The 115,343-nt window shown below is 54.2% G+C and carries 100 protein-coding genes and 1 other RNA gene (2 of these 101 cut by a window edge); 94 read left to right on the top strand and 7 right to left on the bottom strand.

Features of this window, described 5'->3' with window-relative positions:
• The 34 genes from J2Z70_RS09745 to rnpB all read left to right on the top strand — a co-directional run.
• Positions 1-385: the end of a sensor histidine kinase gene (locus tag J2Z70_RS09745; RefSeq protein WP_209872112.1), read on the top strand. 1,370 nt of this gene lie to the left of the window's left edge; only the last 385 of its 1,755 coding nucleotides appear in the window; its start codon lies off the left edge, out of view; the stop codon is at positions 383-385.
• A 9-nt stretch (positions 386-394) separates the two neighbouring features.
• Complete coding sequence (locus J2Z70_RS09740; RefSeq protein WP_209872108.1) at positions 395-2,002, top strand: response regulator; 1,608 nt, start codon at positions 395-397, stop codon at positions 2,000-2,002.
• Between the two features lie 145 nt (positions 2,003-2,147).
• Positions 2,148-3,566, top strand: a complete 1,419-nt coding sequence (locus J2Z70_RS09735; RefSeq protein ID WP_209872105.1) for an ABC transporter substrate-binding protein — start codon at positions 2,148-2,150, stop codon at positions 3,564-3,566.
• Positions 3,567-3,644: 78 nt separating this feature from the next.
• A complete protein-coding gene (locus J2Z70_RS09730; RefSeq protein ID WP_209872101.1) occupies positions 3,645-3,980 on the top strand; it encodes a cupin domain-containing protein in 336 nt (111 codons plus the stop codon).
• Complete coding sequence (locus J2Z70_RS09725) at positions 3,977-6,013, top strand: alginate lyase family protein (RefSeq protein WP_209872098.1); 2,037 nt, start codon at positions 3,977-3,979, stop codon at positions 6,011-6,013. Before J2Z70_RS09730 ends, J2Z70_RS09725 begins: the two co-directional genes overlap by 4 nt.
• A 257-nt stretch (positions 6,014-6,270) precedes the next feature.
• Positions 6,271-9,831 carry a helicase-exonuclease AddAB subunit AddB gene (gene addB, locus J2Z70_RS09720; protein ID WP_209872096.1) on the top strand — a complete coding sequence of 1,187 codons (3,561 nt, stop codon included), beginning with the start codon at positions 6,271-6,273 and terminating at the stop codon, positions 9,829-9,831.
• Positions 9,828-13,985: a UvrD-helicase domain-containing protein gene (locus J2Z70_RS09715; RefSeq protein ID WP_209872094.1), complete on the top strand. Its 4,158-nt coding sequence runs from the start codon at positions 9,828-9,830 to the stop codon at positions 13,983-13,985. The genes addB and J2Z70_RS09715 overlap by 4 nt, the downstream gene beginning before the upstream one ends.
• Positions 13,986-14,710: 725 nt before the next feature.
• Entirely contained in the window at positions 14,711-15,892 is a 1,182-nt protein-coding gene (locus tag J2Z70_RS09710) for an exonuclease SbcCD subunit D (protein WP_209872090.1), read from the top strand.
• Between the two features lies 1 nt (position 15,893).
• On the top strand, positions 15,894-19,589 hold the full coding sequence (locus J2Z70_RS09705) for an AAA family ATPase (protein ID WP_209872088.1): 3,696 nt from the start codon (positions 15,894-15,896) through the stop codon (positions 19,587-19,589).
• A gap of 776 nt (positions 19,590-20,365) precedes the next feature.
• Entirely contained in the window at positions 20,366-20,725 is a 360-nt protein-coding gene (locus J2Z70_RS09700; protein WP_076075810.1) for a histidine triad nucleotide-binding protein, read from the top strand.
• A 142-nt stretch (positions 20,726-20,867) separates the two neighbouring features.
• Entirely contained in the window at positions 20,868-21,041 is a 174-nt protein-coding gene (gene rpsU / locus J2Z70_RS09695) for a 30S ribosomal protein S21 (protein WP_005547957.1), read from the top strand.
• A gap of 15 nt (positions 21,042-21,056) precedes the next feature.
• Complete coding sequence (locus tag J2Z70_RS09690) at positions 21,057-21,500, top strand: GatB/YqeY domain-containing protein (RefSeq protein ID WP_036724349.1); 444 nt, start codon at positions 21,057-21,059, stop codon at positions 21,498-21,500.
• Between the two features lie 201 nt (positions 21,501-21,701).
• Positions 21,702-23,039, top strand: coding sequence for an NfeD family protein (locus J2Z70_RS09685; RefSeq protein WP_245368136.1), 1,338 nt, complete (start codon positions 21,702-21,704; stop codon positions 23,037-23,039).
• A 36-nt stretch (positions 23,040-23,075) separates the two neighbouring features.
• Positions 23,076-24,077, top strand: coding sequence for a flotillin-like protein FloA (floA, locus tag J2Z70_RS09680; protein ID WP_209872081.1), 1,002 nt, complete (start codon positions 23,076-23,078; stop codon positions 24,075-24,077).
• 15 nt (positions 24,078-24,092) lie between these two features.
• Positions 24,093-24,689 (top strand): hypothetical protein, encoded by a 597-nt coding sequence (locus J2Z70_RS09675; protein ID WP_209872078.1) that lies wholly within the window; start codon positions 24,093-24,095, stop codon positions 24,687-24,689.
• A 181-nt stretch (positions 24,690-24,870) separates the two neighbouring features.
• A complete protein-coding gene (gene yqfC, locus J2Z70_RS09670) occupies positions 24,871-25,164 on the top strand; it encodes a sporulation protein YqfC (protein WP_209872075.1) in 294 nt (97 codons plus the stop codon).
• A complete protein-coding gene (yqfD, locus tag J2Z70_RS09665) occupies positions 25,161-26,342 on the top strand; it encodes a sporulation protein YqfD (RefSeq protein WP_209872073.1) in 1,182 nt (393 codons plus the stop codon). The genes yqfC and yqfD overlap by 4 nt, the downstream gene beginning before the upstream one ends.
• Positions 26,343-26,357: 15 nt before the next feature.
• Positions 26,358-27,329 carry a PhoH family protein gene (locus tag J2Z70_RS09660; RefSeq protein ID WP_036690294.1) on the top strand — a complete coding sequence of 324 codons (972 nt, stop codon included), beginning with the start codon at positions 26,358-26,360 and terminating at the stop codon, positions 27,327-27,329.
• A gap of 17 nt (positions 27,330-27,346) precedes the next feature.
• A complete protein-coding gene (locus J2Z70_RS09655; protein WP_209872071.1) occupies positions 27,347-29,626 on the top strand; it encodes an HD family phosphohydrolase in 2,280 nt (759 codons plus the stop codon).
• Positions 29,598-30,098, top strand: a complete 501-nt coding sequence (gene ybeY / locus J2Z70_RS09650) for an rRNA maturation RNase YbeY (protein ID WP_209872069.1) — start codon at positions 29,598-29,600, stop codon at positions 30,096-30,098. Before J2Z70_RS09655 ends, ybeY begins: the two co-directional genes overlap by 29 nt.
• On the top strand, positions 30,098-30,493 hold the full coding sequence (locus J2Z70_RS09645) for a diacylglycerol kinase family protein (protein ID WP_036724339.1): 396 nt from the start codon (positions 30,098-30,100) through the stop codon (positions 30,491-30,493). The genes ybeY and J2Z70_RS09645 overlap by 1 nt, the downstream gene beginning before the upstream one ends.
• A 312-nt stretch (positions 30,494-30,805) precedes the next feature.
• Entirely contained in the window at positions 30,806-31,225 is a 420-nt protein-coding gene (locus J2Z70_RS09640; RefSeq protein ID WP_076075831.1) for a cytidine deaminase, read from the top strand.
• Between the two features lie 893 nt (positions 31,226-32,118).
• Complete coding sequence (era, locus tag J2Z70_RS09635; protein WP_036724337.1) at positions 32,119-33,009, top strand: GTPase Era; 891 nt, start codon at positions 32,119-32,121, stop codon at positions 33,007-33,009.
• Between the two features lie 110 nt (positions 33,010-33,119).
• On the top strand, positions 33,120-33,263 hold the full coding sequence (locus tag J2Z70_RS09630; protein WP_076075837.1) for a YqzL family protein: 144 nt from the start codon (positions 33,120-33,122) through the stop codon (positions 33,261-33,263).
• A gap of 36 nt (positions 33,264-33,299) precedes the next feature.
• Positions 33,300-34,055, top strand: coding sequence for a DNA repair protein RecO (gene recO / locus J2Z70_RS09625; RefSeq protein ID WP_209872067.1), 756 nt, complete (start codon positions 33,300-33,302; stop codon positions 34,053-34,055).
• A 446-nt stretch (positions 34,056-34,501) separates the two neighbouring features.
• The gene (gene glyQ, locus J2Z70_RS09620) at positions 34,502-35,389 is read left to right on the top strand and encodes a glycine--tRNA ligase subunit alpha (RefSeq protein ID WP_036724333.1); all 888 of its coding nucleotides are present in this window, start codon (positions 34,502-34,504) and stop codon (positions 35,387-35,389) included.
• The gene (gene glyS, locus J2Z70_RS09615; protein WP_209872064.1) at positions 35,382-37,463 is read left to right on the top strand and encodes a glycine--tRNA ligase subunit beta; all 2,082 of its coding nucleotides are present in this window, start codon (positions 35,382-35,384) and stop codon (positions 37,461-37,463) included. Before glyQ ends, glyS begins: the two co-directional genes overlap by 8 nt.
• 175 nt (positions 37,464-37,638) lie before the next feature.
• Positions 37,639-38,118 (top strand): YaiI/YqxD family protein, encoded by a 480-nt coding sequence (locus J2Z70_RS09610; protein WP_339311088.1) that lies wholly within the window; start codon positions 37,639-37,641, stop codon positions 38,116-38,118.
• A 24-nt stretch (positions 38,119-38,142) separates the two neighbouring features.
• Entirely contained in the window at positions 38,143-39,978 is a 1,836-nt protein-coding gene (gene dnaG, locus J2Z70_RS09605) for a DNA primase (protein WP_245368119.1), read from the top strand.
• A 40-nt stretch (positions 39,979-40,018) separates the two neighbouring features.
• Positions 40,019-41,152: an RNA polymerase sigma factor RpoD gene (gene rpoD / locus J2Z70_RS09600; RefSeq protein WP_036690273.1), complete on the top strand. Its 1,134-nt coding sequence runs from the start codon at positions 40,019-40,021 to the stop codon at positions 41,150-41,152.
• Positions 41,153-41,199: 47 nt separating this feature from the next.
• Positions 41,200-42,117, top strand: a complete 918-nt coding sequence (locus tag J2Z70_RS09595; RefSeq protein WP_209872058.1) for a hypothetical protein — start codon at positions 41,200-41,202, stop codon at positions 42,115-42,117.
• On the top strand, positions 42,114-42,893 hold the full coding sequence (locus tag J2Z70_RS09590) for a tRNA (adenine(22)-N(1))-methyltransferase (RefSeq protein WP_209872054.1): 780 nt from the start codon (positions 42,114-42,116) through the stop codon (positions 42,891-42,893). Before J2Z70_RS09595 ends, J2Z70_RS09590 begins: the two co-directional genes overlap by 4 nt.
• Positions 42,869-43,984, top strand: coding sequence for a Nif3-like dinuclear metal center hexameric protein (locus tag J2Z70_RS09585; protein ID WP_209872051.1), 1,116 nt, complete (start codon positions 42,869-42,871; stop codon positions 43,982-43,984). Before J2Z70_RS09590 ends, J2Z70_RS09585 begins: the two co-directional genes overlap by 25 nt.
• 63 nt (positions 43,985-44,047) lie before the next feature.
• Positions 44,048-44,463, top strand: an RNA gene (gene rnpB / locus J2Z70_RS09580) — RNase P RNA component class A.
• Between the two features lie 153 nt (positions 44,464-44,616).
• On the opposite strand, the gene J2Z70_RS09575 is transcribed toward rnpB, so the two are convergent.
• A complete protein-coding gene (locus tag J2Z70_RS09575; RefSeq protein WP_209872048.1) occupies positions 44,617-45,831 on the bottom strand; it encodes an aminotransferase-like domain-containing protein in 1,215 nt (404 codons plus the stop codon).
• A gap of 96 nt (positions 45,832-45,927) precedes the next feature.
• Here J2Z70_RS09575 and pdxR point away from each other — a divergent pair, with 96 nt between their 5' ends.
• Positions 45,928-47,361 carry a MocR-like pyridoxine biosynthesis transcription factor PdxR gene (pdxR, locus tag J2Z70_RS09570; RefSeq protein WP_209872045.1) on the top strand — a complete coding sequence of 478 codons (1,434 nt, stop codon included), beginning with the start codon at positions 45,928-45,930 and terminating at the stop codon, positions 47,359-47,361.
• 17 nt (positions 47,362-47,378) lie between these two features.
• On the opposite strand, the gene J2Z70_RS09565 is transcribed toward pdxR, so the two are convergent.
• A complete protein-coding gene (locus tag J2Z70_RS09565) occupies positions 47,379-49,250 on the bottom strand; it encodes a S8 family peptidase (protein WP_209872042.1) in 1,872 nt (623 codons plus the stop codon).
• 287 nt (positions 49,251-49,537) lie between these two features.
• Between J2Z70_RS09565 and J2Z70_RS09560 the strand changes: the two genes are divergently transcribed.
• From J2Z70_RS09560 to thiI, 6 genes are all read left to right on the top strand, one after another.
• Positions 49,538-50,035 carry a YpuI family protein gene (locus J2Z70_RS09560; RefSeq protein WP_036724316.1) on the top strand — a complete coding sequence of 166 codons (498 nt, stop codon included), beginning with the start codon at positions 49,538-49,540 and terminating at the stop codon, positions 50,033-50,035.
• Positions 50,036-50,283: 248 nt separating this feature from the next.
• Positions 50,284-50,505 (top strand): DUF1540 domain-containing protein, encoded by a 222-nt coding sequence (locus J2Z70_RS09555; protein WP_209872039.1) that lies wholly within the window; start codon positions 50,284-50,286, stop codon positions 50,503-50,505.
• A gap of 13 nt (positions 50,506-50,518) precedes the next feature.
• Complete coding sequence (locus tag J2Z70_RS09550) at positions 50,519-50,929, top strand: hypothetical protein (protein ID WP_209872036.1); 411 nt, start codon at positions 50,519-50,521, stop codon at positions 50,927-50,929.
• A 218-nt stretch (positions 50,930-51,147) separates the two neighbouring features.
• Complete coding sequence (locus J2Z70_RS09545) at positions 51,148-51,795, top strand: lytic transglycosylase domain-containing protein (RefSeq protein WP_425355107.1); 648 nt, start codon at positions 51,148-51,150, stop codon at positions 51,793-51,795.
• Between the two features lie 114 nt (positions 51,796-51,909).
• Positions 51,910-53,061: a cysteine desulfurase family protein gene (locus tag J2Z70_RS09540; RefSeq protein ID WP_209872030.1), complete on the top strand. Its 1,152-nt coding sequence runs from the start codon at positions 51,910-51,912 to the stop codon at positions 53,059-53,061.
• A 57-nt stretch (positions 53,062-53,118) separates the two neighbouring features.
• On the top strand, positions 53,119-54,360 hold the full coding sequence (gene thiI, locus J2Z70_RS09535; protein ID WP_036724391.1) for a tRNA uracil 4-sulfurtransferase ThiI: 1,242 nt from the start codon (positions 53,119-53,121) through the stop codon (positions 54,358-54,360).
• Here the strand turns inward: thiI and J2Z70_RS09530 are convergent.
• The gene (locus J2Z70_RS09530) at positions 54,342-55,031 is read right to left on the bottom strand and encodes a TerC family protein (protein WP_209872026.1); all 690 of its coding nucleotides are present in this window, start codon (positions 55,029-55,031) and stop codon (positions 54,342-54,344) included. The two genes, thiI and J2Z70_RS09530, sit on opposite strands and share 19 nt — an antisense overlap.
• Before the next feature lie 183 nt (positions 55,032-55,214).
• Here J2Z70_RS09530 and J2Z70_RS09525 point away from each other — a divergent pair, with 183 nt between their 5' ends.
• From J2Z70_RS09525 to J2Z70_RS09500, 6 genes are all read left to right on the top strand, one after another.
• Positions 55,215-55,874 (top strand): TerC family protein, encoded by a 660-nt coding sequence (locus tag J2Z70_RS09525; RefSeq protein ID WP_209872023.1) that lies wholly within the window; start codon positions 55,215-55,217, stop codon positions 55,872-55,874.
• Between the two features lie 212 nt (positions 55,875-56,086).
• Positions 56,087-56,599: a hypothetical protein gene (locus tag J2Z70_RS09520; protein ID WP_076075875.1), complete on the top strand. Its 513-nt coding sequence runs from the start codon at positions 56,087-56,089 to the stop codon at positions 56,597-56,599.
• A 255-nt stretch (positions 56,600-56,854) separates the two neighbouring features.
• The gene (gene typA, locus J2Z70_RS09515) at positions 56,855-58,699 is read left to right on the top strand and encodes a translational GTPase TypA (RefSeq protein ID WP_036724305.1); all 1,845 of its coding nucleotides are present in this window, start codon (positions 56,855-56,857) and stop codon (positions 58,697-58,699) included.
• Positions 58,700-58,850: 151 nt separating this feature from the next.
• Positions 58,851-59,147, top strand: a complete 297-nt coding sequence (locus J2Z70_RS09510) for a YlaH-like family protein (protein WP_036724304.1) — start codon at positions 58,851-58,853, stop codon at positions 59,145-59,147.
• Between the two features lie 87 nt (positions 59,148-59,234).
• A complete protein-coding gene (locus J2Z70_RS09505; protein WP_209872020.1) occupies positions 59,235-60,338 on the top strand; it encodes an LCP family protein in 1,104 nt (367 codons plus the stop codon).
• Between the two features lie 100 nt (positions 60,339-60,438).
• On the top strand, positions 60,439-60,891 hold the full coding sequence (locus J2Z70_RS09500) for a pyridoxamine 5'-phosphate oxidase family protein (protein ID WP_036690242.1): 453 nt from the start codon (positions 60,439-60,441) through the stop codon (positions 60,889-60,891).
• A 34-nt stretch (positions 60,892-60,925) separates the two neighbouring features.
• Here J2Z70_RS09500 and J2Z70_RS09495 read toward each other — a convergent pair whose 3' ends face one another.
• Entirely contained in the window at positions 60,926-61,501 is a 576-nt protein-coding gene (locus J2Z70_RS09495; RefSeq protein ID WP_209872017.1) for a YhcN/YlaJ family sporulation lipoprotein, read from the bottom strand.
• 106 nt (positions 61,502-61,607) lie between these two features.
• Here J2Z70_RS09495 and J2Z70_RS09490 point away from each other — a divergent pair, with 106 nt between their 5' ends.
• Entirely contained in the window at positions 61,608-62,939 is a 1,332-nt protein-coding gene (locus J2Z70_RS09490; RefSeq protein WP_036724299.1) for a PhoH family protein, read from the top strand.
• A 391-nt stretch (positions 62,940-63,330) separates the two neighbouring features.
• Positions 63,331-64,563, top strand: a complete 1,233-nt coding sequence (locus tag J2Z70_RS09485; RefSeq protein ID WP_209872014.1) for an extracellular solute-binding protein — start codon at positions 63,331-63,333, stop codon at positions 64,561-64,563.
• On the opposite strand, the gene J2Z70_RS09480 is transcribed toward J2Z70_RS09485, so the two are convergent.
• Positions 64,555-65,691: a hypothetical protein gene (locus J2Z70_RS09480; protein WP_209872010.1), complete on the bottom strand. Its 1,137-nt coding sequence runs from the start codon at positions 65,689-65,691 to the stop codon at positions 64,555-64,557. The genes J2Z70_RS09485 and J2Z70_RS09480 overlap by 9 nt on opposite strands.
• Positions 65,692-65,864: 173 nt before the next feature.
• Entirely contained in the window at positions 65,865-66,101 is a 237-nt protein-coding gene (locus tag J2Z70_RS09475) for a DUF2626 family protein (RefSeq protein ID WP_036724295.1), read from the bottom strand.
• Positions 66,102-66,447: 346 nt separating this feature from the next.
• Here J2Z70_RS09475 and J2Z70_RS09470 point away from each other — a divergent pair, with 346 nt between their 5' ends.
• The 36 genes from J2Z70_RS09470 to J2Z70_RS09295 all read left to right on the top strand — a co-directional run bounded on the left by J2Z70_RS09470 (position 66,448) and on the right by J2Z70_RS09295 (position 104,710).
• Positions 66,448-67,095, top strand: coding sequence for an RsfA family transcriptional regulator (locus J2Z70_RS09470; RefSeq protein ID WP_036724294.1), 648 nt, complete (start codon positions 66,448-66,450; stop codon positions 67,093-67,095).
• Between the two features lie 137 nt (positions 67,096-67,232).
• Positions 67,233-68,213 (top strand): ketopantoate reductase family protein, encoded by a 981-nt coding sequence (locus tag J2Z70_RS09465; protein WP_209872007.1) that lies wholly within the window; start codon positions 67,233-67,235, stop codon positions 68,211-68,213.
• Between the two features lie 33 nt (positions 68,214-68,246).
• A complete protein-coding gene (locus tag J2Z70_RS09460) occupies positions 68,247-68,606 on the top strand; it encodes a DUF3397 domain-containing protein (protein ID WP_305954367.1) in 360 nt (119 codons plus the stop codon).
• Positions 68,607-68,756: 150 nt separating this feature from the next.
• Positions 68,757-70,475 carry a peptide ABC transporter substrate-binding protein gene (locus J2Z70_RS09455; RefSeq protein WP_209872005.1) on the top strand — a complete coding sequence of 573 codons (1,719 nt, stop codon included), beginning with the start codon at positions 68,757-68,759 and terminating at the stop codon, positions 70,473-70,475.
• A 225-nt stretch (positions 70,476-70,700) separates the two neighbouring features.
• Entirely contained in the window at positions 70,701-71,633 is a 933-nt protein-coding gene (locus tag J2Z70_RS09450; RefSeq protein WP_036724388.1) for an ABC transporter permease, read from the top strand.
• A gap of 3 nt (positions 71,634-71,636) precedes the next feature.
• Positions 71,637-72,584, top strand: a complete 948-nt coding sequence (locus tag J2Z70_RS09445) for an ABC transporter permease (RefSeq protein ID WP_036724290.1) — start codon at positions 71,637-71,639, stop codon at positions 72,582-72,584.
• Positions 72,585-72,926: 342 nt separating this feature from the next.
• Positions 72,927-73,151: a hypothetical protein gene (locus tag J2Z70_RS09440; RefSeq protein ID WP_209872000.1), complete on the top strand. Its 225-nt coding sequence runs from the start codon at positions 72,927-72,929 to the stop codon at positions 73,149-73,151.
• Positions 73,152-73,159: 8 nt separating this feature from the next.
• Complete coding sequence (locus J2Z70_RS09435; RefSeq protein WP_036724386.1) at positions 73,160-74,080, top strand: ABC transporter ATP-binding protein; 921 nt, start codon at positions 73,160-73,162, stop codon at positions 74,078-74,080.
• A 193-nt stretch (positions 74,081-74,273) separates the two neighbouring features.
• Entirely contained in the window at positions 74,274-75,905 is a 1,632-nt protein-coding gene (gene bshC, locus J2Z70_RS09430) for a bacillithiol biosynthesis cysteine-adding enzyme BshC (protein ID WP_209871997.1), read from the top strand.
• Between the two features lie 25 nt (positions 75,906-75,930).
• Entirely contained in the window at positions 75,931-77,202 is a 1,272-nt protein-coding gene (locus tag J2Z70_RS09425) for an adenosylhomocysteinase (RefSeq protein ID WP_209871994.1), read from the top strand.
• A 209-nt stretch (positions 77,203-77,411) separates the two neighbouring features.
• Positions 77,412-77,849 carry a division/cell wall cluster transcriptional repressor MraZ gene (gene mraZ / locus J2Z70_RS09420; protein WP_036724286.1) on the top strand — a complete coding sequence of 146 codons (438 nt, stop codon included), beginning with the start codon at positions 77,412-77,414 and terminating at the stop codon, positions 77,847-77,849.
• A 39-nt stretch (positions 77,850-77,888) separates the two neighbouring features.
• A complete protein-coding gene (gene rsmH, locus J2Z70_RS09415; RefSeq protein WP_209871990.1) occupies positions 77,889-78,842 on the top strand; it encodes a 16S rRNA (cytosine(1402)-N(4))-methyltransferase RsmH in 954 nt (317 codons plus the stop codon).
• A gap of 23 nt (positions 78,843-78,865) precedes the next feature.
• Positions 78,866-79,264: a hypothetical protein gene (locus J2Z70_RS09410; protein WP_209871987.1), complete on the top strand. Its 399-nt coding sequence runs from the start codon at positions 78,866-78,868 to the stop codon at positions 79,262-79,264.
• Between the two features lie 42 nt (positions 79,265-79,306).
• Positions 79,307-81,538, top strand: a complete 2,232-nt coding sequence (locus tag J2Z70_RS09405; RefSeq protein ID WP_209871984.1) for a penicillin-binding transpeptidase domain-containing protein — start codon at positions 79,307-79,309, stop codon at positions 81,536-81,538.
• A gap of 90 nt (positions 81,539-81,628) precedes the next feature.
• Entirely contained in the window at positions 81,629-83,557 is a 1,929-nt protein-coding gene (locus J2Z70_RS09400) for a stage V sporulation protein D (protein ID WP_036724385.1), read from the top strand.
• A gap of 247 nt (positions 83,558-83,804) precedes the next feature.
• Complete coding sequence (locus J2Z70_RS09395; protein ID WP_209871982.1) at positions 83,805-85,292, top strand: UDP-N-acetylmuramoyl-L-alanyl-D-glutamate--2,6-diaminopimelate ligase; 1,488 nt, start codon at positions 83,805-83,807, stop codon at positions 85,290-85,292.
• Positions 85,289-86,701 (top strand): UDP-N-acetylmuramoyl-tripeptide--D-alanyl-D-alanine ligase, encoded by a 1,413-nt coding sequence (locus tag J2Z70_RS09390; protein ID WP_209871979.1) that lies wholly within the window; start codon positions 85,289-85,291, stop codon positions 86,699-86,701. Before J2Z70_RS09395 ends, J2Z70_RS09390 begins: the two co-directional genes overlap by 4 nt.
• A 15-nt stretch (positions 86,702-86,716) precedes the next feature.
• Positions 86,717-87,682 (top strand): phospho-N-acetylmuramoyl-pentapeptide-transferase, encoded by a 966-nt coding sequence (mraY, locus tag J2Z70_RS09385; RefSeq protein ID WP_036724278.1) that lies wholly within the window; start codon positions 86,717-86,719, stop codon positions 87,680-87,682.
• A 3-nt stretch (positions 87,683-87,685) separates the two neighbouring features.
• On the top strand, positions 87,686-89,107 hold the full coding sequence (murD, locus tag J2Z70_RS09380) for a UDP-N-acetylmuramoyl-L-alanine--D-glutamate ligase (RefSeq protein WP_209871976.1): 1,422 nt from the start codon (positions 87,686-87,688) through the stop codon (positions 89,105-89,107).
• 49 nt (positions 89,108-89,156) lie between these two features.
• Positions 89,157-90,254 carry a stage V sporulation protein E gene (gene spoVE, locus J2Z70_RS09375; protein ID WP_036724276.1) on the top strand — a complete coding sequence of 366 codons (1,098 nt, stop codon included), beginning with the start codon at positions 89,157-89,159 and terminating at the stop codon, positions 90,252-90,254.
• Between the two features lie 5 nt (positions 90,255-90,259).
• Complete coding sequence (gene murG, locus J2Z70_RS09370; RefSeq protein ID WP_209871973.1) at positions 90,260-91,375, top strand: undecaprenyldiphospho-muramoylpentapeptide beta-N-acetylglucosaminyltransferase; 1,116 nt, start codon at positions 90,260-90,262, stop codon at positions 91,373-91,375.
• Between the two features lie 185 nt (positions 91,376-91,560).
• Complete coding sequence (gene murA / locus J2Z70_RS09365; RefSeq protein ID WP_036724272.1) at positions 91,561-92,844, top strand: UDP-N-acetylglucosamine 1-carboxyvinyltransferase; 1,284 nt, start codon at positions 91,561-91,563, stop codon at positions 92,842-92,844.
• A 65-nt stretch (positions 92,845-92,909) separates the two neighbouring features.
• Positions 92,910-93,674: a cell division protein FtsQ/DivIB gene (locus tag J2Z70_RS09360; RefSeq protein WP_209871943.1), complete on the top strand. Its 765-nt coding sequence runs from the start codon at positions 92,910-92,912 to the stop codon at positions 93,672-93,674.
• A 367-nt stretch (positions 93,675-94,041) separates the two neighbouring features.
• Positions 94,042-95,304: a cell division protein FtsA gene (gene ftsA, locus J2Z70_RS09355; RefSeq protein WP_036690197.1), complete on the top strand. Its 1,263-nt coding sequence runs from the start codon at positions 94,042-94,044 to the stop codon at positions 95,302-95,304.
• Between the two features lie 63 nt (positions 95,305-95,367).
• Positions 95,368-96,489, top strand: a complete 1,122-nt coding sequence (gene ftsZ, locus J2Z70_RS09350) for a cell division protein FtsZ (RefSeq protein ID WP_209871940.1) — start codon at positions 95,368-95,370, stop codon at positions 96,487-96,489.
• A gap of 125 nt (positions 96,490-96,614) precedes the next feature.
• Entirely contained in the window at positions 96,615-97,478 is an 864-nt protein-coding gene (locus J2Z70_RS09345) for an Rpn family recombination-promoting nuclease/putative transposase (RefSeq protein ID WP_209871937.1), read from the top strand.
• A 310-nt stretch (positions 97,479-97,788) separates the two neighbouring features.
• A complete protein-coding gene (spoIIGA, locus tag J2Z70_RS09340) occupies positions 97,789-98,745 on the top strand; it encodes a sigma-E processing peptidase SpoIIGA (protein WP_209871934.1) in 957 nt (318 codons plus the stop codon).
• A 19-nt stretch (positions 98,746-98,764) separates the two neighbouring features.
• Positions 98,765-99,487 carry an RNA polymerase sporulation sigma factor SigE gene (gene sigE / locus J2Z70_RS09335; protein WP_036690190.1) on the top strand — a complete coding sequence of 241 codons (723 nt, stop codon included), beginning with the start codon at positions 98,765-98,767 and terminating at the stop codon, positions 99,485-99,487.
• A gap of 78 nt (positions 99,488-99,565) precedes the next feature.
• Entirely contained in the window at positions 99,566-100,348 is a 783-nt protein-coding gene (sigG, locus tag J2Z70_RS09330) for an RNA polymerase sporulation sigma factor SigG (RefSeq protein WP_036690188.1), read from the top strand.
• Between the two features lie 166 nt (positions 100,349-100,514).
• The gene (locus J2Z70_RS09325) at positions 100,515-100,859 is read left to right on the top strand and encodes a YlmC/YmxH family sporulation protein (RefSeq protein WP_209871931.1); all 345 of its coding nucleotides are present in this window, start codon (positions 100,515-100,517) and stop codon (positions 100,857-100,859) included.
• Positions 100,860-101,028: 169 nt separating this feature from the next.
• The gene (gene pgeF / locus J2Z70_RS09320) at positions 101,029-101,886 is read left to right on the top strand and encodes a peptidoglycan editing factor PgeF (protein ID WP_209871927.1); all 858 of its coding nucleotides are present in this window, start codon (positions 101,029-101,031) and stop codon (positions 101,884-101,886) included.
• 4 nt (positions 101,887-101,890) lie between these two features.
• Positions 101,891-102,586 carry a YggS family pyridoxal phosphate-dependent enzyme gene (locus J2Z70_RS09315; protein ID WP_209871924.1) on the top strand — a complete coding sequence of 232 codons (696 nt, stop codon included), beginning with the start codon at positions 101,891-101,893 and terminating at the stop codon, positions 102,584-102,586.
• Positions 102,586-103,029, top strand: a complete 444-nt coding sequence (locus J2Z70_RS09310; RefSeq protein WP_036690181.1) for a cell division protein SepF — start codon at positions 102,586-102,588, stop codon at positions 103,027-103,029. The genes J2Z70_RS09315 and J2Z70_RS09310 overlap by 1 nt, the downstream gene beginning before the upstream one ends.
• Before the next feature lie 7 nt (positions 103,030-103,036).
• A complete protein-coding gene (locus tag J2Z70_RS09305) occupies positions 103,037-103,306 on the top strand; it encodes a YggT family protein (protein ID WP_036724260.1) in 270 nt (89 codons plus the stop codon).
• 4 nt (positions 103,307-103,310) lie between these two features.
• Complete coding sequence (locus J2Z70_RS09300) at positions 103,311-104,093, top strand: YlmH family RNA-binding protein (protein WP_209871921.1); 783 nt, start codon at positions 103,311-103,313, stop codon at positions 104,091-104,093.
• 131 nt (positions 104,094-104,224) lie between these two features.
• The gene (locus tag J2Z70_RS09295) at positions 104,225-104,710 is read left to right on the top strand and encodes a DivIVA domain-containing protein (protein ID WP_036690176.1); all 486 of its coding nucleotides are present in this window, start codon (positions 104,225-104,227) and stop codon (positions 104,708-104,710) included.
• 94 nt (positions 104,711-104,804) lie between these two features.
• Here the strand turns inward: J2Z70_RS09295 and J2Z70_RS09290 are convergent, their stop codons facing one another.
• Positions 104,805-105,242 (bottom strand): hypothetical protein, encoded by a 438-nt coding sequence (locus J2Z70_RS09290; RefSeq protein ID WP_209871918.1) that lies wholly within the window; start codon positions 105,240-105,242, stop codon positions 104,805-104,807.
• A 287-nt stretch (positions 105,243-105,529) separates the two neighbouring features.
• Between J2Z70_RS09290 and J2Z70_RS09285 the strand changes: the two genes are divergently transcribed.
• The 9 genes from J2Z70_RS09285 to J2Z70_RS09245 all read left to right on the top strand — a co-directional run.
• Positions 105,530-106,330: a CgeB family protein gene (locus J2Z70_RS09285; protein ID WP_209871915.1), complete on the top strand. Its 801-nt coding sequence runs from the start codon at positions 105,530-105,532 to the stop codon at positions 106,328-106,330.
• A 178-nt stretch (positions 106,331-106,508) separates the two neighbouring features.
• Positions 106,509-107,285 (top strand): glycosyltransferase family 2 protein, encoded by a 777-nt coding sequence (locus tag J2Z70_RS09280; RefSeq protein ID WP_209871912.1) that lies wholly within the window; start codon positions 106,509-106,511, stop codon positions 107,283-107,285.
• 39 nt (positions 107,286-107,324) lie between these two features.
• Complete coding sequence (locus J2Z70_RS09275; RefSeq protein WP_209871910.1) at positions 107,325-108,749, top strand: CDP-glycerol glycerophosphotransferase family protein; 1,425 nt, start codon at positions 107,325-107,327, stop codon at positions 108,747-108,749.
• A gap of 17 nt (positions 108,750-108,766) precedes the next feature.
• Positions 108,767-109,774 (top strand): SDR family NAD(P)-dependent oxidoreductase, encoded by a 1,008-nt coding sequence (locus tag J2Z70_RS09270; protein WP_209871907.1) that lies wholly within the window; start codon positions 108,767-108,769, stop codon positions 109,772-109,774.
• An 11-nt stretch (positions 109,775-109,785) separates the two neighbouring features.
• Positions 109,786-110,751: a dTDP-glucose 4,6-dehydratase gene (locus J2Z70_RS09265; RefSeq protein WP_209871904.1), complete on the top strand. Its 966-nt coding sequence runs from the start codon at positions 109,786-109,788 to the stop codon at positions 110,749-110,751.
• Positions 110,748-111,944, top strand: a complete 1,197-nt coding sequence (gene pseC / locus J2Z70_RS09260) for a UDP-4-amino-4,6-dideoxy-N-acetyl-beta-L-altrosamine transaminase (RefSeq protein ID WP_209871901.1) — start codon at positions 110,748-110,750, stop codon at positions 111,942-111,944. Before J2Z70_RS09265 ends, pseC begins: the two co-directional genes overlap by 4 nt.
• Complete coding sequence (locus J2Z70_RS09255; protein ID WP_342593004.1) at positions 111,941-113,737, top strand: N-acetylneuraminate synthase family protein; 1,797 nt, start codon at positions 111,941-111,943, stop codon at positions 113,735-113,737. The genes pseC and J2Z70_RS09255 overlap by 4 nt, the downstream gene beginning before the upstream one ends.
• A 23-nt stretch (positions 113,738-113,760) precedes the next feature.
• Complete coding sequence (locus J2Z70_RS09250) at positions 113,761-114,672, top strand: aldo/keto reductase (RefSeq protein WP_209871898.1); 912 nt, start codon at positions 113,761-113,763, stop codon at positions 114,670-114,672.
• Positions 114,673-114,676: 4 nt separating this feature from the next.
• Positions 114,677-115,343 carry the 5' portion of an SDR family NAD(P)-dependent oxidoreductase gene (locus J2Z70_RS09245; protein WP_209871895.1) on the top strand. The gene runs 128 nt beyond the window's last position, so 667 of the gene's 795 nt are visible here — the first part of the coding sequence; its start codon is at positions 114,677-114,679; the stop codon falls past the right edge of the window.

The raw sequence follows: 115,343 nt of genomic DNA, 5'->3' as shown, positions 1-115,343 counted from the left end.
GTGCTATGAGAATCTGTTCACCTATACGATAGAGGTGGAGGATGACGCCTATCTGTCCGTCAGGATGTTGAAGATTCTGCTTCAGCCACTGGTGGAAAATTCAATTCTGCATGGCTTCCGCGACAAAGCGGAGCTAGGCAGAATTGAGATCCGCATCTACCGCGCTGCCGGATTCCTGATCCTGCGGGTCACGGACAACGGCTGCGGCATGGATGCCGCTCAGCTTGCGAATGCGGTGAACGGCACCGAAGCGGAGCGCAGGGGATATGCTTTGTCCAACCTGCGCAGCAGGCTCAGCCTGCACTACGGAGAATCTGCATCGATTGCCTTCAGCAGCATTCCCGATATTGCCACAACTGTAACCGTCACGATACCGATCCTTTAGGAGGCTGCCATGAACCCGTTGACCCTGTGCGTAATGGATGATATTCAGACTGTCGTCAAAGGAATTGCTTCAACGATCCCGTGGGCGGATCATGGAATGGAGGTGGCGGGGACCGCCGGCAATGGTGAGCAGGGCTGGGAGCTGCTGCTGGAGAAGGACCCCGACATCGTTATCAGCGATATCCGCATGCCGAAGCTCAGTGGTCTTGAGCTGATGAGACGGGCTGCCGAAGCGAAGCTGCGGGCCAAATTCATATTCATCAGCGGGTATTCGGATTTCAGCTATGCGCAGGAGGCGATCAAGCTGGGCGCCTCCGACTATTTGCTGAAGCCGTTCACCCAGCCGGAGATTGTGGCCGCTGTGCTGAAGGTGAAGCAGACTATTGAAGAAGAGCGGGCGAGAGCAGAGCAGATACAGCAAATGGAGCAGAAGATGATGGCCAGCCATGCGCAACTGCGCCAGGATTATCTCACCGCTCTGCTGCGCCAGGAGAACCATATCAGCCTGAGTGACAGCCGCTGGCAGGAGCTTGGCATCGACCTGGACGCCGGCAATCTGCTGGTGATGGCTATTGAGCTGGACTGTTATACCGAATACGGGTACACCCTGCATCTGGATGACAGTGAGATCATTCCTTTTGCGATCAAGAACATACTGGACGAGACGTTGAAAATGCACACGCACGGCGTTGTGCTGCGCGAGAGCAGACAGCGGCTGGCCGCGATCTTTAATCCGCCGGAGGCCATGGATACGGTGGAGCTGCTGGAGCTGTGCCGTGAGAATGTGGAGAAATACAGCAAGAATACCGTTTCGATCGGCCTTGGCACAGCGGCACGGGGACCGCGTGAGATCCGGGCCTCCTTCGTGCATGCGGCCAAAGCGCTGGCCTACCGTTTTTACAGTGAGGGGAATTGTATCTTCCGCTTCACAGAGCTGGACCCGGAGAACCGCGCAGCCCCGGACTATCCTGAGGAGAAGGTGAAGGAGCTGCTGTACGCGCTCAAATCCGGTAATGAAGAAGGCTGTCATGAGATTATCGGCGAGATCTTCCGGCAGTGGAACATCTCCGGCAGATATCCTGATCCGCTATCGATGGTCCGTCTGTTGTCCGGGCTGACCTTCGCTATGTACCGGGCGTTCTGTGATGAAATCACGGAAGAGGAGCGCATACAGCTGGAGGCTGACTTGACGGCGCTGGAGGAGAACCGTTCTTTAACCTTTGGCGGGTGGAAAAGCTATATCAATCACTTCGCCAGCATGGGCTGCGAATTCGTCGATAGCAAGCAGTTCCGTGATGTAACGCAGTCCATTAACCGGGCCAGAGAATATATACGGCTGCATCTGGAGGAGAATCTGACCCTGAACAGCTGCGCGCAGGCCGTCCATCTGAGTCCGAGCTATTTCGCAGGCGCCTTCAAGAAGGAGACAGGCATGACGCTGATTCAGTATATTACCAAGCTGCGGATGGAGCGGGCGAAGGAGCTGCTGATTGCCGGGGCGCAGGTGCAGGAGATTTCCCTGATGCTCGGCTATGAGGACCGCCCTTATTTCAGCGGCCTGTTCAAAAAATACTGCGGACTTACGCCCACAGCGTTCCGGCAGAAATACCTGAAATAAGCAGGAGACGAAGGAACAGGGACAAGCATTTTTTCCCCCTTACAAAGTTAGAATGTCCCTCACCCCACTGAAAGCGGAACCATTATGATTACGTTAACAGATAGCCGATTGCAGGCTGTCAGGACAAGCACAAGGGGGCATAACGATGGATAAAAAATGGGTTGTTGCAACAATGAGTACAGTGCTGGCACTCAGTCTGGCCGGCTGCGCTGCCGACAGCAATAAGGAGCCCGCGGCAAGTAACAGCAAACCGGCGGACACCAAGGGAGATAACGGGGCAGCAAGCGGCGGCAAAACCAAAATCCTCTACTGGACACCCGACCGTCACGACGCCGATTTCATGAAATCCAAGATTGATGAGTTCAACAAGACGAATAAGGATAACATCGAAGTGGAAATGACCGTGATGGGGGACAACTATCCGCAGGCGGTAGATATCGCTTTTGCCAGTAAGCAGGCTCCTGATGTGCTTCAGATCAACGACTTCCAGACCTATTACAAAAAAGGCTACATGGCCCCGATCAATGACTATATGAGCAGCGAGATGAAGGAGACCTTCAAGGACAGCCTGCTGGAGAACAAGAATACCGTGGACGGCAAGACCTATACCCTGCCCAACACCGGACAGATCTGGAGACTGATCTATAATAAAGATATCTTCAAGCAAGCGGGCATTGAGAATCCGCCGAAAACACTGGACGAGATGGTTGCTGCCGCCAAAAAGATTACCGAAACCGGCAAAAAGGACGGCATATACGGCTTCGCCAGCCCGTTCAAGAGCTCAAGCGGCTTCTGGCGTGCATCCAATACCGTAGCGGGCGCGAGCAACAATACCGGCATTGACGGCTACAATTACAAGACCGGCCAATTCGACTTCAGTATGTACAAGGATATTGCGCTGGCGCTGCGTCAGATGAACGAAGACGGCAGCATGCTGCCGGGCGTAGAGAGCCTGGATATCGATCCGCTGCGTGCGCAGTTCGCCCAAGGCAAAATCGGCATGTACATTAACCACTCGGCAGAGCCCGGCGTCTACAAAGACCAGTTCCCGACTACCGCTAATTGGGCTGCCGTTGCTGTACCGACAACAGATGGAACAATCAAAGGCGCATCACAGATTATCGGCGGTTCTTACATCGGCATCAGCGCGGACAGCACGCATAAGGAAGCAGCGTGGAAGTTCATGGAGTATGTGTACAGCGACAGCCTGCAGAGCGAGTATTATGAAAAAGGCTACGGCATCTCCCTGATCCCTACAGTCATCAGCTCCGGCAAAAAACCAAGCATTCCCGGCATTGAAGGCTTCCTGCCGAAGCGTTATGACGCGATTTATCCGGCGAACCCGCTGACCATTACAGAAGGGTCACTGGAAGGCAGCAAATGGAGCGATGCGTTCTCGGCATTCGTCTTCACCGGCGGCGATGTGGACAGCATTATCAAAGACCTGGATACCCGGTATAATGTCTCATTAGAGAAAGCAAGAGCCTCCGGCGCAACGGATATTGTGGCCGATCCAAGCTTTGACGCATCGAAGCTGCAGGGTAAATTATCCACCGAGGAATAAGAGGTAAGGTTCAGGTGGCGGCCGATGCATGATCAATTCGGCCGCTTTCTTGCATATTGAGAGAGGAGCAGATCCGAAATGATTATAGAGAATAGCCAAGCCGCAAAGACGGTTCTGAATGAGAGCAGTTCCCGTACCCTGCTGGCAAGAGGCGGATCACTGATGATGGTGGAGGTTACCTTCGCCAAAGGCGGCATCGGCGAGATTCATTCCCATGATGCGCATGAGCAGATCAGCTATATAGTGAAGGGCAGCTTTGAGGTCAAGGTCGGGGAGGAGACGCGTATTCTGAAGGCGGGCGACAGCTTCTATGCCGGCTACAATATTCCGCATGGTGTGAAGGCGCTGGAGGATTCCGTGATTCTGGATGTGTTCAATCCGTTTCGTGAGGACTTCCTGGAGAAGCAGGAATGAAGGATTATTATCTGAACGCATCTGAGCTGCGCAGCGCTGCCGCTTATTATGTCCGTCATTTCCCCAACGAGGCGCAGAACTCGGTCCGGATTGCCGAGCATGCCGTGGACAATGAATTCATTATTCCTTATACCGGTGATCTGAGCCGCTGGATTCCGCTGGGCAAGCCGGTGGTAGACTGGCTGCATAATCCTACGAACGACCCCGAATTCACCTGGGGCATCAACCGCCACTGGCATATGCTGGATCTGGGCAAGGCCTATCTGATGAATGGCAAGCCGGAATACGTTACGGCCTTTATGCAGCATTTCCGCAGCTGGCGCGAGCAGAACCCGGTTCCTGTGATCCCGTCGTATGAGGAAGCGGTATTTTTCCAGAAGCTAGGTCCATGGCGTCTGCTGGAGACCGGCCTGCGGGTGCAGTCCTGGATATCTGCGTACAAATATATGGAGGATAGCCCGCTGCTGGATGGACACTTCCGCAGTGAGCTGCTGGAGGGGCTTGCGGAGCATGCTGAATATCTGACCCGCTACCTGGGCAGCACGGAGATCAATCATGCGATTATGCATATGCAGGGCCTCTATATGATTGCTGTCTTCCATCACGGGCATCCGCGCGCACCGTATTGGCGGCAGCTGGCAGGGGAGCGCCTGGAGCTGTGCCTTTTGCATCAGGTCGGGCCGGAAGGGATTCAGATTGAGCTGACCACCCATTATCATGATGCGGCCATTGAGATGTTCGGAACGCCTTATCTGCTGGGCGCGTTATCCGGCCACCCGTTCTCCGCCTGGTACGGCGGGCAGCTCCGCAAGATGGCCGCGTTCACCGAAGCGCTGGTCCGCCCGGATCACCAGTCCACCGGGATCGGCGATTCCGACTGGATCAGCAGCGGCCGGCAGCGGCTGACGCTGCTGGGCGCCATTCTGAAGGATGATGCACTGGTCGGACGCGGCACGGGCAATGCAGAATGCCTCTGGCTGCTGGGAGCCGAGGCGTATGAGCGGTGTGTGCAGCTTCAGGCGGAGTCTGCGCCTTCGGTGAGCAGCGTGGCTTTTGTGCAGACCGGGTATTATGTGATGCGGGACCCGCAGCAGTATCTGTTCTTCGATGCCGCAGAGATGGGCGGAGCGCACGGTCATGCCGATGCGCTGAATCTGGAGTGGATGTGGAACGGGCAATTGCTCTTCACCGATACCGGGAGGTACACCTATGAGGAAGGGGAATGGCGCCGTTATTTCAAAAGCACCCGGGCACACAACACTATTACCATAGACGGGTTGGATCAGACGCCGTATATCTCTACCCAGCAATGGGGCGAGCCTGTGGCTAAGGCCAGCACGTTCCGCTGGGAGAGCAACAGCCGTTACCACTTCATTGATGCCGCGCATGACGGATACATCCGTCTTCCCGGTCCGGTAATGCACCGGCGCTGGGTGCTGCTGGGCGTGGAGGTGCCGCTGCTGCTGATTGCCGACTGGCTGGAGGCGGATGGCGAGCATGAGCTGAAGCAGCGGTTCCATCTGCACCCGGAGGCGGTGCTGGAGCTGTCTTCCGGAGCCGGAGCGGCTGGAGAGGCTGGAGAGGCAGTGGGCGGAGAAGCTGAAGTTGAAGCTGAAACAGCCTTTATTGGAACCGGAGGAGACGCAGCTGGAGGATTTGCCGTCGCCGCACGGACTGCAGCAACCGTGGTCTATCCCGGCTCTACAGTGAAGCTGAATATGAGCTGGATGACCAGCGGCCTGAAGGATGAACAGTTCACGGTGAATAAGGAGCAGGGCTGGGTATCGGAGGTCTACGGCTCCAAATCGGAGATTCCGGTAATCGAGGGCCGGGCGGCTTGGGCCGGTAAGGCTGGAATTCTGACCCTGTGTCTGCCCGGCGATGCGGCAGACGGCAGCGGTCCGCTGCACGTGAGCACCTGCGTGGTGGATGCGGAGCGGCGGCGGGTCGAGCTGTCCTATGTATACGGAGATGCGATCGGCACCATTGTAATCGGCCCGGACACCCTGGGCTGGACGGAGCGGAGGGAATAAGGGTCTTGTGCTTCACTTGGGAGGAGTTGCAGCAGTAACTGTTAGCCTTGAACCTAATTTACATGCATTTATTCAGACTCTTCCGCCCGCCGTTTGCGCGGCTCCGGGAGAGTCTTCTTTATTTCTGCAATTGCAAACAATGGCAAACGTACGTTCTGGAGCGTGCGGTGGAGGTATGCTATACTATTGAGACGAGAAGTTTCATAGATTCTGGTATTGCATTGAGTGCCAGGGTTCAACGGAAGGAGTCTGCTGAAATGACGGTTAACTTCATCATCGGCCGCTCGGGCAGCGGCAAGACGACTACAATATGGGAGCGGGTATCCTCCAGGCTGAAGGCAGAGCCGCTGGGGGCCCCGATCATTATACTTGTTCCCGAGCAGGGATCGTTCGGAGCGGAACGGGGACTGCTGGCGGCGGGCGGCGTGAAGGGGAGTCTGCGTGCCCAGACGCTCAGCTTCTCGCGGCTTGCCTACCGGGTGAAGCAGGAGACCGGTGGCAGCGCAAGTCTGCCTATCAGTGAAGAAGGCAAGAAGATGCTGATCTACAAGATTATCAGCAAGCGCAAGGAGGAGCTGAAGCTGTTCGGGGCTTCCTCGGACCGGCCGGGATTTGTGGAGCGGCTCAGCAGCCTGCATACGGAGCTTAAGCGCTGCTGTCTTGGAGCCGGAGACCTGGAGGAGCAGATCGGCAGAATGCGGGATGCCACGCTGGGCAGCCCTATTCTGGCCGGGAAGCTGGATGATCTGCATCTCGTCTTCAGCGAGCTGGACCAGGAGATGTCACAGCTCTATATAGATGAAGAGGACAGACTGGCCGAACTGGCTGAGCATATTGCAGACTCTGCCTATATCCGCGGCGCCGAGATCTGGGTGGATGGCTTCCACGGCTTCAGCAACCAGGAACTCATCGTCTTGCGTGAGCTGATGCAGTACGCGGACACAATGACCATTGCGCTCACACTGGACCGGATCTATCCGCCGGGCGTTGCCCCGCACGAGCTGGAGTTGTTCCATCCGGCGGCGGTTACTTACATTAAGCTCCGGGGAATAGCGGAGGAGATGGGACTTATCGTATGGGATGAGCTGCTGGCTCCGCCCGTCCTGCCAAGGTTCAAGGACGCTCCCGTACTCGCGCATCTGGAGCGCGGATTACAGCGCCGGCAACCCTGGACGGGACCGGCTGAACAGGTGAAGGAAGCCATCAGCATCCGGGCTGGGGCTTCACGCCGCACCGAGGTGGAGGGCGTGCTGCGCGAGATGCAGGCCCTGGCTAGAGAATCGGGGGCTAAATATGGGGAAATGGCGGTATTCATGCGCAATATGGCTGATTATGAGCCGCTGATTGCCCCGTTATTTCAGGACTTCGGCGTTCCGTTCTTCCTGGACCAGAAGCAGAGTGAGCTGCATCATCCGCTGGTGGAATTCATCCGCTCCGCTCTCGATGTCGTCCGCCGCCGCTGGCGTTATGAAGATGTGTTCCGCTGCGTGAAGACAGAGCTGCTGCTCCCGCTGGACGGAAACATTACCCGTGCCCATATGGATGAGCTGGAGAACTATGTGCTGGCCTGCGGCATTCACGGCTATCGCTGGACGGACGGGCGCTCCTGGAAGGGGATTCCGCGCCTCTCCCTGGAGGGCAGTGAGGCTGTAGATGAAGCCATGCTATCCAGAATGGAAGCCTGCCGGAGTGCGATTACAGGACCGCTGCAGGCATTTGAGCAGAGAATCAAAGCCAGCCGCAGCGGTCTGGAGCTATGCCGGGCGGTATATCTGCTGCTGGAGGATACGGAAGCGGCACGGAAGCTCGAAGGGATGGGAGCGGAGTCTCTGAAGCAAGGCCGCCCGGAAGCTGCCCGGGAGCATAGCCAGCTCTGGGGCGCTGTTCTGGGTCTGCTGGACCAGATTGCCGAGATGATGGGCAAGGAACGGATAGAATTCAGCCTGTTCGCCGGGGTGCTGGAGACCGGGCTGGCTGAGCTTAAAATGGGGCTCGTCCCGCCCGCACTTGACCAGGTGCTGGTAGGTACGATGGACCGTACCCGGGTGTCGGGAGTGAAGTACGCCTTCCTGCTCGGTTTCAACGAAGGAGTGGTTCCGGCACAGTTCAAGGAAGACGGCATTCTGTCCGAAGGGGAACGGCTTATGCTGGAGAAGTCCGGTATGGAGCTTGCGCCGGGCTCATCCCGGAAGCTGCTGGATGAACGTTTCCTGATCTACAATGCGCTTACGACGGCCAGCAGGAAGCTGTGGATCAGCTATGCTGTAGCTGATGATGAGGGCAAAGCGCTGCTGCCTTCGGAGGTCTTCCGCCAGCTGCAGGGAATGTTCCCGCAGCAGTTAGATGAACAATTCCTCTCCGGCTTCCCGCAGAGCGGCAATGATGACGACGCTGCCCATATGGACTTCATCGGCCATCCTGAGCAGACACTGCGCATGCTGCTGCTTCAGCTCCGCCAGTGGCGTCAAGGGGCAGAGATACCCGGTATGTGGTGGGAGGTCTATAACTGGTTTGCGGCGGAGCAGGGCGCAGACAAGCCTGCGGGCGAACAGGCAGCGGAATACCGCCAGGCGGATCTGTCCATGAAGCTTAAGCTGGAGCGGCTGCTCGGCTCGCTGTTCTACCGCAATGAAGGTATACGGCTGAAGAAGGAGACCAGCCTGCGCCTGTATGGCGGCTCTACGCTGCGCGGCAGCGTGTCACGGATGGAGCGGTTCGTTGCCTGCTCCTTCTCCCATTTCGCTTCCTACGGACTGAGGCTGAAGGAGCGCCAGCTCTACAAGCTCCAAGCCCCGGATATCGGGCAGCTCTTCCATGCGGCCCTCAGTGAGATGGCGAAGCGGCTGCAGGAGCAAGGCCGCAGCTGGGGCAGCATGACTGCGGAGGAATGCCGCACGGAGGCGGGGAAGACCGTAGACAAGCTGTCTCCACTGTTACAGGGAGAGATTCTGATAAGCAGCAAGCGCTACGGCTATATCTCGCGCAAGCTGAAGAATATTGTCGGCCGCGCTTCGGTCATCCTCGGGGAGCATTCGCGGCGCGGGAGCTTCGAGCCGGTCGGGCTGGAGCTGGATTTCGGTCCCGGACAGGAGCTGCCTCCGCTGAGAATTACACTGCCGAACGGCTGTGTTATGGAGGTGGTCGGCCGGATTGACCGGGTGGATAAGGCTGAAGGAGAGCAGGGGATTCTGCTGCGGGTTATCGACTACAAATCAAGCCAGAAGGATCTTAAGCTGCATGAGGTCTACTATGGATTGTCGTTGCAGATGTTAACTTACCTTGATGTGCTGCTGACCTATTCCGAGCAATGGCTCGGCCAGGCAGCATTGCCTGCCGGGGCGCTCTATTTCCACGTTCATGATCCGCTCCTGACCTCAGCCAACGGAATGAACCGGGAGCAGGCGGAGCAGGAGCTGATGAAGCGTTTCAAGATGAAGGGCCTGCTGACCGCCGACCGTGAGGTAGTGTCGCTGATGGATACCACACTAGACAAAGGGTATTCCTCTATTGTTCCGGTAGCGCTGAAGAGTGACGGCAGCTTCTACAGCAGCGCATCTGTAGCTACCCCAGAGCAATGGGGGCAGCTGCGGTCCTCGGTGCGCAGCACGATCTCTGAGATCGGGACCAGCATTACAGAGGGGGATGTGGCGATACAGCCATACCGCATCCATCAGGAGACGGCCTGCACCTTCTGCTCCTTCCGTCCCGTCTGCCAGTTCGATGAGGCGGTGGAGGGCAATAGTTATAACATCTTAAGTAAGCCGGGCAAAGAAGTGATTTGGGATCTGCTGTCCCGCAAAGGAGGAGAGAAGCTGTGAGCACAAGACCTGTACCCGATACGAAGCCGGAGGGCAGTCTGTGGAGTGACGACCAGTGGCGTGCCATTGCCGAGAGCGGCAGCGATATTCTCGTGGCGGCGGCAGCCGGTTCCGGCAAAACGGCGGTTCTCGTCGAGCGGATTATCCGCAAAATCAGCAATGAGGAAGCGGGCTTCAGCGTGGACCGGCTGCTGGTGGCAACCTTCACCAAGGCTGCCGCCTCCGAGATGCGGCAGCGTATCCGGGAAGCGCTTGAGCGCAAGCTGGAGGAGGACAGTGAAGGCAGGAACGAATATCTGCGCCGCCAGCTTGCTCTCCTGGGCAGAGCCTCCATCACCACCCTCCATTCCTTCTGTCTTGAAGTCATCCGCCGGTATTACCAGATGATTCCGATCGATCCCGGCTTCCGTATCCTGAATGAGCATGAGGCGGAGATGATGCGCCAGGAGCTGCTGGAAGAGCTGCTGGAAGAGAAATACGGCGAGGTTGCCGGGGACGGCGAAGATACCTTGTTCGTACAGCTCGCAGACTGGTTCAGCGGTGAACGGAGTGATGATGCGGTGCACTCGCTGATTCAGCGGCTGCATGATTTCGCGCGCAGCCATCCCTGGCCTGCGCAGTGGCTGCGGGATACCGCAGCCGACTTTGCGCTGCCGGATGCCGAGGCTCTGAGCCATACGGCTTGGGTGCAGAGCATTCTTGCCGAAGCCCGGCTTACGCTGAAGGGGGCGATCAGCCAGCTGGAGCAGGGGCATGAGATTGCGCTTCAGCCCGGCGGTCCGGCGCCTTACGCGGATAATCTTGCTGCCGATCTGGAAATGGCGCAGGGCCTGCTGGACGCGGTGGACTCGCAGCCCTGGGCCGGATTGTATGATATCTTCATGGAGATCTCCTTCGGGAAGCTGAAGCCATGCAAGAAGGATGCCACTGATCCGCTGCTTCAGGAGAGCGTGAAGACGATCCGGGATCAGGTGAAGAAGAGCCTGCTCGAGCTGCAAAAATCCTTGTTCGGCCGTCCGGCGGAATCCTTCCTGGGTGAACTTCATACGGCGGCTCCGCTGATGCAGGAGCTGGCGGAGACGGTAATCACGTTCGGCGAGCGCTATCGGCTGGAGAAGGCTGGCCGGGGCTTGGTGGACTTCAGTGATCTGGAGCATTACTGCCTGCAAATTCTGCGCCATCCGGACTCGCAGCCGGGGCATTCGCTGCCGTCGGATGCGGCGATGGAGTACCGCAGCCAGTTCGACGAAGTGCTGCTGGATGAATACCAGGACACCAACAGTGTACAGGAGGAGATTGTCCGGCTGATCTCCCGGGAATCCCCCGGCAACCGCTTCATGGTCGGGGATATGAAGCAGAGTATATACCGGTTCCGCTTAGCGGAGCCGGGCCTGTTCCTGGACAAATACCGAAGGTTCAGTAATGATCCATCATATGGAGACAAGCCAGATGGCCGGGCGGAGGCTGATCCTGGACAGGAGGAACGGGGAGATGGCCTCGTCATCGATCTGGCCCGCAATTTCCGCAGCAGGCTGGAAGTGGTGAATGCGGTGAATATGGTCTTCCGGCAGATCATGGACAGCAATGTCGCAGAGATCAGTTATGATGAGCGGGCAGAGCTGGTGTATGGAGCGAACTTCCCGGGAGCTGCGGAGAAAGGGCCGGACACTTATTTTGCACCGGAGCTGCTGCTGATTGACAAAGGAGGCTCAGCCCAGGGACCGGCGGATGAAGCGGCAGAGGGCGATGAGCTGCCGCTTCTGGAGCTGGAGGCTGCCGAGAGTGAGACTGCACAGCTGGAAGCACGGGCTATTGCCCGGCGTATCTCGCAGATGACGGGAATGACCGGCGGTGAGCCGCTGCTGATCTATGATAAAGGACTGCGGATTATGCGCCCCGTCGTATACGGCGACATTGTCATTCTGCTGCGTTCGGCCCGGGTATGGACGCCGCTGATGATTGAGGAGCTGCGGGCTGAAGGTATTCCGGCATACGGGGACCAGAACAAGGGGTATTTTCAGGCTACCGAGGTAGAGATTGCCCTCTCCCTGCTGCAGATTGTCGATAATCCCCGCCAGGACATTCCCCTGGCCGGAGTGCTGCGCTCACCGGTAGTGAATCTTCGCGAGGAAGAGCTGGCGAAGGTGCGGCTGTGCAGTAGAGGGACGTTCTACGATGCGCTGGTTGCGGCTTCTGAAGCAGGGGAGGCACTGAGGGACAATCCGCCGGATCTGTTCTGGGAGGCCGCGCTGCTGGCGGGGCAGGGGGCCGGTACCGGTGACACAGCCGGAGAGACAGCCGCTGCGTCAGAGCTTACGCCATCGTCTGGAAATGAGAGTGTACAGGAAGATATGGCTGGCGGAACCGATGCTTCTGCGGCGCTGCGGGATATTCCGCTTACGCTGCAGCGTAAGCTTAAGTCCTTCCTGGATAGGCTGAAGAACTGGAGGAATGCTGCCCGGCAAGGAAGCTTAAGCGAGCTGATCTGGAGGATCTACCGGGAGAGCGGGTATCTGGAGTGGGTCGGAGGGCTTCCCGGAGGCTTTCAGCGCCAGAACAATCTGAAGGCGCTGTATGACCGGGCTGTTCAATTCGAGAACGAGACCTCGGCCAGAGGGTTGTTCCGCTTCCTGGTATTCATCTCACGGCTGAGAGAGAACGGCGGCGATCTGGGGGTTGCCGGAGGAAGCAGTGAAGAGGCCGGGGGCGTCAGAATTATGACGATCCACAAATCCAAGGGTCTGGAGTTCCCAGTTGTCTTCCTGGCAGGTATGGCCAAAATGTTCAACCGTCAGGACCTGCATTCCCCGTTCCTGATGCATAAGGAGCTAGGCTTCGGGCCGCGTTTCGTGGAGCGGGAGACCCGGGTCAGCTACCCGACGCTGCCCTATCTGGCGATTAACCGCCGTTCGCGGCTGGAGCTGCTCGCTGAGGAGATGCGCGTGCTCTATGTCGGACTGACCCGTCCGCGCGACAAAATGATTCTGGTCGGCACGGTCAGGGATCTGCCGCGCGCGGTATCCGGCTGGGCCGCGATGCAGGGCCGCGAAGAGCTGTTGTTGGCGGATCACCTGCTGGCCCGGGGCCGCAGCTATCTGGACTGGGTGGGACCGGCGCTGATCCGCCACCCTGCCGCTGCTATTCTGCGCAAGCTGGCAGTCAGCGAGGGACCGGTATCCACGGTGCTGCATGGCGATGAGTCGAACTGGAGCATTACGGTGACTGGTGCAGCGGAGCTTAGCCCTGGCGCTTTTCTTGCCGGGGACGGCGATCAGGACAAAAACGAACAACGCCGGGTGATGCTGGAGGCGCTCCGCAGGGGCAGGGCGGTGTCAACACCTGAGACCCCGGCAGCTGCGCAGATTGCAGAGAGACTGGGCTGGACTTACCGGTATGCGGCAGCGTCAAGCATCCCTGCTAAGACCTCGGTTACCGAGCTCAAGGGATTATTATCGATGCAGGAGCAGCCGTCTTACGACCAGCTGGAGGAGCGGAAGCTCCCGGGTGGACCGGACGAACGGAGTGAACGCGGGTATAGGGACAGCCTGCATCTCCAGCGGCCGAAATTCATGGAGCAGCGGGGACTTACCCCTGCCGAGCGCGGAACGGCTTACCATACGGTGATGCAGCATATTCCTCTGGATGAGCCGGTAGACCGGTCTGTGCTGGAGGCTACGCTTGCGCGTCTTGAAAGGCTTGCTATCCTTAGCAAGGAACAGGCGGATGCGGTGGTGCTGGAGGAAGTTGAGCAGTTCTGCCGGAGTGAGCTGGGACACAGACTGTTCCATTCTGCCTGGAAGACCAGAGAGCAGCCCTTCAGTTACACGATGCCAGCCGGTGAAGCCTACCGGGGGCTTGACTATCTGGACGAAGCGGCTGCCGGACTTGCGGATGAACGCGGTGGCGGTGATTTTGCAGAGACGGTACTGATTCAAGGGGTGATTGACTGCCTGTTCCGGGAAGAGGGGCGGCTGATTCTGCTGGATTACAAAACAGATCATATCCCTCCGCATGGAGACGGGCTTACACAGCTGTCGGACAAATACCGTTTCCAGCTGGAGCTGTACAGCAAGGCGCTGCTGGATATTCTGGGCGAGCCGGTCAGCGAGATATGGCTGTACTTTTTCGACGGCGGACATGCTGTGAGATTGTGATTGGCGGGGAAGGGTTGCGGTAGCTGCAGCGGATGAGGATGAGGCGGATCTAGGGTGCTACGCGGTATTTTAGACTAATACATGCTTGCGGTCTGAAGTGCGTTGGCTGTCGACTGAAATGATATTTATGGATAAGAGTTCTATGAATGATTCGTAGAGTGGCTTTGCTGGCTGAATGTGGCTGAAGGATCGCCGGGAAGAGCAAGAGTGTATCTAATCTCATCGGTTAAAGGCTGGATGTATGCTATAAGCCGAATGCAACCGGCTGGAACAGCGACATATGGCCCGAATGTATCTAAAAAACAACATACATGGTGCTTGCACGCAGGTGAATGGTCCGAATATATGCGAAAAACAACATACATGGTGCTCGCGTGCAGGCATATGAACCGAATGTATATGAAAAACAGTATACATGGTGCTCGTATGCAGGTGAATGGTCCGAATATATGCGAAAAACAGCATACATTGTACTTGCGCGCAGGCGTATGAACCGAATGTATGTGAAAAACAGCATACATGGTGCTCGCGTGCAGGCATATGAACCGAATGTATATGAAAAACAGTATACATGGTGCTCGTATGCAGGTGAATGGTCCGAATATATGCGAAAAACAGCATACATTGTACTTGCGCGCAGGCGTATGAACCGAATGTATGTGAAAAACAGCATACATTCTTTGAATCTATAATTGCCGCAGACAGGCGGGGAAAAGAGGGCGGAAATGCGCATATTGCATACGGGAGACTGGCATCTGGGGCGGACGCTGGAGGGCCGAAGCCGGCAGAAGGAGCAGGAGCAGTTCGTGGATGAGCTGGTGGAGATTGCCGATTCCTCCGGGGCGGATCTGATTCTGATGGCGGGGGATGTCTATGATTCGGTCAATCCTCCGGCTGCGGCGGAGCAGCTGTTCTATGACGCGGCGGCCAGACTGACGGCAGGCGGACGTCCGCTGGTGGTGATTTCGGGCAATCACGACCAGCCGGAGCGCGTAGCTTCCGTGTCCCCGCTTGTCCGCAGACAGGGGATTACGCTCGTCGGAATGCCGACTTCGGAACCGGTCACGGTGCATGCGGCCAGAACCGGCGAGGTTGCCAAAATCGCTGCGCTCCCTTACCCCTCCGAAGCCCGGCTGGGCGAACTGCTTGCCGGTGACAGCGGAGAGGCTGAGCTGAGGCTGGCTTACAGCGCCCGGGTGGGGCGGCTGATGAACCTGCTCGGGCGGGAATTCTCCCCGCAGACCGTCAATCTGGCGATGAGCCATATCTATGTGCTAGGCGGCGTGGAGAGTGACTCTGAACGGCCGATTCAGGTCGGCGGCGCTTATACCGTTGATCCTTCGGCACTCTCTTGCGGCGCGCAATATACGGCACTTGGACATCTTCACCGCGCCCAGCGGGTCAAAGGCGACGGGATGATCCGCTACAGTGGCTCTCCGCTGGCTTACAGCTTCTCTGAAGCAGGTCAGGCCAAGTCGGTGGCGATGATTGATGTGGCACCGGGCGGGGAGCCTGTGTTCGAGGAAATCTATCTCTCCTGCGGGCGGCCGCTGGTGAACTGGAGATCTGCGGGCGGATTGCAGGAGGTCTACGGCTGGCTGGATGAGGGCAGGGATGAAGGAGCATTCATTGATCTGGAGCTGCGCTTAACCGAGGCCATGTCCATGAATGATATCCAGCGGCTGCGCAAGTCACGGGAAGGCATCGTCCATATCCGGCCAATCTATCCGCAGATGGAGCAGGAGCTGGAAGAGATGTCCCGCTCCCGCATGCCGGTACAGGAGCTGTTCCGCAGGTTCTATCAGCGCCAGACCGGCGGTGCGGAGCCGGATGACAGCCTGATTGAGCTGTTCCTGGAGCTGGCGGAAGAAGAGCGGCATGAAGCTGCGGAAGGGGAGGAGAACTGATTTGAAGCCGATATTGTTGAAATTATCCGGGTTGCAGAGTTACCGGGCGGAGCAGGAGATTGATTTTGCCAGTCTTACTGAGACGGGGCTGTTCGGGATCTTCGGTCCGACGGGCAGCGGCAAATCCAGTCTGCTGGACGCGATTACACTGGCGATGTACGGCAAAGTGGAGCGCGCCGTGAACGGAACCCAAGGGATTATGAACCATTCCGAGGACCAGCTCAGCGTGGCCTTCACCTTCGAGCTGAACTCCTCTTCCGGGACGCGTCGCTACCGTGTGGAACGGAAGTTCAAACGCACCGGGGAGCAGTCGGTCAGCAATACGATCAGCCGGTTCATCGAGGTCAAGGCGGACGGCGATCTTGTGATGGCCGACAAGCTGGCGGACGTTACGCGCTGTGTCGAAGAGCACATCGGGCTGAAGATGGACGACTTCACCCGGGCCGTTGTGCTGCCGCAGGGCAAATTCGCCGAGTTCCTGTCGCTGCGGGGCGTGGACCGCAGGCAGATGCTCCAGCGTCTGTTCCATCTGGAACAGTACGGCGACGGGCTGGCACTGAAGCTGAGCCGCCGCGTCAAGGAGAACGAGGCGGCACTGCGCGCTCTGGAGGCAGAGCAGCAGGGGCTGGGCAGCGCGGGCAAGGCAGATGTGGAAGCGGCCGCCGTCCGTGTGCAGGAGGCGATCCGTCATGCGGCGGATTGCCGGGGGCGGCTCACGGAGGCTGCGGAGCGCGCCGAGCGCTTCGCCCGCATCCGCGAGCTGCAGGAGGAACGGGCCCGCCGCGAGTCGCAGCGGCAGGCTCTGCTGGCCCAGGAGGAGCAGATCCTCCTCCTGGAGCAGAAGCTCGGCAAGGCGGACGAAGCCGAGCGTAGATTGCCCGCGCTGAAGGCTTGGCGCAGCGCGGAGGAGGCCTGGAAGGCCCGGGCGGCACGCGCCGGGGGCCTTGAGGCCTTGGCCGCCGCCGCCGTGCAGGAGGCGGCAGCCGGGGCGGAAGCGGAAGCAGCGGCCCAGGCCGCGCTGTCCGCAGGCGAGCCGGCCCTCCGCGAGGAGGAGGGCCGGTACCGGCGCGCGCTGGAGCTTGAGGCCGAGCTCGGCGCGCTGCACAGCGAGCGGGCGGCGCTGCAGGTGCGCCGCGAGGAAGCCGCCCGGTCCTTAGCCGCCGGGCGGGAGAGCCTGGCCCGGGAGCGTGAGCTTTTGGCCCGCGGCCAAAAGAAACAGCACGAGCTGCAGCAGAGCCTGCAGCCGCTGGCGGTCCGCTCCCAGGAGCGGCAGTCTCTGCAGGAAGCCATGCAGAGACTGCAGGGACTGCGTTCTGCCGAGGCCCAGCGGGAATCGGCAGAACGTGAGCGCCAGAGCCGCGCGGCGGTGCTCGCAGCGGCGGAAGTGCGGCTGGCCGCTGCCGGGTCCCGGCGGCAGGCGCTGGATGCCGGGCGCGGGGAACTGCTGGCCGCCGCCGCCCTGCACCAGGAAGAGCTGCGGACGGCCGAAGGGGCAGCGGGAGACGCTGCCGGCCGCCTGGAGGGGCACATCAGCGCGCTGGAGGCTGCGCTGAAGGAGCAGGAGGTTCACCGGCTCTCGCAGGCACTCGCCGGTGAACTCCAGGAAGGGGTTCCCTGCCCGGTATGCGGCAGCGAGCATCACCCCTCCCCTGCGCTTGTTCAGAAGCAGGGGGACCCTGGGGAGCTGGACAATAGGCTCCGCCATGTCCGCGCTCAGGCCCGGCAGGCGCTGGAGACGCGCCATCTGCTGCGCAGCCTGCTGGAGCAGGACAGCTCGTGGCTCGCTGGGCTAGCGGGAGCCGCGTCCGAAGAGGCGCTGCACCAGTCCGCCGCTGGCGCCGCCGGGGCAGAGGCGGCTGCGGACAAGACGGCAAGCATTACTTCCTACGACGCCGCACCCGCACCCAAGCTCTCAAGCAGTTCCGGTTCGGATGCCGGATCTCTCACTCTCAGCAATTCCGAGTCCCACGCCGCTTCAGATTCCTTAAACACTTCGGAGTCTCTTGAGGCTTCCAAGTTCCCAAGCAGTTCCGGCTCTTATACAGCATCTGACTCTCTGGACAGTTCCGGCTTCCACGCCGAACCTGATTCTTTAAGCACCCCGGCCTTGGAGTCTCACGACTCCATGGTAACCGCGCAGCTTCCGGATGAACAAGCCTTGTCCGCGCTGGATGGCCGGTTGTCCACCTTGAATGATCAGCTGGCCGCACTGCGAGGACGCTCCGCAGAGCTGCGCCGCGCGGCTTCGGACTGGCAGCGTTCCCTGCAGGAGCTGGAGCAGGTGTATCACAAGGAAGCGGCAGGTGCCGAAGCGGAGAAGACCTGGCTGCAGGGACTGTCTGCCAAGGCAGAGGAGCTGGCTGCTTCAGCCGGCAAGCTAAGGGAGGAATGGAGCCGTCTCTTCCCGGAGCTTGCCCCGGAGGAAGCGGAGAGAACGTATCAGGAGATGCTCAGCAAGGATGAACGCGCCGAGGAGATCCGCAGCCGGCTGGAGATCAGCGTCAAGTTCCTGGACGAGAAAAGCCTCGCCGTGCAGACGCTGAACGAGCAGCTGGCCGGGCTGGACAAGGAGCTGGCGCAGTGGGATGCGCAGCTTGAAGGCAAAGAGGCGCTTGCCCGCGATAAAGAGCAGCGCCTTCGCGAAGGGACCGGCGGCCGGCCTGCCGGGGAACTGCTGGCCGGGTGTGAACGCAGATTGCTGGAGCTGCAGACTGCGATGGAACGCAGCCGGCAGGAACACCGCCGGGCAGCGGACAAGGCGCAACAGCAGACCCGTGAAGCTGCGGTAGCCCGCCAGGCGGCAGAATCGGCGCAGGAGCATTATACCGCCGCCGCCGCCCAGTGGGAGGAGAGTCTGCAGTCTTCGCCGTTCGCCTCGGCCGCAGAAGTGGAGGCCTCATCGCTGGAGACCGGAGAACGGGCACAGGCCGCCGAGCGTGTGAAGTCCTACCGCGAAGAAGAGGCGGAGTGCCTGCTGCAGCTGCGGAGTATTGAAGAGAAGCTGGCTGGAGCTGTGCTCAGCAGCGAAGAATGGCAGGAGAGCCAGGAAACGCTGCTGAGGTGCAAAGAGGAGGACGAAGCCTCGCTTCAGGCCCGTGCACGGGCAGAACGGGATCTAGAGGATCTGCAGCAGCGCCATATCCGCTGGGTAGAGCTGGAGGACAAGCGGGCCGGACATGCGGCGATGCAGGAGCGTCTATCCAAGCTGCAGACCGTACTGCGCGGCAACGCCTTTGTGGAGTATATTGCAGAGGAGCAGTTGATGCAGGTATGCCAGGCTGCGTCACAGCGTCTGCGGTTCCTGAGCAAGCAGCGTTATGCATTGGAGGTGGATTCAGGCGGGGGCTTCGTCATCCGGGATGACGGGAACGGCGGTGTTAGACGTCCTGTGTCCACGTTATCCGGGGGAGAGACCTTCCTGACCTCCCTGTCGCTGGCGCTTGCCCTGTCAGCCCAGATTCAGCTGCGCGGACAATACCCGCTGCAATTCTTTTTCCTGGATGAGGGCTTTGGCACCCTGGACCCGGATCTGCTCGACACCGTCATCACTTCACTGGAGAGACTGCATAATGACCAATTGTCTGTGGGCATCATCAGCCATGTTCCTGAGCTTCGGGCCCGCCTGCCGCGCAAGCTGATTGTGGTTCCTGCAGAGCAGGGCGGCGGGGGTTCAACCATTCTTTTGGAAAAAATGTGAAAGACGGGGTTGGTTGTGATGAGAATCACAGATACACCTCCAACCCCCTGTTATAATACAGCTAAGCCGACATTATTTGAAACACCTCGGCGGACGTATGACAGGGAATGAACTCCTTCTCATACGTCCGCCGCCGAAGCAGCTTATATGAGCTGTGAAGGGTGTTTCTTTTTTTTGTCTTTTTTTGGGTTCATGCTCAAAACTAGCAACGCTCCTACCCCAAGGAGGGAGCACCCTCCTTTAAGGCAATCGAACAAAATGTATGCGGAAAACCAAACACATTATGCCACAGCAAGGGTAAGAGGGCCAATTGTGCTAATGGAGGTACGCCCGGACCAAATGTACACGATAAACCGAATTTATTGTGCCGCCACCCTGTTATAATACAGTCTGCCCTACCTACACCCCCTGTTATGGTGATACTCCACTCCCTGCCCCTGATACTTAACCCTCTATTAACATGACACTTCCATCCATGCTCCAAACATCTGATTTCGCCAGAAAATAGCCTTCCGCCTTTCGTAATTGCTCAACATCCTGTATGATTAGTTCCATAAATTGAAATTTGTCGCGAAGCCGATCAGGCCGGAAGCCCGATGATCTTCAGGCGTGTGCGCCCCGCAGAGCTCTAGCTGTATTGACGGATCCTTGCCTGTGAGTAGCGGGTGGCCGTTATACGAATAAGAGTTAGGTTCGTGTCTGTTATCTCAGCCTCTGCTGCGGAAAGTGCCGGATGCAAGCTTCTGCATTACAAATTTTTTGGGAGGAAGCGTGGTATGGAAACTGTATTCAGCAAAATTATCGAAGGTGTAATCCCGTCCAAAAAGGTGTTCGAGAATGAGCGGATTCTGGCGTTCCACGATATTGAGCCTGCCGCCCCTGTGCATGTGCTGATTATCCCGAAGAAATACATCGCTTCTATGAACGAGGTTACGCCTGAGGATCTGCCGCTGATTGGCGAGATTCATGCCGTAGCACAGCAGCTTGCCGCAGAGCTCGGAATTGCCGATACCGGCTACCGGCTGATTAATAATTGCGGTCCGGACAGCGGGATGGCAGTGCCGCATCTGCATTATCATCTGCTGGGTGGAGCCAAGCTTGGTGCCCTTACGGGGAACTCCAGTTCTCATGCCTAAGTAAGCAATGCAACTATGTACAGCCCGGCTAAAAAAAGAATAACGCGAAGGTTGACACCTTATTTAGGTTTGACCTATAATGAAAGGTGATGAACCGTGTTGTTATGCTCTTGGACGGTCTGGTCGGAGGGAGGGAAAACTGGTGTCTGAAACGAAAGTTCGCAAAAACGAGACAATTGATGCTGCACTTCGTCGCTTTAAACGTTCCATTGCTAAGGATGGTGTCTTGGCTGAGGTGAAGAAACGCAAGCATTATGAGAAGCCAAGCGTAAAGCGCAAGAAGAAGTCTGAGGCTGCTCGTAAGAGAAAGTTTTAGGAGGATTACCCACGCATGAATCTTAGCGAACGATTAAACGAAGATATGAAGCAAGCGATGAAGAGTAAGGACAAGTTCACACTCTCCACCATTCGAATGGTTCGTTCTACAATAAAGTATCTTGAAATAGATTTGAAGAGAACATTAGACGACAACGAAGTGCTTGATATCCTTAGTCGTGAGATCAAACAGCGCAAAGATGCCCTCCAAGAATTTGAAGCAGCGGGTCGCGATGAGCTTGCCGCGAGTACTAAGGCAGAAATCGAGATTATCATTAAATATCTTCCCGAGCAGCTTACCGAAGAAGAAATTAAAGTAATTGTACAACAGACCATCCAGGAAACCGGTGCTTCTTCGAAAAGTGAAATGGGTAAGGTGATGAGCGCACTGATGCCTAAGGTCAAAGGTCGCGCCGATGGTAAACTTGTGAACCAGGCGGTTCAACAGTTTCTGCAATAATATAACGCTAGCACCCCTTTTATAAGGGGTGTTTTTCATTATGTGGAGCTTTTTGGATAGACCTGCGTATAAGGTATACTAAGAATTATATGCAGACTTACATAAAATGATAAGCTGAGAATGCAAATGGTTCACGTACAAAAGGGGGGCGCAGGCTTGAATAAGTTACGCACCATCATATTTTCCTGTATCGCGGCCTTAATGGTTCTTCTGTTCCTGCCATTGGCGGGGACGGTTCAGGCGGATAATGAAGCGGTCCGCGCACCGGGAGCAGCCTCAGGTACAGTGGTCAACGGACCCGTCTTCATTATTCCGGTGGATCAGGAGATTGAGCGGGGTCTGCAGAGCTTTCTGGAACGGGGCTTTCAGGAAGCGGCGAATTACGGCGCAGTTCTGATTGTTCTGGAGATCGATACACCTGGAGGACGGGTGGATTCCGCCGAACGAATCGGCACCCTGGTCAGAGACAGCAAGATTCCGGTAGTAGCCTATATCAAAGGCAATGCCGCTTCCGCAGGCAGCTACATCGCGCTGAGCGCGGACGCCATTATCATGAAGCCGGGCAGCATGATCGGAGCCGCTTCGCTGGTGGACATGAACGGGAAGAGCGTGGAAGACTCCAAGATGGTATCCTATTGGAAATCCAAAATGATCGGGGCTGCCTCGCTGAACGGGCGTGATCCTGAAGTGGCGGCCGGCATGATGGATGTCCATCTGGTAGTTAACCGCCCGGAGCTGGGCGTGAACAAGCAAGCGGGCGAGATTATCGCTCTGAGCAGCAATGAAGCACTTCAGGCTGGTTACGCCGACCGGATTGCTGGAACAGAGCAGGAGGCGATTACCTGGCTGGGCTACTCGACAGACGACATTTTTCGCGTTGAGCATACCGGTGCGGAGAAAATGTCGCAATTTCTGACTCATCCGGTAGTCATGACGATTCTGCTCTTTGTGGGCATCGCCGGTGTGTTCATCGAGCTGCTGGTGCCCGGCTTTGGAGTGCCCGGAATTGTCGGTACGTTGGCATTTGCCCTCTACTTCTTCGGCAACTATGTGGCCGGCTTCGCCGGGGCGGAGACGCTGCTGCTGTTCATTCTGGGACTGGTGATGCTGATTCTGGAGCTGTTCGTGCCGAGCTTCGGTATTCTGGGAATCCTCGGGTCCATCAGTCTGGTAGCGGGTGTTGTAAGGGCTGCTTACAGCTTTACACATGCGCTGTTCAGCCTGGGCATTGCTTTTTCCGCAGCAGCGGTGGTCATCGTGATTGTAGCCGTAGTCTTCAAGGAGCGGGGCATCTGGAACCGGTTCATCCTTCAGGATAGCCTTACCAGAGAGAAGGGATTCGTGCCTGTCCCGGAGAAGCTGCGTCTGATCGGGGCCTCCGGCATCAGTGTTACCCCGCTGCGTCCGGCCGGAACCGCCACCTTTGGCGGCGAACGGATAGATGTGGTGACAGAAGGCGGGTTCATCGAGGCGCAGACGGCCGTGTCCGTGGTGAAGGTTGAGGGCGGCCGTGTGGTAGTGAAGGAAGCTGCGAAATAATTTTTGTCTATCAAAATATCGGAGGTAGGTAAGCGTATGTTAGAAGCATCTATGATTACTTTTTTGCTGATCGCGGTAGCCGTGATTATTGTACTAAGCGTCTTCTTCAGCTTCTTCCCGGTAATGCTGTGGGTATCTGCCTGGGCCTCCGGGGTCAAAATCAGCATTATCACGCTGGTAGCGATGCGTCTGCGCCGGGTAACGCCGAGCCGGATTGTCAACCCGCTCATTAAGGCGACCAAGGCCGGGCTGGGGCTGAATATCAATCAGCTGGAGAGCCATTATCTGGCCGGAGGGAATGTGGACCGGGTAGTGAACGCGCTGATTGCCGCCCAGAGAGCGGATATTCCGCTGGAATTCACACGTGCCGCCGCCATCGATCTGGCCGGACGCGATGTGCTGCTGGCGGTTCAGATGAGCGTTAACCCGCGTGTCATTGAGACGCCGATTGTTGCGGCTGTAGCCAAGAACGGGATTGAAGTCAAGGTCAAGGCACGGGTAACGGTGCGGGCCAATATCGACCGGCTGGTCGGGGGTGCGGGCGAAGAGACGATTATTGCCCGTGTCGGCGAGGGGATTGTAACCACAGTCGGCTCCAGTAATTCGCATAAGGATGTGCTTGAGAATCCGGATTCCATCTCCCGGACCGTATTATCCAAGGGTCTGGACTCAGGGACTGCCTTTGAAATTCTGTCCATTGATATTGCGGATGTGGATGTAGGCAAGAACATTGGTGCGTACCTGCAGACCGAGCAGGCGGAAGCGGATAAGCGCATCGCCCAGGCGAAGGCTGAAGAACGCCGGGCCATGGCGGTTGCCCATGAGCAGGAGATGAAGGCCCGCGTGGTTGAGATGAAGGCGCTGGTCGTTGAATCTGAATCTCAGGTTCCGCTGGCGATGGCCGAAGCCCTGCGCTCCGGCAAGCTTGGTGTGATGGATTATATGAATCTTAAAAACATCGAGGCAGATACGCAGATGCGCGGTTCCCTCGGCAAACTAAACGATGGGGACGACAGCAGCCGTCCGCCCCACAAATAAAGGGATGTGAGCCCCATGAGCGGCGTGATCTATTTCCTGGTGCTGGCGGCCATAGCGATCATCACCAATCTGAACAAACAGAAGGGCAAAGACAAACAGGCCCCGCGCGGGGGGATGCCTACCTTTGGCGGTGGCGGAAGAGATATCGGCAATCCGCTGCCCCGCCGCCGGAAGGCCGGACACGTTGAACAGCGAGGCAGCGGATTTCCGGCGCCTGCCGGGACAAGGACGGCCCCAAACCAGCCTGCCCCGCCGCCGGATGCTCAGGAGGCCCCGCCTTCGCCAGCATGGGCTGAGGCTGGGCAGCCGGCTCCCGGTGATGAGACAGGCGAAGGTGTGTCTCTGGAACAGGCCGATGACCTGGACAGCGTGGAGGCCCGCACAGAACGCATGCAGCAAGAGCTGGAGAAGCTGAAGGCTGCCTTCGACGGAATGGCGGCTGCGGTCCCGTCTGCGGGCTCCGACGCAGGCGGGGAGGACGCAGATGCAGCATCGCCGGCATATGCTGTCCATCCGCTCACAGGCGACCCTGACACGCTGCGCAGCGGTCTGGTATGGGCGGAGGTGCTGGGTCCGCCCCGCGCCCGCCAGCCGCATTCCACGCGGCGCTAAGACCTTGCCTCCGCCTCCCGAGCAACATGTAATACTGCACATAAGCCTGAATCCCTTCCGGTTAAGGAATGGATTCAGGCTTTTTTGCTGTTTTCCCTGGCAGAAGGGTGTGAGTTCTTCTCATAAACGGCCGCCCCGCCGCATAAGGTGTACAGAAGGCAGGAAGGGGGAGCGTCTACTTATGACCCGTATCGGCCGCAGGCTGCGGGGATGGACAAACGGGATACTGGATCTTCCGCAGGATGTGCTGCAGGAGATGCCCCGGATCACCCTGATCGGCAATAAGGAGCTGTATATTGAGAACCACCGCGGCGTGCTGCACTTCTCTTCGGAGCAGCTCAGGCTGGCATTAACCCAAGGGGTGCTGGAGATTTCCGGTGAAGGACTGGTCATCCGCAATATTCTGGGCCAGGAGCTTGCCGTCATTGGAGTAATCGGTGAAATCAGATATAAGGAAAGTGGGGAGAATCCATGAAAGAACCGCCTCTGTCATCACTGCGGGGGTTCGTTACACTGCATGTGAGCGGACCGCAGGTGGAGAAATTCATTAATGCTGTAACTGGAGCGGGCATCATCATCTGGGATGTGAGGCCTGCCGGGGACGGCGCTTCTTTGAATCTGCTGCTGGATGACTTTTTCCGGCTTCGCCCGCTCCTCAAAAAGACAGGCTGCCGTATGCATGTTACTGCCAGGCACGGACTTCCGTTTCGCCTCGCGCGCTTGTGGAGACGGAAGTTTTTTGCCGCAGGTATACTGATCTTTGGTGTAGGCCTGCTGCTGCTCTCCTCGATGATCTGGAGCGTCAAGGTGGAAGGGAATACTCGCATTCCGACCGAGGACATCCTGGAAGCCGCACGCAAGGAGGGCGTCTATCCGTTTCAGTGGATTTGGCGCATGCAGGAGTCGGACGAGCTGTCCCGGGAGCTGACCACCCTGGTTCCGGGCTTAACTTGGGCCGGGTTCCACCGGAACGGGACGAGCATTACTATACAGGTCGTCGAAGCTGACCGCCCGGATAACAAACCGCTGCTCAGCCAGCGCCATCTCATCAGCCGGACCGATGCGGTGGTGACCGAAATCTATGCGGAGCAGGGCAGACCGGTGGTCAGCCGGAATTCGCGGGTTAAAAAAGGGGACATCCTCATCTCAGGTGCGCTGGGTGACGAGGAGAATACAGAGTTCGTTGTCGCCAAAGGCATGGTTAAAGGCCTTGTATGGCATGAATATAATCTGGAGGTACCGCTCAAAAGAACGGGCAGTGCATATACAGGAGAACGCAAGGACCGCACCTATCTCGTTCTTGGCAAATGGGCGATTCAGCTGTGGGGCTACGGGGACTCCGGGTTTGCGAAGTCACGTACGCTTTCAGAGCCGGACATGCTGTCGTGGCGCTCTTTTCAGCTGCCTCTGGGCTTGATGACCGAGAAGGAACTGGAGATTAAATACACCACTGAAGCGCTTACTTCGGAGGCTGCGCGTGCAGAAGGGCTGACGCGGGCCAAGAGCGATATTTTCGCGCGTTACGGCGCTGATAGCGTCATCAAAAGTCAAAAAATTTTGCATGAGAAGAAAGAGAATGGTAAAGTTTATATGAAAGTGCTGTTTGAGGTGGAAGAGAGAATCGCGGAAGAGCTTCCGATAGTAAACAATTGAGGAGAATGAGGCTACTTGTCAGAACAGACTGCAAGCATTCAAATATCTTTGCACAATGCGGGAGAAGCGCAATCCCTGTTCGGCCCGCAGGATGGATTCCTGAAAATCATCGAGAAAGAAATTCCGGCAGTTATTAATTCACGCGAGGCCGAAATTACGATTCGCGGTACGGAGCGGGAAGTGGACATGCTGGGCCAGCTCTTCAACGTGCTGCTGTCACTCGTACGCGGGGGTTATATATTGAGCGAACGCGATGTGCAGTACGCCGTGGAGCTGGCGAAGGATTTCCGTGCCGACCAGCTGCTGGACCTGTTCAAGGGCGAGATCACGACAACATTCCGCGGCAAGCCGATCCGTGTCAAAACGATTGGTCAGAAGCATTATGTAAGCACCATCAAAAAGCGCGATATCGTCTTCGGCATCGGCCCGGCGGGCACCGGCAAGACCTATCTGGCTGTGGTCCTCGCGGTGACGGCGCTGAAGGAAGGCTCGGTCAAGCGGATTGTGCTTACGCGTCCGGCTGTAGAGGCCGGGGAGAACCTGGGCTTCCTCCCGGGAGATTTGCAGGAGAAGGTAGATCCGTATCTGCGGCCGCTCTACGACGCCTTGTACGACGTTATGGGGCCTGATCAGGTGGCGAAGGCGCTGGAGCGCGGGCTGATCGAGATTGCACCGCTTGCCTATATGCGCGGACGTACGCTGGAGGATGCTTTTATCATCCTTGATGAAGCGCAGAATACCACACCCGAACAAATGAAAATGTTCCTCACCCGTCTGGGCTTCGGCTCCAAGATGGTCATCACGGGCGATGTGACCCAGATCGATTTGCCGCGCGGCAAGAAGTCAGGGCTGATCGAAGCCAAAACGATTCTTTCCGGTATTGAGGAGCTTGGCTTTGTCTACTTCGCTGAGCAGGACGTTGTCCGTCATTCCCTTGTGCAGAAAATTATCGTTGCCTATGACCGCTCTGCCGAAAACCTCCAATAAAAAAGGGGATTGTCTTCATGGCCTCAAAGCAACCATCGAAATTAAGCGGATTTGTATACAGCAGCAGCGGATGGAAGTATAGCGCGGTGTCGCGCTATGCTCTTTTCCTGTTACTCGCGGTTGTTTTCTACCTCAGCCTGTCCTCTGATCTGCTGCCCAAAAGGTATGATATCAAAGAGGGAACCCGCAGTGCCAAGGAGATTACAGCGCCCAAGCAAATCCTGGACACCAACGCCAAGCTCAAGGCCCAGGAGACTGCTGCAGAGAATGTGACCAACCGTTATGCCATTATTCCTATCCGGGCGGAGAATCTAGTAACTCTGCTGCTGGACCGGATCGGCGGGCTGAATCAGGATGATACGATTTCACAGAGTGAGAAGACGGAGATTTACCGGGAAGAGATTCCGCGGCGGGCCAATGATTTTATCCTTAATTTTGTGGCTGCCAGCCAAAAGGCCGGGACTTACTCCGAGCATCTGCTGAATGAAATGCAGTCTGTCATCAAGGACCAGGCCTACGTCATTCCGGAAGAGACCTATATCAAGATTCCGCGCTTGACTCAGCAGGATATCATCGAAATGAAGCCGGTGGCCCGGGATATTGTCACGAAGCTCATGAATGACCAGATTACCGACGCCCAGAGCGCGCGCGCCAAAGTGGCCGAGCAGGTCAGTGTCAGTTCACTGGGTCAGCGGACCGCCCGTGAGGTGGTGCAGGAGCTGGTACGGCTGGTGATCACCGCCAACAAATTCTATGACGAGGATGCGACCAAAGAAGCGAAGGTGCAGGCCCGTCAGAATACACCGGATGTATTCATCGAGCAGGGGGATGTGCTGGTCGCCAAGAATCAGGAGATTACCCCTGAGCTGTATAAGCTGCTGGATGAGAACGGGCTGCTCAGCAAAGAGATTAATTACTGGCCGCAGCTCGGCTTGCTGCTGCTCTCTGCACTGCTGTCCTTTGGCCTGATGACCTTCATCCGCTACAATGGCGGAGCCTCAGGCTTCAAATACAATAACTCCCAGCTGCTTATGCTGGTGCTGGTCTTTATCATTACCATCGTTATGATGAAGCTGACGGCCTTCCTGCAAACGGATGTGAGGACATATATAGGATATCTGGCACCTGTGGCTCTCGGCGCGATGCTGATCTCCATGCTGCTGGACATGACCTTAGCTTATTTCTGTTCCATTCTGTTCAGCATTCTGGCCAGTATCCTGCTGAATGTCCAGCAGAATACGATATTTGATTTCACCTTCGGCTTCTTTGCCCTAATCGTGAGTTATGTTGCCATCTTCTCGACGCACCGCGCCGGACAGCGCTCAACGCTGCTCAAGGGTGGTATTATGGTGTCTCTGCTCGGCTGCCTGACCGTAGCCATACTGACCATGCTGAGCGGCGGCGTATGGAACGAGACGAATACGTTATATGCTCTGGGCTTCTCCTTTGCCGGGGGGCTGCTTACTGCAGTGCTGGTCATCGGATTGATGCCGTTCTTCGAGGTAACGTTCGGCATTCTGTCGGCCCTGAAGCTCGTAGAGCTGTCTAACCCGAACCATCCGCTGCTGCGCAAGCTGCTTACAGAGACGCCGGGAACCTATCACCATAGCGTGATGGTAGGCAATCTGTCCGAGGCTGCGGCTGAAGCGATTGGTGCGGATGGCCTGCTGTGCCGGGTCGGCTCGTATTATCATGACATTGGCAAGACGAAGCGGCCGTTCTATTTCATAGAGAACCAGAACAATATGGAGAATCCGCATGATACGATTGAGCCGAAGCTGAGTAAGTCGATCATTGTGGCCCACGCCCGGGACGGGGTGGAGATGCAGAAGGAATACAAGCTGCCGAAGCCGATCCGCGATATTGCCGAGCAGCATCATGGCACGACGTTCCTGCATTATTTTTATCATAAGGCATTGAAGCTTGCAGAGGACAAGGGTGTAGAGCCGGACTTCACGGAGGAGGATTTCCGTTATCCCGGCCCGAAGGCGCAGTCGAAGGAATCCGCGGTTGTCGGGATCGCGGACAGTGTGGAGGCTGCAGTCCGTTCACTCCGCAAGCCAACCGTGGTGCAGGTCGAGACCATGATTGAGAAAATTATCAAAAGCCGGCTGGATGACCATCAGTTCGATGAATGCGACCTGACGCTCAAGGAGCTGGATATTATTTCACGGACACTGAAAGAGACGGTAATGGGCATATTCCATTCCCGGATTGAATACCCCGAGGATGTGCGCAAGCCCAAAAAAGAGGAAGGGGCCATCAAAAATGAGCCTGAGCGTCGTTTGGAACAATGAACAGGATGAACATGAAATTAACGGCGATCTGATCGAACTGCTGGAGCGGCTTCTGCAGACAGCAGGGGAAGCGGAAGGGATTGACTCGGGGGAAGTGGATCTGACCTTCGTCAATAACGAACGTATTCATGAGCTGAATCTCGAGTACCGCGGCATTGACCGTCCGACGGATGTGCTCTCCTTCGCGATGAATGAAGCCGGAGAAGATGAGCTGGAGATCCGGTACGGCCTGGCAGATGAGGACGAAGAGCTGGAGGAAGTGCCGAATGTGCTTGGGGATATTATCATCTCGGTTACCCGGGCGCAGGAGCAGGCTGAGGAATACGGCCATTCGCTGGAGCGGGAGCTGGGCTTCCTGTTCGTGCACGGGTTCCTGCATTTGCTGGGCTACGATCATCAGGAGCCGGAGGCTGAGGCCGAAATGATGTCCAAGCAGGAGAAGGCTCTGGCTCAGGTCGGGTTGACACGCTAATGGTCAAGAATACGGCGGTGGGCCACAAAAAATTCTGGCACTCCTTTCGCTTCGCCGCACACGGCATTGCGGCAGCATTCCGGTCGGAGCTGAACATGAAGGTGCATAGCGGCCTTGCGGTTATCGTTGTGATTGCCGCAGCTGTTTTCAGGCTTCCTTTGTCAAGCTGGATGCTGCTGCTGCTGGCCATTACGCTGGTGCTGACAGCCGAGCTGCTGAACACGGCAATTGAAGCAACGATTGATCTGGTTTCGCCTGAGGTCCACCCCTTGGCCAAGAAGGCCAAAGATACCGCCGCAGGCGCTGTGCTGCTTACGGCGGTGTTTGCCGTGATTGCCGGAATCTATGTTTTTTATCATCCCGTGATGGACTGGATCACAGGTATTATGTCATAATCAGTTTACAACTTCAGGTGGTGGAAGAGGCGGACCCGCTTTGCGCGCTCCGTCATCTTTAATTAGGATAATATTTTCGGGCCATGCTCCCAAAACTAAGGTTATGCTTACGAAGCGAGTTTTATTTCGAAGAAGATTCGATGAAGAGAGTGCTCAATAAAACTAGGATTATGCTTACGAAGTGAGTTTTGTACGAAGACTAATCGAAGAAGCGTATGCTTACAAAACTTAAGCATATGCTTACGAAGCGAGTTTTATTTCGATGGAGATTCAATGTAGTGGATGCTCAATAAAACTTTCAGGAGGACAATTATGGATTATGCGCTACTTCTTCAGGAAGCGATCAAGGCAAGAGCCAATGCATATATACCGTATTCCCGCTTCGGGGTAGGGGCAGCCCTTCTGGATCAGGACGGCAAGGTCCACCACGGCTGCAATATCGAGAATGCCGCTTACGGTCCCACCAACTGCGGCGAGCGGACGGCCATGTTCCGCGCCATTGCGGACGGCCATAAGCCCGGTACCTTCAAAGCTATCGCAGTCGTGGCGGACACAGACGGCCCCGTATCGCCTTGCGGCGTCTGCCGCCAGGTGATGGTCGAGCTATGCGGCCCCGATATGCCAGTCATTCTCGGCAACCTGAAGGGCGATATTATGGAGACTACGGTCCGTGACCTGCTCCCCGGCGCCTTCGGTCCTGCGGATCTTACGCAGGGGCAGGCTCCGGAGTAAACGGCAAGCTTGTAAAGACGGTTGCTGTACGGTAGCAGGATCGTAAATGCATACCGTATGAGCCGGCTTTAAGTGTATATGGTACAACTATATTTCCGTGAGGATAGGTGAAATAAGGTTTAAGTGTAAAATGTACAACTAAATTCATGGTATATTGCCAAAAGTGCCTTTGCTGAGGAAAATAGATGTACAAATTACATCTAAACTGCAAAAACCTCTGATTTTGAGCAGAATAAGTGTACAAAATACAACTAAGCTTTTTGGTGAGGGTTCGGGGTTCAAGTAACCTTTTGCGCCGCAGTCAAGCGTGTTCCCGCAGGGAACGAAAAGCGCTCCTGCTCCACAGCTCCCTGTCTCGCGCCGCATGCTGGTCACCGCCAATCAACCGCGCCGCAGTCAAGCGTGTTCCCGCAGGGAACGAACAGCGCTTATGCTCCGTAGTTAACTGTATATTGTACAACTAACTTTTCACTATTCCCGCCAAAAGTTGATTTAAGTGTAAATCGTACAACTATAATCATCGGATATCGCCGAAAGTGACTTTGATGAGGAACATAGATGTATAAATTACAACTAAACTCTAATAACCTCTGTTTTGGAGCAGAATAAGTGTACAAAATACAATTAAGGTATTAGTTAGTTGTTAAAGTAACCAGTTTCTTTTTGCGCGCCGCAGTCAAGCGTGTTCCCGCAGGGAACGAAAAGCGCTCCTGCTCCAGAGTCTCTTACCGCGCCAACCGCTGTGCCCAAGCCAGTTCCGGGTGTCCAGAGGGCCGGGGCCCTTGGGGTCCCCCTTGGCGAAGGGGGATTTAGGGGGATCGAAAATCTTTTAAGGGTGAACGCTTTTGACCGAATTGCTTTTGACCAAGTTGTAAGATAAATAGGAGGATCATATGAAATTCAAATCAGGGTTTGTCGCCATTATCGGCAGACCAAACGTAGGCAAATCAACACTCATGAACCAGGTAATCGGCCAGAAGATTGCCATTATGTCGGACAAGCCGCAGACCACCCGCAACAAAATTCACGGGGTATACACGGCAAATAACTCACAGATCGTATTCCTGGACACACCGGGTATCCATAAAAGACAATCCAAGCTGGGTGATTACATGAATCAGACGGCGATGAGCACTTTGCATGAAGTGGAAGCGGTATTGTTCCTCGTGGATGCCTCTGAGGGTATGGGCGGCGGCGACCGTTTTATCGCGGAACAGCTTGGCAGCATTAAGACCCCGGTCATTCTGGTCATGAACAAGATTGACAAGATTGAGCCGGAAGCGCTGCTGCCGATGATTACGGAATACAACAAGCTGCATGAGTTCGCCGAAATCGTACCAATTTCTGCCAAGATGGGCAATAACGTCAACACGCTGCTGGAGCAGGTGCAGAAATACCTGCCGGAAGGTCCGCAGTATTACCCGGACGACCAGATTACCGATCACCCCGAGCAGTTCGTCTGCGCGGAGCTGATCCGCGAGAAGATTCTGCATCTGACCCGTGAAGAAGTACCGCATTCCATTGCAGTGGCGATTGAGGATATGAGCGTGGAACCGAATGGGGTTGTGCATATTTCTGCGGTTATTTTTGTCGAGCGCGATTCCCAGAAGGGGATCATTATCGGTAAGCAGGGGGCGCTGCTGAAGGAAGTCGGACGCCGTGCGCGGACGGATATTGAGAACCTGCTGGGCTCGAAGATTTTCCTGGAATTATGGGTGAAGGTGAAAAAAGACTGGCGTAATCAGGACCGCGTACTGCGGGATTTGGGCTTCCATAAAGAATGATCACCTCTCGCGCAGCCTCTACTTGGCAGGAATTGCACGGATAGATCCTGGGGCATCGCACATCCTACATCTGAAGAGACATCGTGTTTCCGAAGAAAGGATGAATACGAATGCGGAATTTTTCGTGGAAGTATTTTGCAATGACTGGAGATCTCGATGCGTATTTGCTGTACAGGGAAGCTGGGGATTCGCCCGAGGGCAGCGGACCGCTGCCGGCGGAGGAAGAGATGGCCATCGATGAAGAAGCACAATAAGGACTGGTTGCTTGCCGAGTGGTTGGGGGAAGAGGCATGCTATACAGGGTGGAAGGGATCGTCATCCGCAGCATGGACTACGGTGAAGGGAACGCCATTATTACGCTTTGCACCGAGAACGCCGGTAAAGTAGGGGTTCTGGTGCGGGGCGCCAAGAAGGTCAAAAGCCGTCATGCTGCCCTGATCCAGTTGTTCACAACAGGTGAGTTCGTGTTCTTCCGCAACAACGGCGGACTGGGAACACTTAATGCCGGAGAGATCACGAAGTCCCATCATCCGCTGCGCGAGGATCTGGTCAAGGCGGCGTATGCATCCTATGCCTGCGAGCTGCTGGACCGGGTGCTGCATGATGAAGAGACAGGCAGCTTCTGGTACCGCCAGCTGACCGCCTGCCTGAATGCACTGGAAGAAGACAAAGAGCCTGGCATTATTAATAATGTATTTGAAATGAAGGTGCTGCAGGCTGCCGGTTATGGGCCACAGCTCGATGCCTGCATCGTCTGCGGCAAGGACAAGCCGGATGAGGAGCTCAGAATCAGTCCGCGTCTGGGGGGAGTCCTCTGCCGAAGCTGCCGGCATAACGATCCTCCGGCCATGGAGATTTCCCCGCGTGCCTTGAAGCTGCTGCGGATCTTTGCGGCGCTGGATCTGACCAGGCTGGGGAATGTGGATGTGAAGCCGGAGACCCGTGCGGAGCTGAAGACCGTCATGCGGGGATTCATGGATATGCAGCTGGGGCTCAGACTGAAGTCCCAGAGCTTCCTGGACCAGCTCGACAAATACAATATTTGACGAATCGCAAATTATCCGTTACTATAAGTTCAGTTTCTTTTATAAGATTGCCGTGTTTGCTCCAGAACTGGAGAGAGTGCGTGGATCGGGAAAGTAGTGGGCGATATTGTCGCAGCAGCGAGCCGGGGGTAGTGGAAGCCTGGCGGGACGACGTTCATGAACAGGGCACCCGGGAGTACGGAAACGGCAGCATCAAAAGTGGATTTCGTGATTTTTGCGTAATCAAGTAGGGTGGAACCGCGGGAGAACATATTTGAGCTCTCGTCCCTATGTCTGTTCATCAGGCATGGGGGCGGGAGCTTTTTGGCTTGTGGCTGTGCGGGAGATCCTTCTTCCATCACACACCGCAGGTACATAGAAGCTGGTGCTGCCTCCATCGCGCAGCAGCAAGAGCCAGTCATAAGCAAGAGGCAGTACACACTTGTAAAGCGAAGGAGCCGGTAGTTATGAACTTTCAGCAGATGATTCTGACCCTGCAGCAATTCTGGGCCGCCCAGAACTGTATTCTCGTCCAGCCGTATGATACGGAAAAAGGGGCGGGCACGATGAACCCTATGACTTTTTTACGTTCCCTGGGTCCGGAGCCGTGGAAGGTTGCTTATGTGGAGCCTTCACGCCGTCCGTCCGACGGCCGTTACGGGGAGAACCCGAACCGCCTGTATCAGCATCACCAGTTCCAGGTGATCATCAAGCCGTCCCCGGACAATATTCAGGAGCTGTACCTGGATAGCCTGAAGGCACTGGGCGTAGATCCCCTGCTGCATGATGTGCGGTTTGTTGAAGACAACTGGGAGAATCCGTCTCTGGGCTGTGCGGGTCTCGGCTGGGAAGTGTGGCTGGACGGTATGGAAATTACCCAGTTCACGTACTTCCAGCAGGTTGGCGGAATTGAAGCAAGTCCGGTAGCGGTGGAGATCACTTACGGGATGGAGCGTCTGGCCTCCTATATTCAGGATAAGGAAAATGTATTTGACCTGGAATGGGTAGACGGCATGACGTACGGAGATGTGTTCCATCAGCCGGAGGTTGAGCATTCCACCTACACCTTTGAAGTCTCGGACGTCAAAATGCTGTTCACCCTGTTCAACACCTACGAAGAGGAAGCCCGCAGGGCGATGGAGAACCATTTAGTTTTCCCGGCGTATGATTACGTGCTGAAATGCTCGCATACCTTCAACCTGCTGGATGCGCGCGGCGCAATCAGCGTAACGGAACGCACAGGCTTCATTACGAGAGTACGCAATTTGGCCCGTACTGTAGCGGCGACATATCTGGAGGAACGCGAGAAGCTGGGCTTCCCGCTGCTGAAGAAAGAAGGTGCTGACCATGTCTAAGGATATTCTGTTCGAGATCGGTCTGGAGGAAATCCCTGCACGCTTTATCCGCGCGGCGATGGAGCAACTGAAGGACAGAACGGCGAAATGGCTGGAGGCCTCACGGATCAGTCATCAGGGCGTCAGTGCATATGCAACACCGCGCCGCCTTGCCGTACTGGTGAAGGATGCCGCAGAGCGCCAAGAGGATGTAAGCGAAGAGGTCAAAGGCCCGTCACGCAAAATCGCACTGGATGCAAGCGGCGAATGGAGCAAGGCTGCATTAGGCTTTGCCCGCAGTCAGGGCGCCTCGCCGGAGCAGTTCACGTTCAAGGAACTGGCAGGCGTGGAATACATCTATGTGACCAAGAACAGCACCGGCATCGAGACAGCCTCCTTGCTCTCCGAAGGCCTGGCTGGCATTGTCAACAGCATGACCTTCCCGAAAAACATGCGCTGGGGCGCTTATGATTTCAAGTTCGTCCGTCCGATCCGCTGGATGGTCGCACTCTTCGGCCAGGAGATTATTGATCTGGAGATCACCGGTGTCAAAGCAGGCAATGTGAGTCGCGGCCATCGCTTCCTCGGTGAAGAAGCTGTGATCGCAGAGCCTGCTGCATACGTTGAAGCACTGCGCAGCCAGCATGTGATGGTGGATGTGAAGGAGCGCGAAGAGCTGATTCTAAGCGGTATTCATAAGCTTGCGGAAGAGAAGAGCTGGAAGATTGCGATCAAGGAGGATCTGCTGGAAGAGGTCCTGTTCCTGGTAGAGACGCCGACTGTGCTGTTCGGCACCTTTGATCCGGCCTTCCTGAATATTCCGCAGGAGGTGCTGATCACCTCAATGCGTGAGCATCAGCGTTATTTCCCGGTGTTTGGTGAAGACGGTAAGCTGTTGCCGTTCTTCGTAACAGTACGTAACGGGAATGCGGTATCGCTGGATGTCATCGCCAAGGGGAACGAGAAGGTGCTGCGCGCGCGCTTGTCGGATGCCAAATTCTTTTATGAAGAAGACCAGAAGCTGCAGATTAACGATGCTCTGGCCAAGCTGGAGAATATCGTCTACCATGAAGAGCTGGGCAGTGTAGGTGACAAAGTGCGCCGTATCCGTGCCATCGCTGACCGCTTGGCGGTGAAGCTTGAGCTGTCTTCAGAGGCTGCTGCGGAAGTGAGCCGTACAGCGGATATTTGCAAATTCGATCTGGTAACCCAGATGGTAGGTGAATTCCCTGAGCTGCAGGGTACGATGGGTGAGGATTATGCCCGCAAGGCCGGGGAAGCAGAACAGGTGTCCAAAGCGGTCTTCGAGCATTATCAGCCGCGCTTCGCCGGAGATGCTGTTCCTTCTACACAGGCAGGTCTTGTAGTCAGCCTTGCTGATAAAATCGATACGATTGTCGGCTGCTTCTCGATCGGAATTATACCAACCGGCTCCCAGGACCCTTATGCCCTGCGCCGTCAGGCGGCAGGAATTGTCCAGATCGTATTGGAGCATCAGCTGAGCCTAAGCCTGCAGGAGATTTTTGCAGCGGCACTGGAAGTTCATGAAAGTTTCCGTACAGAGAAACATTTCACCCCTGAACTGCGTATAACTCTGTACGAGTTCTTCGGTCTGCGCGTCAAACGCCTGCTGGCCGACAACAATGTACGTTATGATGTTGTAGATGCAGCGCTTGCGGCAGGATTCGATGATATCGTTGATGTAGTAAGCAGAAGTCTGGCTTTGATGAATGCAGTAACCGATCAGGCTGATTTCAAAATTACTGTGGATTCACTGACCCGTGTCAGCAATCTGGCCGCCAAAGCTCCGGAGAGTGCAGTTATCGACCCGGCCCTGCTTAAGGAAGAAGCGGAACAGAAGCTGTACTCGACTTGGCAGAGTATTCATGAGCCTTACCGCGCAGCCCTTGCTTCCAGACATGCCGCTGAGGCCCTGCAGATTCTGTCGGGACTTGAAGCAGCCGTTACCGGATTCTTCGATTCGGTTATGGTTATGGCCGAAGACGAAGCCGTCCGCTCGAACCGTCTCGCACTGCTGGCCGGCATTTATACCGACTCCAAGCTGTTTGCTGATTTCGGCAAGCTGGTGTGGTAATTCAGGCAGGTTTTAAGTAATGTTTGTGATTTTATGGTATAGATCGAGGGTTTAGGGTATAAATATACGGAACGGTGCCAATGCGTAAGTTGACATTCGTTCCGTATTTATGCTTTACCAAAGAAGGATTTTTGAACGGTTGAGCGTAATATATATTACACAGGAATTTGGTGAGGTGAGCTTGGGAACTTCCCGGCTAAGAAAGATTGTTGTGGACGGGGATGCTTGTCCGGTTAAGCAGGAGATTATTACCGTGGCGCGCGTGTTCGGGCTTCCGGTGCTGATGGTCTCCTCCTATGATCATGTGCTGCGGGCGGAAGAAGGCGTTACAGTGGTTCAGGTGGACCGCGGGGCAGACAGTGCCGACCTCTATATCGCCAATCATATCTCTGCAGGAGATATCGTAATTACGCAGGATTATGGACTGGCGGCGCTGGCGCTGGGCAAACGCTGCCTTGCACTTTCGAACCGGGGCCAGGAATATGAGAATTCTACCATGGATTTTATGCTGGAGAGCAGGCATGCCAAGGCGGTTGAACGCAGGCGCGGCCACTATTCCAAGGGTCCCAAAGCGATTACCGCAGAGGAAAAAAATCTTTTTCAACATAAACTGACAAAACTTTTAACAATTTTGCAGGAGAATGTCCAGCTATAGCGAATTATATTTAACTGTTAAGAGATGAAGGTGGTTGAAGTGGCTAGCGGACATGGTCCTATTCCCGAAGAAGTTATCGAGAACGTGCTGGCGCGGCATGATATTGTCGATACAGTCAGCAAGGTTGTCCATTTGTCCAAGCAGGGTAAATATTTATGGGGCCTCTGCCCGTTCCATTCGGAGAAGTCCCCTTCCTTCACTGTCACCCCTGACCGGGGAGTCTTTCATTGCTTTGGCTGCGGTATGGGCGGAAATGCCATCAAATTCAGGATGGAAATCGAAGGATTATCCTTCCCCGAAGCAGTCAGAATCATGGCGGAAGAGAGTGATATCCCTGTTCCTGAGGGGAGAGGCGGGGCGCTTGCTGCCCCCGATCCTGAGCGGGACCGGCTGATTCAAGCGTATGAATTATCGGCGAAGTTTTATCATTTTTTGCTGAAAAACACGGAATACGGCACTGCCGCCATGGATTACTTAAGAACCCGGGGTTTCAGCGACAAAATGATTGACCAATTCCAGATCGGCTACGCGCCGGACCGCTGGGATACGCTGCTGCAGTTTCTGGAGAAGCGCAGCTTCGATCTCGCTGAGATGGAGAAGGGCGGACTATTGTCTGCCAGAGGGGAAGGCAAAGGGTATCTGGACCGCTTCCGCGGCCGGGTTATTTTTCCGATTGCGAACCGCATGGGCAAGACGATCGCCTTTGCCGGACGTATTCTCGGGGAGGGTCAGCCGAAGTACCTGAACTCTCCCGAGAGCCGGTTATTTAACAAAAGCCGCATTCTGTACAATCTGCACCAGTCCAAAGCATCCATCCGCAAAACGCGGCAAATCGTCCTGTTCGAGGGATACGGTGATGTCATTTCGGCTTGGGAGGCAGGTGTACAGAACGGGGTAGCCACGATGGGAACCTCGCTCACCGAGGGTCACGTGGGCTTGATGAAAAGCCTTGGAGATGAGATTGTGCTTGCCTATGATGGAGATAAGGCTGGACAAGCTGCCGCCCTTAAGGCCATTCCTATCCTGGAAGCCAGTGGTTTGCGGGTCAAGGTAGCCCTGCTTCCAAGCGGCCTCGACCCGGATGAATTCATCTCCCGGCATGGCGGGGACAGATTCAGGGAACAGGTGATTGACTCTGCCGTGTCATCCATCAAATTTAAGCTTATATATCTGAAAAAAAACCATATACTCCTAGAGGAAGACGGCAAAATTGCCTATGTCAAGGAGGCTCTGGAGATTATCGCCGGGCTCCCTTCTTCAACGGAGCGGGAGGTGTACCTGCGGGAAATCGCCTCCGAGCTTGAGCTGTCCTACGACAGTCTGAAGCAGGATTGTAATTTACTTCGGGCCTCCATGCAAAAAAACAACCCCGAAGGGGATAATAACGATAATAGGTGGAATAATGGTAGGCATAAAAAAGGGCAAGTGCAGACACCTACCTTACTGCCTGCTTACCATGTTGCGGAACGGCGCCTGTTATCATTCATGATTCAAGATCCCGAAGCGGCGGCCTATGTGGGTGAACGGCTCGGAGAAGAGTTCAATATTGATGATCATGCGGCAATCGCTGCTTATCTATATGCTTATTATGCGCAAGGCAAACCACCCGGCATCAGCCGGTTTCTATCATCGCTTCAGGACGACCGTCTGGAGAAGACCGCAACGGCCATCTCCATGATGGATACCCCTCCAGACTGGAATACCCAGGTTCTGGACGATTGTATTCGTGAAGTGCGGAAGTATCCTCTGCAGCGCAAAATTGAACCCAAGCGTGAAGAGATGATTCAGGCGGAGAAATCCGGTGACTTTTTGCGTGCAGCACAAATAGCAAGTGAAATTTTAGCCCTAGAGAGACAATGAGCTGTTGACAGGATGTACCTAGGGAGGAGGGAGTCGAATTATGGCGAACGATCAGCACACTGAACTGGAAGCGGAATTTACTCTGGATCAGGTTAAGGATCAGCTTATTGATCACGGGAAGAAAAGATCATCACTTAATTACAAAGATATCATGGAGAAATTGTCGCCATTCGATCAAGACCCCGAGCAGATGGAGGAATTCTACGAGCAGCTGAGCGATCTGGGGATCGAGGTTGTCAATGAGAACGATGAAGAGGTGAACAGCCTCCGTCCAAGCGAAGACAATGAGGACAAAGAAGGAGACGACTTCAGCTTTGACGATGATCTGTCGCTGCCTCCGGGGATCAAGATCAACGATCCCGTCCGGATGTATCTGAAGGAAATCGGCCGCGTGCCGCTGTTATCGGCTGACGATGAAGTGGAACTGGCGATGCGGATCAAGAATGGTGATGAGGAAGCGAAGCGGAGACTGGCAGAAGCGAATCTGCGGCTCGTGGTCAGTATCGCCAAGCGTTATGTCGGACGCGGCATGCTGTTCCTGGATCTGATTCAGGAAGGCAACATGGGTCTGATCAAGGCCGTTGAGAAGTTTGACCATAACAAAGGCTTCAAATTCAGTACTTATGCAACCTGGTGGATTCGTCAGGCGATTACGCGTGCAATTGCTGACCAGGCGCGTACGATCCGTATTCCGGTGCATATGGTTGAAACCATCAACAAGCTGATCCGGGTCTCCCGCCAATTGCTGCAGGAGCTGGGACGCGAGCCGTCGCCTGAAGAGATTGCAGCGGAGATGGAGCTTACCGTTGAGAAGGTTAGAGAGATCATGAAGATTGCCCAGGAGCCGGTATCGCTGGAGACACCGATTGGTGAGGAAGATGATTCGCATCTGGGAGATTTCATTGAGGACCAGGAGGCGCTGGCGCCTGCGGATGCAGCGGCATATGAGCTGCTGAAGGAACAGCTGGAGGATGTGCTGGACACGCTGACTGAGCGTGAAGAGAATGTGCTCCGTCTGCGCTTCGGACTGGATGACGGACGGACGAGAACACTTGAGGAAGTGGGCAAGGTGTTCGGCGTAACCCGCGAGCGGATTCGCCAGATCGAAGCCAAAGCGCTTCGTAAGCTGCGTCACCCCAGCCGCAGTAAGCGGCTGAAGGATTTCCTCGAATAGACCTTACAACCGGGACCTTCTGCTGCACGGTGGCAGGAGGTCCTATTATGTTGTCAAGGCGATTCACCAATGCTGGAGCCCCGCTGTGTGCGGGAGCTTATAATGAAAGTGAAGGCAAGTTCTGGAAAGAGGGATGCCGGTTGAACCTGGAGAAACGTGATACTATATTAAGAGAAATTCAATACTGGAGAAGAAGCAAGCTGTTGCCCGAGCAATATTGTGACTTCCTGACTAACCTGTATGATGATCAGGCAGAGGTGAAGGACAGCAATCCGGTATCGTTACGGAATCTCCAGCAGGGAAGCATCAAAATTTGGCTGTTTGGTTTTGGAATTATTTCCTTGATTTTCTTGATTAGTCTTTATTTTAGCGTTTTTCCCTGGCCTTTGCAACTTGCTACAGCGCTCAGCGTCCTAATTATTTGTTATGGATATTCAGCGATTTACCTGAACCGCAACAAGACAATCAGTCTGATGCTGGCGGGAATCGGCAGCATTTTAACGCTGGGATTCGGACTGTGGCTGATTGAGCTGCATAAGCTGGATGCTGATTTTTGGACACCGCTGCTGATTGCGGCCTGCGGGCTGCTGTGGTGTGTGCTTGGTTTTTTTCTGCGCATCGGACTGCTTCATTTCTGCGGATATGCCTTCTGGGCCCTGCTCTATGCAGGATTCTTCGGACATGTCCGGCCGGACGCCTCTCTTCTGGAGCTGGAGCTGCTCTGGCTTCCGCTGTGTGTGCTTATGATCTGGATGAGCTGGTTGATGTATCACAAGGTTAGCGGGGTCTCTGGGGTGTACCTGGGGGCGGGTGCTGCCCTCTGGCTGATGCCGGAGGTGGATGCGCTATGGCTCAGAGCGGGATTCCCGGAATGGACCTCGCTGATATTAATACTGAAGATTGCAGTGGGCCTTGCGCTGCTGTTCCTCTTCAGAAAAAAATGGATAACGTGGGTGGCCTCATGAACAACGTAAAATTATCTGACCGGCTTCAGCTGCTGCTGGAGCAGGTCCCTGCGGGCAGCAGACTTGCCGATATCGGCTCAGATCATGCCCTGCTGCCTGTTGCCGCTGTGAAGAGCGGCCGGGTGCCTTCAGCTATTGCCGGAGAAGTAAATCCGGGACCCTATGAAGCGGCGCTTCGTGGTGTTGCGGAAGCAGGACTCGGTGCAAAGATCGCTGTACGGCGCGGTGACGGGCTGGAGGTGCTGGAGCCGGGGGAAGCGGACTGCATTACCATTGCCGGGATGGGCGGCTCGCTGATCGCGGCCATTCTGGACCGCGGGCAGAAGCTCGGCAAGCTGGCCGGAGTGAAGACGCTCGCGCTGCAGCCCAATGTAGGCGAGGATATTCTGCGCCGCTGGCTGCTGGCTAACAGCTGGGCGCTGGTCTCGGAGCATATTTTGGAGGAAGACGGCAAAATCTATGAGATCCTGACCGCGGTTCCTGAGGGCGCTGAAGCGGCGGGGACAAATGAACAGTTGTACAGCGGACGTCTGCTTGCCGGAGGGAAGGTAGCCCTTGATCAGGCGCTGCTGCTGGAGATGGGACCGCTGCTGCTGCAATCGCCGAATGAAGTATTCGCTGCCAAATGGCAGGGTGAAATCTCCAAGCTGGAGAGCATCCTGGCCTCGCTCGCACGTTCGGAGCTGGAAGCGGCTGAGGAGAAGCGCAGCAGAATCAAGCTTCAGATTAAACGGATTGCGGAGGTGCTGGAATGTTTGCCAAAGGACAGACCGTAATTGGATACATGGAGCAGCTTGCTCCGAAGCATTTGGCTGAGGAATGGGATAATGTCGGGCTTCAGGTCGGCAGTCTCCAGAAGGAAATCACCGGGGTGCTGGTGGCGCTGGATGTTAATGAGAGCATTGTGGACGAAGCGATTGCCAAGGGCTGTAATCTGATTATTGCCCATCATGCGGTGATTTTCCGGCCGATCAAAGGGATTCTGACGGATACCCCGGCAGGCCGCTTATATGAGAAGCTGATTAAAAACGACATTGCCGTGTATATCAGCCATACGAATCTGGATGTGGCCGAAGGCGGAATGAACGACTGGATGGCCGAGGCGCTGGGCATTGAGAACGGTGCACCGATCAAGGATATTCATACCGAGCAGCTGTCCAAGCTGGTTGTATTCGTGCCGAAGGATCATCACCAGAAGGTGCTGGATGCCATCCTGAACGCCGGAGCGGGCTGGATCGGCAATTACAGCCATTGCAGCTTCAATATCGAAGGCTATGGCACCTTCATTCCGCAGGAGGGCACGGACCCGTACCTCGGCACGCCTGGCAAGCTGGAGCGGGCTGAGGAGGTCCGTATCGAGACGATTGTGCCGCATACGATCCGTAACAAGGTGGTACAGGCCATGCTGAAGGCTCATCCGTATGAAGAGGTGGCTTATGATCTGTATTCCATGGACCTCAAGGGACGCAGCCTTGGACTTGGAAGAGTAGGGAAGCTTAAGGAGCCAACAACGCTTGGTGAGTTCATTGATACGGTCAAACGCGGGCTGGATGTGGAGAGCGTGCGGGTAGTTGGAGATCTGGACCGCAAGGTCCGCAAGGCGGCAGTCATGGGCGGGTCCGGTGCCAAGTACTACAGCAGCGCTATCTTCAAGGGAGCGGATGTGCTGGTGACCGGCGATATCGATTACCATACCGCACAGGATGCGCACCTCGCGGGAATCGCCCTGATCGATCCGGGCCATAATGCGGAGAAGATCATGAAGGTGAAGGTAGCGGAGTTTCTGGCCGGTAAGCTGACGGAGCATAAGTACGGTACGGCGGTGCATGCCTCGCAGCCGGATACCGAGCCTTTTATATTCCTGTAGGCTGTTATTATTTACACTTGTGCGCTGGGCGGCATATCTGTATAATATACAATGTTGTTTCGGAAAGTTTGACAGACAATCGCCGGTATGCGTGAGAGCGTATGCGGGAGGAAAGTCCGGGCTCCACAAGGCAGGGTGCTGGATAACGTCCAGTCGGCGCGAGCTGAAGGATAGTGCCACAGAAATGGACCGCCGATGGCCGCTTTCGGGCGGCACAGGCAAGGATGGAACCGAGGTGTAAGAGACCCCGAGGAACGCTGGTGACTTCGTTCCTGGTAAACCCCATCTGGAGCAAGACCTAATGAGACGCAGCGTCTTCTTCACGGAAGCCGCAGCCTTCGCCTGAGGCGTGTCTAGGTTGGTCGCTGGAGCTGTGCAGTAATGTATGGCCTAGATAGATGATTGTCGCTTATGGTGGGAGGGTAGTTCCCGGCTGAACCACAACGAGCACAGAACCCGGCTTACGGCAAACTTTCCTAACTGACAACTTTAACAAGACTTTGCACTAATCACACTATATGAACAATAAGACGGCGGCCTCCTGATGGGGGCCGCCTTTTCTTGAGAAAATGTTGGGTTATCCGGAGCATTGAACGAGAGTATGGATACTTCAAGGCTGCCGGCGGATGGAGTTACAGAGGAAGCAGGCGTTCCTCATACCGGGAGAGCGCGGTGGTCAATCGCTGCACCGCGAGCGGCAGCAGCTCCGGCCGGGTATGGGTGAAATTCAGGCGCATCGTGTTCTTCATGGGCTGCTCCGAATAGAAGACTTCCCCCGGAACGAAGGCAACCCCTTGCTCCACAGCAAGCGGCAGCAGCTCGGCGGTATGTATCCGGGCAGGCAGGCTTAGCCACAGGAACATGCCGCCGCGCGGCTCCAGGAAGGATGTATCCTGCCAGTTCTCTGAAGCCAGCTCTGCTGATAGCAGCTTCATCCGTGACTTGTATTCCCGGGAGACCAGCCGGATATGGCCTTCAAGGTCGAAGGACAGCAGCAGCTCATGCAGGGCGCGCTGATCGATGGTGCTGGAGTGCAAATCGGCGGCTTGCTTGGCTCTGGCGATCACTCTGACCAGCCCGGCGGGGCCAATGATCCAGCCTGTCCGCAGTCCCGGAGCTACGATCTTGGAGAAGGTACCTGTATAGACTACGCAGGTATCCCCTCCCAGATTCCTGTCGATGGCTGCGAGGGTTGGCGGATACGCTTCCGGGGATTCATCGAACCTAATCTCTCCGTACGGATTATCCTCTAGCATCAGCACGCCGTATTTCCGGCATAGCTCCACCACTTGTTCACGGCGTACCTTGCTCCAGGTTGCGCCTGACGGGTTGTTGAAGGTGGGGACGGCATACAACAGCTTAGGGCGGTGCACTCGAAGCTGCTCTTCGAGATGCTCCGGCAGCAGCCCTTCCTCATCGCTCTTTACAACCTGGATGTCTGCTCGGTAAGAGCCCAGTACCTGCAAGGCGGCAAGATAGGTCGGTGCCTCTACAAGTACGGTGTCTCCCGGATCGAGCAGAATTCTGCAGAGCAGATCTATGGCCTGCTGGGAGCCGGTAGTGAGGATCATTTCCTCGGAGGAGACAGGGATGCCCTGTTGTCCCAGTCTGGCGGCGATCTGTTCGCGCAGCGGAAGATAGCCTTCTGTCAGTCCGTATTGCAGCGCAGAACTGTCGCCTGTCAGCACGCGGCTGTAAGCATCCCGGATCGCTTCTGCCGGGAACAGCTCCTCGGCAGGCAGCCCGCCGGCAAGCGAGATGATGTCCTTGCCCTGTGTGATTTTAAGGATATCGCGGACTGCGGAGGACCCCAGGTGGTTCGTCATATCCGCGTAGTTGATCTTCATATTCATGCTCCCTGCTATTCTGAATTTTGTAGTATCATAACGGTATAGCGGTATAACAGTAAAGCGATAAATATAACAGTTGGGAGGAGACAGGCCATGCATATTGATTTACTCCGCAGCGGTGACAAATCGCTGCCCCGGCAGATCAGTGAGACGATCGCGCAGCGGATCACCTCGGGACTGCTCCAGCCGGGCACGCGGCTGCCGTCCGTTAGAGGTCTGTCATCCTCCTTGAAGGTAAGCCAGGTAACGGTAAGCAAGGCTTATGCTGACCTGGAGCAGCGCGGACATATTCTGTGCAGCCAGGGTAAGGGCTGCTATGTGGCAGAACGGGACCGGAGCAGGCAAGGGCCAGAGGCAAGGTGGCAGGACGGTTATGATGACTATCTGCCACGGGCCCAGCTCTGGCGTAACTTCGATTATTCTGAGGTGGACTATCCCTTTCATCTGGCCTCCATTCACAGCAGCCTGCTTCCGCTCGGGCCGATTGGCACGACCATGGCTGCACTTGTGAAGGAGCAGCCTGAGCTGATGGCCACCTATGGTAATTTCCAGGGTGACCCGGAGCTGCGCGAGGTGATGCGCAGGCACCTGCAGAGCCGGGGAATCCAGCTGGGCGCCAGTGATTTGATGATCACCAGCGGTGCACAGCAGGGGATCGATCTGGTCGCCCGGACCTTTGTCGGTCCGGGGGATACGGTGTATCTGGAGGCGCCCAGCTATACGGGGGCGATTGATGTTTTTGCCGGGCGGGGGGCTGAGATGATCTTCGTTCCGATGGACGGGGAGGGCATGCGGGTGGACCGGCTTACAGCGATGTGTGACCGGAGGCCGCCTAAGCTCATCTATACCAATCCGACCTTCCAGAATCCGAGCGGGGTCACGATGAGCATGCCAAGAAGACAGCGTCTGCTGGAGCTTGCCCGCAGCTACCGCTGTCTCATTGTGGAGGATGATCCGTTCAGTGACCTGTATTTCCATCAGCCGCCCCCGGCGTCCATTAAATCGCTGGATACCGCCGGGCATGTAGTCTACATGAAGAGCTTCAGCAAAGTCCTCGCCCCCGGCTGCCGGATCGCCTGTGTCGCCGCTGAGGGCAATATTCTCTCCCGGCTGATCGCCGCCAAGTCGGCCAGTGATCTGGGCAGTCCGCTGCTGACCCAGCGGGCAGTGCTGCCCTTCATCGAGCGCCAGTATGACGAGTACGCAGCGAAGCTGCGGTCAGCATTGCGTGCCCGCCAGGAGGCGGCAGCGAGGCTGCTGAAGCAGAATGCTCCGGCCGGGGTAACCTGGCAGCTGCCGGAGGGCGGGCTGAATCTGTGGCTGCAGCTGCCGGAATCCCCCGGGATTGAGCAGCTGCATGCTCTGGCCGAGCAGGAAGGGATCTCCTTCCTGCCGGGCGATGTCTGCTATGCCGGGGATATCCCCTCCAGGCATATCCGGCTGAGCTATTCGCAGCTGACGCAGGAGGGGATGGAGCGCGGACTCCGCCGGTTCCTGCTGCTGCTGGAACGGCATCTGCGCTCTTAACCGCTAACGGCCGCAGCTTATTGTATAGAATCGAGCTGTTTGCCGACCTGCTGCGGGAACAGCTGGAGCGGAACCTGGCCTCCTCCTGCCGCCTGCAGGGTACGGTAGATATCCACCTGGCCCCAGCCGTAATACTTATCATGGCCGGCGGTGCCCAGATCGATGGCATTAGAGGTCAAGAGCGCGGTCACTTCCTTGTTCGTCAGCGCAGGGTTCAAGGAGCGCACCAGTCCGGCCAGCGCCGCTACATGGGGACTGGCCATCGAGGTGCCGGATAACGCCGCATACTGATTATCGGGATAGGTGCTGGCAATGCTCTCCCCGGGTGCAGCCACATCGATGTAATCCCCGTAATTGGAGAAGGAAGCACGCTCTCCCGCCGCATTCGTTGCGGCGACTGCAATCACCTCCTCATAGGCTGCGGGATATCCCGGCCGCTCCGTATTGTCATTGCCGGAAGCGGAGACAATCACTACATCCCGGTCATAGGCATACTTAATCGCATCATGCAGAAACTGCGAGTCGGCATAGTTGCCCAGGCTGAGATTAATCACCTTGGCCCCCTGGTCTGCCGCCCAGATAATGCCCTCGGCTACCGAATAGGTGGTGCCCGCTCCGGAATTATCCAGCGCTTTTACCGGAAGGATCTTATTGTACCAGCTGATGCCGGCGACCCCTTCTTCATTATTGGTTAACGCTCCAATGATGCCGGCCACATGAGTGCCATGTCCAACATCGTCATCCGGCGTGCTGCCGCTGGTAATCGCATTGTAGCCCTTGAGCAGCTGCCCCTTCAGATCCGGGTGGTTCGCTTGAACACCGGTATCCACAACGGCGATTACGATCTCCTTGCTGCCCTTGGACAGATTCCAGCCCTGCGGGGTTTCAATCGCCGGCAGATTCCACTGGTAAGTTGAGAAGAGCAGGTCGTTAGGGGTAATCACATTAGCTCCCGTATTTTCACTGACCGTATCATTGGTTAAGTACATATAGTGAGGCTCTGCGTACAGCGGATGCCACTTATTGGCGAAGTAAGTCTTGAGCTGGGAGTAACTCATCTTGTCTGACCGGAAAATATAAGCATACCCCAGCTTGCGCGGCTCCTTGCAGCGGATATCGGCGGCAATGGTCTGAAGCTGTGCGGCCGTGGGATGTCCGTTCGGGAAGCGGACGACGATCTCATTCTCGTAGTAATGGCTGGCATTTTCATTGTCATGTCCAGTCTTGACCGTGATGTCCTTCAAGGTATCGGCATGGACGGATTCTACCCGGTACTTGCCTTCCTTCGGGTACGGAATGAGCCGCAGATTCTTCAGCTGATGCAGCGCAACGCGGTCCAGAATCTTTTGGTTAATCAGAGCGATGACAGCCACTTGTCCCTCCCGGTTTCGCTGGGCTACGAAATAATACTTTTTGTCGCCGATAATGAACGAGGGGGATTCATAGGATTGGTGGCCTTTAATCGCAGCTTTGGCGGTGTTCAGATAATGAAGCAGCTGCTTATTCTCCTGATCGGTTCCTTCCGGCAGTGAAGATTTGAAGGTGGTTGTCTTACGGGTGTTGAAATCAACCATCATCAGCATGGTAATATGCCCGTGCCCCTGCTGAAGGCTCTCGGCATATGCTGAGATAGCTTCAGGGGAAGCATGATGCATATCGGCCAGCAGGGTGCTCAGATGTCTGTGCACATCGACTCGGTTCAATTTGTCAGTAGCCGCTACATCCTGCACAAGGGTGGTTTTCTTGATCACTTTTTCCTGAGAGGGATTAGGCACAGACGCTTGCCGAAGGGTACCGCCGCTGCCTTCCGGCCGTAGGGCGAAGGTGAGCAGCAGTACGGTCAGCGCGGCAGTGACTATACCGGCGACGGTTAGATTTTTACGTGACATGATTTCCGCTCCTTCCTTGTCGTTTCATATACCTGTTAGGGTTCGGAGCTGAAGCTGGTTTTATTCATCTTACGAAAAGGCTACCGCCGTCCTTGGTTTTATGTTAATATCAAAAAGAAAGCGCCTTCCGGGGCTTGTACTTTTCTTTTTAGAAGAAGGATTCTTTTCCGGTATCCGTACGGTGGAGGCTTAGGAGATTTTGTGATACTATCAAGAGAGTACAACTGCAATGTCTAAGTGTCATTAACAACTACTAATGCAAGGAACAATAAGGGGGAGCAACCGCCATGTCAGCAGTAAGTGTGCAGAAATTGTGTGAATCGACGAGAGAGAAGCTTAAATCCGTTATCGACAAAATGGAACTGTTCCTGAATGAGCATGCGCTTCCGCAGCTTGTTACCGAAGAGGATGAAGAAACGCTGCATTTCTATCGGGGGTTCTTGTCCGATCTCCGCCATCTGCTGGTGTTCTCGGAAATGTCTTATGAGAAGCTTGGGCTTGCATTGCGCCGCGCTACCTTCGATGAACCTTTCGCGCAAAAAGCGCTATATAATGTATATCATCTAGGAGTTAATAACTTCTTCTATCCTAAGAATGAGAGTTATTCGGAGGATGGACGTTACGCCTATACCGGGCAGGATGCGATCCGTTTCCGTAAGAAGCCTGTGCGTCCGGCACGCGATATCATTATGGAGATCACCAAGGTCTATGAAGAATTGCGTGATGATCTGACTTATTATGAGAATGATTATTTGACAGAGAAGCGGATGCAGAATCAGGTGTAATCCATTGTCTGGTCTATCATCTTATTTCTGTAAAAGACTGTCCCAACTGCCGATATGGCTGCTTGGGGCGGTCTTTTTTTGTAAATATAAGCATTTATGTGTTTCACGCAATAAATCAATTTCTCGCCGAAACGGTACCGTCCTTTAAAAGGACGGCAAAGCCGTTTCCACTTGTGTGTTCAGGTGAGCAGCCTTCAGCCGCATAGCCGATTTCACCAGCGGGCATAATACATGACGAGGTGATCATTATGACAAACGCTAAACCGCTTGTGAAGTGTAGTGTAAGCAACTGTCATTTTTGGGGAGAACAGAACCTGTGCCATGCCGAGGAAATTGTCATTGAGATCGATCAGCATGCAGGCAGCCGTTACATGGAGGAATACGCAGAGGAGCTGACGGCGGGTAATCATCATGATCATGCCGGAACCTCGTCCGCAACCTGTTGTCTGACGTTCAAGCCGAACGCCTGAGAAGGAGGCCCTTATGGATAATCCGAATGATGAACCCAAAGTGGACCGTTCCGCCCGCCGAAAGGTTATCCTGCGCCCGCGCAGCAGAGTCGATTACCCCCGCCGGGACCGAAGCCACAATGAGGAGTACGCCGCCGAGCTCAGTCCGCTCCCCTCGCAGCTTCAGAACACTATGGAACGGAGCGGCGAAGCTCAGCCGACAACAGGCCGTGTAAGGGAGGGAGAGGACAGGAGTATTGGCTATATCGGCCTGGGCTTCGGTGTAGTATCCTTATTCATCTGGTCCATTATATTGGGGCCAATCGCCGCTGTTCTGGGGTATTATGCGTATGCCAGAGGACAAAAATCAGCCGGGGCCTGGTCGATGGGGCTGGGGATTGTATCCACTTTAAGCTATTTTGTCTTAATTCCTTTTGCCCGTTAGCGCCGGCTGAATCTGCACATCCGATTTTCAAAACAGGCTATCAGACCTAACTATGCAGGTCTGAGGTCTGTTTTTTCGCTTAGGCATATAGTAATTGCTGTGAATAAATAGTAAAGTTCAAATATAAGACTTCGCGTGAAAGAGGGAATGAATGCATGTCAATCAATGCCGCTGCGCCAAGCGGCCAGTTGAAATGGGTAGACCTGAGAAGCTCAAGCATGAAGCGTGAGGATACCAAATCGAACCCCGGAGTGACCGGTGCCTCGGCAGCGGCGTTCACTGCAATGCTTCAGCAGGCAGCCGGGACGTCTCAAGCCACTGACAGCAGCAATAAAAGCACATACGTTGCTCTTGCAGGTAGCTCTTCGATGGATAATCTGCTCTGGCAGCAGCTTGGGGAAGCAGCAGGGGCGAATAGCGGCATTTCCGGGGAAATAACGCAGACTGTGCCGACGGATTATGAACAGCTGATTCAGACTGCCAGCGCGAAATATGGCGTTCCGGTTGATCTGATCAAGGCGGTTATTGATACGGAATCCTCCTTCAATCCGAATGTTGTATCTTCTGCCGGTGCCAAGGGACTGATGCAGTTAATGGACGGAACGGCTAACGGACTGGGTGTCTCCGATCCCTTCGATCCTGCCCAGAGCATTGACGGCGGCGTACGATACCTCTCATACCAGCTTAAGCGGTATGACGGACAGGAGAAGATGGCGCTGGCCGCCTATAATGCCGGACCGGGCCGGGTGAACAAGCTTGGAGTCAGCAGCGATGCTGAGCTTATGGCGAATCTCTCCGGGCTTCCGAAGGAGACACAGGCCTACATTGCCAAAATAGAACGCGCCCGCGCGCAATTCGCGGTATAATATAAGGATCAAACGGAATCTGCCCCCTGCTTCTTTTGGGAGGCAGACCGTTTGATCCTTTTTGCAACATATAAGCAGTTATGAATTCTGATCAACAAAGGAGAACGCAGATATATGCTGTATTGGGATTATGCCGCTGCTGCCCCTCCCTATGAGGAGGTTGTGCAGACGCTGGAGCAGGTGATGAGGAAGCACTTCGCCAACCCCTCTTCCCTGCACCGGGCGGGAGAAGAGGCGGACAAGCTGATCAAGCGGGCGCGCGAGGTGTGCGCAGCTGCGCTTGATGTGTTGCCGCAGGAAATTATATTCACCTCGGGTGCTACCGAGAGCAACAATCTGGCGGTCAAAGGAGCTGCGCTGCAGTATCAGAGCAGAGGGCGGCATATTGTGACCACGGAGCTGGAGCACCCTTCGGTCTACGAGAGCTGTCTTCAGCTGCAGAAGTTGGGCTGGGAGGTTACCTTCGTAGCCCCTGACCCTCAGGGGGTGGTCGAACCCTCGCGGATTGCCGCTGCGGTCCGGCCGGATACGGTGCTGGTCAGTGTGATGCATGTTAATAATGAGATCGGCACGGTACAGCCGCTGCGTGAGATAGGACAACTGGTCAAGGCGGTGAACCGCCGGACGCTCTTCCATGTAGACGGCGTGCAGGGCTACGGGAAGCTTGAGGCTTCACTGAAGGACTGGCAGGCAGATCTGTACAGCCTGTCCGCGCATAAATTACGCGGGCCGCGCGGGACGGGAATTCTCTATGTCAGAGAAGGCGTCACGCTGTTTCCCTTGTTGACTGGCGGTTCCCAGGAACAGGGCAAGCGCGCCGGGACAGAGAATGTGCCGAATATCGTAGCTTCAGCCAAGGCCATGCGGATGAGCGGAGAACAGCGGGAGGCCTTCAGCGCCCGGATTCGTCCGCTCAAGGCGCAGCTGGAGAATTATATAGCAGGGATACCGGAGCTTGTACTGAACAGCATGGAGGACGGGGCGCCGCATATTGTCCACTTCTCTTACCCCGGCATGAAGGGGGAGGTCTTGGCCCGCAGGCTTGAAGAGCTCGGGATGGCGGTCGCCACACGCTCCGCCTGTTCCTCGCGACTGGCCGAGCCGAGCCGGATTCTGCTGTCCATGGGCAGGGATACCGCTGCTGCGCTTGGCGGCATACGGATCAGCCTGGGGGACAGTCATACGCAGCAGGATGTGAGCCGGCTGGAGCAGGCGCTGCTGGCAGCCGTTCAATCCTTGAAGATTGCAGAAGGAGGCATGAAATAACCAATGACAACAACAGAGACAGGTAGCGGAGCACAGAATGGCGGATACGGAAGCAGCATGGACTATGCCGATATGCTCCTGCTGCGCTTCGGGGAGTTCATTCTGAAAGGGAAGAACCGCAGCCGGTTTGAGAAGACCGTACTGCGGCATGTGAAGGAGATGGTGAAGCCGTATCCGAACGTGAAGCTGACCCGGGAATTCGGGCGGATCTACGTCGAATTGAACGGTGAACCGGCAGGAGAATTAACAGAGGCGCTCGTAAAAGTATTCGGGATCGCCTCGATTAGCCCGGTAAAGGTCTCCCGGCCGGAATTCGAGGATATTCTTGCGGCCAGCCGGACCTTCCTCCACCTTATTGCTCCGGCGGCGGGAACCAGCTTCAAGGTTAGCGCTCGCCGGGTGTGGAAGGACTTCCCTTACGGCTCTATAGAGATGAATAAGCTTATAGCTACACCGCTGCTCCAGGGTTATCCGGGGCTGCTGGTAGATGTGAAGTCTCCCGATCTGGAGCTGAAGATTGAGATTCGAGAAGGTCATACTCTTATTTTCTGTGAGAATATTGCCGGAGTCGGCGGCTTCCCGCTGGGAACGAACGGTAAGGCTATGCTGCTGCTCTCCGGCGGGATCGACAGTCCGGTTGCGGGCTGGTCATCCATGCGCAGGGGGCTGGAGGTAGAGTGCGTCCACTTTTACAGCTATCCTTATACGAGCGAGCTTGCCCGCCAGAAGGTTGTAGATTTGACCCGTATCTTGTCACGTTATGCTGGTGTGATCAAGCTGCATCTGGTTCCGTTTACGGAGGTGCAGACCTCTTTTACCGGAATCGGGCAGGATAATCTGATTATTACACTCATGCGCCGGGCTATGCTGCGGATTGCTACCGCCCTTGCGGAGAAGGAGGGGGCGCTTGCGCTGATTACCGGCGATAGTCTGGGCCAGGTGGCCAGCCAGACCCTGCCAAGTATGAATGTGATCGGGCGTGCAACGGCTCTGCCGCTGCTGCGTCCGCTGGTGATGATGGACAAGAGTGAGATTGTGCAGCTCTCCAAGACCATCGGTACGTATGACTTGTCCATCCTGCCATACGAGGATTGCTGTACATTGTTCGTGCCCAAATCACCGACGACGAATCCGAATCTGCGGATTGTAGACAAGATTGAAGCGACGCTGCCGGGCTATCAGGCCTTACTCGATACGGCGGTTGCCGGAACCGAGACCGTACTCATTACACCTTATGGCAACGAGAAGCCGGAGGACTTGGTACCGGCGCAGGCAGGCCTTCAGGAAGAATGGTTCTGAACAGCGAGTTGTGTCCGGCGGCGCTTCCAGTGTCCCGCAGCCAGAATACCGGCAATGACTGCGGCGATGAACAGAACATGCAGCAGCGGATGTGCTTTGAAGTAAGGGGCAATGACCTTCTCGCCGGAAATCATGCTGGAGGCTGTGAAGCCGAGTACGCCTGACCCGAGATAGATAATCCATGGATATCTGTTGATCAACCGGATAAACAGGGTACTTCCCCAGACCACAATAGGCACACTGATCAGTAGTCCCAGTACGACCAGCGTAATATTATGATTCGCTGCACCGGCAACAGCAATGACGTTGTCCAGTCCCATGGCTGCGTCGGCTATAATAATTGTCCTAACAGCCGCCCACAGCGTTCCGCCGGCCTGAATATCCGTCTCTGCACTGCCGCCGGACAGCAGCTTATAAGCAATAAGGATCAGCAGCAGCCCGCCGATTGCCAGCAGCCATGGAATCTTTAGCAGCCACACCACAAGAATCGTGGCGATGATCCGCAAGATTACCGCTCCGCCTGTGCCAAGAAGAATTGCCTGCTTCTGCCGTTGTCCTTGCAGGTTCCGCGCGGCCAGGCCGATGACGATGGCATTGTCGCCCGCCAGAATAAGATCAAGGAACACGATATTCAGCAGAGATAATATGAAATCCGCAGCGGATGTATTCATCCCGGGTCACTCCTATAGGTTTGGTGGCTTGCATTCCCCTTGCGGCCATTCCGGCCGGAGACTATAGATATACGCTGCAATCCGGCCTTACATGCGCAGTTTCTAAAATAGCGGGACAAGAAGCATAGCTTGTCGCCCCCCGGCATACATGTAGATACATGGAGTTCAGGGAGGCTGAGGTGGATGGATTCATTATTGCTGCTTGGTGAAATTCTAATGATTAATCTGGTGCTCAGCGGAGACAATGCCATGGTCATTGCGATGGCCAGCAAGAATCTGCCGGAGAAGCACAGGAAGCTGGCAGTCTGGTGGGGGGCCGCTGGAGCAGTCGCGCTGCGCTGTATCCTGACCTTCGCCGCAGTGCTGCTGCTCAAGATTCCGTATATTGAAGCCGGAGGGGCCATGCTGCTGCTCTGGATTTCCTTCAAGCTGCTGCTCGAGGACGAGGAAGAGCTGAGAATTGAGGGAAGCCCTAGCGTATGGAAATCGGTGCGCACCATCCTGCTGGCGGACTTCATCATGAGCCTGGATAATGTACTGGCGATTGCCGGGCTGGCCAAAGGGGATCTGGCACTGATTGTAATCGGGATTGCGATCAGCATTCCGATTGTCGTCTGGGGGAGCGGCATCATCGTGGGCTGGCTGCACCGCTTCCCGGTGCTGATTTTCATCGGTGCTTATATTCTGGCGTATACCGCCGGGAACATGCTGCTGCAGGATGCCAAATTTGGCCCGGTGATTTCGTTCCTGCTGCCGACGCTTCATACCATACTGCCAATGCTGCTGGGCATTATTGTGGTTGTCACGGGCATGCTGAAGCACAGGAAAGTATCCGCAGGCTGATAACCGGCAATAATAAGGCTGTACCAAAAGCTGGAAGGCTTTGGTGCAGCCTTATTTCTTTTTTTTCGAGAACGCCCCGCCGGGATGTGTGAAGAATGATGGTGTTTTATGCGTTTATCAGATAAAATAAAGGGAAACCTGTCGCCGGATTTGTCTGCTGAAGGGGCACCGACCGGTGAAAAGACACGAAATTTTGAAGGGATAGGTGAAAGATGTCTTCCAAAAATGACATGAAACTGGGTGTGTTCATCGCCGCCGCCGGCCTCGTGATTCTGCTGGGCAAGCTGGGGGTGTTCGGTTTTCTGGGACGGGCCTTATGGCCGCTCATCATTCTGGTTCCGGGCCTGTTCCTACATGTGCTCTTTTTCACCCGCCGCGCTTCTGCATCTGTACTCATTCCTGCGGGCATACTATCGGTGTATGGCTTGCTCTTCGGCTTATGCAATACCTGGGGCTGGGACCTCATGAGATACTTATGGCCTGTTCTTCTGCTGGGGATCGCAGTGGGACTGTACGAATATTCGCTATATGCTTCAGGCAGAACCGGAGGGTTAACTACAGCCGCTGTGATCCTTGGATTGCTTAGTGTAGTGCTGGTTATCTTCACCCTGCTGGGTACTGGTGCGCTCTATCTGCTGGGCGCTGTGCTGGTGGCTGCGGGCCTGTGGCTGATGCTGGGAAGAGGCAGACCGGGAAGCCGTAAGAAGTGGAACGGTGGCTGGTAGAACAGATCGTCTACACGCCCTGATAGGACAATTCAAGACCGCTGAGCCGGACATGAGGCAAAATTAGAAAATTTAAGCGGACTTGGCAACGTTTTTTTTCAGAAAAAGACTTGCTTTTCATAGTACTTTCACTATAAAATTAAGGAATGTTGGAGCGTCGGCTTTCTGCCTGGCGCTTCTTTTGTGAGACTGCCGTGACATGCTAAGAATTTAAACAGTTTTAATTTGATAAATGAGAGGATTTGGATACAAATCATGCATTCAAGAAAAGATATCCGTAACATTGCGATCATTGCCCACGTTGACCATGGTAAAACAACACTCGTCGATCAGCTTCTCCAGCAGTCCGGGATTTTCAGCGCGCACGAGCACGTTCAAGAACGCGCCATGGACTCTAACGATATCGAACGGGAACGTGGAATTACAATCCTAGCTAAAAATACAGCAATCACTTATAAAGAGTTCCTGATTAACATCGTAGATACACCTGGACACGCTGACTTCGGCGGCGAAGTAGAACGGATCATGAAGATGGTTGACGGCGTACTGCTCGTTGTTGACGCTTATGAAGGCTGCATGCCGCAGACCAAATTCGTACTCCGCAAGGCGCTGGAACAGCACCTGACCCCAATCGTAGTCGTGAACAAGATTGACCGTCCGGCTGCACGTCCGAAGGAAGTTATTGATGAAGTGCTGGACTTGTTCATTGAGCTTGAAGCCAGTGACGATCAGCTTGAATTCCCTGTAGTCTATGCTTCTGCGCTTAACGGCACATCGAGCATGAATGCTGAGAAGCAGGATGAGACCATGCTTTCACTATACGAAACCATCGTTGAGCATATCCCGGCTCCAACCGAGAAGGTTGAGGAACCGCTGCAGTTCCTGGTAACTCTGATGGACTACAACGAATACCTGGGCCGTATCGCCATTGGCCGCGTGAACCGCGGTGTAATCAAGCAAGGCCAGTCCGTTACAGTCATCATGCGTGACGGCAAGAGCAAGACTGCCCGTATCGAGAAGCTGTTCGGCTTCCAGGGTCTGAAGCGTGTGGAGACAGAAGAAGCCGGCGCAGGCGACATCGTGGCTATTGCCGGTATCAAGGATATCAACATCGGTGAGACGATTGCTGATCCGCAGCACCCTGAAGCATTGCCTGTTCTTAAGATTGACGAGCCAACGATGCAAATGACGTTCCTTGTGAATAACAGTCCGTTTGCCGGTAAAGAAGGTAAATGGGTAACTTCCCGTAAGCTTCGTGAGCGTCTATTCAAAGAACTGGAAACGGATGTGAGCTTGCGTGTAGATGAAACAGACAGTCCTGATGCGTTTATCGTTTCTGGACGCGGTGAGCTTCACCTTGGTATTCTGATCGAGAATATGCGTCGTGAAGGTTATGAGATGCAAGTGTCTAAACCACAAGTAATCATTAAAGACATCGATGGTGTCAGATCCGAGCCGCTTGAGCGCCTCATGATTGACATTCCGGAAGAAAGCATGGGCTCCGTTATGGAAAGTCTGGGCAGCCGTAAAGCCGAGATGGTCAACATGATCAACCACGGTACCGGCCAAGTCCGTCTGGAATTCCTGATTCCGGCACGCGGCCTGATCGGCTATAACACACATTTCCTGACGCTGACACGCGGCTACGGTGTAATGAACCATGCCTTCGACAGCTATGCTCCACTGGTTGGCGGCCAAGTTGGCGGACGTCATCAGGGTGTGCTTGTAGCAAGTGAAAGTGGCACAACAACCCAATACGGAATCGTGGGTGTTGAGGATCGTGGTATTCTCTTCCTGGATGCAGGTACAGAAATTTATGAAGGTATGATTGTTGGCGAGCATACCCGTGATAACGATATTATCGTTAACATTTGTAAAGAAAAAGCACTTACCAACATGCGTACCTCAGGCAAAGATGATACTGTTAAAATGAAGACTCCACGTACCTTCTCTTTGGAAGGCGCGCTTGAATACTTGAATGATGATGAATATTGTGAGATCACTCCTAAATCTGTACGTCTGCGCAAAAAGATCCTGAATAAGGGCGAGCGCGAGCGTGTAGAGAAGCAGCGTAAGGCGGCGCAAGCCAGCCAAGCGTAAGCTGATAACAATGAAGCCGCCGGATTATTCCGGCGGCTTTTCTCATTTTACAGGCGTGGATCTTTCAAATTGCAGGGATTAATAGCAGTATAAAACGGCTTCGGGTGATATAATGTAAGCGTAACTTATGATCCGGAAGGAGTGACGGGCTATGCAAAGCTGGTTCGCTGAGCATCCAGTTATCGCTTACATTGTCATTTTTATCTTACTCACTTATGTGTATAACCGAGTATTCCGCGTCAATCAGAAGCTGCCGATCGGCAAAGAGATCGTACTGTATGTGATGATGGCGGCAGGCTCAGGCATGCTTCTTATCTTCCAGCATGACAAGCTGCCGATCATCCAGTGCCTGCTGGTAGCGGTCGGGCTGATGCTGCTTGTGCGGGTCCGCTACCTGGTCGAGGCCCGGCAGAAGCGGAAGGCTGCAGCGGCTGCAAAACGGCAGTAGGCGCAACTTTTGATGACAGGGCTCGTCTAAGTTATTACGAAGTTATCTACTTCAACTCCAGTTGAATGAAAAGGAACTAAAAGGATTATGAATACAAGCAAGGGCAATTTGCCACCCAGAAGGAACAGCCAGCAAGGAAGCACCACTACTAACCGGCAGCAGCCGAGGTCTGCTGCTTCAGCTACAACTGCAAAGAAAAAAGCGCGGAAACCGAAAAAGCGCGGATTCTTCGCCCGGCTGATGAGGGTGCTGCTCATCATTCTCCTGATTGCTGTTATAGCAGCATTGGGTTACGCAGGATATTTGTACTGGAAGGTGGACCACGGAGGATTCGGCGTGGACCAGCCGGTTGCGGCAGGACAATCCGCCTCGGAGAAGCCGCTGACAATGCTGCTGCTTGGAACGGACAACCGTCCGAAGCACCCGTCCAACCTGACGGATGTGATCATGGTCGCGGCCTTGAACCCGGAGACCAAATCGGCTACGGTGGTCTCATTACCCCGTGATACATATGTCGAGCTTGGCGGATACAAGAAGACGAAGATCAATGCCTTTTACTCCCGCTTCAAGAGCAAGGAGAAGACCTCCGGGACTCTGGCCGAGGATGAGATGAAGAAGATGATGGGCAAATATCTGGACATTAAGGTCGATTACGCAACCGTACTGGATTTCCAGGGCTTCCGGGATATTGTGGATGAGTTCGGCGGCGTAGACGTTAATATTAGTGCCAATATGTGTTACACGGACAGTGTGGACGGCACCAATATTAATCTTAAAAAAGGCGAAGCCAAGCTAAACGGAGATAAAGCGCTGGATTATGTGCGTTACCGCAAGTCCAACTGCAAGCCGGCGACCAAGCCTTCGGATGATTTTGAACGCAATAAGCGCCAGAACGAGGTACTGACTTCATTAATCTCTCAGATGCAGTCGCTGGGCGGTGTTCTCAAAATCGGCCGGGTGCTGGATGCGGTGGACGATAATCTGGAGAGCGATATTGAGAATGCGCAGATTAAGAGCCTGATCGCTACGTATTGGGATATTTCCAAGGAGAATGTCGAATATGTACCGGTAACCGGAACCTGGCGCAGCCCCTATGTATATATTAACGATAAGGAGCTGGACGCAGCCAAGAAAAGCCTTCAGGACCGTATATCCGGAGTGTCCGCTGCAGTGGTCTCAGCCCAGCCTTGAGCAGCAGGCAGGGTACAATCTGTAAATTGAATGCAAGTTTCGTCCTGTGCTATAATATAATAAATTGAATGTATTCTTGCCGCATAGGGGGCCTGTAACTATGTCTGAAGCCGTTGCTCAGCTCAATGAAACTCTGCTAGCTATGCTGCAATCGGAGACGTTTGTTCTTCTTAACACTGTGGATGCAGAATCCGGCGGACCTACGTCGACTGCGATCTCCTGGATCTATGCTGTGAGCCCTTCCATTGTCCGGCTGGCTGTGGACCACCGCTCCAGACTGGTGAACAACATGAAGGTTAACCCGAGGGTAACGATTACTGTGTTTGGCGAAGGGACGGTGCATGCCATTAACGGTCATGCTGCGGTTCGGCTGGACCCGTTGCCGGATGTTCCGTTTAAGATGTGCTGTTTTGATATTGAGATTGAAGCGGTCCGCAATGCGCTGTTCTATGGTGCGCACCTGGAATCTGCTCCGAAATATGCGAAGGTATACGATGCACGTGCGGCCGAGAAGCTGGACGGACAAGTGTTTGCCGCCATGCAAAAAGCCTAGTGTGCTATCACTAGGCTTTTTTTGAAATTAGCTCCTACCGGGTATTGCCTTGCGGCTCAATATCCTCCGGCAGCTGCGGAATGATCCGGCCGATAATATCGGCCATCTCGGAGGCGAAGCCCGAGACCGGGTTGCCCTTGGAGATATGCTTGCCCATCTCGGCCAGCCTGCTGCTGAGGTCCATGTCGGCAGTCACCAGGACTCTTACGCCCCTCGGGTCCTTGCGGATCGCTTCAGCTACCGAATATTTCACGCTTCCGACCCGCGAACGGGTAAGGGCGCCGTCCACATCAATGCCGACCACGGCAAGGTTGTTCATGACGACACAGTGGACGCCTTCTACACCTGGGACTCTTCGCGCTAATTGTTCAAAATGATCCTTGAGTGCCACATCGCTGTCGCGCTTGCCTTCTGAAGGTTGTCCCGAATCCGGGTTGAGCTCCTGTACGGCTGTACCATCTTCCGACAAAGTCCGCACTCCGCGGTTCCCCTGGCTGTTTAAAGTGCCAGCTGATTGTTTATCCTGAGGAGAGGGTGATGTCTCTTTATTAGCGATACCGCAGCTTGTCAGCAGCAGCAGTACCAGCAACAGACACATTGATTTTCTCATATGTGCGTACTCCTTTCAGCCTGAGAATTAGTGATTTACCTTATCTTGCCCTTGCTGAAAAGAGTTATGTATGATCAATCAAACCAGGCGCTGTGGAGGGGATAACATGAAAAAGATATTCGTACTGGACACTAACGTGCTGTTGCACGACCCCAATTCGATTTTTGCTTTCAAGGCGAATGAGGTGGTCATTCCTGCTGTAGTCCTGGAAGAAATCGACTCCAAGAAGCGTAATGCCGATGAAATCGGCCGCAACGCCCGCACCGTATCGCGTCTGTTAGACGGACTCCGGGAGCTGGGCCACCTGCACAGCGGGGTGGTACTGGACCACGGAGGCACGCTGAAGGTGGAGCTTAACCACCGCAGCTTCGTCAAGGTACAGGAGATGTTCGGCGAAGTCTCCAATGACAACCGGATACTCGCTGTAGCGCTCAATTATCTCCATGAGGAGAATGAGAAGGCTGACCCGAGTCCTGTGGTACTTGTAAGTAAAGATGTTCTTGTCCGCATCAAAGCGGATGTGCTTGGTATAACGCCGGAGGATTATTTGTCTGACCGCACCGGCGATCTGAATGAGCTCTACTCCGGCTGCCAGTCGCTGATGGCCCATCCTTCACTGATTGATGAATATTACAGTCACCGGTTCCTGCCCACGAAGCAGCTGGCGCTTTCCTATCCGCTGTATCCGCATGAATTCGTCATTCTGAAGGATGAGATCGGCAGCGGCAAATCAGCGCTGCTGAAGGTCAACAGCGATGCCTCCCGCCTGGAGCCGCTCTATCTGGGCAATGATGCGGTATGGGGCATTAGCGCCCGGAATGCGCAGCAGCGGATGGCGCTTGAGCTTCTGCTGAATGATGACATTCCGCTGGTGACCATTACCGGCAAAGCGGGAACAGGTAAGACGCTGCTGGCGTTAGCGGCCGGATTGTTCAAGGTAGAGGATGAACACAAATACAAGAAGCTGCTGATTGCCCGCCCGGTGGTTCCGATGGGTAAGGATATCGGCTATCTGCCGGGAGAGAAGGATGAGAAGCTCCGTCCATGGATGCAGCCGATTTATGATAACCTCGAATTCCTGTTCGACACGAAGAAGGCAGGGGATATCGATAAAATATTGATGGGGCTGGGAAGTATCCAGGTTGAGGCGCTGACCTATATCCGCGGCCGCTCCATCCCTTCGCAGTTCATTATCATTGATGAGGCGCAGAACCTGTCCCGCCACGAAGTGAAGACGATTGTCTCCCGGGCCGGCGAGGGCAGTAAGGTGATCCTGATGGGTGACCCCGAGCAGATTGACCACCCTTATCTGGATGCGGCGAGCAACGGCCTCAGCTATATCGTTGAGAAGTTCAAGCAGCAGGGCATCAGCGGACATATTACCCTTGAGAAGGGTGAGCGTTCGCATCTGGCGCAGCTGGCTGCCGATCTGCTGTAACCCGCAACAACAAACAAATATTATTCCAGCCGGGAGATTACCACTCCCGGCTTTTGCCTGCCCGCCCCCGGAAGGGGCGGGAGGGGACTTGGCTGGAGTCAGTTGGAGCAACAAGGCGTTAGCACCGGAGGGGAATTTTGGAGCTGTAGGAGCGGTAGCGTCCGCCTTTGTCTCCGGATAGCGGTACCATTGAGGAAATCTGGGGACAACAGCGGCCGGAAGGCCAAATATTCACCGCAGGTGCGACTACCGCCCAGATTGCGACCGTGCTCTTCAGACACTCCCATCCCGCCGTTTCCTTCTATATAAAGAGAACGGTTTCACAACCCAAGACAAGCGCTTGTATCTCTGCTAAAATGAGGAATAAGAAACGCTGAAGGAGAGAGCGCATGTGCTGAAACGCAAAAATTACTGGCTGCTGTTTGCAGTTCTGCTGCTGGCGCTGACAAGCCTGTCACCCAGCATGGAGCTGAATACGGATCATGGAAGCTATCAGCCCAGACAGCCGTTGAACCAATCAGAGCGTCCTCCTTCAGGGGAAGCAGGAGAAATCGAGAGCCTCCAGATCCGCGTCTCACTCAGTGCGGAGGAGTTCAGCGTATTGGAGCAGATTAGCAAAGAGTACGCTTTATCCAGCGGAGTCAGCGTGATCCTTAAGAATGTAGAGGCGGAAGACGGGGGAGCACAGGTGCGTGATGAACTAACCATTGGGACAAGCCCGGATATCGTGATGCTGGACGGCCACAGCATTTATGATCTGGCGACCCGGGGCTATTTGCTGCCTGTAGATATCTACCAAAGTGTTCCCGGGAGCACGCCGCTTACGATGCTGATTCCGCAGATGCAGTGGAACGGATATAACTGGGGAGTGCCGCTGGATATCGATCCCTATGTCCTTGTCTATTCGCCGGAGCGGCTTGCCGGAATGGGTTTTACGGAGGTGCCCGCAAGCCTGGAGCAGTGGAATATGCTGCTAGGCCGGCTGAAGGAGGACCCGGAGAAGAAACGTTATCTGCTGGCTATGGATACGCAGAATCCGTACGGATATGCCGCCGTGCTGCATAGCATGGGCAGCAGTTTGCGCTCCGCCAGCCTTGAGCAGGCTCAGTGGACAGAAGCGGCGCGCAGCTATTTGTATCTGACCAGCCGGTTCAATAAGGAGATCTGGGAGCTGCTGCAGGATGGGAAGCTTGCGGTGGCGGCTGTGCCGCTCTCGGAGTGGGAGAAGCACGGGAATTCGACGCTGGCGGTGCAGATGCCGAAGAAGCAGGAGGGTATACCGAGCTACGAGGTTATTCACAGCCGCTTTTTTGCCCTTCCTGCACAATCCGGCAGTCCGGAAGCAGCGGTCAAATGGCTCGCCTACGTGACTTCAAGCACGGCCCAGCTGGAATGGCTGGAGAACACGGACCGTCTGCCGGCACTGGATGAGCTGTACCGCTCCGCTCAGCCCAAGATTGGGAAGCTGCCAATGGAAGCCGGATGGTTCCTTGCAGAGGATAACACCCCCGGTCCTGGCTCTGAGGCAGAGTGGAGCCGGAAGGCGGAGGCGGCGCTTGGTTTGTTAACCGGCAAGCTGAATGCCGCCGCTTATGCAGCGGTGGTACAGCCTCCTTTAGAATGAGAGGGACAGCTTCACATGCAGGAGGCCGTCAGAGCTTGAGACCTCGGTGGCCTGCAGGAAGGAGACAATCTTCGCCGGATAGAAGCCGAGATCGAATTCTTCCTCCAGAGCCTGGCGGGTGGTATCCGGCAGCTCCAGGCCATTGAATACCACATGATCAACATGGAACATCAAGCCGTTGACAGGCTCCTGCTGTATGGTATAGCGGCCGGTCAGCGACAGCGACAAGCCCCCGCTTTTACCCGTTGCCGAGACTGAATTGTCCTTGAACGCAAACCGGAAATCCTGGAACAGCGGGTTCTGGGTTACCAGGAACTCATTCAGATCCTTTTCAGACAGGGCCAGATTATAGGTCATCCCCTTGCGCACCAGCACGCCATCCCGGCTCTGAACGAACTCCGGCAGCTGCTTCATCGCAGAAGCCAGCGCTTTGAAATACTTCCTCACCTCATGCAGTCCGATATTCTCCCAATATTTACTGAACTCCTCCAGCAGCCGCTCCATACTCTGAGGATCTGTACTGGCCTGAATCCCGCCTGCAATCTCCTTATCTAAGGCAAGCACACGCTTCTGCTGCTCTTCGAGCGCCGTTTTGAGCTCTGCCAGCTCCTGACTGCTGCGCCGGGCGGCCGTGAGTGTGCTTTTCAAATCCTTGTACTGCGTCTCATATTCTGTGAGCGTCTTCCGGTCTTGCCCCATAATAATCTCATAATAATCGAATAGAGCGATTAGCCTGCTGATGCTTTTGGCGGAGAGGAATGCGGTAAGAAGTCCATCCCGTTCCCCCATATAATAGGCCCGCACAACAGCACCTGCCCGTTCCTGCTGATCCGCGATATTACTCTGCTTGGCAGCAGCTTGCTCCTCCAGCTCAGCAGCTTTGTGCTCCAGCGTCTGTTGCTCTGCAGTAATCCGGGCAATCTCACGTTCAAGCTCTGCAGAGGACAGCGTCTGCTCCAGCAGCTTGCGGGTCTCTTCATCATCCGGCATAGAGGGCGGCGGGGCGCTGACTCCTGAAGCGGAGCCGGAACCGGCGGACAGATAGACCGGAGAAGCCGGCGGCATAGCGATGCAGGTGAGGATCAATATTGCTGCGAATAACCGGCGAACCGTATTACGGGATAACACTTGCACCACCACCTTGAACAGAGTTAGACAGGTATGTACTATTAATATGTTTCAGCCTGTTAAAATATCATACCCTGTTTTGCGTCTCCCCGAACTACAATTTTGCAAACAAAAAGAACGGAAATGCTCCCATAAAGCAAGAAGCCATATCCGTTCATTTCTATATATATGCGTTAGAGCGGCAATTCCATCTCAAATATCGTCCAATAGCTGAAGCCTGTAAACGTCAGGATCATATACCCCCAAAAGAGCAGGATGTATGTCTTTTCCGTAAACTTCATGTACCCCAAAATCACAAAAAAAGCGGTTTGCAAAAAGAATAACAGGGCCATTTCCGTGAGATTTCCGGCAAAAGCCATAAGTCCGATGGTAAGTGTAAAAAATCCCAATACGCGAAACATGCGGTCCAAGAGAGGGTCCCCCTTCCAATATGAATCCGGCTAACAGCTGCTTTAGCTTTATTATAACGGCTCTCCAAAACACTGTAAACGAATTCATTGAAAAAAATACAAAATTTCATAAAAAATATGATTTTTATTATTGACACAAGCCTTTTGTTTCGAAAAAGAGAATTTATAGCAAAGGTAGTATGAGGTGCAGACAAATTGGCAATACAAATTAGTATCAAATAGATTCTATGAACTCTAATAGAGGCATAGAAATGGAGTAAGCAGCTTTTATCCCTATTCACTACCCGGCGGAGCTGCCGGTTCTGAAGATGGTTATTTCATGATGTTGTTAGGAGGGTTAGGCTTTATGACAGCCGTTAGACAGGATGCTTGGAGTGCAGAAGATGATCTGATATTGGCAGAAATAACGCTGCGTCATATCCGCGAGGGCAGCACACAGCTTGCTGCTTTTGAAGAGGTGGGTGAAAAAATCGGCAGAACGTCGGCTGCCTGCGGTTTCCGCTGGAACAGCTGCGTGCGCAAAAGCTACGAGGATGCCATCGGTATTGCCAAAGGCCAGCGCCAGAAACGGAGCTATCTGAAAAAACAGCCTGCTTCGCGCGGGGCGCAGGTAGCCGGACTGATTCTCGGTGACATTGAGGAAGATTACAGCCGCAGCGAAGGATTAAGCGAGAACAGCTTGTCCATCGATGCCGTCATCCGCTTTTTGCGGCAATGGAAAGGAACGTTTCAGGAGGCTGGAAGACAGCTTAAGATGCTGGAGCGCGATCTGCGGGAGAAGGAAGAAGAGCTTTCAGAGCTGAGAGTGGAGAATGAACGCTTATCGAGAGAGGTTAATCTTGCCCAGAGCGATTACCGTGTGGTCAATGATGATTACAAGGCACTGATCCAGATTATGGACCGTGCCCGCAGGCTGGCTTTTCTTAATGAAGAGGATGAAGAGAAGCCCCGCTTCAAAATGGATGCGAACGGAAACCTGGAACGGATTGAATAGAGGATTTATGCAGCAAGCCCTGCGTCCGAGTGCGTAACAGCAACGGATTAGCAGGGCTTTTTGTTTTGCTTTTGCAGAGACAAGCAGGATATAATTAGGAAAATTATTGGAGCTTGGCATGTCAGGGGGCAGGATTAGTGAGAATAGATGTGATAGGTGCGGGGTCACTGGGGCTGCTGCTTGCAGGGCGGCTGATCGCCGGTGGGGCTGAAGTACGGATATGGTGCAGGGGGGAAGAGCAGAGCAGGGCACTATCCGAACGGGGGCTGACTGTCAGCTATGAAGATGGCAGGGAGGCAACACAGCTTCCAGGCGGGAGCTTCTCCGCTGCACCGGTAGAAGAATATACACAGTGTCAGCTCGCCGAGCCCGGGGAGGTTACGCTGTTAACGGTCAAGCAGAAGGTGCTTCATGAGGCTCTGCCTGAGATTCTCCTGCCGCTCAGAGACAGGGAGCTTGTAATCATAGGCTTTCAGAACGGCTGCGGACATCTGGAATTGCTCAGGGGGCTGCTGCCGCAATCATCCATCTGGGCGGCTGTAACGACAGAGGCGGCAAAGAGGAAAACATTAACAGAGGTTATTCATGCCGGCAAAGGGGAAATATGTATAGGGAAGAGCAGCTCTCCTATAAATATTCATGAAACTGACCGGCAGGCATCTGAGCCTGCGGCGATAATTAGTTTCATAGAAGCTCTTGCCTCAGCAGGATTTCACGCTTCTCTGTCGAAAGAAGTGGATACCATCATTTACCGGAAGCTTCTGATCAATGCTGTCATTAATCCTCTAACCGCCATTTGGCGGGTCCGGAACGGCGAATTACTGGCCTCCGCTGCACGTATACAGCTTATGAAGGAACTGTATACAGAGGCAGCCGGGATATTAGAGGCCTGCGGGATTTCCCCGGAGCACGGTGCCTGGGAGGCCATTCTTGAAGTGTGCCGCGCGACCTCGGGCAATACATCATCGATGCTTGCTGATGTACTTGCTGCAAGGGAGACGGAAATCCGCTGGATTAACGGAAGCGTTGTAGATATGGGGCTGCGGCAGGGCGTTCAGGCTCCGCTGCACCGCTGGATCTGCGGACTGGTAGAAGGCATGACTGTGAGGGAGGGGTGAGGCTGTTTGGAATTTCTCCGGAATTCGTTCGGCGTGTTAAGCGTTATTCCGATTGTTCCTTTTTTGATTGTGTATTTCGCAGGAATCGGGCTGAGGCATGATAAGAGGAAAACGATGATGCTGGCGATGGACGTAACTACTTTATTTTTATTGCTGTCAGTTTCGGGACTGTTTAATATTATTTTTGACTCAACCTTTGGATTCTTTCTTATACTACTTATTGTATTAATATCCGCCGGACTGATTGGCGGCGCGCAAAACCGCCTCAAAGGAGGGGTGGACGGAAAACGGTTACTTCGTGCTGTGTGGCGGCTTTCTTTCTTTTTCCTGGGCGTAGGTTACGTATTATTTATGGTGGTAGGCCTCATTCAATACATATCACAAGCGATGTAACGTTCCACTGCTCCGGTGAAGCGTCAACGTCACAAAATTTTAAAGAATTAAAAAAAAGTCGTTTTCAGAAAATATTGCTCTAGATTTTTTTGACCACTGGTTGTATAATCATAAACCATATACCACATTCTATTTAGGGGGAACTGCTAGATGAAGAAGAGTAAAAGTCTATTGCTCATGATCGCAATAGTTCTGGTGATCGGCACAGTGCTTGCTGGCTGCGGCGGAAACAAGAACAATGCGAACAGCGGCACCAATGCAGCGGCGACGACTGCACCAGAGGGCAGCACGAACACAGGAACAACAGGTGACGAGAAGCTGGCTGCTGACCAGACACTTAGAGTCAACCTGACTGCAGAACCACCTACGTTTAACCCTGCACAAGCTCAGGACAGCCAGGCCAACACCGTCCTGAAAACTATGTATGAAGGCCTGACGCGCATGAATGATGAAACTGGTCAAGCTGAGCCGGGTATTGCTGAGAAATGGGATATTTCCGCTGACGGACTGGTATATACGTTCCACCTGCGTGATGCACAGTGGAGCAACGGTGATCCTGTAGAAGCTGCTGATTTCGTTCGCGCATGGAAAATCGTGCTCGATCCTAACACAGATCCTACTGCACCTTACGCTTATCAATTGTACTACCTGAAGAATGGTGAAGAATATTACACTAAGAAAGTTGCAGATTTCAACGAAGTTGGTGTAAAAGCTGTTGACGCGAAAACTCTTGAAGTTACGCTGAAAGCACCTACTCCTTACTTCCTTGGACTTCTGTCCTTCTATACTTATTACCCTGTACACAAATCCGTTGAGGGTAATGCTAAATGGGCTACAAGCAAAGACACTATGATCACTAACGGTGCGTTCACATTGACTGAGTGGACTACCGGCCAATCCCTGCAAGTAAGCAAGAACGATAAGTACTGGGATGCTGCCAACATCAAGCTGGCTAAAATCGATTTCTCCCTGGTTAACAGTGGAGCAACTGAACTCTTGAGCTACAAGAACGGCGAGCTTGACCGCGCTGGTGCACCTCACGGTGAAATCCCGCAAGAACAGGTGCCAATCGTACAGAAAGAGCTTCCTAACGAATTCCAGAGAAAAGGTATCGCAAGTACCTACTACTATGAATTCAACATCACTGAAAAACCTTTCAATAACGTTAAAATCCGTAAAGCATTGGCTATGACAGTTAACCGTCAATCGCTGATTGACAACGTAGCACAGGGCGGACAGCTTCCGGCATTCGGGTATGTACCTCCAGGTATCGCGGGCGCTGACGGTGAATACCGTACTGCAGTTAAAGATGATTACTTCAAAGAAGATACAGAAGAAGCTAAAAAATTGCTGGCAGAAGGTCTGGCTGAAGAAGGCCTGACTGCATTGCCACCGGTTGAATTGTCTTACAACACAAGTGAAGGCCACAAGAAAATCGCTTTGGCTGTAGCTGATATGTGGAAACAGGCTCTGGGTATCACTGTTAACACTGTGAACCAGGAGTGGGCAGTATTCATCGACAACCGTCAGAACCTGAACTACCAGATCGCACGTGCCGGCTGGACTGCGGATTACAATGATCCAATGACCTTCCTTGATATGTGGGTAACAGGCGGCGGTAACAATGATACTGGTTACGCTAACCCTGAGTACGATAAGCTGATCCAAGAAGCCAAAACAAGCTCTGATCTGGCAAAACGCCAGGAATTGTTTGCTAAGGCTGAGAAAATGATCATTCAGGATGACATGATCCTGATTCCGTTCTACTACTACACCAACAACTCCCTGACTAAAGAGTACCTCAAAGGTGTAACTCTTGACTTCAGCGGTGCAATTGACTTCACTCGCGCTTACCTGCTCGAGCACTAAGAAATGCAGAACCTTCAGTTTATGAACTGAATAGTGATAGTCTGAAGGGAGCTTTACACTTCGGGATATATATGTGGAATTCCATATATATCCCTTTTTTTTGCATTTCGGGCTTTTTGTTAAACATTTCACGAACTTACAAAATAAGAAATTAGACAAATGGCCATTTTTTTCATAAAATCTAATTATGTGTCTTAAAAAAAGTCGAAGGAGGTGTTGATGGGGATGGTTCGTTATATTGCCAATAAGTTTTTCTATATGCTTGTCTCGCTGTTTGTGCTGATTTCAGCGACCTTTTTTCTGATGAAAGCTATTCCGGGGGACCCGTTTACTTCTGAAAAGAAGATTCCACCAGAAATAAAAGCGCGTTTATACGAGCAATATGGATTGGACAAGCCGCTCTATCATCAATATTTTAAGTATTTGGGTGAAATCGCCCAGGGCGATCTGGGTGTATCCATGAAGCGTCTGAATCAGGATGTAACACATCTGATCGGTCAGACATTCTCGGCGTCTCTGAAGCTGGGGCTTATCGCAATTCTTGTGTCGGTTATTGTCGGAGTCTTCCTCGGCATGATGGCGGCACTCTATCACCGCAAGTTTATTGACAGTGCAGCAATGGTGCTGGCGGTGCTGGGGATTGCGGTTCCGAGCTTTGTAGTCGCCTCGCTGCTGCAGTATGTGTTCGCCTACAAATTTCATATGTTCCCGGTCTCCGGGTTCAAAGGGCCGATGTATTATGTCTTGCCTGTAACCGCGTTATCGGCGCAGCCTATAGCCTTCATAGCGAGGCTGACGCGCTCCAGTATGCTGGAGGTCCTGCATGCAGATTACATCAAGACAGCTAAGGCGAAAGGCCTAAGCTGGGCAGCCATCTTGAGCCGCCACGTGCTGCGTAACGGAATTCTGCCGGTGGTAACCTATATGGGACCTATGACGGCTAACATCGTAACCGGTTCGGTCGTTATTGAGCAGATCTTCGGTGTCGGCGGGATCGGCAAGCAATTTGTCGAAGCGATTGGTGTCCGTGATTATACCGTTATTATGGGGATTACGATCTTCTATGGTGTACTGCTTATGGTAGCGCGGTTTATCACTGACATTGCTTATGTGTTTATAGATCCGCGTATCAAACTATCTGGCGGAAAGGAGGGCTAACGAGTGGCTTCTGACAAAAACTTGGTATCGCAGGATGCGAACCTGAAACCGGAAGATTTCCGTAAGGTCGGAGTTGATGAACGGCAAGCTGAAGTCATTCAGCGCGAAAGTCTGTCCGCCTGGCGGGATTCCTGGGAACGTCTGCGCCAGAATAAAATGGCAATGACAGCTCTGGGGGTTCTTGGACTGATTGTACTGGCTGCAATTATTGCGCCGTTCTTCTCAAAGTTCAATTACTACTCTAACGATTTGCTCAACACGAATAAGCCCCCATCATCCGACCACTGGTTCGGTACAGATGATCTGGGACGCGATATCTTTGTCCGTACCTGGTACGGCGCACGAATCTCACTGATTGTCGGCCTTGCCGCTGCTGCCATTGACCTTTTCATTGGGGTCATCTACGGCGGAATCATGGGTTACTTCGGTGGCCGTGTAGACAATATCATGAATAAGATCTCTGAAATTCTGTACTCCATTCCATACCTGCTGGTAGTTATCCTGCTGCTGGTCGTACTTGAACCAAGCCTTGGTACCATTATCCTGGCGCTGACGATAACGGGCTGGATTACGATGTCCTGGATTGTGCGCGGGGAGATTATGCAGCTTAAGAACCGTGAGTTCGTATTGGCTTCGCGTTCGATGGGTGCAGGGTCCAAGCGTCTGCTGTTCAAGCATCTTTTGCCGAATGCTGTAGGACCGATTATTGTAACGATTACGCTGTCCGTGCCGAATGCCATCTTTGCCGAAGCGTTCCTGAGCTTCCTCGGTCTTGGTGTACAGGCCCCGGTAGCTTCACTCGGTTCGATGATCAATGACTCGCTGACCGGATGGCTTTACTATCCATGGCGTTTCCTGTTCCCTGCGATTCTTATCAGTTTAACGATGCTTTCCTTTAATATTTTTGGTGACGGCCTGCGTGATGCGCTTGATCCTAAGCTGAAGAAATAGATATTAACAATGGTGGAACCCATGCGGCAAAGATATTGGCATGATATTTCAAGACCCGATGACTTCTTTGAACCCAATGATCCAAGTGGGCAATCAGATAACCGAAGTTTTGATTAACATCAGAATATGCTAGCGGCCGAAGCGAATCATTAAGCTGTTGAAATGCTGAAGCTAGTAGGCATTATGAAAGCGTAGGCTCGCTTTAACCAATATCCCCACGAATTCTCCGGCGAAGTGCAGCAATTCGCTTGGGATCTCCATCATCCTGAATACACTGAACCCCGGCGTAGTTGCCGGGACTGGTGAGAGGGTTATCGTAATACACCAAGGGTCTTGTGCGGCATGGCAGCACAAGACCCGAAGAAGGGCGAGCCGGTGATTCCGATCACTTCAGCTTCCCCGGATCTGATTATGCCGCCGGTCGGTTATCCGTTCACAGCGTACTGCAGCGAAGCAGTGCCTCCTGTGAAGGGGTTGATTGATCCCGGCATCACAGAGTTCAGTGATACGCTTATAGCGCGCTGCTGGAATCTGCATTCGATGGCCAAGGAGGTGCAGTTCGTTTGAGTAAGAATCTGAGCAAGAATCTGATTGAAGTAGAAGGTCTTAAGAAATATTTCAATGTGGGCAAAGGAAGAGTTCTTAAGGCAGTTGATAATATTAGCTTCTCGATCCGTGAAGGCGAAACCCTGGGGATGGTAGGGGAGTCCGGCTGCGGCAAGACTACTGCCGGCCGCACAGTTCTCCGCTTGTATGAACCGACTGCGGGAAGCGTGAAATACAATGGTACAGATATCTACAAATTGTCCGGCGGCAAGATGAAGGCTATGCGCCGTGATATGCAAATGATTTTCCAGGACCCGTATGCCTCGCTTAACCCGCGGTTCACGGTGTCTGATATCATCGGTGAAGCACTGGATATTCACAATCTGGCCGGAAGCCGGCAGGAACGCAAGAAGCGGATTGAAGAGCTGCTCGATATGGTTGGACTTAACCATGACCATGCCACCCGTTATCCGCATGAATTCTCCGGCGGACAACGCCAACGTATCGGGATTGCCCGTTCGCTCGCCGTGAACCCTAAGTTCATCGTCTGTGACGAGCCGATCTCGGCACTCGACGTATCCATCCAGGCGCAGGTCGTTAACCTGCTCAAGGAGCTGCAGGATCGTCTTGGACTTACTTATCTCTTCATCGCGCATGACTTGTCCATGGTTAAGCATATCAGTGACCGTGTGGCCGTTATGTACCTGGGCAAAATGGTAGAGCTGGCGGAAAGCGAAGAATTGTATGCTAATCCGATCCATCCATATACCAAATCTCTGCTCTCGGCGATTCCGGTTCCAGACCCAGAGGTTGAAGCGAACAAAAAACGCATTCATCTGCATGATGAGCTGGGCAGTCCGATTTATGCTGCCGGCGAGAAAACAAATGACAGCGATTATGAACTGGTTGAAGTGTCCAAGGGACATTTCGTAGCCAAGCAATTTGCCTAAACTTAAAATGGCAAGTAGAACGTAGGCGGGAGCATTCAGCTCTCGCCTATTCTTTCAATTTACGGATATCCTTCATAAGGATGGCGTATATACTTTGACGCCGCACCCAACTTTGGATACAATCATAAAGGGTTTACCGATTTATGAATTACATATAGCAGCAGGTTATTGCAGAACAAGGAGGCCACTATCCATGAATGTTGTACAGGAACCACTGCCGGGCGGATCTGCGCTCGCCAGTGACTATATACATCAATACGAAACAGTAGGACATTTGTATGGCGGGGACTTCCGCAGCCCGGAGAGCCGGGCTGAACGAGCAGCGTGGCTTGATCGTACAGGAAGCTTGCGGGCAGACCGCGCAGAGGTTGTATCGTACCTGCGCAGCTACAACGGGAAACACAATACCCATGAAGCCGTCCTCCGCTCGATAGAATTGCTGGAACAGCCGGATACCCTGGTGGTGACAGGCGGCCAGCAGAGCGGCTTGTTCACAGGGCCTCTATTCGTGGTCTATAAGGCCATTACTACCATTCAGGCGGCCCGGGAGGCAGCGGCCCAGCTTGGCCGGCCGGTCGTTCCGCTGTTCTGGATTGCGGGTGAGGATCATGACTGGGATGAGGTCAATCATACGTATGTGCTGAACCGGACAGGCGAAATTACCCGGATTAAGCTGGATAAAGGCGAAGGTCCCCGGTCCTCGGTCAGCGAGATCCAGGTAGATGCCGAGAGCTGGCTTCAGGCGGTTACACAGCTGGACGGCTTATTGCAGGACAGTGAATTCAAACCGCAGCTGATGGAGCTGGTTACGGCTGCATCCACAGGTGCCAGGAATATGACGGAGGCGTTTGCGAAGCTAATGGGGTCTTTGTTCGGCAAATTCGGACTGATTCTGCTGGATTCTGCTGATCCTGCCCTGCGCAGGCTGGAAGCGCCCATGTTCGCATCAATGATTGAGCGCAATGACGAGCTGGAGGCAGCTTATCTTGCCGCAGCTGAACGGATTACGGCCAGCGGATATGAGCTGCAAGCCGATGTGACGCCCGGCAATGCGAATCTTTTTTATATCCATGAGGGTGCACGGCTTCTGCTCCATAAGGTGGAGGGGCGGTTCGCAGACCGGAAGGCGACTGTCTCGTTCTCCCGTTCCGAGCTGCTGGAGCTGCTGGAGAGCCATCCCGAACGGTTCAGCAACAATGTGCTAACCCGTCCGCTGATGCAGGACTATGTACTTCCTGTACTCGCTACGGTGCTCGGACAAGGGGAAATGGCTTACTGGGCTATTCCGCATCAAGCCTTCAGGGTGCTGGACGGACAGATGCCGCTGATTATTCCGCGCATGTCTTTTACAGTGATTGAGGGAACGCTTCGCAAGCATATGGATAAATACGGCTTGTCCTTCACGGATGTGCAGACGGGTCTGGATGATAAACGCAAAGCGTGGCTGAACGCTCAGGATGAGCTGAAGCTCGAAGACAAATTTGAAGAGATCAAGACGGCCTTCTCCGGGATGTATGAGCCGCTGATCGAGCAGCTTGGCAGCATTCAGGCAGGTCTGCTGAAGCTGGGTGGCAATAACAAGGATAAGATTATCGACCAGATCTCCTTCCTGCAGAGCAAAGCTCTGGATGCGATGGAGAAACAGAATGAGGCTGCACTTCGCCAGTGGGAACGGATCGAGCTATCGCTAATGCCGCTGGGTAAGCTTCAGGAGCGTGTCTATAATATGATGTATTATCTGAACCGGTACGGGATGGAATGGCTTGAGGAATTGATGGCTGTGCCTGCTGACTACAGCGGAACACACCGTATTATTTATATGTAAGAACATTATTCTAGGGGGTCCTACCATGAGTTCATTATCCAAGCAAAATAGTATTGTTGCCGATATGTCGCTTGCACCCGAGGGGCATCTCAAAATCGACTGGGTTCGCCAGCATATGCCGGTACTGAACCGTATCCGTGAGCAGTTCGAAGCCGAGCAGCCGTTCAAGGGGCTCAAGGTATCGATCACCCTTCACCTGGAAGCCAAGACCGCTTATCTGGCCAAGGTAGTGCAGGCTGGTGGCGCTGAGGTAACGATTACAGGCTCCAACCCGTTATCTACCCAGGACGATGTGTGTGCTGCACTTGTGGAGGATGGCATTACCGTATTTGCCAAGTACAATCCTTCTCCGGAAGAGTTCAAGGCACTGAACATCCGGGCACTGGAGAGCAAGCCGGATCTCATTATCGATGACGGCGGCGATTTCGCCACACTGCTGCACTCCGAGCGTCCCGACCTGATGGAGAATATCCGCGGGGGAGCTGAGGAGACAACGACCGGTATTATCCGCCTGAAGGCGCTGCAGAAGCAGGGCATGCTGAAATTCCCGATGGTGGCGGTAAATGACGCTTATTGCAAATATTTGTTCGATAACCGTTACGGTACAGGACAGTCGGCATGGGACGGTATCGTCCGCACCACCAACCTGATTGTGGCCGGCAAGACCGTGGTTGTGGTGGGCTACGGCTGGTGCGGTAAAGGTGTAGCAATGCGGGCCAAGGGTCTTGGAGCGAATGTGATTGTAACGGAAGTGGATGCGATCAAGGCGGTAGAAGCCCACATGGACGGGTTCCATGTCATGCCGATGCTGGAAGCTGCGAAGCAGGGTGATTTCTTCGTTACAGTCACTGGTAACCGGTATGTGATCCGTGGTGAGCATTATGATGTGATGAAGGATGGCGCGATTCTCTGCAATGCCGGACATTTCGATGTGGAAGTCAACAAGCCGGAGCTGGCCGAGCGCTCGGTGTCCCAGCGGACGGTGCGCAAGAACATCGAAGAGTATCAGCTGAAGGATGGACGCAAGCTGTACCTCCTGGCCGAAGGACGTCTGGTGAATCTTGGCGCAGCTGATGGTCATCCGGCAGAGATTATGGATACCACCTTCGCACTTCAGGCATTGTCCCTTAAATATGTGAATGACAATTATAAGAGCATTGGTGTCAAAGTGGAGAATGTTCCCTATGAGCTGGATGAGCAGGTAGCGCGTTACAAGCTGGAAAGTCTGGGGATATCCATCGACAGCCTGACACAGGCGCAAGTCGAGTATCTGGACAGCTGGAATCTGAACGACTAAGGATATGGATCTGCACGAGCCCGGAGCCAATCACATTGGCCCGGGCTTTTACGTGTCCGCAGGAGATGCAAGAATAGCCTCTTGACAAACAAGAAAAAATTACCTTGCTCCGGAAAAAGGTTTTTGATTTTTAATGGCGAATCTATTATGCTTAGGTGGTGAAAAGTGGGGCAAAGTGGGGACTCGGGATGTAGAGGTGGGAATAGATCATGTTTATGGGGGAATACCAGCATACCATTGACGATAAAGGACGGATCATTATCCCGGCCAAATTCCGTGACATGCTCGGAACCTCCTTCGTGGCGACCCGCGGCCTGGACTCCTGCCTGTTTGTTTATCCCATGGAAGAATGGGGAATCATGGAGCAAAAGCTTAAAAGCCTTTCACTGATGAAATCGGATGCCCGTGCCTTCAGCCGCTTTTTTTTCTCGGGAGCGACTGAGTGTGTATGGGACAAGCAAGGCAGGGTGAATCTGCCGGGAAACTTGCGGCAATATGCCAAGCTGGACAAGGACTGTGTTATTCTGGGCGTTTCGAACCGGGTGGAGATCTGGAACAAAGAGCTATGGGAGCAGTACTTCGAACAGTCAGAGGAATCGTTCAACGAAATCGCCGAGAAATTGGTGGATTTCAATTTTGATCTATAAAACATAACATTTCGAATTACTGCCTTGGAGGGATGCAGCTTGTTTCACCACATCACGGTACTAAAAGAAGAAGCGACAGAAGGGCTGCACATCAAGAAGGATGGCCTATATGTAGATTGTACGCTCGGGGGAGCCGGGCACAGCGCCCTTATCGCATCCAAGCTTAGCGGCGGGGGACGGCTGATCTGTCTGGATCAGGATGACTGGGCACTGAACAACGCGAAGGAGAGATTGTCCGGATACGGCGACAAGGTGGTGACCGTCAAGACCAACTTCCGCGATCTGGAGCAGGTGCTGAAGGGACTGCCGTTTGTTCCGCAAAAGGACGGAGTTCCCCAAGTAGACGGGATTCTCTTTGATCTGGGGGTATCCTCTCCGCAGTTTGATGAAGGGGAACGGGGCTTCAGCTACAACCATGACGCCCCGCTGGATATGCGGATGGATCAGTCGGCACAGCTGAGTGCAGCAGATATCATTAACACATGGAGTGAGCAGGACATTGCCAGGGTGCTTTTCCAATATGGAGAAGAGAAATTCTCACGGCGGATTGCCCGGAAGATTGTAGAGCGCAGGGAAGAACGCCCGGTGGAGACCACCGGAGAGCTGGCCGAGCTGATTAAGGAAGGCATTCCTGCGGCGGCAAGAAGGACCGGAGGACATCCGGCGAAGCGGAGCTTTCAGGGGCTGCGGATTGCCGTCAATGATGAGCTGGGAGCTTTTGAGGAAGGCCTGCATGCTGCTGTACGGTGCCTGGCGCCTGAGGGCAGGGTATCCGTTATTACCTTTCACTCGCTGGAGGACCGGATCTGCAAGCAGATCTTCAGCAGCTATCTAAGCCGTTGCACTTGTCCGCCTGACCTGCCGTACTGTGTATGCGGTGCCGAAGGCACCCTGAAGCTAATTAACCGCAAGCCAATTGTGCCGGGGGAAGAAGAGCTGGAGCTTAACTCGCGTGCCCGTTCAGCCAAGCTGCGTATCGCAGAGAAATTGTAGATGACGATAAAGGAGAATCAGAGATGGCTTATACCCGCGGAAATTTAGCAGTTCAACCAAAGAGAAAAGAAGAGGCAAACCCGCTGTACCGTGAGAAAACGAAAGTTGTCACCAGGCGCAGAGTGCTGCCGCTGCAAGAGAAGCTTTTGTACATGCTGACGCTGGGAGCCTTTATTCTGGTAGCAGCCTCCCTGATCTGGCGTTACGTCCATATTTACGATTTGAATATGCAGGCCCAGAAGCTGGACAGCGAAATCGCTAAGAATAAAAAACAAATTGCCACCTATCAGATGGAGAAGCAGACGCTGGAGCAGACAATCGTCCCGCGGGCGAAGGAAATGGGCTTTGTGGTCCCTTCTGAGGAGTCTACTATCTATGTTCCGCTTAGCAGCCAGGCTATCGACAAAGCCGGTAAAAAATAGCGATGAACGGCAATCGCAATAATAGAGGTTGTGAGGTACCTTATGGTTAAGAGAATCAAACTTCGCACGCTGTTTATAGGAGGGTGTATTACCCTCTTTTTTCTTGTTTTAGTCGCCAGAGTATTCTGGATTCAGGTTCTGCAAGGCAAGGAGTGGCAGGAGACCGCAGCTAAGCAGTGGGCTCATACTTCAACCATCAAGGCCGTCCGCGGGGTGATCGAAGACCGTAACGGCAGTGTTCTGGCCAGCGATGTGCCGGCCTACACGGTGGTGGTTAACCCTGAGGTCATTGCCGAGAAAAAAATCGGCGAAGAGGTGATTCAGGGCCTGCATGAGCTGCTGAACAAACCGGTGGATGAGCTGAAGAAGCTGGTGGAGGCTAAGGATAAAGACGGGAAATACCTGAAGAACCGTGAGATCCGTAATGAAGGCTGGAAAATCGATGAAGAAATGAAGGATAAAGTGACGGCTTTCGTTGAGAAGCTCAAGAAGGAGCATGATACGCTGGAGACCGGAGTCGGACTCGTCCGGGAGCAGAAGCGCTATTATCCGAAGGGTTCGCTCGCTGCACATATTCTGGGATATACCGACAGGGACGGCAAAGCGATGATGGGACTGGAAAAGCTCCTGAACAAACAGCTCTCCGGTACGGACGGCCAGCTGAATTACCAGAGTGACGGCAGGGGCATCAAGCTGCCCGATTCGAAGGATACGTTCCAGCCTGTGGTGAATGGAAGCAACTACAAGCTGACGATTGACAGCACGATTCAGTTCTACATTGAAGAGGCTATGAAAAAAGCGTATGCGGAGTATAAGCCGAAATCGATCAGTGTTATTGCGGCCGACCCGAAGACGATGGAAATTCTGGGTCTGGCGAATATGCCGACCTTTAACCCGAATGAGTATTATGATCTGAATCAGGATGCGGCCGGCTTCTATAACCATGCTATTATGACGAGATTCGAGCCGGGATCAACGTTCAAGATTGTACCGCTGGCGGGTGCCGTGCAGGAGAAGCTGTTCGATCCGAATGCGAAGTTTCAATCCGGCTCCATCCGGATTAAGGGATACAGCAAGCCTATCTATGATATGAACAGAGCCGGTTACGGAACCATTAGTTTCCTCGAAGGAGTTAAGCGGTCGAGTAACGTTGCGTTCGTCAAGCTCGGTTATGAGATGCTGGGCAAGGAGAAGCTGCTGCAGTATATCACGGATTTCGGGTTCACGGAAAAGACAGGCATTGACCTCCCGGGAGAGGTTAAGGGTATTGTCAACCCTGATCCGAACAGGGCGGTAGAGAATGCGACGCTTGCCTATGGACACGGTAAGCTGCTGGTGACTCCGATTCAACAGCTCACAGCCGTCGCTGCGATTGCGAACGGCGGCAAGCTGCTGGTGCCGCATGTGGTGAAGGAGGTTACCGATCCGAACACCGGCAAGACCACGGTCACCCAACCGGAGGTTGTGCGGCAGGTGCTCTCCGAAGCAAGTGCAAGGGAGACGGGCAGCTATCTGGAGCAGGTAGTGGCAGATCAGCAGCACGGAACCGGCCGGCATGCCTACATTGAGGGATACCGGGTAGCAGGTAAGACAGGTACGGCGATTAAGCCGGATGGTAAGGGCGGGTATGACCGCGATAAGGTTCGCTCCTCCTTCCTCGGTTATGCACCAGCCAATGACCCTAAGATCGCAGTCTTCGTCATTATTGACGAACCTGCCGATGCGGCAGGCGGCGGTGCTGCGGCGGGTCCGGTCTTCAAGGATATCGTCTCCCAGGCGCTTCCTTATATGGGCGTGCCCAAAGCGGGAGATGTCACTAGCCCTGCTGACAAGAAGACGGTGAAGGCCGAAGCTGTTGTCCAGCGCAAAGCGCCGGATCTGACCGGCAAGACGGTGAAGGCAGCGAGACAGCTGCTCATTAATCAGGGCTTTGATTTCGAAGCTGTAGGCCAAGGGGCAAATGTGGTCAGTCAGTACCCTGAGAAAGGCACCGCCCTGACCGCCGGGCAGCGGATCTATCTGTTAAGCGAGCAGGGAGAGAATGTGACGCTTCCTGATCTGCGCGGCCAGTCTCTGCGCGATGCCCTGGAGATTCTGAACCTGCTGAAGGTGGGAATCTCTGTTGAGGGAGAAGGCTATGTCACAGAACAGAGCCAGGCCAAGAATAAGGGAAAAACGCAGGTAGCGCTGAAGCTTAGCCCTCTCAATGAATATGGCGAGAATATTCCTGTTGCCTTAGCGGGCGATGCCGAGAAAGAAGAAGCTGCAGAGTAACACCCATATAGGCTTGTTCTAACCCCTGTTTGTCCCGAATAGTCATGAAGGTAAGAGATCATGTCTATGAGTGAAAGCGGGGAGAACACAATGAAGGTATCGAAAGTCGTTAGCCGGCGGAGAATGCTGTGGACGCTGCTGGGACTGGCCGTGTTGTTCGGCGCGCTGGCTGTGCGTCTTGCCTATGTACAATTAACCCAGGGTGAGAAGCTGAGCGAGAGGGCCGAGGATTTATGGCGGCGGAACATCCCCTTCACCGCCAAACGCGGCGAGATCCTGGACAGGGAGGGTGTGGCGCTGGCTTACAACATCAGCTCACCGACGATTTATGCTATTCCTGTACAGGTGAAGGAGAAGGAACAGACCGCGAAGCAGCTGGCTCCGCTGCTCGGCATGACCGAGGAGAAGCTGGTTCAGCTGCTGACCCAAAAGAAGGCCTCAGTGAAACTGCAGCCCGGCGGCCGCAAAATTACGATGGAGCTTGCCGCGAGCATCCGTAATTTGCAGCTGCCGGGCATCGTTGTCGCTGAGGATAACAAACGGTATTATCCCTTCGGGGATCTGGCCGCACATATTCTGGGCTTCACCGGAATTGACAATCAGGGGATTACCGGAATTGAGAGCATCTATGATAAGCTGCTTCAGGGGAGCGCGGGCAATATCTCCTATCTCTCCGATGCGGGAGGCCGGCTGATGCCAGGGTCCTCCGAGAAGTACACCGAGCCGCAGGATGGACTTAGCCTGCAGCTGACTATCGACAAGCAGATTCAATCTATTATGGAACGCGAGCTGGATCAGGCCATGGTGAAATATCAGGCGCAGGGGGCCTGGTCTATTGCCATGGATCCCCGCAATGGCGAGATTCTGGCGATGGCCAGCCGGCCGGGGTATGAGCCGGGGGCTTACCAGGAATACGATGCCGAAGTATATAACCGGAATCTTCCGATCTGGATGACGTATGAGCCGGGTTCCACCTTCAAGATCATCACGCTGGCTGCGGCCTTGCAGGAGGGGAAGGTGGATCTGCAGCATGAGCATTTTTTTGATCCGGGCTACATTGAGGTTGGCGGAGCTAAGCTGCGCTGCTGGAAGAAGGGCGGACACGGAAGCCAGACCTTCCTTGAAGTGGTCGAGAACTCCTGCAACCCGGGATTTGTAGCCTTGGGACAGCGTCTGGGTAAGGATACGCTGTTCAAGTACATCCGGGATTTCGGCTTTGGGAGCAAGACGGGCATTGATTTGAACGGTGAAGCGAACGGAATTCTGTTCAAGCCGGCCCAGGTGGGCCCGGTGGAGCTGGCGACTACTGCATTCGGCCAGGGGGTATCCGTCACGCCAATTCAGCAGATTGCTGCGGTATCGGCAGCCATCAACGGCGGCAAGCTGTATACTCCGCATGTGGCCAAGGCCTGGATTAATCCGGATACAGGGAACGTTGTCTCCGAGACTGAGCCGGAGGAAGTGCGGCAGGTGATCTCGGAGGAGACCTCGAAGAAAGTGCGGGCTGCCCTTGAGAGCGTGGTTGCCAAAGGCACAGGCCGACCGGCATTTATTGACGGCTACCGTGTGGGCGGCAAAACAGGGACAGCACAGAAAGTAATCAACGGCCGGTATTCTCCAACGGAGCATATCGTTTCCTTTATCGGCTTCGCCCCGGCGGATGATCCGCAGATCGTGGTCTATACGGCAGTCGATAACCCGAAGGGAATTCAGTTCGGGGGTGTAGTAGCCGCTCCGATTGTCCAGAATATTCTTGAGGATTCTCTTCTGTATCTGAAGGTTCCAGAGCGTAAGGATCAGCTGCCAAGAACCTATAAATACGGCGAGACCCCGATTGTGACGGTCCCTGATCTTACGGGAGCCACTGTTCAGGATATCTATGAGGATCTGAATATGAATTTCATGCTGGTCCGTTCCGGCACCGGCAATACCGTGATCAATCAGGCCCCGAAGGCCGGGGCAAGAGTGCAGCAGGGCTCTACGATCCGGATTTACATGGGTACGCCAAGTGAACCCTGAAATTTGTTATATAATGATTAAAATAAATTGAACTTGAAAATATACAGACAGGGAAAAGTGGCGGAAGGGAATTTTGGAGCTGTAGGAGCGGTAGCGTCCGCCTTTGTCACCGGATTTCTACCGCAAGCAGCGGTTTGATTAAGAGAAATCTGGGGACAACAGCGGCCGGAAGCCCAAAACTTCTCTGGAGTCACGGTAATCCCATACTGAAAAACTTACAAGTACAAATGCAGAGTGAGGGATAGGTATGTTAATTAAAGAACTCTCTTCTTGTCTGGCTGCTTCCCGTCTATACGGGGACGGAGACGTAGAAATATCAGATTTGCAGGCCGATTCACGCAAGGTGGGTCCGGGCGATCTGTTCATCTGTCTGCCCGGACATACAGTGGACGGACATGATTACGCACCTCAGGCTGCTGCCAAGGGCGCGGCTGCCCTGGTCTGCGAACGGAAGCTGGACATTGACCTGCCGCAGATCGTGGTGGATGACTGCCGGTATGCCATGTCTGTGCTGTCCAATGCCTTCTTCGGTTCACCGAGCAGCCGGATGAAGCTGATCGGCATCACCGGTACCAACGGCAAGACCACGACTACGTATCTGATTGAACGGATCATGCAGGATCATGGGGTGAAGACCGGCCTGATCGGTACCATCCAGATGCGGTATGACGGTCAGAGCTATCCGATGTCCGGTACGACACAGGAATCGCTGGAGCTTCAGCGCAGCCTGAATCATATGGCGCTTAAGGGCGTGCAGTGCTGTGTAATGGAAGTATCCTCCCATGCACTCCAGCAGGGCCGGGTAAAGGGGACCGACTACCGCACCGCGATCTTTACGAATCTGACCCAGGATCACCTGGATTACCACCATACGATGGAGGAGTATCGTGCAGTGAAGGGCTTGTTCTTCTCGCGGCTCGGCAACGTGATCTCCCCGTGGAAGGAAGAACGCAAGTATGCCGTGCTGAATGCCGACGATGAAGCCAGCGCCTATTTTGCCGCCCAGACCGCAGCGGAGGTCATTACATATGGTATCGACAAGGCTGCCAATGTCCGGGCCTCGCAAATATCGATCACCGCCAAAGGAACTTTTTTCCACGTGGAGACGTTTAAAGGTGAGACGGATATTTCGCTTCGCATGGTCGGCAAGTTCAACGTCTATAATGCGCTTGCGGCTATTACGGCTGCGCTGCTGGAGGATGTGCCGCTTGCGGACATCAAGGCCAGTCTGGAGTCGGTTGCCGGCGTGGACGGCCGTGTCGAATCGGTGGATGCCGGGCAGGATTTCGCGGTGATCGTTGATTATGCACATACGCCGGACGGTCTGGAGAATGTGCTGAAGGCGGTATGTGAATTCGCTGCGGGCAAGGTGCTTACTGTCTTCGGCTGTGGCGGGGACCGTGATACGACCAAACGGCCGCTCATGGGCAAAATAGCTGCGAAATACAGCGACCATGTGCTGGTCACCTCCGACAACCCGCGGACGGAGGATCCGCTGCAGATTCTGGCTGATATTGAGGCGGGCCTGCGTGAGGATGGCGTGGCGCGTGAGCGCTATGAGATGATTCCGGACCGGAGGGAAGCCATCACAAAAGCTATTGAAATGGCAAGCCCCGGCGATGTAGTATTGATTGCGGGGAAAGGTCATGAGACCTATCAGCTGATCAAGGGAGTCGTTCATGATTTCGATGACCGCATCGTTGCCAAAGAAGTGATAAGGGGCCGAAGCTATTGATTATTAGAACATTGCATAACGTCGCGGAAATGTGCGGAGGAGAGCTGTCCTCGTCCGAAGCTAAGGATATAGAGATTAAAGGAGTCGTAACCGACTCGCGTAAAATATCGCAGGACTGCCTGTTCGTCCCGCTCGTTGGAGAGAACTTCGACGGCCATCACTATGCGGCCGCTTCGCTGGCGGCAGGAGCTGCCGCTACCCTCTGGCAGAGGGATAAGGGGCCTGCACCCGCAGGCGGCGGGGTTATTCTGGTAGAGGACACTTTAGCGGCACTGCAGAAGCTGTCCTCCGCCTATTTGGCCGGGGTGGCCCCCCAGGTGGTTGCCGTAACGGGAAGCAACGGCAAGACGACGACCAAGGATATGATTACGGCATTGCTGGAAGTGCAGTACAAGGTACACAAGACCCAAGGGAACTTCAACAATCATATCGGCCTGCCGCTTACGATTCTCTCCATGGACAGCGATGTTGAGATCGCTGTGCTGGAGATGGGCATGAGCTCACGGGGAGAGATCGCCCTGCTGTCTCTGCTCGCTTCTCCTGACGTAGCGGTAATTACCAATGTCGGCGAATCCCATCTGCTTCAGCTTGGCTCCCGCAAGGAGATTGCCAGAGCTAAGCTGGAGATTGTGGACGGACTTCAGCCGGGCGGGCTGCTGATCTATAACGGGGATGAGCCGCTGCTTGCCGAGGTTCTGGCAGAGCCAGGCTTCCGCACGCCTGAAGGGCTGCTAACCTTCCGCTTCGGGCAGTCGGATGACAATGATGATTATCCGACCGGCCTGATGACCCACAGCGGGGGAATGACCTTCACCTCGCTGCAGCATGGGGAGCGGGCCTTCACCCTTCCGCTGCCGGGGCAGCATAATGTAATTAATGCGCTCGCTGCGCTTGCAGTGGCGCGTCATTATAAGGTGACCGATGAGAATATGGCAGAAGGACTAAGCGGCCTCAAGCTGACCGGTATGCGGATTGAGGTTATTCAGGCGGCAAGCGGGCTGGTGCTCTTGAATGATGCCTATAATGCCAGCCCTACGTCCATGAGAGCGGCGATTGATGTGCTGCAGTCCATGAAATGCAGCGGCCGCAGAATCGCGGTGCTGGGGGACATGCTGGAACTCGGGCCGGAGGAGCTTCAGTTCCACCGGCAGATCGGCAGCTATCTCGACCCGGAGCTGACGGATGATGTATTCACCTTCGGGCCGCTGTCGGCGCAGCTTGCGGCGGCGGCCTCGGAGCGGTTCGAGGCCGGGCATATCTATGCTTTTACAGATAAAGAAGCCTTGATCAATGCCTTGACTGCGATGTGCGGCAATGATGATGTTGTGTTGTTCAAAGCATCCAGAGGGATGCGGCTGGAAGAAGTGCTCCACCGCTTGAAAGAACATTCTGAAGCGAATGCTAACTAAAGGAGGGGTGTACCCATGGATTATCAATTACTTCTGCTGACTATTGCTGTGTCCTTTATCCTTGCGGTCATTGCCGCTCCGCTGATCATACCGCTGCTGCGCCGGCTTAAGCTGGGACAGCAGGTTCGTGACGACGGGCCCCAGACCCATTTGAAAAAGGCGGGAACCCCTACCATGGGCGGCGTAATTATCATGGTCGCGTTCACGCTGTCTTTTCTGAAATTCTCGGTCATTAATTCGGATTTCTATGTACTGCTGGCCGCTACACTGGGTTATGGACTCATTGGATTCCTGGATGATTATATCAAAATTGTGTTCAAGCGCTCCCTAGGCCTTACGGCGCGCCAGAAGCTGCTGGGCCAGCTGCTGGTCGGTGTCGTGCTCAGCGTCCTGCTGATCTCGGCCGGGCATAGTACGAATATCAGCGTTCCGGGAACCTCCTTCAGCTTCGACTGGGGCCCATGGTTCTATTATCCGTTCATTGTGCTCATGATGATGGCGGTCACGAATGCCGTTAACTTCACGGACGGTGTGGATGGTCTGCTGTCAGGCGTAAGCGCAATTGCGCTCGCTGCCTTCGCGGTGGTAGCGATGCAGGCAACCTCGATTGCCGCTGGTGTCTGTGCCGCTGCGATGATTGGCGCAGTGCTTGGCTTTCTCGTATTCAATGCCCATCCTGCCAAGGTGTTCATGGGCGATTTCGGCTCCTTCGGGATCGGCGGGGCGATTGGTGCGATTGCTATTGTCACCAAGACCGAGCTGCTCTTTGTGGTGATTGGCGGAGTCTTCGTGGTTGAAATGCTGTCCGTAATTATTCAGGTCGCTTCGTTTAAGACGCGCGGCAAACGGGTATTCAGAATGAGCCCGATCCATCATCACTTTGAGCTGGGCGGCTGGTCGGAGTGGCGTGTAGTCGTCTCCTTCTGGGCGGTGGGCCTCGTGCTGGCGGCAGCTGGACTATATCTCATCAAGGGGTTGTAACGAATGAAACATCCGGATCTGTACCGTGGTCAAGAGGTGGTCGTCCTGGGGCTCGCCAAAAGCGGCGTCCAGGTGGCCAAGGTGCTGCATGAACACGGCGCTGTGGTGACGGTCAATGATAAAAAGGAAAGAGATCAGAGTCCCGAAGCTTCCGAACTGGAATCTTTGGGAATTTCTGTTATATGCGGCGGGCATCCGGAGAACCTGATCCACGAGGGTGTGGAGCTGGTTGTTAAGAACCCGGGGATTCCTTATTCGGTCGCTCCGGTGCAGCAGGCGCTGGAGCTGGGAATTGAGGTAGTGACTGAGGTGGAGGTAGCTTATCACCTCTGCGCTGCCCCGATGATCGGCATCACCGGCTCCAACGGCAAGACCACTACAACGACCTGGGTGGGTCATATGCTGGAGGCAGCAGGGATGCGCCCCATTGTGGCCGGGAACATAGGAACGCCGCTCTCACAGGCCGCACAGGAGGCTGACGCGGACAACTGGATGGTGGTCGAGCTAAGCAGCTTCCAGCTGAAGGGCACGGAAGCGTTCCGGCCCAAGATTGCTGCCTTGCTGAATGTCGCTGAGACCCACCTGGACTACCATGGAGGCATGGAGGATTATGTAGCCTCCAAATCCAAGCTGTTCGCCAATCAGGGACCGGAGGATACCGCTGTGCTGAACTGGGATGATCCGGTCTGCCGCGAGCTGGTACCCTATCTGAAGGCGGGCATTCTGCCCTTCTCCATGAACGAGGAGCTGGTGCAGGGCATCTTCGTCCGCCCGTCCTACGTGGCGGATACGGCAGACGAGCTGAAGCGGGTCATTATCTACCGCGATTACACGGAGAGCGAGACCGAAATAGCCGATGTCGATTCTATCGGACTTCCCGGCCGTTTCAATGTGGGGAATGCGCTGGCTGCCTGCGGCATTGCCATTGCCGCAGGAGCGGACCCGGCGGTGCTGGGTCCGGTGCTGGCTTCCTTCCGCGGGGTGGAGCACAGGCTGGAATATGTAACAGACAAGGCAGGGGCCGCCTATTATAACAATTCCAAGGCTACCAATTCCAAAGCTACCTCCATGGCGCTGGCCTCCTTCCGGAAGCCGGTCATTCTGATTGCCGGGGGCCTGGACCGCGGCTCGGATTATATGGAGCTGCTGCCTGTCCTCGGAGAGAATGTCAAAGCCCTGGTGGCGCTTGGGCAGACCCGGGACAAGCTGGCGGCTGTAGCCCGGCTGGCAGGAGTAAAGACGGTCATCTCCGTCGATAATGGGGAGAGTGCCGCTGCCGTGCTGGAACAGGCTGTGCGGGAGGCTTCCGCCCTGGCGGAAGCGGGGGATGTAGTTCTCCTGTCCCCTGCCTGTGCCAGCTGGGATATGTTTACCTCCTATGAGGAGCGCGGGCGTATTTTTAAAGAGGCGGTGCATAACCTTTAAGTAGGGGGGTGGATAAGCCCCTACTACGGATGCAAGAGGTGTGCTCCTGATGAACAAATCCCGTCATGCGCCCGATATCTGGCTGCTGCTTCCGATACTGGCTTTACTGGCTATCGGTATGGTAATGGTATACAGTGCCGGGTCCGTTCTGGGCTTCCGCAATTATGGCGATTCGTTTTATTTTGTCAAAAGACAGATGCTGTTCGCAGGCCTGGGCCTCATCGCGATGTTCATTACGGCGAACACCGATTATCTGGTGCTGAAAAGGTTCGCCCGGCCGCTCCTGCTGGTGTGCTTCGCCCTGCTGGTGCTGGTGCTGATTCCCGGCATCGGCGTGGTTCGCGGAGGTGCGCGCAGCTGGCTCGGCATCAGCTCCTTCGGCATTCAGCCCTCGGAATTCATGAAAATGGGGATGATTCTCTTCCTGGCCAAGTGGCTTGGAACCGAGGAATACGACATCTCCAGCTTCATGCGCGGGCTGCTCCCGCCGCTTGCGCTGATCGGCTCCGCATTCGCATTGATTATGCTTCAGCCCGATCTCGGCACAGGTACTGTCATGTTCGGCGCGGCTATGATGATGGTCTTCACAGCGGGGGCGCGGATGAAGCATCTGCTCTCCCTCGGTGCGCTGGGGCTGGCCGGGTTCGCCGGACTCATTGCCGCTGCGCCTTACCGGCTGCAGCGGATCACCGCCTTCCTGGACCCGTGGTCCGATCCGCTGGGCGCGGGTTATCAGATCATTCAGTCGCTCTACGCGGTGGGTCCCGGCGGGCTGGGCGGACTGGGCTTCGGGATGAGCCGGCAAAAATACAGCTATGTCCCGGAGCCGCAGACTGATTTTATTTTCTCCATATTGGCCGAGGAGCTGGGATTCATCGGAGGGCTGGCCGTGCTGCTGCTGTTCCTGCTGCTGATCTGGCGCGGAATGAAGGTAGCCATGAGCCTGCCGGACCGCTTCGGCAGCTATCTTGCCGTAGGCATCGTCTGTATGGTGGCGGTTCAGGTGGTCATCAACATCGGTGTGGTAATCGGCCTGATTCCGGTAACCGGCATCACGCTTCCGCTCATCAGCTATGGCGGCTCATCGCTCACCCTGATGCTCACAGCACTTGGCATTCTGCTTAATTTATCCCGTTATGCGAGGTGAAAGACATGCGTATTGTACTTAGCGGCGGCGGCACAGGAGGACATATCTATCCTGCTGTAGCCGTAGCCAGACAACTGGAATCCGAAGATGCGGATTCTGTCTTCCTGTATATAGGAGGCAAGCGAGGTCTGGAGAGCAAGCTGGTTCCCCAGGAGAATCTGCCTTTCCAGTCCATTGATATTACAGGCTTCCGCCGCAAGCTGTCGATGGATAATGTGAAGACGGTCATGCGGTTCCTGAAGGGGGTCAAAGCCTCCAAAGCTATGTTGCGCGAGTTCAAGCCTGATGTGGTTGTCGGCACCGGGGGGTATGTCTGCGGACCTGTGGTGTATGCAGCCTCCCGGCTCGGCATCCCGACGCTGATCCATGAACAGAACGCGATTCCGGGACTGACCAACCGTTTTCTCAGCCGGTATGCCAGCACGGTCGCGGTGAGCTTTGAAGGCACAGAGCCGGCTTTTCCCGGGGCCAAGAATGTAATCTATACAGGCAATCCCCGGGCCACTACGGTCATGACGGCTAATCCGCAACGCGGCTTCGCTTCACTCTGTATCCCCGAAGGAAGCACGGTGGTACTGGTTGTGGGAGGAAGCGGGGGAGCCAAGGCGATTAACCGTGCCATGATTGAAATGGCACCCTTTGTGGGTAAGGGTAATGGTGTTCACTATGTGTATGTCACCGGAGAGTCTTACTTCGAGGATACCCGCAAAGCAGTACGCGAGCAGCTGGGCGGTATTCCGAACTGGCTGCATGTCCTCCCTTACATTCACAATATGCCTGAGGTGCTGGCCTGCACTTCCCTGATCGTGAACCGGGCAGGCGCCTCTTTTCTCGCAGAGATTACCGCGCTTGGCATACCCTCTGTCCTCATTCCGTCTCCCAATGTAACGAACAATCATCAGGAAGCCAACGCCAGAGCGCTGGAAGGTGAAGGTGCGGCAGTGGTACTGCTGGAGAAGGACTTAAGCGGCGAGGCACTGTTCACAGCGGTTCAGAAGATCATCGGAGCGGATACGCTGCGTCACAGCATGTCGGAGGCCTCTAGACGCCTCGGTAAAAGAGATTCCGCCTCCCTGGTTGTCAGCGAGCTCCGCAGGCTGGCTGCAGGACGGGGACGCTAGAATCCGGGCTGACATTGTCACACACACGGAGCTCCGAACATAGGATGATCCTATAATCGTGACAATCACCCAGAGCGCTTCTTGATGTCTGAGATTCGGAAACGGAGTTCGTTCCGGCCGATTCTGCAGGACCGTGGTGCAGGAAGTGCTTACGGTGGGTGAGCGGTAATCTCGGAGGTGATACATTGGACAAATTGGTGATTGAGGGCGGAAACCCCCTGTCAGGCACCATACGTATCCATGGAGCAAAAAATGCGGCACTGCCGATTCTGGCAGCCAGCCTGCTGGCCGAAGGAGTTCACTCACTGCATAATGTGCCGAAGCTGCTGGACATCGAAACGATGCTGCATATTCTGCAGCGGCTGGGCTGCAGGACAGTACATGAAGAGGAGACGGTCACCGTCGATACGTCCTTTCTCCTGACCTCTCATGTTCCGGAGGACCTGATGCGGCAGATGAGATCCTCCATATTCCTGATGGGCCCGCTTTTGGCCAAGTTCGGGGAAGTGACGATCTATCAGCCGGGGGGCTGTGCCATCGGGGAGCGCAAGATCGACCTCCACCTGCAGGGCCTGAAGCTGCTAGGGGCAGAGATTGAGGAGACGGGCGGCCGGATCTGCTGCCGGGCTGCTAGCTTGAGGGGCTGTGATATCCATCTGGATTATCCCAGCGTGGGCGCCACGGAGAATATCATGATGGCCGCCGCCATGGCCGAGGGCACGACCACCGTCTCCGGGGCAGCGAGAGAGCCGGAAATCCAGGACCTGCAGAACTTCCTCAATGCGATGGGGGCACAGATTATCGGCGCAGGGACGGATACGATCACCATTCAGGGTGTCCGCAAGCTCCATGCCTGCAGCTATGAGGTGATCCCCGACCGGATTGTTGCCGGAACCGTGATGATCGCCGCCGCCGCCACGCGGGGCAATGTGACGCTGACACACACCAATGCAGGACATTTGACCTCCCTGATCCACATCCTGAGGCGCGCCGGTGTTCAAATTACAGTGTGCAATGATATAATTAATATCAGCTGTATGGGACGTCCCCGTGCGGTTGAGCGAATTGTTACCTCTCCGTATCCGTCCTTTCCTACGGACCTGCAGTCTCAGGTTATGGTTCTATTGTCCCTGGCGGAAGGATTCAGTGTGATTAAGGAAACGGTCTTCGAAGGGCGCTTCAAGCATGTGGAGGAGATGGCCCGGATGGGAGCCGATATCTCCATTGATCTGAACAGGGCATTCATACGCGGCGTTAAGAGGTTGTATGGGGCAACGGTTGAGGCTACTGACCTGCGGGCAGGAGCAGCCCTTGTAATCGCCGGGCTGGCTGCTCAGGGAACGACTATTGTAGAGCAGGCGCATCATATTGACCGGGGATATGACGGCATCGAATTATTGTTTCAAAAGCTGGGGGCGCGCATTAGCCGCAAGGTGCCGGTGCCTGACCCGCTGGATTTGGCCAATTAAAGCTCCCTGTCTCCTTCGGCGTAGCCGTGAGGAAGGAGACAGGGCCTTATTACGGAGATATGAGAATGCCAAAAACGCGAATACCTCTTTTGAAAGAGGACAAGCCTAGCAAGAGAAAAAACCGTAAAATCATCATCATCCTGGCACTGCTGTTTACTGCGCTGCTGGCTGTAATCTTCTTCCGTTCGTCGATCAGCAAGATTACAGCCATTGAAATGCAGGGGGATAAATATACGTCCCGTGAGCAGCTGCTGGCTGCAAGCGGCCTGAAGATCGGAGGACAGTTCTTCGCAGTCTCCGGAGATTCCGTGGGGGAGGCACTGGAGAAGCTGAATACGGTTCAGGAGGCGCAGGTCAGCAAGAAGTTCCCCGGTGTGGTTACGATCACTGTGAAGGAGTACCCGGCGGTTGCTTATGAACTGGACCAGGCAGGCGTACTGGAGGCAATTCTGTCAAGCGGGGCCGCCGTCTCTGTGACGGATACCGGAATTGCTGTCGAGAAGCCGATATTGACTAACTGGAAGGCTGACGATCCTTATAAGACCAAGCTGTGCCAGGCGCTGGCCGGCATTCCGAATGAGCTGACCAGTGATATATCGGAGATTGTACCTTCTCCGACGTTATCTTTTCCTGACCGGATTAAGCTCTACACACGTTCACGCTTTGAGGTCATAACGGCCGTTTCACTGCTGAAGGATAAAGTAGGCTATTTGAATCAGGTGATTCAGACGGAGGAGCCGGGACTGATCAAAATGCTGGAGGCTGATTCCTATGTTCCGTTCCATTCTGAAGCTGGGGACACCGGAGAAGACGCAGATGCACAAGAGTAAATAGTCCCTACTAATAGAGCGGAATAAATGCTACAATCTGTTTTACGGGTAATAAGCAATATCCCTCTTTTTTCTGCGGATTTTTTGAGATGCAATCCAGGATATAGCCGCTGTTCTCTTGTTTTTCTTAAAATATAAGAATGTAAACGGACGACAATGCCGTTTCCACTTGTTTGAATGTCAGGTGCTGATCCCGCTAAGCGGAGGCGTCTGCCTGCAGTTGAATACCTTGTCATATTATTCCTCTCAAAAAATTTGTTGAAAAAAGAGGGAAAGGATTAGGGATGTTGAATATGTACAGAGATGTTTCCCGCGACCGGGATCAAAGACATGTTTATTATGATTATAACAGGAGGTGCCATAGGGCTTGAGCAACAATGACATCATTGTTAGTTTGGACATCGGTACATCCAAAGTTCGGGCAATAATCGGGGAAGTTACTAGTGGAACCTTCAATATTATTGGCGTTGGATCTGCTGATTCGGAAGGGATACGCAAGGGTGCGATTGTAGACATCGATCAGACTGTGCAATCGATCAGGAGTGCCGTAGAGCATGCGGAGCAAATGGTCGGTATTCAAATATCCGAGGTGTATGTCGGCATATCCGGCAATCATATCGGCCTGCAATCCAGCCACGGCGTAGTTGCCGTTCAGAATGAGGACCGTGAGATCGGCGAAGATGACATCGACCGCGTAATCAAGGCAGCGGAGGTTATTGCACTCCCGCCGGAACGCGAGGTCATTGATGTTGTCGCCAAGCAGTATATCGTCGACGGCCTAGAAGGCATTCAGGACCCGCGCGGAATGATCGGCGTCCGCCTGGAAGTGGAGGCCACGATCATTACCGGTGCCAAGACCCCCATACATAATCTGCTCCGCTGCGTGGAGAAATCAGGTCTGAAGGTTAAAGATCTTGTCCTTATGTCTCTCGGGGCTGGCGGATTAGCGCTCTCCAAAGATGAGAAATCGATGGGGGCTGTACTGGTGGATATAGGTGCCGGACAAGCCACGATAGCCGTATATGAAGAAGGTTCCCTTAGTGCAACCTCCACGATTCCGATCGGAGGAGAATTCATAACCAATGATATTGCGTACGGACTTCGGACACTTACCGACCAGGCCGAGAAGGTCAAGCTGAAATACGGCTGTGCCTGGATCGACGATGCCGCTTCGGAGGTCGTCTTCAAGGTCCTGCGTATCGGCAGCAATGTAGAGAAGGAATTCAACCAGGAAGATCTGGCTGCGATTATCGAGCCGAGAGTCCAGGAAATCTTCCACCTGATCCGCCAGGAAGTGAAGCGGCTTGGTTATACGGAGCTCCCGGGAGGTTATATACTTACGGGTGGCACAGTATCGATGCCTGGGGTGCTTAAGGTAGCCCAGAACGAGCTGGCAGCCTCCGTACGGATCGCTGTTCCGGATTATATTGGAGTACGCGACCCCGGCTTCACCGGCGGCGTAGGCATCCTTCATAATGTGGTACGTAACTACCGCGGACGGAGCAGCGGCGGAAGTGCCAACAAGAAGACCGTGAACCGCAGCAAGCAGAGCGCAGCGCCGGTTCAGGATTCTTCCAAGAAGCCGGGTCTGGTGGAACGACTAAAGAATATGTTTAGCGAGTTCATATAAGTGTAATCCAGATATACTTGGACTGGCCATCCAAGCACTACTCGAGGGGGAGATGGAAACAATATGTTGGAATTTGATTTTGAAATGGAGAGTTTGGCGCAAATAAAAGTCATCGGCGTCGGCGGCGGCGGAAGCAACGCTGTGAACCGGATGATTGAAAATGGCGTTCAGGGTGTTGAGTTCATCACGGTTAATACAGACGCCCAAGCGCTGCATATGGCCAAATCGGAGCATAAATTACAAATCGGAGATAAATTGACCCGCGGACTTGGCGCAGGAGCGAATCCTGAGGTCGGCAAGAAGGCGGCAGAGGAATCCCGCGATCTGATCTCTAATACGCTGAAGGGCGCGGATATGGTCTTCGTTACCGCAGGCATGGGCGGTGGTACCGGAACAGGCGCAGCGCCTGTCATTGCCGAAATCGCCAGAGAATGCGGAGCATTGACGGTAGGCGTCGTGACCCGCCCGTTCACTTTTGAAGGCAGAAAACGTGCCAACCAGGCAGAGCTTGGAATCGAAGCGCTCAAGGAAAAGGTTGATACGCTGATTGTGATTCCGAATGACCGCCTCCTGGAAATTGTGGATAAGAAGACTCCAATGCTCGAAGCCTTCCGTGAAGCGGACAATGTACTCCGTCAGGCGGTACAAGGCATCTCCGACCTTATTCAGGTTCCCGGCTTGATCAACCTTGACTTTGCCGATGTGAAGACGATTATGACGGAGCGCGGTTCAGCGCTCATGGGCATCGGGATTGCCACCGGCGAGAACCGGGCGTCTGAGGCAGCCCGCAAGGCGATTATGAGCCCGCTGCTTGAAACCTCCATCGAAGGTGCGCGCGGCGTCATTATGAACATTACAGGCGGCTCTAACCTCTCCCTGTACGAAGTGAATGAAGCCGCCGAGATTGTTACCTCTGCTTCGGACCCTGAAGTGAATATGATCTTCGGTGCCATTATCGAAGAGAGCATGAAGGACGAGATCAAGGTTACGGTTATTGCGACCGGTTTTGAACACAAGCCTTCTCCCATAGCTCCTGTACGCCGTCCTGCGGCAAACAGCGAACCATCTGCTGATAATAATAAGAGCAAGAGTGAGAATCTTCGTCCATTCGGGAATCAGACAAGCTCTGATCAGCTGGATATTCCGACCTTCCTGCGTAACCGGACACGCGGCAATAATGATTAAGTGCCATTAATAGCGATTATAGCTTAGACTGTTACGGAAGCACCGTATCACGCAGCTTTGAACTGCGGGGTATGGTGTTTTTTTGCTTTTCAGGCTGTATAATAACGTTAACGGGAGACGATACCATGGAAATGCTGGACCCCCGGGTGGATTTTGTATTTAAGCGAATTTTTGCAAGCGAGGGCAACAAGGATGTACTGCTCGCTTTTCTGAACCGGATATTCTTGGATGCGGGCGATCTTCCGCTGGAGGAAGTGGTGCTGCTTAATCCTTATACGGATAAGGATGATCCGCTGGATAAGCAGGCGATATTTGATATATGGGCGAAGACGGTGGGCGGCAAGCTGATCAACATTGAAATGCAGCTGTTCAACAAATATGATATTGAGAAACGCACGTTGTATTATTGGAGCAAACGGTATGCCGGGCAGCTTCAGGTCAGCGGTAAATATACCGAGCTTAAGAAATGCGTGACGATTAACATTCTGAATTACAAGGTGCTGCCTAATGAGCATACACACAGTGTATTTCATTTGCGGGAGGACAGCAGCGGAGCGCCGCTGACAGACGATATCGAGATTCATTTCCTGGAGCTGCCCAAGCTGAACCAGCCGGTTACGCCCGGCGAGGGCGGCCTTGTGAACTGGCTGTTATTTCTGAAAGGGATTGACTACTCTGAATGGGAGGTGCTGCAAATGAATGAGCCGGCCTTGAAGAAGGCGATGGAGACGCTGGAATTTCTGAGCCAGGACTCGGAGGCCCGCCGTAAATATGAGGACCGCCAGAAGTTTCTGATGGACGAAGCCTCGCAGCGGGATGGTGCGCTTAGGGAAGGCTTTGCTAAGGGAATGGCGGAAGGTACTGCGGCGGGTGAACTAGAAGCCAAGCGGGTAATAGCAAAGAATCTCCTGTCTATGGGAATGGATTATTCTTCAGTGCAGAAGGCAACCGGACTCTCCGAAGAAGAGTTGAAATCTATTAACAATTAAATCCGGAACGCAAGAAGCCAGCCGCTTAAGGCTGGCTTTTGTTGAAATATAAGAATTTATATGTTCCAAGCTATACATTATCCTTCTATTTCTCGCTGAAACGGTACCGTCCTTTTAAAGGACAGTACCGTTTCCACATGTGCGCTGAAGTTCCTCTCAAGGCCCATAACTCGACAAAAAAACTGCAAGAACGCCCCCCATGTTTAGACAGACTTTGGATGCGGGAGTTTCTATACTAATCTTATCGTCTAAAAAGAGAGCCTGCACCCCGGCCTCCGGATAGATATCCGCTTGCAGGCAGGTGAGAGCGATGGTTGTGTATATTGACTTGATTTTTGCCGCCAATCTGCTGATCGACGGAGTCCTGCTGTGGCTGACAAGCTGGCTGGTGAAGCACAAGGTATCCTGGTGGCGCCTGACTCTCTCAGCGCTGACGGGTGCACTCTATGTCGTCATGATGTTCGTACCGGAGCTGTCCTTTCTGTATACCTTTCTCGTCAAATTCGGTTTATCGGTTTTGATGATCTGGATAGCCTTTGGATTTAGAAGTCTGCAAAGCTATCTTCGGGCATTTGGGGCGTTTTATATCATTAATTTTGCGGCGGCGGGAGGGATCATAGGCGTTCATTATCTGCTGCAAAGCTCTGGTGACCTCTGGAAGGGCATGATCTTCACCTCATCGGGAGGCCAAGCTTACCGGCTGAAGATCGGGTTCTGGTTCGTGCTTGCCCTGCTTCCGCTGGTGCTGCTGCTCTTCAAGCTGATCCAGTCCTCCCGCCGGCACAGAGAGCAGCTGGATTCCTATATCGGGGAAGTGACAGTGGAGATCGACGGAGTGTCGGTTACCTGCCCCGGACTGCTGGATACCGGGAACCGGCTCAGCGATCCGCTGACAAGGATTCCGGTGATGGTGATGGAAGCCTCGCTGTGGGAGGGCCATTTGCCGGCTTCCTGGAAAGGGAGGCTGACCCAGACGGGTGCAGATACACTTGTACTGGAAACGGACGGGCAGTCGTTCGCCTGGCAGGACAGAGTGCGGCTGGTGCCGTACAGAGGCGTCAACCGCGGGGCATCCTTCATGCTTGCGCTGAAGCCGGATAAGGTGAGGATAGAGCTTGGCGGTGATACCTTTTGCAGCACAAGGGTACTCATCGGGCTGGATGGCGGGACACTGTCGGGAGACGGCGCGTACCGGGCGGTCATACATCCTGACCTGACCCATAAAGAGAGTGCTCCAGAAGCACCGGCTGACAAGGTGATGGGCTAAGTAACCTATAGGAGGAACGATAATGGTCAAATTCAAGCTTGTGCTGCAACTGCAGTATTACCGCATGCTGTTTCTGCTCGGTCTGAAGAGCCAGGAGATTTATTATATCGGGGGAAGTGAAGCGCTGCCGCCGCCGCTGACACGCGAGGAGGAGGAATTTCTGCTCCAGCGGCTCTCCAGCGGGGATGCGGCCGTCCGGGCCATGCTGATTGAGCGCAACCTGCGGCTGGTGGTCTACATCGCCCGGAAATTCGAGAACACCGGCATTAACATCGAGGATCTGGTATCTATTGGCGCGATTGGACTCATTAAGGCGGTCAACACCTTTGATCCGGAGAAAAAAATCAAGCTGGCCACCTACGCCTCGCGCTGCATCGAGAATGAGATTCTGATGTATCTGCGGCGCAACAGTAAGACCAGAAGCGAGGTTTCTTTTGATGAACCGCTGAATATTGACTGGGACGGCAACGAGCTGCTGCTCTCGGATGTGCTGGGCACGGAGAACGATACGATCTACCGGAACATCGAAGAGCAGGTGGACCGTAAGCTGCTGCAGAAGGCGCTGGAGAAGCTTAGCGAGCGGGAACGGCTGATTATGGAGTTGCGGTTCGGACTGCGGGGCGGCGAGGAAAAAACGCAAAAGGATGTGGCCGATCTGCTGGGCATCTCCCAATCCTATATTTCGCGCTTGGAGAAACGAATTATCAAGCGGCTGCGCAAGGAGTTCAACAAGATGGTGTAAGTGATGAAAGCTGAGGAATAAAATGCCGGACCGGGGAGATAATGTACAGTAATGTTTCTCCTTGGGAGGTTAATCATCATGACCCGAAATAAAGTCGAGATTTGCGGTGTGGACACCGCCAAGCTGCCTGTTCTCACGAACGTGGAAATGCGGGCATTGTTCACTTCGCTGCAGCAGCAGGGCGAGCGATCCGCCAGAGAGAAATTGGTAAATGGCAACCTCAGGCTTGTGCTAAGCGTGATTCAAAGGTTCAATAATCGTGGAGAGTTCGTGGATGATTTGTTTCAGGTAGGCTGCATCGGACTCATGAAAGCCATCGATAATTTCGATTTATCGCAGAATGTCAAGTTCTCCACCTATGCGGTGCCGATGATCATCGGAGAGATCCGCCGCTACTTGCGGGATAACAACCCGATCCGGGTATCCCGCTCCCTGCGCGACATTGCCTATAAGGCGCTGCAGGTGCGTGACAGCCTGACGAACCAGAATTCGCGGGAGCCGACGATCTTCGAAATATCTGAAGCGCTCGGCGTTCCGAAGGAGGATGTTGTCTTCGCCCTTGATGCGATTCAGGACCCGGTATCCCTGTTCGAGCCGATCTATCATGACGGCGGGGACCCGATCTATGTGATGGATCAGATCAGTGACGACAAGAACAAGGATGTCTCGTGGATTGAGGAGATTGCACTCCGGGAGGCCATGCAGCGGCTGGGGCAGCGGGAGAAACGCATTCTGTCGATGCGCTTCTTCGAAGGCAAGACCCAGATGGAGGTCGCCGACGAGATTGGCATCTCACAGGCCCAGGTCTCACGGCTTGAGAAATCAGCGATCCAGCAAATGCAAAAGCATGTAAAGTCCTGACCACAATCTATAAATGAGCGGAGGATATTCCGGATAGCGGCAACTAGCGGCTAGCCGGAATATCCTTTTATATGTCCGGGGCGCTAAGGCTCTGGAATACAGTCATGCGGCCAAGCCCTAAGGACATATACTGAAGCTATAGGTCTGAATGTACAGGGGTGGCAGGATGATTGAGGAAACGTCTGCTTCGGGGAAGAAGATGAAAATCTCCGATTTTCAAACCAAAGATGTAATCAATATTGTTGACGGTAAACGGCTGGGCCAGATCAGCGATCTGGAGCTGGATTTGCGTAGAGGCGTCATTGACGCTGTGATTGTCCCGGGGTACACCAGATTCATGGGGCTGTTCGGCGGCGGAGCCGATCTGGTGATTCCGTGGCGGAATATCGTGAAGATCGGTGCGGATGTCGTCCTCGTGAAGCTGGAGGAGCCCCGCATACCGCAGGGACAGGAAGACCGCGAGATGATGTACCTGGATCGGCCGGACCGCAGTGAACGGCGCACTTATTAATGAGGTGCGTCTTTTTTCTGCGGATATGGGTAAAGTCATAGGAGTGGGTTTGCAAAGTGGTTTTCGGGGCCCCCGCAAAGTACTTGAATTGACACCGGAGCGTTTCATCACTTTGTGGGGCTGAGTTTGTGGGGACGAGTTTGTGGTACACTTAAGCGGAGGTGAAGAGATGGAACCGTTTATGCAAAATGGCGCAGCGCCTATGCTGCTGCATCTGGAGCCGTGGCGTGAGCCGTATAGGGGCATTACTGCAGGCTTTACCGGCAGAGCAGGCGGGAGCGGCACGAAGCCTTATGACAGCTTCAATTGTGCTTTTCATGTAGGCGATGATCCGGCGGATGTGCTGGCTAACCGCAGCCTGCTGGCTGCGAGTCTGGGCTTCCGGCTGGCCGACTGGACCTGCGGGGAACAAACCCACGGCAAAGAGATCGCAGTCATTACAGAACAGGAACGCGGCCGGGGAAGCTTGGACCGGGCCTCTGCCTTTCAGGCCACTGATGGGCTGCTGACGAATGTGCCCGGGGTGCTGCTGACTTCTTTTTACGCTGATTGTGTGCCGCTGTTCTTCCATGATCCGCTGAACCACGTGGTGGGCCTAGCGCATGCTGGCTGGAAGGGGACCGTGGCGGAAATCGCGGCGGCGATGGTGGAACGCATGGGACAGACGTACGGGACCCGTCCAGAGGACATACAGGCCGCTATAGGGCCTTCCATCGGAGACTGCTGCTATGAGGTGGATGATTACGTGATGGACCCTGTCCGCCGGCTGGAGGCCAGGCTGAACCTGCCGGATGCGGCGGAAGGCGCACGGGCTATATATAGACCATCGGAGACAGACAGCAGCAAAATGATGCTGAACTTGAAAGAATTGAATCAACGCATTATGATAAAAGCAGGAATATTGCCGACTCATATCGAATGTACAACTTGGTGTACAAGCTGTAACAGTGATCTGTTCTTTTCGTACCGGAAGGAAAACGGGGTCACTGGGAGAATGACGAGCTGGATCGGAATAAAGGAGAGTTGACATTTTGGCCTCGCTACAAGAAAGAATAGCCACTACCCGGGAACGTGTCGCACGGGCCTGCGCGGCCAGCGGCCGGGATTCCAGTGAAGTGAAGCTGATTGCGGTAACGAAATACGTATCGCTGAATACGGTTGCCGCTGTGCTGGAGGCAGGTCTTGAGGAGATCGCCGAGAGCCGCTGGCAGGATGCGGAGCCGAAATGGAATGCGCTTGGACATAAGGGAATATGGCACTTTATCGGGCATTTGCAGACGAATAAGGTGAAGGACGTTATCGGTAAATTTCAATATATTCACTCTCTGGACCGGCTGTCGCTGGCCAGGGAGCTGCATAAGAAGGCGGAAGCTGCAGGACTTGAAGTGAAAGTGTTCCTGCAGGTGAATATTTCAGGCGAGGATACCAAGTTCGGCCTGGCGCCGGAAGCGGTGGAGGACTTCCTGAGGGAGATCGCCCCGCTTGACCGGGTGAAGGTCATCGGCCTGATGACGATGGCTCCTCACGAGGAAGACCCCGAGGCAACCCGGCCGGTATTCCGCGGACTCCGCGAGCTGCGTGACCGCCTGAATCTCCTGGGCTTGACACCTGAGCCAATACAAGAGCTGTCGATGGGCATGTCGAATGACTTTGAAGTGGCGATACAGGAAGGAGCCACCCGGGTACGCCTGGGAACGGTATTAGTAGGTCATGAGGAGGGAGAATGATGGGCGTGATGAACCGATTTATGAGTTTCTTGGGCTTGCAGGAGGAAGAGGAGATTGTGGAACGGGAGCAAATCTCCCGTGATGAGGATGAATACGAACCCGCCCCTGTAGAAACACGCAAGAATCAGAGGGCCAACGTCGTCAGCATTCATTCCCAAAAAAATGTGAAGGTTGTGCTCTACGAGCCGCGTTCGTATGATGAGGCGCAGGAGATTGCCGACCATCTGCGTTCACACCGCACGGTAGTAATTAACCTGCAGCGGGTGCGCAATGACCAGGCGATGCGGATTATCGATTTTCTCAGCGGAACTGTTTATGCTCTGGGTGGAGGAATATCCAAAATTGGGGGCAATATATTTATGTGCACACCGGACACCGTGGAGATTCAAGGCTCCATTACCGAGATCCTGGGTGACGAGCAAGACTACAATCGAATGAGGTGAGCAGGGTTTGAATGAAATATCTTCAATTATAGACATCCTATTTCAGATTTACTATTACATGATCCTCGTATACATTCTGATGTCCTGGCTGCCGAATCTGCGTGAGAACTTTATCGGTGAGCTGCTGGGCAAGCTGGTGGAACCGTATCTGGCACCGTTCCGAAGGATTATTCCTCCGCTATTTGGAACGCTGGATATTTCCCCGATTGTCGCGATTATCATGCTGCGCTTTGCCGCAGTCGGGCTTCACTCTATCGTAGCCTCGGTCTTCGGCTAATCCGATGAAGAATGAAATCTACGGGCATTTCCACCCGGATGAGCGGCCGTTTGTGGACAAGGCCTGGGAGTGGGTTACGAATGCCGGAGAGTATCATGAGACGAAGCTGACCGAATTCCTGGACCCCCGTCAGGCCTATATTCTGCAGAGTCTGGTGAACCGCCATCCCGATGTGATTGTGCGTTGGGAGGGCGGTTCTTCGGATGCCGAACGGAAGCGGGGGCTGGTGGCTCCGGATTATCGTGACCTCACAGATGAGGATATGGAATTAAGCGTGCTGAATATCACCTCCGGCGAACAGAAATTTCTCTCGCTGGAGCATGGGGATTATATGGGGGCAATCCTGGGACTTGGCATCAAAAGAGGCAAGATCGGTGATATTCATGTGCTGGAAGACGGCTGTCACGTAGTGGTGGCTGCTGACATCGCGGATTACCTGTCCATCCATTTGACCGGTGTACACCGGATTAACGTCAGTACCGAGATCCTGCCGTTATCGGGTCTGCGCAGCAGTGAAGTCAAGCTGGAGACGATGGAGTTCACAGTGGCTTCCCTCCGGCTTGACGGGATTGCAGCGGATGTCACGCGGCTCAGCCGGAGCAAGATTCTGGCCCCGATCAAGGCCGGACGCGTCCGGGTGAACTGGAAGGTCGAGGAAGATCCGTCCTGTTCGCTGAAGGACGGGGACATGGTCTCTATCCAGGGCTTCGGACGGTTCAAGGTGCTGGAGATCGGCAGCTTGACGAAGAAGGGCCGTTACCGGATTTTGGTAGGCAAATTTGTCTGAAGTCTTTGCAGGATTACAGCTGTGCTTGTCGAAATTGATAATCTCAGGGAAATATGGACATTTAGCAGGCCGTGCGCCGGTAATTGTCTTTCATCTATAATCTTCACCGAAATTTCTAGGAGGTGCACAGCATGCCATTAACACCGCTCGATATACATAACAAGGAATTCTCCCGGAGAATCCGCGGTTATGACGAAGATGAGGTCAATGAATTTCTGGATCAGGTGATTAAGGATTACGAGAGTGTGATCCGGGAGAACAAGGAACTGCACAACCAGCTGTTAACTCTTCAGGAACGCCTGGATCATTTCGTCAATATTGAAGAAAGTCTGTCCAAGACTATTCTTGTAGCCCAGGAGGCTGCGGATGATGTGAAGAACAACTCCAAGAAGGAATCCCAGCTGATCCTCAAGGAAGCGGAGAAGAACGCCGACCGGATTATCAACGAAGCGTTGTCCAAATCCCGTAAGGTGGCGATCGAGACCGAGGAGCTGCGCAAGCAGGCTTCGATCTACCGTACCCGGTTCCGGACGCTGCTGGAAGCCCAGCTGGAGCTGCTGTCCCAGGATGACTGGAATGCGCTGGAGAGCCGTGAGGTTAGCGAGAACGCGCTCTGAGCCTAAGATGATGATTAGCTTGTACCCCTAATACACAAAAACTCCTTAACAGCAGGTCAATCAAGACCTCTGCGAAGGAGTTTTTTTGTGCCTTTTAATCGGGTACGATCACTTTGCCTGTAATGTGGATGGGGCCCCTAAGGTTAATTTCGCCTTGAAGATCTTCCATATTGGAGGCAAAGACCTGAAATGCATAATAACCTTCGGGAAGATCGGTAAGAATGGTCTGAAACATAGTGGTCATTCGAATCGGCTCCCCATCAGCCGGGATAGCGGATTGTTCTGCACTACCTACGAGAATTCCATTCACAAGCAGTTCAAGCAGGAGGGTAGGTTGAACGGGCGGTGTGGCAAAGACGTTAGTAGCCTCCCAGCCAACAGTTGTAGCAAGCTCTACGAAATTGCTTGGAGCAGGAGGAACGGGCATACCGAATTCCAAGATCAGGTGCGGTGTTCCGTCGATTGGAAACGGAGGTCCAAAGGATAGATTGGTACTGACACTCCGGGCAAATTCTACTAGGGTGTGCGGCATTTTTTCACCTCCGTATTATGGCATAGTTCCATCCTATGTTTTGAGTGAATATTATGTTAGAGACAAACATCCTATCAACTGGAAAAATATCGGAACTTATGGTGGTGATAGCTATGAATATCCTATTTATAACTTCAGGCTTCCAGGGCATATATTCTTTCTTCGAACAGCGTATCGCAGAGGCTTTACAGAAAGCAGGGCATCATTGCAGAGCTTTGCAGCCTGGCAGTGCTTGGAATGAATTAAAGCTTAACCAGCATTGTTGGCAACCGGAGCTGATTTTGCTTATGGCCGGAATAAAGGTTTCAGAGCCTGTGCTGAAGTTCATCAGACAATCCGGCGTAAAGTCGGCGGTGTGGATGACAGAGGACCCTTTTTACATGGATTGGACGGAACCGCTGATTGCCTATTTCGATTATATTTTCACCATTGACCAGGCTGCAATGGAACATTATCGGGCGCTGGGGCACCCCCGCGTTTATCATCTGCCGCTGGGCACAGACCCCGATCTGTATCATCCCGCAGCCGTATCCGAGGAGTATAGAAGTGATATCTGCTTAGTAGGCGTGCCTTACAGTAACCGGATTGAGCTTATAGAAGCCTTACTTGCAGGCACAGCCTATCGCATTCAGCTGGTGGGGCGGGGGTGGAGCCGGTACTATCATGAATGGAAGCACAGCGCTAACCTTAATGTCGAGCTGGTGAATGCCTGGGTCCAGCCGGAGACGGCTGCTAAGTTTTACAACGGGGCGAAGATTGTGCTGAATATCCACCGCCCTTCCGCTGAGAAGTACAACCGGAACCGGGCGGGGATTATCGCCGCAAGCATCAACAACCGTACCTTCGACGCAGCCAGCTGTGAAGCGTTCCAGCTTACCGATTATAAAAGCGGGCTCCGCCAGCAGTTTGAGGAAGGCACACAGGTGGTTTCTTTTCAGGATAAGCATGATTTACTGCAGAAGATCCATTACTACATGGCGCATGACGATGAGCGCAAGCGGATCGCTGAAGCAGCGAGGCAGCAGGTGCTGGCCGCCCATACTTTTGAACACCGGGTGCATGATTTGTTAATGAACGTGCAAGCTTGATAGACGGATTTAACGGACCTGATTGACGCCTTACAGTTATTCTGTTAGGCGTTTATTCAGGTTGCCCATAGATTCAAAGAAGCATTCTGTCCTCCATTTGAAAATTTAGTCTTCTAACCTATAACGTTTCGAAGAAGGATACATATGATAGCAAGTAAACAGCGAGGGAGGTATTCGATTGCCAAAAGTTACGATCATTATGACCAGCTACAATAAGGCCGCATATGTCGCAAAGTCCATTGAATCCATTCTGAATCAGACGCTTACAGATTTTGAATTCTACTTGATGGATGATAACTCGAATGAAGAAACTCTGAAAGTGATTGAGCCCTATCTCAAGGATAAGAGAATCAAATTCTTCAGAAGCGATACAGAAACTCTGCAGCAGCGGGTGGAGAAGGTCAGATATTCCGCACTGATTAATCAAGCCCTGTATCAAGCAAAGGGAGAGTATATTTCCTATGCTACGGATGACAACTGTTACAGAAATACTAGACTTGAGCAGATGGTGGACTATCTGGAGGAGAACCCCGCGGTCATGATTGCCTACTCTGCATCGCTGGTCAACTACTTAAATGAACACAATGAAGTGACCCGCAGCCAGTTAAGACCGGCCAAAAAAATCGTTTCGGTGGCCCCTTGCGTCATCGATCATTGCTCCATCCTGCACAGAAGCTCCATTCTTCCTGTCATACATGACAAGTTCGGGTCCTACTGGGATGAGAATCCGGAGTTCTATAGAATTGGTGACGGCCGGTTCTTCTGGCGGCTCAACCAGTTCTGGGACTTCTACCCGGTGGATGAGGTTCTGGATGATAACTATATCACCGAGCTGTCCATTCACTATCAATTGCAGCACCAGGAGAAGAGCCAGTTCATCCAGATGCTTCCCCCGCAGCGAACCTGCAAGGAGCTGAGAGAAGAGCTGAAATCCATTCAGCAGCAAAAGAAATAAAGGCTCTGCATAGAAAGGTACCACAAGGAGGGAAACGGATTGTCTATCTATCTGTCCAATTACTGGTCGCTCTACAGTGAATTTATCCATGCTGCACAGGAGCTGAAGTACAGGAATATCCCTCTGGCCCTGATGACGAACTTCTATCAGCAAATCAATGATGAGCTTAGAAGCGAGATGGGAAGCAGTGATTTTAAGCTGAAGCTGGAGCATTCCGGTATTCATGAACAGGATCAGATTCAGCCTTTTTTTGAAACGATGGTTGCGCCGCTCTATCAGGCTGTGAAGTCCAATCTGAAGGGCAAGATACTGATTAATCTGGACTATATCAGAATGTCGGAGCAAACGATCAGCGAGCATTTCAGCGGAGATTCGGCCATGATTCTATCCCGCTCCAGAGCGGATGAGCTATTTGGCATCCCAAATGTATGCAGCCTGGGCTACAAGCAGGACACCAAAGCTGCGGCGGAAGAGCTGGTCCAGCGGGCGGCAGACCTCTTCGCTAAGGCCGAAGGACATCCTGCGTTCAGCAATGAATTCTTCACCCAGACCTTCCTAAGCCGGATTCCTACCATTGTAGACACCATTGAAATGGTGTTTAATCTCTACAATGACCTGCCGGTAGCCGCTGTAATGGTAGGTACGACAGAAGATGTTGCCAGCCGGACACTTGCCGTCGTTGCAGGAATTAAGGGGATTCCCAGCGTATGTCTGCAGCACGGAATACTGATGGGGGAAGAGGCGTTTATCCCTGTTTTCTCCAGTCATGTTGGAATCTATGGGCAATACGAACACGACTGGTATACGAGAAGAGGGCTTGAAGCGGAGCGAATTGTGATCACCGGCCACCCGCGTTATGATGATATCTTTACGGCACAGCATACCCCCAAAGATTCGTTCCGGGAGACCTACCAGCTTGACCCTCATAAAGTCACCTTACTAATCGCTACCGGACCAACGCTCGACGAATACAAGATCCGCACCCTGCTTACCCAGTTGGCCTCACATCCGCAATTCCAGTTGATTATTAAGCCCCATCCCTGGGAGCTGTCCAAGAAGCTGATCTCGCTGTATACCGAGTATGAAGAAGAATATAACAATGTTCATGTGGTTACCGACCGAAAGGCTGATACCCGTGAGCTGATTATGAAATCGGACGCTGTGGTCGCCACCCTCTCCACGGTTGCCCTCGAAGGCCTTTTGTTCGATAAGCCCGTATTTGTCTACAAATTCATTCAGGCTAACCGTGAATATGATTACTATGATGCTCTTGATCCCTATATTCAAAAAGAGCCGGCTGATCTGACCCGAATGGTGGCCCATTATTTCTCCAGCAATAAAGAGAAAGTAAACTACAAGGCTGTGAAGGATAAGTTCTTACAGCAATCCTATCAGATTGAGCAATCCGGCCGGAGACTTGCCGAATTAATGGACCGCCTGATCCAGGGAAGACCCAAGCTATGAACAGGGGGGAGGAGGAGATGTTCTTTAGGAACAAGAAAATTCTGGTCATTGGCGGAACCGGCACCATCGGGAAAAGCATTGTGAAGCTTATCGCAGAGCAGGAGCCTGAAGTCATCCGGATTCTCAGCAGAGATGAATATAAACAATTTGAGCTGCAGAATGAACTGAACGGAAATCCAAGGCTGCGCTACCTGATTGGCGATGTTCGTAATTATGACCGTGTGCTGGCTGCGATGGAGGGAATAGATTATGTGTTCCATACCGCAGCTATGAAGCATGTATCCTTCTGTGAATATAACCCGTTCGAGGCTGTACTTACGAATATTATCGGCACTCATAACGTGATTCAGGCAGCGAAGCAGCAGAAGGTACGCAAGGTCGTTTTTACAAGCACAGATAAGGCCATTTCGCCGACCAACAACTACGGGGCCACCAAGCTGTCTGCTGAGAAGCTGATTTCCTCTGCCGTCACCTCGGGAGGCCCCGGCCAAACCGTGTTCTGCACCGTGCGGTTCGGGAATGTGATGGGCTCCAGAGGGTCTGTCATTCCCTTGTTTGTGAAGCAGGCGAGAGAAGGCAGAGCGATCACCGTAACAGATCTGTCCATGACCAGATTTATGATGACCCTGGAGCAGGCGACCCGGCTCACCGTTCAGTCCCTGCAGCTGGCGAAGGGTGGTGAGACTTTTATTCTGAAGATGCCGGTGATCAGGCTGAAGGATCTGGCTGAAGTTGTAGCCGAAGAGGTGCCGAAGAAATACGGGGTTCGCCCGTCGTCTAAGGTGGAGATCCTGGAGATCGGCCTGAAGCCCGGTGAGAAGAGATACGAAGAGCTGATGACCCATGAGGAATCCTTAACCGCTTATGAATTAAAGGATGTATACATTGTCCCTTCCGCCTATGCTGCACCGCAGTCCTACCGGGAAGCAAGCAGGCCGAAGCCGGGCACCTACAGCTCCGAAGGAGAGATCCCGCTGACCAAGGAGCAGGTAAGGAAGCTGGCATTGGAACAAAAACTAATCTAGTGGAGGCTACTATGAATATACTCGTAACCGGAGGTACAGGGTTCATCGGCAGATGGGTCGTTGAACGTTTGTTAAAGGATGGACAAAGTGTCTGGGTGATCGATAATCTGGCGAACTCATCCCTGGATAATCTGAAAGAGTATGAGGATAACGAGCATTTGCAGAAGGTGCAGATCATGGACCTCAAGGACAGAGCAGCCTTGAAGGAGCTTTTCCGCGAGACCTCCTTCGACCTGTGCTACCACCTGGCGGCAAGCATAAACGTGCAAGACAGCATTGATGATCCTGAAACCACGTTCAATAATGATACGCTTGCCACCTTCTATCTGCTCGAGGAATGCCGCAAGCAGCAGGTGAAGATGGTCTTCATGAGTACCTGCATGGTCTATGCCAGAGCTACGGATGAGCAGGGAATTGACGAGCAATCCCCCATCAAGCCAGCCTCGCCTTACGCCGGTGCCAAGATTGCAGCGGAGAATATGGTCCTGTCCTATTTCTACGCTTATGATCTGCCGGTGGTCGTTGTAAGACCGTTCAACACCTATGGTCCCTATCAGAAAACCGGGGGCGAAGGCGGCGTCGTGGCGATCTTCATTCACAGCAAATTAAAAGGCGAGCCGCTGAATATCTACGGAGACGGCACCCAATCACGGGATCTATTATACGTGGGGGACTGTGCAGATTTCGTGGTGGAGGCGGGCTACAGCGATAAGCTGCATGGAGAAATTGTCAATGCAGGCACGGGTGAGGATATCACCGTCAATCAATTGGCCGAGCTTATTGCAGACGGGCAGGCCCCCATCCATCACGTTCCGCATATTCACCCGCAGAGTGAGATCCAGAAGCTGTTATGCAATTACAACAAGGCGGAGAAGCAATTGTCCTGGACGCCTAAGGTTACCATTCAAGAGGGCATCCGGCGGACAGAGCAATGGATTCTTGAGACCTTTCACCGAAAGGAGCCGAACCAGTCATGAGAAAAAGCAAACTGGCCATTGACGGCGGGAAGCCTGTACGTGCCCACTACTTGCCGTATGGGAGACAGATGATCGATGACGAGGATATTGAGTCCGTGGTCAAGGTGTTGCAAAGTGATTATTTGACCAGCGGCCCTGCCATTGAGCAATTCGAAGCAGAGATCGCAGCGTTTACTGGGGCGAAATATGCGGTGGCTTTCTCCAGCGGAACAGCAGCGTTGCATGGAGCTTGTTATGCCGCCGGAATCGGTGAAGGGGATGAGGTGATTACAACCCCGATGACGTTTGCCGCCACGGCGAACTGTGTGCTGTATCAGGGGGGCGTACCGGTATTTGCCGATATCGATCCGCGGACGTATAACCTTGATCCGCAGCGGATCAGGGAGAGCATTACCGCGCGGACGAAAGCGATTATCCCGGTCCACTTCACCGGCCAGCCGGCGCAGCTTGATGAGATTCTGCAGATTGCCCGGGAGCATAATCTGATCGTGATCGAAGATGCCGCCCATGCGCTTGGTGCAAGATATAAGAATACAAGCATTGGGGCTATCGGAGACATGACCATGTTCAGCTTCCATCCTGTAAAGCATATAACAACGGGAGAAGGCGGAATGATTACGACCAATGACCCGGTGTATTATGAGAAGCTGCTGCAGTTCCGCACCCACGGCATCACCAGGGATGAGCGCAAGTTAAGGGAGAACCACGGACCCTGGTATTATGAGATGCAATTCCTCGGGTACAACTACCGGATTACAGATATCCAGACCTCACTCGGTATCTCCCAGCTGCGCAGAATCGGAAGCTTCATTGAGAAGCGCAAGCAGCTTGCCGCCTTATATCTGCAAGAGCTGAGCGGGACTGAAGAGCTTATTCTGCCGCATCAGCTGCCGGAGGCGGAGTCGAGCTGGCACCTGTTCATTGTCAGACTTCAGCTACCGAAGCTGAAGGCCACCCGCAAGACGGTCTTTCAGGCGCTGCAAAAGGAGAACATCGGAGTAAACGTCCACTACATCCCCGCCTATCTCCATCCGTACTACGAAAGCTTGGGGTTCCGCAAGGGAATCTGTCCGGTTGCTGAAAGCTGCTACGAGGAATTCATTACGCTGCCGTTATATGCGGGCATGGACGCCGAAGATGTGATGGATGTGGTCGCCGCGGTCAAGAAGGTGATCCGCCACTACTCCAAGTGAAAATAGAGAAGGGAGTGATTAATGTGGCCAAGGCAAAAGTGATTGCCGAGATTGCCAATGCCCATATGGGCGACCCCGGCCGGCTGCGGGAGCTGATCCTCGCAGCCGCACGCAGCGGCGCTAACGGGGTGAAATTTCAATGGTTCCATTACGACAGCCTAGCGGTGCCGGATTTCATCCATTATCAGACGTATATCGATTTGTTCATCGGCAAGCAGCAATGGGCGGAGGCGGTACAGCTTGCCAAGGCTGCGGGGCTGGAGGTCTGGGTAGATGTCTATGATGAATGGGGTGTCGGGCTTCTCGCGGAGCTTGAATCGCAGGTAGACGGCTTGAAATTACCCACAACCGTCTTACAGTCGCTCCCCTTGATAGAAGCCCTGCACAGGTTCGATAAGCCCTTACTTATCGGTGTAAGCGGCTGGCTGGAGGAAGAGATGGATTCCCAATTATCCTACATCCGGAGTCATTTCAAAGGCCCAATCGTGCTGATGCACGGCTTCCAGGGCTATCCGACCCGGACGGAGGATTCCAATCTGAGCCGGATCGCCCATATTAAGCAAACCTATCAGCTGGAGGTGGGCTTCGCGGACCATGAGGATGCTGATCATGAAATGGCGGTCGATCTTCCGGTCTATGCCTATCTGCTGGGGGCCAGTGTCATTGAGAAGCATATCACCCTGAACCGTGCGGAGAAGGGCATTGACTATTATTCGGCGCTTACGCCGGAGGAATTCGGGCGGATGGTGGATAAGCTGCGCCGGGCAGAGTGTGTACTGGGGAGCCTCGAAATTAAGGAATCGGAAAGAAGGTATCTGGAGGATTCCTCTCTGAAGATCGTCTCCCGTACGGAGCTGCGCCCGGGTGAAATGATCACGCCTGCGAACATATGCTATAAGCGTTCCTCTATGCCGGATGCCCTCATGGCGCGCAATGCTTCGGTGCAATTCCCTGTGATTGCAACGGCAGCAATACCAGCGAACACACCCATCACGCCCGGGAAGGTAAAAGCACCCAAAATCTGCATCGCCGTCATCTGTAGATTGAAATCTACCCGGCTCCGCCGCAAGGCGCTGCGCGAGATTCACGGCATTCCAGCCATCGAGAGATGCCTGATGAATTGTCTGGCTGTGCCGGGCGGCTATGAGGTGGTGCTGGCCACCTCGGATCTGCCGGACGACCAGCCCCTTACAGCGTTCACCCTGAACCATCAGGTGAAGGTGGTAACCGGCGACCCGGACAATGTGGCTGCAAGAATGCTGAGCGTGGCTGAAGCGGCCCAGGCAGATATCGTAGTCCGGGTCACCGGCGACAATCCGGCGATCTCCCCGGAGATGCTTCAGCTGCTGATAGACCGGCATCTGGTAAGCGGTGCGGACTTTACCTACGCCAAGGAGTCGACCATGGGGACGGTGGGGGATGTGTTTACCGTTGAAGCGCTGAGAAGGCTGCTGCACTATTCCAATCCGCTTACGCATGCGGAGTATCTGTCCTTTTACTTTTTCAACAATCCGACGCTCTTCAAGATCAATGCTGTGGATCTTCCTGCAGAGTGGGTGCATCCCGAGTGGCGGTTAACCATGGATGAGCTTCAGGATCTGGAGCTGTTCGAGGCGATCTATCAGGCACTGGATGTGGGGGCAAGACCGCTGTACTTCGAAGAATTGAAGGCATTCCTGCAGGGCCACCCTGAGATGGCTGAGCGCAACAGGGGCATTCAGGTGAAATGGCGGGATGATACGGAGCTGGTCAAGGAGCTGAATGAAGCAACCACCCTGAAGAAGAGACCCTAACGTTAGCGAGGCTAAGGAAGATGATGAATAAAGCCAGGCTTGTGCTGGGTACAGCCCAGTTAGGCGGAAATTACGGAATTGCGAATACAGCCGCCACTCTCTCTGTGCAACAGAGGAATGAGCTGCTCCAATATGCCCTCTCCTCGGGGATCGGTTATTTGGATACCGCACCCGGATACGGGGACAGCGAGTCTATCATTGGAGATTGCCTGGAAGATGCAGATCCGCAGAGCAAGCCGCAGATTGTGACGAAGCTCCCTTCCGTCCAGCGGTTAGGACTGCACACGGAGGAAGCGCGGAGGAGGTTCGTCACCGCTTCCGTCCGCTCTTCCCTGACCCGGCTGAAGTGCTCTGCGCTGGATGTCTGTCTCTTGCATGATCCGCTCGATCTGACTTACCAGGGCGGCGAAATTCTGCGAATACTGCAGGAGCTGAAGCAGCAGCAGCTGATCCGCAGAATCGGCGTATCCGTGTATGATGCGGAGGATATTGCGAATTTTATGCGCGAGGAAGACCTGGACAGCATTCAAATTCCGCTGAATGTGCTGGACCAGAGATGGATAACGAATGAAATGCTGGAGCGGCTCGCCCGGAAGGGCATAGAAATCTTCGTCCGCAGTGTCTATCTGCAAGGCCTGCTGCTGATGGCACCGGAGCAGCTTCCGGCGGGGCTGAAGCAAGCGGAGCAGCCGTTGTTACGATTAATCAGGTACAGCGAGGAAACCGGGATACCGGTTAAAGAGCTGTGCTTCCTCTATGTGAGGGATCTTCCGGGGATATCCGGGCTGGTGATTGGTTGCGAGACGGTGGAACAGGTGCAGGAGAACCTGCGGATGATGGCGTTGCCCCCTCTAAGCCGGGGAGTGAGGCAGAAGCTTGGTGAATCCTTTACGGATATTCCTGTAGAGATCATTGACCCCAGGAGGTGGAAGTAACCGGATGCGTACTCTTCAAGAATTATTCAATCTGCAAGGCCGGACAGCGGTTGTGACCGGAGGGGCTGGTTATCTGGGCACAGCTATAGCAGAGGGGCTGGCTGAGGCTGGCGCGTCAGTCTATCTGGTAAGCTCAAGTGGTCAGCGCTGCAAGGAGACCGCTGAGGCGATCGCCCGCACCACCGGATCAGCCTGCTTCGGCATTGCAATGGATATCCGGGATGAAGCATCAGTCAGAGCATGTATTCAGAGCATCGCCGAAGCGGCCGGGAGCATTGATATCCTGGTGAATAATGCCGCATTCAGCTCAGCCGCCAAGCTGGCCGTCATGAGTGAAGAACAGTGGCTGGCCGGGCTGGACGGGACGATCAACGGAACCTTCAGATGTGTCAAGTCCGTCCTGCCCTATATGGTTGAACAAAAAGGAGGCTCCATCATTAACGTCTCCTCGATGTATGGGCTGGTCTCGCCGAACCCGGAGGTCTACGGAGACAGCGGGATGGATAATCCCGCCAATTACGGGGCCGGTAAAGCGGCGATTGGCCAGTTTACCCGTTACATTGCCTGCCACTTCGGGCAACATGGAATCAGAGCGAATACGGTATCGCCTGGGCCTTTTCCAAATGCAGCGGTTCAAGCCGATTCGCAGTTCATACGGCAGCTGGAGAGGA

Source organism: Paenibacillus silagei, assembly GCF_017874735.1.
Taxonomy (GTDB): Bacteria; Bacillota; Bacilli; order Paenibacillales; family Paenibacillaceae; genus Paenibacillus_AQ; species Paenibacillus_AQ silagei.
Note: the sequence above shows the minus strand (reverse complement) of the source record. Positions and strands in the feature narration are given on the sequence as shown.

Excerpts from the sequence above, each read along its gene's own strand:
- J2Z70_RS09560 (WP_036724316.1), top strand. The coding sequence starts at position 49,538 with ATGTCAGCAGTAAGTGTGCAGAAATTGTGTGAATCGACGAGAGAGAAG.
- J2Z70_RS09730 (WP_209872101.1), top strand. The coding sequence starts at position 3,645 with ATGATTATAGAGAATAGCCAAGCCGCAAAGACGGTTCTGAATGAGAGC.
- J2Z70_RS09550 (WP_209872036.1), top strand. The coding sequence starts at position 50,519 with ATGGATAATCCGAATGATGAACCCAAAGTGGACCGTTCCGCCCGCCGA.
- J2Z70_RS09500 (WP_036690242.1), top strand. The coding sequence starts at position 60,439 with ATGTCTGAAGCCGTTGCTCAGCTCAATGAAACTCTGCTAGCTATGCTG.
- mraY (WP_036724278.1), top strand. The coding sequence starts at position 86,717 with ATGGATTATCAATTACTTCTGCTGACTATTGCTGTGTCCTTTATCCTT.
- rpoD (WP_036690273.1), top strand. The coding sequence starts at position 40,019 with ATGGCGAACGATCAGCACACTGAACTGGAAGCGGAATTTACTCTGGAT.
- spoIIGA (WP_209871934.1), top strand. The coding sequence starts at position 97,789 with ATGGTTGTGTATATTGACTTGATTTTTGCCGCCAATCTGCTGATCGAC.
- J2Z70_RS09575 (WP_209872048.1), bottom strand. The coding sequence starts at position 45,831 with ATGAAGATCAACTACGCGGATATGACGAACCACCTGGGGTCCTCCGCA.
- J2Z70_RS09640 (WP_076075831.1), top strand. The coding sequence starts at position 30,806 with ATGGATTATGCGCTACTTCTTCAGGAAGCGATCAAGGCAAGAGCCAAT.
- pseC (WP_209871901.1), top strand. The coding sequence starts at position 110,748 with ATGAGAAAAAGCAAACTGGCCATTGACGGCGGGAAGCCTGTACGTGCC.
- J2Z70_RS09265 (WP_209871904.1), top strand. The coding sequence starts at position 109,786 with ATGAATATACTCGTAACCGGAGGTACAGGGTTCATCGGCAGATGGGTC.
- J2Z70_RS09645 (WP_036724339.1), top strand. The coding sequence starts at position 30,098 with ATGGTCAAGAATACGGCGGTGGGCCACAAAAAATTCTGGCACTCCTTT.
- J2Z70_RS09690 (WP_036724349.1), top strand. The coding sequence starts at position 21,057 with ATGAATCTTAGCGAACGATTAAACGAAGATATGAAGCAAGCGATGAAG.
- murD (WP_209871976.1), top strand. The coding sequence starts at position 87,686 with ATGAAACATCCGGATCTGTACCGTGGTCAAGAGGTGGTCGTCCTGGGG.
- pgeF (WP_209871927.1), top strand. The coding sequence starts at position 101,029 with ATGGAACCGTTTATGCAAAATGGCGCAGCGCCTATGCTGCTGCATCTG.
- J2Z70_RS09675 (WP_209872078.1), top strand. The coding sequence starts at position 24,093 with ATGAGCGGCGTGATCTATTTCCTGGTGCTGGCGGCCATAGCGATCATC.
- J2Z70_RS09595 (WP_209872058.1), top strand. The coding sequence starts at position 41,200 with ATGTTGTCAAGGCGATTCACCAATGCTGGAGCCCCGCTGTGTGCGGGA.
- J2Z70_RS09270 (WP_209871907.1), top strand. The coding sequence starts at position 108,767 with ATGTTCTTTAGGAACAAGAAAATTCTGGTCATTGGCGGAACCGGCACC.
- J2Z70_RS09530 (WP_209872026.1), bottom strand. The coding sequence starts at position 55,031 with ATGAATACATCCGCTGCGGATTTCATATTATCTCTGCTGAATATCGTG.
- mraZ (WP_036724286.1), top strand. The coding sequence starts at position 77,412 with ATGTTTATGGGGGAATACCAGCATACCATTGACGATAAAGGACGGATC.
- J2Z70_RS09470 (WP_036724294.1), top strand. The coding sequence starts at position 66,448 with ATGACAGCCGTTAGACAGGATGCTTGGAGTGCAGAAGATGATCTGATA.
- J2Z70_RS09740 (WP_209872108.1), top strand. The coding sequence starts at position 395 with ATGAACCCGTTGACCCTGTGCGTAATGGATGATATTCAGACTGTCGTC.
- J2Z70_RS09490 (WP_036724299.1), top strand. The coding sequence starts at position 61,608 with ATGAAAAAGATATTCGTACTGGACACTAACGTGCTGTTGCACGACCCC.
- J2Z70_RS09295 (WP_036690176.1), top strand. The coding sequence starts at position 104,225 with ATGCCATTAACACCGCTCGATATACATAACAAGGAATTCTCCCGGAGA.
- murG (WP_209871973.1), top strand. The coding sequence starts at position 90,260 with ATGCGTATTGTACTTAGCGGCGGCGGCACAGGAGGACATATCTATCCT.
- J2Z70_RS09400 (WP_036724385.1), top strand. The coding sequence starts at position 81,629 with ATGAAGGTATCGAAAGTCGTTAGCCGGCGGAGAATGCTGTGGACGCTG.
- J2Z70_RS09495 (WP_209872017.1), bottom strand. The coding sequence starts at position 61,501 with ATGAGAAAATCAATGTGTCTGTTGCTGGTACTGCTGCTGCTGACAAGC.
- J2Z70_RS09395 (WP_209871982.1), top strand. The coding sequence starts at position 83,805 with ATGTTAATTAAAGAACTCTCTTCTTGTCTGGCTGCTTCCCGTCTATAC.
- ybeY (WP_209872069.1), top strand. The coding sequence starts at position 29,598 with ATGAGCCTGAGCGTCGTTTGGAACAATGAACAGGATGAACATGAAATT.
- addB (WP_209872096.1), top strand. The coding sequence starts at position 6,271 with ATGACGGTTAACTTCATCATCGGCCGCTCGGGCAGCGGCAAGACGACT.
- J2Z70_RS09655 (WP_209872071.1), top strand. The coding sequence starts at position 27,347 with ATGGCCTCAAAGCAACCATCGAAATTAAGCGGATTTGTATACAGCAGC.
- J2Z70_RS09685 (WP_245368136.1), top strand. The coding sequence starts at position 21,702 with ATGGTTCTTCTGTTCCTGCCATTGGCGGGGACGGTTCAGGCGGATAAT.
- yqfD (WP_209872073.1), top strand. The coding sequence starts at position 25,161 with ATGAAAGAACCGCCTCTGTCATCACTGCGGGGGTTCGTTACACTGCAT.
- J2Z70_RS09440 (WP_209872000.1), top strand. The coding sequence starts at position 72,927 with ATGGCAGCACAAGACCCGAAGAAGGGCGAGCCGGTGATTCCGATCACT.
- J2Z70_RS09410 (WP_209871987.1), top strand. The coding sequence starts at position 78,866 with ATGGCTTATACCCGCGGAAATTTAGCAGTTCAACCAAAGAGAAAAGAA.
- pdxR (WP_209872045.1), top strand. The coding sequence starts at position 45,928 with ATGCATATTGATTTACTCCGCAGCGGTGACAAATCGCTGCCCCGGCAG.
- J2Z70_RS09425 (WP_209871994.1), top strand. The coding sequence starts at position 75,931 with ATGAGTTCATTATCCAAGCAAAATAGTATTGTTGCCGATATGTCGCTT.
- J2Z70_RS09565 (WP_209872042.1), bottom strand. The coding sequence starts at position 49,250 with ATGTCACGTAAAAATCTAACCGTCGCCGGTATAGTCACTGCCGCGCTG.
- J2Z70_RS09455 (WP_209872005.1), top strand. The coding sequence starts at position 68,757 with ATGAAGAAGAGTAAAAGTCTATTGCTCATGATCGCAATAGTTCTGGTG.
- J2Z70_RS09360 (WP_209871943.1), top strand. The coding sequence starts at position 92,910 with ATGCCAAAAACGCGAATACCTCTTTTGAAAGAGGACAAGCCTAGCAAG.
- J2Z70_RS09520 (WP_076075875.1), top strand. The coding sequence starts at position 56,087 with ATGTCTTCCAAAAATGACATGAAACTGGGTGTGTTCATCGCCGCCGCC.
- thiI (WP_036724391.1), top strand. The coding sequence starts at position 53,119 with ATGGACTATGCCGATATGCTCCTGCTGCGCTTCGGGGAGTTCATTCTG.
- J2Z70_RS09735 (WP_209872105.1), top strand. The coding sequence starts at position 2,148 with ATGGATAAAAAATGGGTTGTTGCAACAATGAGTACAGTGCTGGCACTC.
- spoVE (WP_036724276.1), top strand. The coding sequence starts at position 89,157 with ATGAACAAATCCCGTCATGCGCCCGATATCTGGCTGCTGCTTCCGATA.
- J2Z70_RS09555 (WP_209872039.1), top strand. The coding sequence starts at position 50,284 with ATGACAAACGCTAAACCGCTTGTGAAGTGTAGTGTAAGCAACTGTCAT.
- J2Z70_RS09590 (WP_209872054.1), top strand. The coding sequence starts at position 42,114 with ATGAACAACGTAAAATTATCTGACCGGCTTCAGCTGCTGCTGGAGCAG.
- J2Z70_RS09630 (WP_076075837.1), top strand. The coding sequence starts at position 33,120 with ATGCGGAATTTTTCGTGGAAGTATTTTGCAATGACTGGAGATCTCGAT.
- bshC (WP_209871997.1), top strand. The coding sequence starts at position 74,274 with ATGAATGTTGTACAGGAACCACTGCCGGGCGGATCTGCGCTCGCCAGT.
- J2Z70_RS09300 (WP_209871921.1), top strand. The coding sequence starts at position 103,311 with ATGAAGAATGAAATCTACGGGCATTTCCACCCGGATGAGCGGCCGTTT.
- sigG (WP_036690188.1), top strand. The coding sequence starts at position 99,566 with ATGACCCGAAATAAAGTCGAGATTTGCGGTGTGGACACCGCCAAGCTG.
- dnaG (WP_245368119.1), top strand. The coding sequence starts at position 38,143 with ATGAAGGTGGTTGAAGTGGCTAGCGGACATGGTCCTATTCCCGAAGAA.
- J2Z70_RS09545 (WP_425355107.1), top strand. The coding sequence starts at position 51,148 with ATGAAGCGTGAGGATACCAAATCGAACCCCGGAGTGACCGGTGCCTCG.
- J2Z70_RS09285 (WP_209871915.1), top strand. The coding sequence starts at position 105,530 with ATGGCCGGAATAAAGGTTTCAGAGCCTGTGCTGAAGTTCATCAGACAA.
- J2Z70_RS09290 (WP_209871918.1), bottom strand. The coding sequence starts at position 105,242 with ATGCCGCACACCCTAGTAGAATTTGCCCGGAGTGTCAGTACCAATCTA.
- ftsZ (WP_209871940.1), top strand. The coding sequence starts at position 95,368 with ATGTTGGAATTTGATTTTGAAATGGAGAGTTTGGCGCAAATAAAAGTC.
- J2Z70_RS09540 (WP_209872030.1), top strand. The coding sequence starts at position 51,910 with ATGCTGTATTGGGATTATGCCGCTGCTGCCCCTCCCTATGAGGAGGTT.
- J2Z70_RS09510 (WP_036724304.1), top strand. The coding sequence starts at position 58,851 with ATGCAAAGCTGGTTCGCTGAGCATCCAGTTATCGCTTACATTGTCATT.
- J2Z70_RS09310 (WP_036690181.1), top strand. The coding sequence starts at position 102,586 with ATGGGCGTGATGAACCGATTTATGAGTTTCTTGGGCTTGCAGGAGGAA.
- J2Z70_RS09345 (WP_209871937.1), top strand. The coding sequence starts at position 96,615 with ATGGAAATGCTGGACCCCCGGGTGGATTTTGTATTTAAGCGAATTTTT.
- J2Z70_RS09250 (WP_209871898.1), top strand. The coding sequence starts at position 113,761 with ATGAATAAAGCCAGGCTTGTGCTGGGTACAGCCCAGTTAGGCGGAAAT.
- era (WP_036724337.1), top strand. The coding sequence starts at position 32,119 with ATGAAATTCAAATCAGGGTTTGTCGCCATTATCGGCAGACCAAACGTA.
- J2Z70_RS09505 (WP_209872020.1), top strand. The coding sequence starts at position 59,235 with ATGAATACAAGCAAGGGCAATTTGCCACCCAGAAGGAACAGCCAGCAA.
- recO (WP_209872067.1), top strand. The coding sequence starts at position 33,300 with ATGCTATACAGGGTGGAAGGGATCGTCATCCGCAGCATGGACTACGGT.
- glyQ (WP_036724333.1), top strand. The coding sequence starts at position 34,502 with ATGAACTTTCAGCAGATGATTCTGACCCTGCAGCAATTCTGGGCCGCC.
- J2Z70_RS09405 (WP_209871984.1), top strand. The coding sequence starts at position 79,307 with ATGGTTAAGAGAATCAAACTTCGCACGCTGTTTATAGGAGGGTGTATT.
- J2Z70_RS09700 (WP_076075810.1), top strand. The coding sequence starts at position 20,366 with ATGGAAACTGTATTCAGCAAAATTATCGAAGGTGTAATCCCGTCCAAA.
- yqfC (WP_209872075.1), top strand. The coding sequence starts at position 24,871 with ATGACCCGTATCGGCCGCAGGCTGCGGGGATGGACAAACGGGATACTG.
- J2Z70_RS09325 (WP_209871931.1), top strand. The coding sequence starts at position 100,515 with ATGATTGAGGAAACGTCTGCTTCGGGGAAGAAGATGAAAATCTCCGAT.
- J2Z70_RS09525 (WP_209872023.1), top strand. The coding sequence starts at position 55,215 with ATGGATTCATTATTGCTGCTTGGTGAAATTCTAATGATTAATCTGGTG.
- typA (WP_036724305.1), top strand. The coding sequence starts at position 56,855 with ATGCATTCAAGAAAAGATATCCGTAACATTGCGATCATTGCCCACGTT.
- J2Z70_RS09710 (WP_209872090.1), top strand. The coding sequence starts at position 14,711 with ATGCGCATATTGCATACGGGAGACTGGCATCTGGGGCGGACGCTGGAG.
- J2Z70_RS09450 (WP_036724388.1), top strand. The coding sequence starts at position 70,701 with ATGGTTCGTTATATTGCCAATAAGTTTTTCTATATGCTTGTCTCGCTG.
- floA (WP_209872081.1), top strand. The coding sequence starts at position 23,076 with ATGTTAGAAGCATCTATGATTACTTTTTTGCTGATCGCGGTAGCCGTG.
- J2Z70_RS09585 (WP_209872051.1), top strand. The coding sequence starts at position 42,869 with ATGTTTGCCAAAGGACAGACCGTAATTGGATACATGGAGCAGCTTGCT.
- J2Z70_RS09725 (WP_209872098.1), top strand. The coding sequence starts at position 3,977 with ATGAAGGATTATTATCTGAACGCATCTGAGCTGCGCAGCGCTGCCGCT.
- glyS (WP_209872064.1), top strand. The coding sequence starts at position 35,382 with ATGTCTAAGGATATTCTGTTCGAGATCGGTCTGGAGGAAATCCCTGCA.